This is a genomic window from Agromyces sp. SYSU T00194, from assembly GCF_040496035.1.
Lineage (GTDB): Bacteria > Actinomycetota > Actinomycetes > Actinomycetales > Microbacteriaceae > Agromyces > Agromyces chitinivorans.
The window spans coordinates 284,127-397,772 of sequence record NZ_JBEPJZ010000002.1; the positions used below are offsets into that span (position 1 = coordinate 284,127).

Genomic DNA, 113,646 nt, shown 5'->3' on the forward strand with positions numbered 1-113,646 from the left:
CATCCGCCACCAGTCGTCGGGCGATCTCGTTGCGCCCAAGCGCCCGGAGGCCGGGCCCTACTCGGCCGGACCCCCCACCGCGGAGCCGCGCGCCGACTGAGGGTCGAGCCCACCGGGGTTCGACAGCCGCCACCAGGTGCCCGGGTCCTCGAGGCTGCCGTCGAGCGCGAGCGGCACCTCGACGACCTCGTCGCCCGCGCGCACGGTGAGGCTGCCCGCGTCCGCGCCGTCGGTCGCGAGCGCGAGCGGGCGGGCGTCGACCTCGATCGTGATGGGCGTGTCGCTCCAGACGAGCACGGATGCCTCGCCGTCGGCCCGCGCGACCGCCCGATCGCCCCACGCCGTGGCGTAGGCGGCGAACTCGTCGCCGGCGTCGATCACGTCGACCTCGTGGAACCCGGCCGCCGTGGTGTCGAGCAGCCCGGCGATCTCGGCGTTCAGCTCGGGGTGGGTCTCGGCGCCGAGTGCGACGCCGACGAGCGTCACCGTGCGCGAGCCGATCTCGTAGTCGCCGGAGAACAGCAGGCACGCCCCGGCCTCGTCGGTCGTGCCGGTCTTGATGCCGTCGACGCCGTGGGTGCCGAGCAGCCGGTTGGTGTTCTCCACGACGCCGATCGCCGGGAGGTCGGCCGACTCCTGGGCGACGATCGATGCCAGGGCCGGATGCCGTAGGGCGAGTCGCCCGAGTTCGACCAGGTCGGCGGGCGTGCTCCGGCTGTCGGGTGAGAGCCCGCTGGTGTCGACCACGACCGTGTCGTCGAGCCCGTGGGCATCGAGCCAGGCGCGCGCGGCGGAGAGGTAGGCCTCCTCCGACCCGTACGCCCAGATGGCGAGGGACTTCGCGTAGTTGTTGGCCGAGGGCAGCATCATCGCCTCGAGGCTCTGCCGCTCGGTCAGGGTCGACCCGGCGACCACGGGGGCGGTCGAGCCGTTCTCCGCGATGGACTGCCAGTAGATCTGCACGTCCGCCGCCGTGTACGCGATGCCGGGCCCCTGCTCATCGGCGCCGAGCGGCTTCGCATCGAGCACGACGAGCGCGGTCACGACCTTGGTGATGCTCGCGATCGGCACCGGCTCGGTCTCGCCCGACGTCGCCAGGAGCCCGTCGTCGTCGAGCACGCCGATGGCGTACGCCCCCACGTCGGGGGTGTCGAGCTCGGCGGCGGGCGCCGCCTCGAACGGCGGCGACTCGACCACCGCGGCGACCTCCGGCACCTCCGCGTTCAGCGCGTTCGCGGTGTAGAGTCCGCCGGCCGTGACGGCCGCGAGGAACAGCGCGAGCCCGCCGAACACGACGATCCGGCGACGGCGGTAGACACGGCGCGAGGCCCGCGGGGATGGCGGCACCCGCGTCATCCTAGTCGGCGGCCAGTGCGTACAACGCGACCGCACCTGCGGCGGCGACGTTGAGCGAGTCGACCCCGTGCGCCATCGGGATGGTGACGACGCGGTCGGCCGCACGCAGCGCGCGACGGCTGAGGCCGTCGCCCTCGGCGCCGAGCAGGATCGCGACCCGCTCCGGCCGGTGGCGCGCGTAGTCGCGCAGCCCCACCGCGTCGTCGGCCAGCGCCAGCGCGGCCAGCTCGAACCCGCCCGCGTGGAACACCTCGCGCGCGGTGTCCCACTCCCCGATCCGGGTCCACGGCACCTGGAAGACCGTTCCCATGCTGACCCGCACGCTCCGCCGGTACAGCGGGTCCGCGCAGCGCGGCGTGACGAGCACCGCATCCGCCCCGAGCCCGGCGACGCTGCGGAACACGGCGCCGACGTTGGTGTGGTCGACGATGTCCTCGAGCACGACGACGGTGCGGGCATCCGCCAGCAGTTCCGCGGGGTCGGCGAGCGCGGGACGGTGCATCGCCGCGAGGGCGCCGCGGTGCACGCGGTACCCGGTGACCTGCTCGACGAGGGCGGATCCGGCCACGAGCACGTCGACGTCCAGCGGCGCGAGCGTCTCCTCGAGGTCGGGCAGCCACTTGCGCTCGAGCAGCACCGAGCGCGGGCGGTGGCCGGCACGGATCGCCCGCCGGATCACCTTCGCCGACTCGGCGACGTACAGCCCCTCGGCGGGCTCGCGCACGGACCGCAGCGCCACGTCGGTGAGGTCGGTGTAATCGGCGAGCAGCGGATGCCCCGTGTCGGTCAACTCCTGAACGCGCATGCCGTCCTCCCGTCGCGTGTGCCACCAGCCTGCCAGCGTCGGGAAACATTCCCGAAAACTGGGCCTGTCTAGACTGCGAGCATGGGGAGCGAGCGAGCATGAACGCCTCGATCGAGGCGCAGGGCGTACGCGACGCGGGCCTGGACGAGGCCCTCGCGCTCCTGACCGGTGCCCGCATCGGCGTGCTGACCGGCGCGGGCGTGAGCACCGACTCCGGCATTCCCGACTACCGCGGCGAGGGCGCGCCGGTGCGCAACCCGATGACCTTCAGCGCGTTCCAGTCGTCGGAGCGCGCCCGCAAGCGCTACTGGGCCGGCAGCCACCTCGGTTGGCGGAGCTTCGGCACCGCGACGCCGAATGCCGGCCACGGTGCCCTGGTCGACCTGGAGCTCGCCGGCCACGTGACCGGCGTCATCACGCAGAACGTCGACGGCCTGCACCATCGGGCGGGCAGCCGTCACGTGGTCGACCTGCACGGCAGCATGGACCGCGTGGTCTGCCTCGAGTGCGGGCAGCAGTACTCGCGCTTCGCGATCGCCGATCGGCTCGACGCGCTGAACCCGGCGTTCGCACGCCCGGGCGCGGTGCGCCTCGCACCCGACGGCGACGTCGAGGTCGACGACGTCGATGCGATCGTCGTGCCCGGGTGCGAGGTCTGCGGCGGCGTGCTGAAGCCCGACGTGGTGTTCTTCGGCGAGTTCGTGCCGACCGACGTGTTCCAGGCGGCGGCCTCGATCGTGCGCAGTTCCGACGTGCTCCTCGTCGCCGGCTCGTCGCTCGTGGTGAACTCCGGCATGCGCCTGCTCGAGCAGGCGCGGCGCGCCCGCATGCCGATCGTGGTCGTCAACCGCGGCATCACGAAGGGCGACAGCCGCGCCACCGTGAAGCTCGACGCCGGCACGACGGAGACGCTGCTCGCGTTCGCCCGTCACCTGATCGGCGACTGAGCGGATCCCCCGCGGCGCGTCAGCGCCCCGCGACCCGCCGGCCCGACGGCCGGCCGCCGGCGGAGCGCACGCGGGGGGCGCGACCGAGGCCCGGCAGGGTGAGCGCGCCCGTCGTCGGCACCGAGCGGGTGCGACGCCGGCGCCCCTCCCCCACGACCTCCCGCATCAGCGCGAGCAGCCGCTCGGCCGACCGCGCCCAGCTGTACGCATCGGCGCGTGCGACGGACGCCGCGGAGCGGCGCTCCCACTCCTCGGGGTCGTCGAGCGCGCGCACCTGGGCGGCGAGACCGTCGGGATCGTCGGCGCGGAAGTAGCGGGCCGCGTCGCCGCCGATCTCGCGGAAGATCGGGATGTCGCTGACCACGACCGGCGTGCCCACGCGCATCGCCTCGACGAGCGGGATGCCGAACCCCTCGGCCGAGGAGGCGTGCACGAGCGCGGTCGCTCCCGCCAGGAGCTCGCCGTACGCCGCGTCGGACACGCCGTCGTGGAAGACCAGGTGCGCCTGGGGCGCGAGTGCGGTGAGCCGCCGCCGCTCGGCGTCCCCGATGCGGCTGAGCAGGTGCAGCTCGTGGTGCGGCAGCCGTGCTGCGGCCCGCACCAGCGTGTCGACGCCCTTGTACGGCATGAACGAGCCCATGTAGAGCAGCCGGCCGCGGGTCGGCGCACGCCGCGGCAGTGCGACGTCCACGAGCGCGTCCGCGGCGTTGGGCACCACGGCCACCGGGCGCTCGGTGAGCGCATGCTCGGCGATGAGGGAGGCGGTCGTCTGCGACACGGTGACGACGGCGTCGGCGCGGTTCAGGAGCATCCGCTGCGGCCACCAGGCCAGGTGGTAGAGGCGCCAGAGCACCCGCACGAACGCCGGCAGGTCGCGCGGCGGGGTCGGGTGCTCGTAGTAGATCAGGTCGTGCAGCGTGAGCAGCAGCCGGTACCGGCGGCCCCACGAGCCCATCGTCTGCATGGGCGAGAAGACGATGTCGGGCTGCATCCGGTTGACCGTCCTCGCCACCAGCGGCTCGAGCACGCTCGTCGGAGAGCCGACGACCACCCACGGCAGGTCGGGCAGCAGTTCGAGCTGGCGCCGGTCGCTGATGAGCATGGTGACCGGATGCAGCTTCGCGAGCTCGGCCACGATGCCCGCGGTGAACCGGCTGATGCCGTCGTGACGGCCGATCCGGGTGTACCGGCAGTCGACGACGACCCTCACGCGGCACCGCCGCGGGCGGCGCGTGCGTCGAGCCCGGCGAGGAACGCCCGGATGAACCCGGCCGCCGCACCGGGCGTCTCGTAGTGGATCAGGTGCCCGACGCCGTCGATCACCCGCAGGCGGGCGTCGGGCAGCCGCTCGGCGAGCCGGTGCTGCGCCTCTACCGGCGTGATGTCGTCGCGGTCGGCGGCGACCAGCAGCACCGGGAGCGTGAGGCCGTCGACGTAGTCGGACACGTCGCTGCCGACGCTCGCGCGGAACGCCTCCAGGAGCATGTCGCGGTCGTGGAACACCGAGAAGTAGCGATCGTGCTGCCCGTGGATGAAGCGTCGCAGCCGACGGTCGCGCGTCTTGGCCATGCTCACGCTCATCACGCGCACGATCGCACGGTTGCGCAGCAGGGCGAAGCCGAGGCGCTGCGGCAGCGCGGCGGCGATGCGGTAGTAGGCGATCGCGCCCTTGGTGAGCACCGCCCGCGGGCCCTCGAGCGCGGGGGCGGAGATCGGGTTCACGAGCACGACGGCGGATGCCTCGAGCCCGCCCGACACCGCGGCGGCGACCACGATCGACCCGAACGAGTGGCCGAGCACCACCGGCGGCTCGTCGAGGCCGGCGTGGGCGACGAATGCGCGCAGCCACTCGGCGTAGCCCGCGATGTCGTGCGTGCCGGGCAGCGTGCCGGAGGCGCCGAAGCCGGGCAGGTCGGGCGAGAGCACGCGCACGCGGTCGAGCTGCGCCACGAGCGGCTCGAGGCCGTGGTGGTCGCCGCGGAAGCCGTGCACGAGCACGATGGTTCGCGGGGCGTCGGGGTCGCCGTAGTCCCACCAGCGCGTCACGGCGCCGCCGATCGTCGCGGAGCGGCGCCGGACCGGGATGCGCCGGAGCCCGGCGGCGTACGGCGAGTCGTCGGTCATCGCCCCCCAGTGTATTCGGGCGCGGAGGGCCCGGCGCGTCGCCCGCCACTCCGCTGTGGGTACCGCGGGATGTGGGTGCCCGCTCGTAGGGTGACGAACGTGGACACCCTGCGACGCACCTGGACCGATCGGCTGGCCGTGTTCGACCTCGAGACGACGGGCGTCGATCCGGAGACCTGCCGCATCGTCACCGCGCACCTCGGCGTGCTCGACGGCGACGGACACGTGGTGGGGGCGCACGACTGGCTGCTCGACCCGGGCGTTGACATCCCCGAGGAGGCCTCCGCGATCCACGGCGTGACGACGGCGCGCGCCCGCGCCGAGGGCATGCGCGCCCACGAGGGCGTCGCGCAGCTCATCGACGCGATCGCGCACCTGCTCGCGCAGGGCGTGCCGCTCGTGGCGTACAACGCCGCCTACGACCTGACCGTGCTCGACCGCGAGGCGAAGCGCTACGCCGTGCCGCCGCTGCACGCTCCGTCACCCGTCATCGACCCGTACGTCATCGACAAGGCGCTCGACCGGTACCGACGCGGCAAGCGCACGCTCTCGGTCACCGCCGCGCACTACGGCGTCGACCTGGACGCCGCCCACGAGGCCTGCGCCGACGCGGTCGCCGCCGGGCGGGTGGCGCTCGCCCTCGCAGACGCCTTCCCCGAGCTGCACGCCCTCGACGTCGACGAGCTGCACGCCCGGCAGGTCGGCTGGGCCCGCGACCAGGCCGCCGGCTACCAGGCCTGGCGCCGGGCGAACGGCAGCCCCGACTTCACGACCTCGGGCGCCTGGCCGAGCCGCTGAGCGCCGCCGCGCCATCGCGGTGCGCTCGGGGCCGGCCGTGCCCGCAGCCGGGCATGCCGAAGGGCCGGGCGGCCTTGACCGCCCGGCCCTTCGCGGCGTGACTACTTGCCGAAGTTCTTGAAGCGCTGGTTGAACTTCTCGACGCGGCCGGCCGAGTCGAGGATGCGCTGCTTGCCCGTGTAGAACGGGTGCGAGGCCGAGGAGATCTCGACGTCGATGACCGGGTAGGTGCTGCCGTCCTCCCACTCGATCGTCTTGTCGCTCGAGACGGTCGAACGGGTGAGGAACGTCGCACCCGACGAGAGGTCGCGGAAGACCACCGGAGCGTAGTCGGGGTGGATGTCAGTCTTCATCAGTGTTCCTTGCTGGTGGTGTGCGTGGATCTGCCGCCGGAACCGGCGGAGAAGCATGTGGGCCCTACGGGCCAGCTATCGATCTTAGCAGATCGCAGCCGGCACCGACGTCATTCGGCGCGTGCCCAGAAGCGGCCGTCGCGCTCCTCGAGCGCGATGCCCATGCCGAAGGTGCTCGAGAGGTGCTCGCCCGTGAGGGTCTCGCCGAGCGGGCCGGCCTGCACGACCTTGCCGTCGGCCAGCAGCAGGGCGTGGGTGAACCCGTTCGGGATCTCCTCGACGTGGTGGGTGACCATGACGATCGCCGGGGCGTTCGGCGAGCTCGCGTAGCCGCCCAGGAGCTCGACGAGCTCCTCGCGGGCGCCGAGGTCGAGGCTCGCGGCCGGCTCGTCGAGGAGGAGCAGTTCGGGGTCGGTCATGACGGCGCGCGCGATCTGCACGCGCTTCTGCTCGCCGTCGCTCAGGCTGCCGAAGCGGCGGTCGGCCAGGGCATCGAGCTTCCACTCGGCCAGCACGCGCTGCGCGCGCCGGGTGTCGATGTCCTCGTACTGCTCGTTCCAGCGGCCGGTGACCGAGTAGGCGGCGGTCAGCACGACGTCGAGCACGGTCTCGTTCTTCGGCACCTTGCGGGCCATCGCCGTCGAGGCGAAGCCGATCATCGGGCGGAGCTCGAACACGTCGACCTTGCCGAGGGTCTCCTGGAGGATCTCGGCGGTGCCCGACGACGGGTGCATCGCGGCGGCCGCGATCTGCAGCAGCGTGGTCTTCCCGGCTCCGTTCGGGCCGAGCACGACCCAGCGCTGGTCCGACTCCACCGTCCAGTCCACGTCGTCGAGGATGGTGTTGCCGTCGCGGACAACCGAGACGTCGGAGAGCTGCAGCACGGTGGTCGACATGCTCCAAGCCTATCCGGCGCCGACGGGTGGTCCGTGCCTGTCCACGACGCCCCGCGCGTCAGGCCGAGTGGCCGAGCACGTCCCGGTAGATCTCGCGCGTGCGCTCCGCGATCGCCGTCCAGTCGAAGTGCCGTTCGGCCCGCTCCCGGCCCGCACGCCCGAACTCGGCCGCACGTGCGGGGTCGTCGACCACCTCGGTGAGTGTCGCCGCGAGGTCGGCGACGAAGCGGTCGGGGTCGACCGGCGTGCCCGTGCCGTCGTCGACCTGCTCGATGGGGACGAGTCGGCCCGTCACGCCGTCGTCGACGACCTCGGGGATGCCGCCGGTCGCGGTGCCGACGACGGCGATGCCGCAGGCCATCGCCTCCAGGTTCACGATGCCGAGCGGCTCGTACACCGACGGGCAGACGAACGTGGTGCCCGCGCTCAGCACGGCCGCGAGCTCGGGCTGCGGCAGCAGGCGCTCGATCCAGACGACGCCCTCGCGCTCGGCGCGCAGCTCCTCGACGAGGCCCGTCACCTCGGCCATGATCTCGGGCGTGTCCGGCGCCCCGGCGCAGAGCACGAGCTGCACGTCGGCGGGCAGCGCGCGCGCGGCGCGCAGCAGGTACGGCAGGCCCTTCTGGCGGGTGATGCGGCCGACGAACACGACCGAGCGCCGGTCGGGGTCGATGCCCAGCGCGCGCACCGTGTCGGCGTCGTCCACCGGCGTCCAGCGCTGGAGGTCGATGCCGTTGTAGACGACCCGCACGTCGGCGGGGTCGAGCGACGGGTAGCTGCGCAGGATGTCGCGGCGCATCCCCTCGCTCACGGCGATCACCGCGTCGGCGGCCTCGAAGGCGGTGCGCTCGGCCCAGCTGGACACGCGGTACCCGCCGCCGAGCTGCTCCGCCTTCCACGGCCGGAGCGGCTCGAGGCTGTGCGCCGTGACGACGTGCGGCACGCCGTGCAGCAGTTTCGCGAGGTGGCCCGCGGAGTTGGCGTACCACGTGTGCGAGTGCACCACGTCGGCGCCCGCGGCGTCCTGGGCCATGGCGAGGTCGACGCCCAGCGTGCTGATCGCGGGGTTCGCGCCCTCCAGCCCGCCCGGCACCGCGTAGGCGTAGGTGTCGGGCTCGTCGCGGGGCGCGCCGAAGCAGCGCACGGTCACGTCGATGTCGCGCCGCAGGGCTCGGACGAGCTCGGCGACGTGCACGCCGGCGCCTCCGTAGACCTCCGGCGGATACTCACGGGTCATCAGGTCCACGCGCATGCGGCAACGCTAGCGCAGACACGGGGAGAAACCTCCCGTCAACCCGCTGCGGATCCGGCCGCGACGTGACTACGCTGGGGCCATGACGCCTCGGAAGATCTTCGGAATCGTCCTCGCGGGCGGCGAGGGGAAGCGGCTGATGCCGCTCACCGAGGACCGGGCCAAGCCGGCAGTGCCGTTCGGGGGCCAGTACCGGCTCATCGACTTCGCGCTGTCGAACCTGATCAACTCCGGCCTCACCCAGATCGTCGTCCTCACCCAGTACAAGTCGCACAGCCTCGACCGGCACGTGTCGCAGACGTGGCGGCTCAGCGGCCTGCTGAACTCATACGTCGCGTCCGTGCCCGCGCAGCAGCGGCTCGGCAAGCGATGGTTCTCGGGGTCCGCCGACGCGATCCTGCAGAGCCTCAACCTGATCCACGACGAGAACCCCGACATCATCGTGGTGGTCGGCGCCGACCACGTGTACCGCATGGACTTCGCCCAGATGATCGAGGCGCACGTCGAGTCGGGCCTCGACGCCACCGTTGCGGCCATCCGACAGCCCATCTCGCTCGCGGACCAGTTCGGCGTCATCGAGGTCGACGACGACAACCCCGCCCGCATCCAGCGGTTCCTCGAGAAGCCGAAGGACCCGGTCGGGCTCCCGGACGCCCCGCACGAGGTGCTCGCCTCGATGGGCAACTACGTGTTCAACGCCGACGCGCTGATCGACGCGGTGCTGCGCGACGGCGAGCTCACCGACTCGAACCACGACATGGGCGGCGACATCGTGCCCGCGTTCGTCTCGCAGGGCCGGGCCGGCGTCTACGACCTCCGGCGCAACTCCGTGCCGGGCTCGACCGATCGCGACCGGTACTACTGGCGCGACGTCGGCACCATCGACTCGTTCTTCGAGGCGCACCAGGACCTCATCTCGGTGCTGCCCGTCTTCAACCTGTACAACCGCGAATGGCCGATCTTCAGCCAGCAGCGCAACTCCCCGCCCGCCAAGTTCACCCGCGACGCCCGCGGCACCCTCGGCACCATGATCGACTCGATCGTCTCGCTCGGCTCGGTCATCTCGGGGGCCCACGTCGAGCGCAGCGTGCTCGGCCCGTGGGCGACGGTGGGCTCCGGGGCGCACGTGGCCGACTCGATCGTGTTCGACCGGGCGAGCATCGAGGCGGGGGCCACCGTGCGCCGCGCCATCCTCGACAAGGACGTCGTCGTGGAGGCGGGAGCGCAGGTCGGGGTCGATCCCGAGCTCGACCGCTCGCGCGGGTTCATCGTCACCCCGAGCGGCATCACGGTCGTGGGCAAGGGCTCACGGGTCCGGCGGGCGAACTGACGTGACCGGTGCTCCCCCGCGGCGTTCCGGCGCCGCGTTCCTCGTCGTGCTCGACGCGGACTCGACACTGCTCGAGGACGAGGCGATCGAACTGATCGCGGATGCCGCGGGCAGTCGCGCGCACGTCGCCCTGGTGACCGAGCGCGCCATGCGCGGCGAGCTCGACTTCTCGGAGAGCCTGCGCGAGCGCGTCGCGACCCTCGCCGGCCTGCCCGCCGCGGCGCTCGACGGCGTCCGCGCACAGGTGCGCGTGACGCCCGGGGCGCGCGAGCTGGTCGACGCCGTGCACGCCGCCGGCGGACGCGTCGGCGTGGTCTCCGGCGGCTTCCACGAGCTGCTCGACCCGATCGCCGACGACCTCGGCCTCGACTTCTGCCGGGCGAACCGCCTGGAGGTGGCGGACGGGGCGCTGACCGGCCGGGTCACGGGAGCGATCGTCGACGCGCACGCGAAGGCGGAGGCGCTGCGCGAGTGGGCGGCCGCCAGCGGGCTCGCGACCGACCGTACGATCGCGGTCGGCGACGGCGCGAACGACCTCGAGATGATGCGCGCGGCGGCACTCGGCGTCGCGTTCGACGCCAAGCCGGTCGTGCGCCGACGCGCCGACGTCGCGATCGACGTGCGCGACCTGTCGACGGTGCTCGCCCTCGCGGGCCTGCGCGGCTGAGGCCCGGATGCCGGGGCGTGCGCCCCGGAGCATCCGCTCGCCCCACCCGTCGGACGGGCGCGGCCTCGGGTCAGTGCCCCATGCCGAGGCCGCCGTCGACGGGGATGACCGCACCCGAGACGTAGGCGGCGTCGTCGCTCGCGACCCAGGAGACCACGCGGGCCACCTCGTCGGGCGTCGCGAAGCGGCCGGCGGGGATGTTCGCCTTGTACTGCGCCTGCTGCTCCTCGGGGAGCGCGGCCGTCATGTCGGTCTCGATGAAGCCGGGCGCGACGACGTTCGCGGTGATGCCGCGGCCGCCGAGCTCGCGCGTGACCGAGCGCGCGAAGCCCACCAGGGCGGCCTTCGACGACGCGTAGTTCACCTGGCCGGCCGAGCCGTACAGGCCGACCACGCTCGAGATGAGCACGATACGGCCGTAGCGGCCCTTGAGCATGCCCTTCGAGGCGCGCTTGACGACGCGGAAGGTGCCCGTGAGGTTCGTGTCGAGCACGCTCGTGAAGTCGTCCTCGCTCATGCGCATGAGCAGCATGTCGCGGGTGACGCCGGCGTTCGCGACGAGCACCTCGACCGGGCCGAGCTGCTGCTCGACCTCGGTGAAGGCGGCATCGACGGATGCCTGGTCGGTCACGTCCGCGCGCACGGTGAGCGTGCCCTCGGGGCCCTCGCCCGAACGGGCGGTCACGGCGACGCGGTGCCCCAGCTCGACGAAGCGCTGGGCGATGGCGTAGCCGATGCCCCGGTTGCCTCCGGTCACGAGCACGGTGCGGCTGTCGGTCATGGTTCTCCGTTCGTCGGGTGCGGGCCGCGTCTCAGCATAGGGCGTCACGCATGCGGCTCGACGGACGTACCCTTGAGGGGAGGGCCTGCCGCCCCGCACATCATGATGAAGCATCCGCAATCGGTCACCTCGCTCCCCCAGTCGCCGGACGACGAGCGGCGATCGCGCATGCGCAAGTACACGATCGCGATGTCGATCCGCGTGCTGTGCGTGCTGGGCATGATCTGGGCCCAGGGCTGGTGGCTGGTCGTCTGCGCCGCGGGCGCCATCTTCCTGCCGTACGTCGCGGTCGTGCTCGCCAACGTCGCGACCGCACGACCCGGCGCCGTCGAGCGGCCCGGCGCGATCGTGCGGCCGCCCGACCGGGAGCAGACGACCGACCGGCACCCGGAGGACGCCTCGTGATCGGCATCGGCGAGACCCCGCACGCCCGCACCTGCTCGCGGGCCGGATGCCGGGAGCCGGCCACCCACCGCATCGACTGGCGCAACCCGCGCATCCACGACGCCGATCGCCGCAAGACGTGGCTCGCCTGCGACGCGCACGTCGGCTACCTGCAGGAGTTCCTGGCGGCGCGCGACTTCCCGCTCGACGTCGCCCGGCTCGACGACGACGCGACGGCGGAGGCCCGGTGAGCGACTGGCGGTTCCTGCTCAGCAGGCGCTGGGCGGGCTACCTCGCCCTGACGATCGTGTTCGCGATCGTCTGCGTCGCGCTCGGCACCTGGCAGCTGAACCGGCGCGCGGAGGCCCTGACGGAGGTCGCGCGCATCGACGCGAACTACGACGCCGATCCGGTGCCGATCGCCGAGGCGCTGCCCGACCCGGCCGCATTCGACGACGACCTGAAGTGGCTGCCGGTCGCCGTGAGTGGCGAGTGGATGCCCGAGGAGCAGGTGCTCGTGCGCAACCGGCCGTACTCGGGCGCCTCCGGCTACGAGGTCATCACCCCGTTCCGGCTCGACGACGGCCGCGTGTTCATGATCGACCGCGGTTGGATCCAGGCGCCGGTGGACGGCACCGCGGTCGACGTGCCCGGCGTGCCCGCCGGACGGGTCGAGGTCGCGGCGCGCCTCAAGGCCGGCGAGGACGTCATCGCCGGGCGCAGCTCGAGCGGCGACCTGCTCGCGACCATCGACCTCGACGAGCTCGCGACCCGCGTCGACGCGCCGTCGTACACCGGCGCCTACGGGCTGCTCGTGCAGTCGGCCGCCGAGGCCGACGAGCCGCCGCTGCCCGCGATGCGCCCCGAACGCGACGAGGGACCGCACCTGTCGTACGCGTTCCAGTGGTTCGTCTTCGCGCTGATGGCGTTCGTCGGGCTCGGATGGGCCGCTCGCCAGGAGCGGCGGTCGCGGGCCGAGGAGGACGGCGAGGCCCCCGTCGCCCCGCCGAAGCCGCGCCGGCGCGCGCCGAGCGACGCGGACGTCGAGGACGGGATCCTCGACGTCCGCCGCTGAGGCGCACCGCGCGGGCGGGCGCGGCCCGGAGGCATCCGCTCTCCCGCCGACCACCGAGCAGGTGCCCGGCGATGCCGCTCACGCGAGCTCGATGAGCTCCTGGTACTCGGCGCTCCAGTGGTCCTCGACGCCGTCGGGCATGACGAGCACGCGCTCGGGGTTCAGTGCCTCGACCGCACCCGGGTCGTGGCTCACGAGCACGACCGCGCCCTCGTAGTGCGCGAGCGCGTCGAGGATCTCGGCGCGGCTGGCCGGGTCGAGGTTGTTCGTCGGCTCGTCGAGGAGCAGCACGTTCGCACCGGAGACCACGATCATCGCGAGCGCCAGGCGCGTCTTCTCACCGCCCGAGAGCACGCCGGCCGGCTTGTGCACGTCGTCGCCCGTGAACAGGAACGAGCCGAGCACCTTGCGCGCCTCGGTCTCGGTGAGGTTCGGCGACGACGACACCATGTTCTGCAGCACCGTGCGCGCGACGTCGATCGTCTCGTGCTCCTGCGCATAGTAGCCGATGCGCAGCCCGTGGCCGGGCTCGATGCCGCCCGTGTCGGGGCGGTCGACGCCGCCGAGGATGCGCAGGAGCGTGGTCTTGCCGGCGCCGTTCAGGCCGATCACGACGACCTTCGAGCCGCGGTCGATCGCGAGGTCGACGGCGGTGAAGATCTCGAGTGACCCGTAGCTCTTCGAGAGGTCGCTCGCGGCGAGCGGCGTGCGGCCGCAGGCGGCGGGCGTGGGGAACCGCAGCTTCGCCACGCGGTCGACCTGGCGCACCTCCTCGAGGCCCGACAGCAGCTTCTCGGCACGTGCGACCATCTGGTGCGCGGCGGCGGCCTTCGTCGCCTTGGCGCCGAACTTCGCGGCCTGCTGGCGGAGGGCGTCGGCCTTCTTCTCGGCGTTCACCCGCTCCTTCTTGCGCCGCTCCTCGTCGGCCGCGCGCTGGCGCAGGTAGTGCTTCCAGCCCATGTTGTAGATGTCGATGACCGAGCGGTTGGCGTCGAGGTAGAAGACGCGGTTGACCGTCTCCCCCACGAGCTCGACGTCGTGGCTGATCACGATGACCCCGCCGCGGTACGACTTCAGGAACTCGCGCAGCCACACCACCGAGTCGGCGTCGAGATGGTTCGTCGGCTCGTCGAGGATCATGGTGGACGCGTCGGAGAAGAGGATGCGGGCCAGCTCGATGCGTCGCCGCTGGCCGCCCGACAGCGTCTTCAGCGGCTGGTCGAGGATGCGGTCGGGCAGGTTCAGGTTCGAGGCGATCGACGCGGCCTCGGACTCGGCGCCGTACCCGCCGAGCGCGGTGAAGCGGTCGGTGAGGTTGCCGTAGCGGCGCATGGCCTTCTCGGCGACGGCCGGGTCGTCGCTGCCCATCGCCTCCGAGGCGCGGTGCAGGTCGAGCACGAGCGTGCCCAGGCCGCGCGCGTCGAGGATGCGGGTGCGCGCGAGCTGCTCGGGGTCGCCCGAGCGCGGGTCCTGCGGCAGGTAGCCGATCTCGCCCGAGCGGTCGACCCGCCCGCCGGTGGGCAGGGTCTCCCCCGCCAGCACCTTCGTGAGGGTCGTCTTGCCGGCGCCGTTGCGACCGACGAGGCCGATCTTGTCTCCGTCGGCGACCCGGAAGTCGACGTGCTCCATGAGCACGCGCGCACCCACGCGGATCTCGAGGTCGTGGACGGCGAGCACGGTGGAACCCTTCGTGGAGGTGGTGGGAGGACGATCAGCGGCGACGGCGCAGCGACCCAGTCTACGGGGTCGCGCGGGTCGCGCTCCCCGCTGTCGGCGGGGCAGGCGATGATCGGGGCATGGCAGGCCCCCGATCCGAGCGTGCGCTCGCCGCCGCGCGCATGCGTGCGCACGGGCTCGTCGAGCCGCTCGAGACCCCCGGCGCGGTCGTCGAACGACTGCTGTGCGTCCAGGCGCAGGACCTCCCGGCCGCGAAGTGGGCGATCGCGGCGCGCACCGCTGCCGCGCGCGTGCCCGACGTCGACCGAGCGATCGACCGCGGCGAGATCGTGCGCACCTGGCCCATGCGCGGCACGCTGCACCTGTTGCCCGCCGGCGACGTGCGGTGGATGCTCGGGCTCACCGCCGAGCGCATGCGACGGGCATCCGCTCGCCGTCGGGAGCAGCTCGGCCTGACCGATCGAGACGTGGTGCGCGCCGCCGACGCGAGCGTCGGCGCCCTGTCGGGCGGGCGTGCGCTGGACCGAGCGCGACTGTTCGCCTCGTGGAACGCCGCCGGCGTCGACACCGCCGGCCAGCGCGGGTACCACCTGCTCTCGCTGCTCGCGATCGACGGACTCGTCTGCCACGGGCCCGTCGAGGGGCGGAACCAGCGGTTCGTGCTGCTCGAGGAGTGGGCGCCCCGGCAGCGGGAGCTCGCCGGCGACGAGGCGCTCGCCGAGCTGGCCGTGCGCTACCTGCGCGGGCACGGCCCGGCGACCGAGCGCGACCTCGCCTGGTGGGCGGGCCTGCCGCTCGGTGCGGTGCGACGCGGGGTCGCGGCGGCCGGCACGGCGCTCGTGCGCGACGGGCAGGACCGCCTCTCCGGCGCCGACGCGCCCGCGCCGGCGGCGGGCGGCGAGCTGCCCACCGTCGCCCTGCCCGGGTTCGACGAGTACTTCCTCGGCTACGCCGACCGCACGCCGCTCGCGCCGCCCGACGCGATCGCGCGCATCGTGCCCGGCGGCAACGGCGTGTTCCGCCCGATCGTGGTGGCGTCGGGCCGCGTCGCCGGCACCTGGTCCAGCACCCGCACGGGCATGCGCGCGATCGTCGACGTCGATCCGTTCCGTGACCTCACCGCACGCGAGCGACGCCGGCTCGCGGCATCCGTGCGCCGCTGGGGATGCGCCACCGGTGCCGACGCCGAGCTCGCCGAACCCGCCTCAGCCGACGTCGAGCGCGAGTGACCGCCGGAGCGTCAGCACGCGCGCGACGCTCTCGTCGATCGATGCCTCGTCGATGCGGCCCGACTCGACGGCCGCCGCGATGCCGTCGATGAGCGCGTCGACGTCGATGCCCACCGTCGACGGATCGCCGGGCAGCACGTAGAGCAGCATGTCCTGGCCGGCGGCGAGGGCGCGGATCGCGTTCTCGACGGGGTCGGCGAACTCGGCGACGCCCGAGCGCTGCAGCATGAGCATGTCGTCGGTGATCGCGACGCCCTCGAATCCCAGGTCGGCGCGCAGCACGTCCATCCACGCGGACGACACGGTGGCGGGCTCCGCGTCCACCGCGGTGAACCGGAGGTGCCCCGACATGACGAGCTCGGCCCCCGCCTCGATGCCGGCGGCGAACGGCACGGCCGCTCCGGCCTCCCAGTCGGCGAGCGACAGGTCGGTCTGCGGGATGGAGGTGTGCGAGTCGCCCGGCGCGGCCCCGTGCCCGGGGAAGTGCTTGAGCGTGCTGTACACGACGCCCTGCTCGGCACCCACTGCTGCGGCCACGCGATCGGCCGCAGCCGTCGGATCGGTGCCGAGCACGCGGGGGTGGATGAACGAACCGGGATCGGCGGTCACGTCGGCGACGATCCCGAAGTTCACGTTCGCCCCCGCGTCGGCGAGCAGCCCGGCCCGCGTCGTGAACGCGTCGGTCGTGGCCTCTACGGGCTGCGACTTCAGCACGTCGGCGCCCGCTGCCGCATCCCACGTCAGCCTGCTGACGATGCCGCCCTCCTGGTCGATCGCGACCAGCGGCGGCAGGTCGTCGTCGACGACGAGGCCGTCCGTCAGGGCACGCAGCGCCGCCGGGTCGGCCGGCACGTTGTCGCCCATGAGGATGACGCCGCCCAACCCGTACCGCTCGATGTCGGCGCGGATGGGCGCCGGATCGACGCCGGGCCGATGCAGCATCAACAGCGCCCCGACCTTCTCCTCGAGGTCCATGTCGGCCATCGCGGCGGTGACCGAGACGGCCACGGGATCGAACGGCTCCGGCGTGGCGGTCGTGCTCGGCACGGGTCGCGGCTCGGCCGCCTCGGTCGGCGTCGGCTCGGGCAGGGACTGCGCAGCGGCGCATCCGCCCAGCGCCCCCAGCACGGCGACCGCGAGGATCGCCGGAGCGACGTACCGCAGCGGACTCATGAGCGCCGAGTCTAGCCGCCGAATCCGGGCACGGGCCGGGTCACTCCGGCGTGCGCGACGCTACGCTGAGACCAGCACGGAGTCGGAGGGGGCGATGACGCAGCAGGCGAACGGCGCAGAACGCACGCCCATCGATGCAATCGACCGGCGCATCGTCGCGGAGTTGAGCCGGGACGGCCGCCTGTCGGTGCGCACCCTCGCGGAACGCGTGCACATCTCTCGCACCTCCGCCCACAACCGGGTGCAGTCGCTCGTGCGGCGCGGCGTCATCACCGGGTTCGGCGCGCAGGTCGACCGCAAGGCGATCGGACTCAACGTGACCGCCCTCGTCGTCGTGCGCATCCAGGACGCGCCGTGGGAGCGCATCGCGGAACAGCTCGCGCAGCTGCCGTTCGTCGAGAAGGTGCAGGCCGTCTCGGGTGACATCGACATCATGCTCACCGTGAGCGCGCCCGACCACGAGCAGCTCAGCCAGGCGATCCTGCGCGACATCCACGACATGCCCGGGGTCGTGTCGACCCGGTCGCACCTCGTGCTCTACGAGATCGACGGCAGGCCACCCGCGCAGTCGCTCGACATCTGGCAGTAGCGGAGCGGACGCCGCGGGCGTGTGGATCCTCCCCCGTACCGCGTCGGCCGGCCGCAGCCGAACTCCCGCCTAGAAGAACTCGTCCGGTGTGCCGGCCGCGCGCTCGACGTCCTTCGTGTCGGCGCCCGCGCTGCGCAGCTTCGCCACCGCGACCCGCAGCCCCGACTCCATCTGCGCCGACCAGGCGTCGGACTCGCGCGCGGACGCCTCGGCGGCGCGCGCGCGTTCCTCGGACACGGCGGCGGCCTCGCGTGCGGCGTCGACCTGCTGCATCGAGAGCGACACCGCGTAGTAGGCGGCGACCATGGTCGCGATCGGCACGGAGATCACCGCGAGGGCGCTGATCGCCTCGCCGCTCACGTTGAAGGCGATGAGCAGCGCGAAGGCGAGGAAGAGCGCCACGACACCGGCCAGGACGATGACCATGAACCGCAGGTTCGTGGGCCACTCGGGCACGCCGCGCTTCTTCGGTCCCGCCTCGGGCCGGTCGTCCTGATCGATCGCGAACGCGTCCGCGTCGTCCTCCCGCACCTCGGGCTCGGGCGCCTCGCGCCCGGCGATGGTCGGACGGGAAAACTCTGCTGACATGTCTGACTCCCCTCGTGCGTCACGGCAGACGTACCCGACAAGTTTGGTTCTCCCCCGTCCGGGGGTCAAGGCGACGCGCACGAATGGCGCGGACGCGTGCCGTGATCGGCATGTGTCGTCGAACGCGGCGGTCCGATGCACGAGGCTGGTCGCCGCCCCGGTCGCGGCCACGACGTGCGGCTCGGTTCCGGAGATGGCGAAACCCCCGGGATTCCTTGAATTCCCGGGGGTTCTCGGTGGATCTGAGGGGACTCGAACCCCTGACCCCCTGCATGCCATGCAGGTGCGCTACCAGCTGCGCCACAGACCCGTTCGCCTCCATCGGAGGCAACTCGACAAGCTTACAACATCTTCCCGAGTGCGGAGAAATCGACGAACGCTCAGGCGCCGTGCGGCAGCAGCGATGCGACATCGATGACCGGGCAGTCGCGCCAGAGCCGCTCGAGTCCGTAGTACATCCGCTCCTCCTCGTGGAAGACGTGCACCACGAGGTCGCCGAAGTCGAGCAGCACCCAGCGCCCCTCCGCTCGGCCCTCGCGACGGATCGCGTGGACGCCGTGCTCGCGCAGTGCGTCCTCGACGCCGTCGGCGATCGCCACGACGTTGCGCTCGGAACGGCCCGAGACCAGGAGGAAGACGTCGGCGAGCGGCAGCGGCTCCGACACGTCGAGGGCGACGAGGTCGACGCCGCCCTTCGCGTCGGCGGCGGCCGCGGCGATGCCCAGCTGGTGCCGGGCGTCGTCGGAAGCGGTCATCGTGCGGGTTCCCCCTCGATCAGAACAGGTTCAGGACGTAGCCGGCGACGAGCGTGCCCACGACGCCGAGCGCGAGCACGCCGGCGGTCACCGCGAGGACGAGGGGCACGTTGATGCCCTCCTTCTTCGGCGGCGTGATGACCCCGCGCTGCGAGGTCTGCGTGCTCACGGCACGCGCGGCGGAGATGGGGGCGACACCGCCGCCGGTGTCCTCCATCTGGTCGAACAGGCTGTCCAGGTCGGGCGAGTCGATGTGGCTCGGGTGGGCGCCGGTCGATCCGTAGCTGCGCGGCAGGTCGATCGAACCCGTGACCATGACCTCGCCGGTCGCCGGGTGCATCATCGCACCGGGGTTCGGGAGGCTGGGCAGGATGAGCGCGCTCGTCGTCGTGGCGCCGCCGCTGCCGGAGCCGCCACGGGCGAGGAGCTGGTCGAACGGCGTCGGGGCGTCGGGCTCGTCCTCCGACGCCATCTGCAGGCTCCAGTGCCCCGTCGGCGTCGACGGGGTGGGCGCGGGCGTGTCGGTCGCCACCGGCTCGAACGTCGGTGCGGGTGCCGCGTCGGCGGCGTGGTGCGAGGTCATCGCGACCGGAGCGGCGGAGCGTTCCGGTGCCGGCGCGGGCCGGGCGGGCGGGGCCGGCGGCAGGTTCGGGGCGTCGAGCTCGTCCTGTGCGCTCGCCCCCTGGCTCTCCAGCAGCGCGCGCAACTCGCGGCGGGTCAGGGTGCGCTCGGGAGCGGATGCCTCGGGAGCCGGTGCGGGCAGCGGCGTGGACGCCGGCGCGGCACGGCGCACCGGGGGCGACGGCGGCAGTGGAGCCGACTGCTGCGGCGGGTACGCGGGTGACGGCGCTTGGCGGACGGGCGCGGCGGGCGGCGCCGACGGAGCCGGCGGCGGGGCGACGGGCGCAGCCGCGGGCGGCGCGGCGAACTGCGGCGCGGACGGCTCGGGCTGCGCAGCATCCGGGGTCGCCTGAGCGCCCTGCTGTGCCAGCAGGCGCTCGCGCTCACGGGCTTCGCGGCGCGTCAGTGGCGGATCCTGCCACGACGTCATTCGAGACTCCGATACAGACGGTGCTTGGAGATGTACTGGACGACCCCGTCGGGCACCAAGTACCACACCGGATCTCCCCGGCGCACCCTGTTCCGGCAGTCGGTGGACGAGATCGCAAGTGCCGGAACCTCCAGCAAGCTTACGTCGGCCTCGGGCAAACCCGAAACGGAGAGCACATGTCCCGGACGACTCACAGCTACGAAGTGCGCCTGCTCCCAGAGGGCCCCGACATCCTTCCAGGACAGGATCTGTGCCACCGCGTCGGCGCCCGTGATGAAGAACAGCTCCGCGTCTGGCCGCTGGCGACGGATGTCGCTGAGCGTGTCGGTCGTGTACGTCGGACCCGCGCGGTCGATGTCGACGCGGCTCACCGTGAAGCGGGGGTTCGACGCGGTGGCGATCACGGTCATCAGGTAGCGGTGCTCGGCCTCCGTGACCGCGTCCTTGTGGGACGGCCGCCCGGTCGGGACGAAGACGACCTCGTCGAGCCCGTACGAGTGCGCCACCTCGCTGGCCGCGACCAGATGGCCGTGGTGCACGGGATCGAACGTCCCGCCCATCACGCCGATGCGCGGGCGTCGCGCCTGGTCGGCCACGGTGGCGTCGATGCTAGTGGTGGTGGCCCGGTTCCTCGCCCGCGGCCACGCGAGCCGCGAAGGCGTCGGACTTCTCGCGGTGGCGGTTCGCCACGTCGCGGTACGACCACGTGACGAAGCCCAGCGCGATGAAGATCACCATGGCGATCACGCCGTAGATGATCGGGTCCATCGGGAGTTCGCGGGCGAATTCCGTCTCGGCGAGCACCGTGGTCATGACCTGCATGGCGTGTTCCTCCATCTCGCGCGTCGGGTCGCGCGCCCGTCCAGTCTAGCGATGCCGTCGGGTGTCAGCCGCGCACCTGCCCGTCACCGCGTACGAGCCACTTGCTGCTCGTGAGTTCGGGCAGGCCCATGGGGCCGCGCGCGTGCAGCTTCTGGGTCGAGATGCCCACCTCGGCGCCGAACCCGAACTCGCCGCCGTCGGTGAAGCGCGTCGACGTGTTGACCATCACCGCGGCCGCGTCGACCTCGGCGAGGAAGCGCTCCGCCGCGGAGAGGTCGTCGGTCACGATGGCCTCGGTGTGGCGCGTCGAGTAGCGGTCGATGTGCGCGAGCGCCTCGTCGAGGTCGTCCACGACGCGCATCGAGAGCTCGAGCGACATGTGCTCGGTCGCGTAGTCCTCCTCGCCCGCGGGCTGCACCTCGGGGCGCACCGCGCGCACGGCGTCGTCGCCGCGCACGAGCACGCCTGCGCCGATCAGGCGGTCGAGCACCGCCGGGAGCAGTCGGTCGGCCGCGGCCCGGTGCACGAGCACGGTCTCGAGCGCGTTGCAGACGCTCGGGCGCTGCACCTTGGCGTTGTGCACCAGCTCGACCGCGCGCTCGAGCGGCGCGCTCTCGTCGAGGAACATGTGCACGACCCCCGCCCCGGTCTCGATCACGGGCACGGTGGACTCGCCGACCACCGTCTCGATGAGGCCGGCGCTCCCGCGCGGGATGAGCACGTCGATGCGCCCGCGCGCGTGCATCATGGCCCGTGCGCCCTCGCGCCCGAAGTCGTCGACCGTCTGCACGGCGCCCTCCGGAAGCCCCGCCGTGGCGAGGCCCTCGCGCAGCACGCCGACGAGGACGTGGTTCGTGCGCTCGGCGGCCGAACCGCCGCGCAGCACCACGGCGTTGCCGCTCTTGATCGCGAGTGCGGCGATGTCGACCGTGACGTTCGGGCGCGCCTCGTAGATCGCCCCGACCACCCCGAGCGGCACGCGCACCTGCTCGATGCGGATGCCGTTGGGCAGGCGCCGGCCGCGGATGGACTCGCCGACCGGGTCCTCGAGGCGCACGACGTCGCGCACGGCATCTGCGAGCGCGGTGACCCGCTGCGGCGTGAGCGTGAGCCGGTCGAGCAGCCCGTCGCCGAGGCCGTCGGCGCGGCCCGCCGCGATGTCCTGCTCGTTGGCCGCGAGGATCGCCGGCTCATGGGCCAGCAGCGCGGCGGCGATCGCCTCGAGCGCGGCATCCTTCACGGCCGTCGGCCGGGTGCCGAGCACTCGCGAGGCGTGGCGCGCCTCGTCGAACCGGGCGGCGAGGACGGGGTCGATGGCGACGGTGGACTGCATGCAGCCAGCCTATGCGAGCCGCGAACCCTCCGGGGCGGGACCGGGAGCGAACCAGGTGCCGACCGACGCGGTCGAGAGCGCCTCGCCGACGAGCGCCGTCGCGGTGATGAGCACGGCGGTGCCCGCCTCCGCGGCGATGCGCGCGGCACTGACCTTCGTCTCCGCTCCCCCGGTGCCGACACCCGACCGGCCGGCGTTGCCGATCTCCACGCCCGCGAGCGGGTCGCCGAACGGCACCTCGTCGATGCGACGCGCGCCGGGCAGGTGCGGCGGAGCCGTGTACAGCGCGTCCACGTCGGAGAGGAGCACGAGCAGGTCGGCGCCGACGAGTTCGGCCACGAGCGCAGCGAGGCGATCGTTGTCGCCGAACCGGATCTCGTGCGTGGCCACGGTGTCGTTCTCGTTGACGATCGGGAGGATGCGCAGCCCCAGGAGGCGCTCCATGGCGCGCTGGGCATTGCTGCGCGGCGTGGGGTGCTCGAGGTCGCCGGCCGTGAGCAGGACCTGGCCCGCGACGATGCCGTAGCGATCGAGCGCGTCCTGGTATCGGAACACCAGGAGGTTCTGGCCGACCGACGCCGCGGCCTGCTGCGTGGCGAGGTCGGTGGGGCGCTCGTCGAGACGCAGGTACGGCATGCCGGTGGCGATGGCGCCGGACGACACGAGGACCACCTCGACGCCGCGTGCGTGAGCCGCCGCCAGCGCGTCCACGAGCGGGCCGATCTGCCCGGCCTGGTCGCCGCTGATGGACGACGAGCCGACCTTGACGACGATGCGGCGCGCCACCTCGATCTCGGTGCGCACGAGCGGGGTCATTCGGTGTCGTCCTCGTCCCAGATGCCGGACTCGCGCTCGCGCTCCAGCTCGGCGCGGGCCTCGGCCTTGGCATCCATGCGGTCGTGGTAGTCGCTGCGGCGCTCGGCACGCGTCGCGCGCCGGTTGTCGTCGAGGCGCGTGTCGGCGCCGCGCGGCGCCACCATCACCTCGGCGGCCGACGTCAGCGTGGGCTCCCAGTCGAAGACGACGCCCGCACCGGCACCGATCACGACGGTCGAGCCGGCGACCGCGCCGGCGCGGACGAGCTCGTCCTCGACGCCCAGTCGCGCGAGGCGATCGGCGAGGTAGCCCACGGCCTCGTCGTTGGCGAAGTCGGTCTGGGCGACCCATCGCTCGGGCTTCGCCCCGAGCACGCGGTACAGCGTGCCGTAGGTGCCGCCCTCGGGCTTCACGGTGAACTCGACCCGGTCGACCGCCCTCGGTCGCAGCACGATGCGCTCCGGCTCGGGTTCGGCGGCGGCCGCCTCGCGGGCGGCGGCGACGAGCTCGGCCAGGGCGTAGCCCAGCACCCGCAGCCCCTCGTGGCTCACCGTCGAGATCTCGAACACCCGGAACCCGCGGGCCTCGAGCTCGGGGCGCACGAACTCGGCGAGCTCCTTCGCCTCGGGCACGTCGACCTTGTTCAGCGCGACGAGCTGGGGGCGCTCGAGCAGGGGCGTCTGGCCCTCCGGCACGGGGTACGCGCCGAGCTCGCCGAGGATCACGTCGAGGTCGCTGACGGGGTCGCGTCCGGGCTCGAGCGTGGCGCAGTCGAGCACGTGCAGCAGCGCCGAGCAGCGCTCGACGTGGCGGAGGAACTCGAGCCCCAGGCCGCGCCCCTCGCTGGCACCCTCGATGAGACCGGGGACGTCGGCGACGGTGAAGCGCGTCTCGCCCGCCTGCACGACGCCGAGGTTCGGATGCAGCGTGGTGAACGGGTAGTCGGCGATCTTCGGCCGCGCCGCCGACATCGCGGCGATGAGGCTCGACTTGCCCGCGGACGGGTACCCGACGAACGCCACGTCGGCGATCGTCTTGAGTTCGAGGACGACATCGCCCTCGAAACCGGGGGTGCCGAGCAGCGCGAAGCCCGGGGCCTTGCGCTTGACCGACGCCAGCGCGGCGTTGCCGAGGCCGCCGAGGCCGCCGGAGGCCGCGACGAAGCGCATGCCCGGGGCATCCAGGTCGGCCAGCTCGCCGCCGTGCTCGTCCTTCACGACCGTGCCGACCGGCACCGGCAGCTCGAGCGGCTCGCCGGTGGCGCCGGAGCGGTTGTCACCCATGCCGGGCGAGCCGTTCTCGGAGGAGCGGTGCGGACGGTGGTGGTACCCCAGCAGCGTCGTCACCTGCGGATCGGCGACGAGCACGATGTCGCCGCCGTTGCCGCCGTTGCCGCCGTCGGGGCCGGCGAGCGGCTTGAACTTCTCGCGGCGCACCGAGACGCAGCCGTTGCCGCCGTGACCGGCGCGCAGGTGCAGCGTCACCTCGTCGACGAAGCTCACCATGGGCTGCTCCTCCCCCGTCTGGAAATGCGTGAGGGCGAGCCGAAGCCCGCCCTCACGATGATCTGTCCGACTACTCGGCGGCCGCCACGACGTTGACGACCTTGCGGCCGCCCTTCGTGCCGAACTCCACCGCGCCCGCCTGGAGGGCGAACAGCGTGTCGTCCCCGCCGCGGCCGACGCCGGCGCCGGGGTGGAAGTGCGTGCCGCGCTGGCGGACGAGGATCTCGCCCGCGCCGACGACCTCGCCACCGAACCGCTTCACGCCGAGGCGCTGCGCGTTCGAGTCACGACCGTTGCGAGTCGAACTCGCACCCTTCTTGTGTGCCATCGCTGTCTCCTCTGGCTCTACTTGATGCCGGTGACCTTGACGCGCGTGAGCTCCTGACGGTGGCCCTGGCGCTTCTTGTACCCGGTCTTGTTCTTGAACTTCTGGATGACGATCTTCGGGCCACGGAGGTCGCCGAGGACCTCGGCCGTGACCTTCACCTTCGCGAGCTTCTCGGCGTCGGAGGTGATCGTCTTGCCGTCGACCAGGAGGACGGCGGGCAGCTCGACGTTGCCGTTCTCGTCTGCCGTCACGCGGTCCATCGTCACGATGGTGCCGACCTCGACCTTCTCCTGCCGGCCGCCGGCGCGCACTACTGCGTAAACCACTACTCGTACCAATCTCCAGGGAGCCTCATCGGCTCCATCGTGTTGTTGAGGATGTCACTGCGCGGACGACCCCAGCGGGAAGGAGGGCCATTGCTGCCAGAAAACCATGGGCGGGCCCGGGATAAGCCGAGACGCACCAACAGACGATTCTACGGGACCGGAGGGCGCCGGTCAAACGGCGGCCGTCGGCGCGTCGCCGTAGACTCGACGCCATGGCCGTGCTGATCGATCGCCCGATGTGGCCGGCGCACGGCACCGTGTGGTCCCACCTCGTCAGCGACCGCTCGCTCGATGAACTCCACCGCTTCGCCCGCGCCGCCGGGATCCCCGAGCGGGCGTTCGACCGCGACCACTACGACGTGCCCGCCGAGCGCTACGACCAGCTCGTCGACGCGGGCGCGGAACCCGTGTCGAATCGCGAGCTGGTCGTGCGCCTGCGCGCGAGCGGGCTCCGGATCACCGCCCGCGAGCGGCGCTCCGGCGCCTGAGCGCGCCGCTCACTCGGACGGTGCGTCCCGCCGGGTCACGATGGGCTGCGCGGCGTTGCCCTGGAGCGCGGCCGTGGTCACGCGCCGCGACTTCGAGCGGCCCTCGCCGGGCTGCTTCGGCGCGGGCAGCGCATCGAGCACCGAGCCGAGCAGGTGCTCCGCGTCGGCGTCGGGGAGACGGCGCTTCCGGCGCGACCCGCCCTCGACGGGGATGTCGAGGATCTGGACCGACTCGGACGGCTGGGGCTCGGCCGACACGGGCTCGGCGACAGTGGCGGCGGCGACCTGCTCGGCCGCGGCCGCGGCCTCCTCCTGCCGCTCGTGCGCCAGGGTCGACGCCGCGATCTGCGCGAGTGCGTGCTTCGCGTCCTCGGTGATGCCGTGCGTGCCGGCGTGGCCGTTCGACTTCTGCTCGGACCTGGCGCCCTGCGGCGGCTGCCCGCCGCCGTTGCCGCCATTGCCACCGGCGTTGCCCCCGCCGCCGCGTCCGCGACGACGCTCGGGCTGCTGCGACGAGCGGTGCTTCGCGATCGGCTCGTGGTGCACGATGATGCCGCGGCCGGCGCACACCTCGCACGGCTCGCTGAACGACTCGAGGAGCCCGAGGCCGAGCTTCTTGCGGGTCATCTGCACGAGGCCGAGCGAGGTGACCTCGGCGACCTGGTGCTTCGTGCGATCACGCGACAGGCACTCGACGAGGCGCCGCAGCACCAGGTCTCGATTGGACTCCAGCACCATGTCGATGAAGTCGACCACGATGATGCCGCCGATGTCGCGCAGCCGCAGCTGGCGCACGATCTCCTCGGCCGCCTCGAGGTTGTTCTTCGTGACGGTCTCCTCGAGGTTGCCGCCCGAGCCGACGAACTTGCCCGTGTTGACGTCGATGACCGTCATCGCCTCGGTGCGGTCGACGATGAGCGAACCGCCCGAGGGCAGCCAGACCTTGCGGTCGAGCGCCTTCTCGATCTGCTCGGTGATGCGGTACTCGTCGAACGCGTCGCGCTCGCCCTCGTACTTCTCCACGCGCTCGAGCAGGTCGGGTGCGACCTGGCGGAGGTAGCGCTCGATGGTCTCGCGCGCGTCCTCGCCCGAGATGATCATCTTCTGGAAGTCCTCGTTGAAGACGTCGCGGACGATCTTGATCAGCAGGTCGGGCTCGGAGTGCAGCAGCGCGGGCGCCTGCACCTTCTCGAGCTGCGAGCTGATGTCGGCCCACTGCGCGGTGAGGCGATTGACGTCGCGGGTGAGCTGCTCCTCCGTGGCACCCTCGGCGGCGGTGCGCACGATGACGCCGACGTTCTCGGGCAGCACCTCCTTGAGGATCTTCTTCAGGCGTGCGCGCTCGGTGTCGGGCAGCTTGCGGCTGATGCCGTTCATCGAGCCGTTCGGCACGTAGACGAGGTAGCGACCGGGCAGCGAGACCTGGCTGGTCAGGCGCGCACCCTTGTGGCCCACCGGGTCCTTGGTCACCTGCACGAGCACACGGTCGCCCGGCTTGAGGGCGAGCTCGATGCGGCGCGGCTGGTTCTTCTCGCCGTTCTCGGCGGCGGCGTCCCAGTCGACCTCGCCGGAGTAGAGCACCGCGTTGCGGCCGCGACCGATGTCGACGAACGCCGCCTCCATGCTCGGGAGCACGTTCTGCACGCGACCGAGGTAGACGTTGCCGATCAGCGACGCGTCCTGGTTGCGCGCGACGTAGTGCTCCACGAGCACGCCGTCCTCGAGCACGCCGATCTGGATGCGACCCGCCTTCGCGCGCACGACCATCGAACGGTCGACGGCCTCGCGACGGGCGAGGAACTCGGCCTCGGTGACCACGGCACGGCGGCGGCCGGCGTCGCGGCCGTCGCGGCGACGCTGCTTCTTCGCCTCGAGGCGGGTCGAGCCCTTGACCTTCTGCGGCTCGGTGATCTGCTCCGGCTCGCGCGGCTTGCGCACCTTGACGACGGTGTTCTCCGGGTCGTCCGATCCGGGGCCGCGGTCCTCGCCGCTGCGGCGACGGGCACGTCGGCGCTTGGACGAGCCGCCGCTGCGCTGCTCGTCCTCGTCCTGCTCGTCGACGCGGCGGCCCGGGCGCGCCGGGAGCGGCGTCACGTCGGGGGCGTGGAAGATGAGCGACGTCGTGGTGAGCGCCTCGGGGATCGGGCTCGGCGCAGGCGCCGGCTCGGGTTCGGGCTCGGCGGATTCGGCCGCGGCCTCGCCTCCCGTCTCCGGCGGCTCTTCGGGAGCGTCGCCGTGCTCGCCCGCCTCCGGGACGAGCTGCGACGTGCCGTCGACCGGCTCCGCCACGCGGGCGTCGGCCCCGGCGTCCTCGACGGGTCGCTCCTGCGGCTCGTTGGGTTCGTTCGTCTGGTCGTTCGTACCTTCCACCATCGCTGGTGCACTCCTATGCCGGACGGGTGACCGCGTCACCCCTCCGGTACTCTCTCGAGCGGCGACCCCTCATGGGTCGTCGCGAATCCTTCGCTTCGCAGCCGACTCGCGTCGTCACTGCCACATCTCGCGGTCGTCCTGACCGCACATCCGGATGCCCCGCATCCGCAAGCCCTCGTTGGCGCCGGCCGGACGCGGTCCGGACAGCTGCGTCGATTATCGCACGGACGCGCGCGGTGCGCGCCGATCCCCGCGTGACATAATCGGCCGGTGACCGTGAGCGAAGCCCCCAGCCGTCCGGAAACCGACGCCCCGGCGCGTCCCGTCGCGCTCGCCGTGTTCCTCGTGATCGCCGGCGTCACGGGGCTCATCGCCGCGTTCGAGCTGATGATCGAGAAGATCGCGGTGCTCGAGGACCCGTCGCACTCGGTGTCGTGCGACTTCAGCGTCCTGGTGGGCTGCTCGACGAACCTCGCCTCCGAGCAGGGCGCGGTGCTCGGCTTCCCGAACCCGATCATCGGGCTCGTCTGCTGGCCCGTCGTGATCACCATCGGCATGGCCCTGCTCTCGGGGGCCCGGTTCGGCCGCTGGTTCTGGATCGGCTTCAACGTCGGCGTGACCGCGGCGCTCGGCTTCGTGTGCTGGCTGATCTTCCAGTCCATCTACGTGCTCGACGTGCTCTGCCCGTGGTGCATGCTCACCTGGGCGGTCACGATCCCCACGTTCTGGGCCGTGACGCTCCGGAACGTCCGCGAGGGCGTGTTCGGGGGCGGCACGCGCGTCCGGCGCGTCGGCGAGGTGCTCTCGGGCTGGATCCCGCTGATCACGGTCGTCTGCTACCTCATCGTCGTGCTGCAGGCGCAGCTGCGCATGGACGCGATTCCGCGCATCTGGTTCGACCTCATCGGCTGATCAGCGGTCCTCGCCGAGTACGGGCGAGCGGATGCCACTGGCCGCCGTCGGTCCCCCGTGCCATGGTGTGCGCATGGGCACGCTCGTCTACGCCACCATCGCCTCCCTCGACGGCTACGTGAACGATGCGCAGGGCGCGTTCGACTGGGCCGAGCCCCCGGAGGACCTCGTCGGCAGCATCAACGACGTCCTCGACGACGTCGGCACGTACCTCTACGGCAGACGCATGTACGACGTCATGCACGTCTGGGAGACCGACCCCGACTTCGCCGGGCCGGGACTGCCGGCCGAGACGGCCCGGTTCTCCGCGGGCTGGCGGGAGGCCGACAAGGTCGTGTTCTCGTCGACCCTCACCGAGGCGCTGACCACCCGCACCCGCATCGAGCCGGCGTACGACGCCGACCTCGTGCGGTCGATCGTGGCAGACGCTTCGGGCGGCGTCACGATCGAGGGCCCCACGCTCGCGGCGCACGCGCTGCGCGACGGGCTCGTCGACGAGGTGCACCGGTACGTGGCGCCCGCGATCGTCGGCGGCGGGACGCCGGTCTTCGTGCCGGGCCTCCGGCTCGACCTCGAGCTCGTCGAGGAGCGCCGCTTCGCTCGCGGGTTCGCGCTGCTGCGCTACGCCGTGCGCTGACCCGGCCGCGGTGCGGGCGCCGCCCGCACGACACCACGCGCACGACGTGGGGCGCCGGACCCGCGCGCTGCGGATCCGACGCCCCTGGTCGGTGCGATGCTCCTAGCCGAACCAGAGCGCGAGCTCGCGCTCGGCCGACTCGGTCGAGTCGGAGCCGTGCACCAGGTTCTGCTGCACGGGCAGCCCCCAGTCGCGGGCGAGGTCGCCGCGGATCGTGCCGGGCGCGGCCGTGGTCGGGTCGGTCGTGCCGGCCAGCGAGCGGAAGCCCTCGATGACCCGGTTGCCGGCGACCCGGATGGCGACGATCGGGCCCGACTCCATGAACTCGACGAGCGGCTCGTAGAACGGCTTGCCCTCGTGCTCGGCGTAGTGCGCCGCGAGCAGCCCGCGGTCGGCCTGGAGCAGGCGGATGTCGACCAGCGAGTAGCCCTTGGCCTCGATGCGGCGCAGGATCTCCCCGGTCAGGTTGCGGGCGACGCCGTCGGGCTTGACGAGGACGAGGGTCTCTTCGATCGGGGTGGTCATGCGGATTCCTTCCGTGTGCGGTCGATACGTGCCCCGGCGACCATGGCGTACCACCACATGCCGCCGAACAGGGCGCCCACGAAGAACATCGCGGGGGTGAGGAAGCCCGTCGCGAGGAGGATCCCCTGGAGGACCCACCCGGCGACGTATGCGCCCTCGAAGCGCAGGAGCGCCATGATCGCCAGCAGCGCCACGAGCAGCACGCCGCCGCCCACGAGCGCCCACCAGCGCGGGATGCCGTCGTCGCCGAACGGCGCCGGCGACAGCCCGAAGACCGTCAGCGACGCGAGCAGCACGATGAACAGCTCGAAGCCGAGCACGATGCTCGCGAGGCTCCGGCGCACCGAGCCGGCCGGTCGCGCCACGGGTGCCTGCTCCCCGGCGGTCACGGCTTCCACTCCCGGTCGTCGGCGAAGGCCATGGCCTCGGCGACCAGGGTGATCGAGCCGGTCACGACGACGGCGCGCCGCGGCGCCTCGGAGGCCCAGTCGTGCGCGGCCTCGAACGCATCCTCGGCCCGGTCGTACGATGCGACGCGCTTCTGGCCGACGACCGATGCCGCCAGCTGCGCGAGCGCCTCGGCGGGGATCGCGCGGTCGGACTCCGATGCGGTCACGAGCATGACGTCGGCGATCGCATCGAGCTCGTGCAGGATGCCCGCGGCATCCTTGTCGCCCAGCACGCCGACGACCACGGCGATCTCGTCGAAGTCGAACACCTGGCGCACGGCCTCGACGAGCGCGTGGGCGCCGTGCGGATTGTGCGCGGCATCCACGAGCACCGTCGGCTCGACGCCGACGAGCTGCATGCGCCCGGGGGACGTCGTCGTCGCGAAGGCCTCCTCGACGACCTCGCGCGACAGCGCGTGCTCGCCGGACCCGAGGAACGACTCGACCGCGGCGACCGCGACGGCGGCGTTCTGCGCCTGGTGCGCCCCGAGCAGCGGCAGGAAGACCTCGGCGTACTCCCCCGCGATGCCGCGGATCGACAGCAGCTGCCCGCCGACGGCGACGGTGGCGGCCGTCGTCTCGAACCCGTCGCCCTCGAACGTCAGCGTCGACTCGCTCAGCCGGCTCGCGGTGGCCAGCACGTCCGCCGCCTCCGGCGACTGGCGAGCCGAGACGACGGATGCCGCGGGCTTGATGATGCCCGACTTGGTGCGCGCGATCTGCGTGACCGTGGAGCCGAGGCGCGAGGTGTGGTCGAGGTCGATCGGCGTGAACACCGCGACCTGGCCATCGGCGACGTTGGTCGAGTCCCACTCGCCGCCCATGCCCACCTCGATGACGGCGACGTCGACGGGCGCGTCGGCGAACGCCGCGAACGCGAGCCCCGAGAGCGCCTCGAAGTAGGTCAGCGGCACGTCGCCCGCCTCGGCGAGCTCGGCGTCGACCATCTCGACGTACGGGGTGATGTCGTCCCAGTTGCGGGCGACCGCCTCGTCGGTGATCGGCTCGCCGTCGATGAGGATGCGCTCGGTGAACCGCTCGATGTGCGGGCTCGTCAGCAGGCCCGTGCGCAGCCCGTGGGCGCGCAGCAGGCCCTCGATGAGCCGGCTGGTGCTGGTCTTGCCGTTCGTGCCGGTCACGTGGATCACCGGGTAGGCGCGCTGCGGGTCGCCGAGGAGGTCCATCAGCCGGCGCGACGGGCCGAGGCGCGGCTGCGGCGCCTGCTCGCCGATCCGCGCGAGGAGCGCGGCGAACACCTCGTCGGCGGCGTCGCGGAAGTCGTCGTCGGTCATGCCCGGGTCACCTCCACGGCGAGCGTCGCGCCCCCGGCCAGCCGGACCGCATCGTCGCCTGCGCCGTCGGCGGTCACCTCGAGGTCGACCGCGAGCGTCTCCTCGGCGATGAGCGCCCGGTGCGCCTCGAGCGCGGGTGCGGACGCGTCGTCGGCGCGCAGCCGCAGGCGGATGCGGTCGCTGACCTCGAGCCCCGCCGCCTTGCGCGCGTCCTGCACGGCGCGCACGGCGTCGCGCGCGAGTCCCTCGGCCTCGAGCTCGGGCGTGGTCGCGGTCTCGAGCAGCACGAACCCCTCGCCGGGCAGCAGGCCGATCGCCCGCGACTCGGCGTCGGCGTCGCCCGAGACGAGCGCGAGCTCGTACTCGCCCTCGACCAGCTCGATGCCGCCCGCGACGACCGTGCCGTCCTGCTCGGCCCAATCACCCTCGCGCGCGGCACGGATCACCGCCTGCACCTGCTTGCCCAGTCGCGGCCCGGCCGCACGCGCGTTCACCGACAGGCGACGCGAGATGCCGTACGCCTCCGCGCTGCCCTCGTCGAGCGCGACGAACCCGACGGACTTGACGTTCAGCTCGTCGCGCAGGATCGCCGCGTACGGCTCCAGCCCCGCGGCATCCGGAGCCACGACCGTGAGCGACGCGAGCGGCAGACGCACCCGTCGGCCCGCCTGCTTGCGCAGCGCGAGCGCGGTCGAGCTGATCTGGCGCACGGCGTCCATCGTCGTGACCAGCTCGGGGTCGGCCGGGAACTCGTCGGCGGCCGGCCAGTCGGCGAGGTGCACGCTGCGCCCACCGGTGAGCCCGCGCCACACGGTCTCGCCGACGAGCGGCACGAGCGGCGCCGCGAGCCGGCAGAGCGCCTCGAGCACGGTCCAGAGCGTGTCGAACGCCTCACGGCCGCTGCCGTCTTCGCCGACGCCGTCCCAGAACCGGTCGCGCGAGCGCCGCACGTACCAGTTGGTGAGCACGTCGGCGAAGTCGCGCAGCTTGGCCGCGGCCATGGTCGCGTCGAAGCGCTCCAGGTCGTCGGTCACGCCCGCCACGAGGTCGTGCAGCTTCGCGAGCAGGTAGCGGTCGAGCACGTCCTCCGAGGAGGTGGAGCGGCGGGCCTCGTAGCCGGTCGCGTTGGCGTAGAGCGAGAAGAAGTACCAGGTGCTCCAGAGCGGCAGCATGAACTGGCGCACGCCCTCGCGGATGCCCTCCTCGGTGACGATGAGGTTGCCGCCGCGCAGCACCGGGCTCGCCATGAGGAACCAGCGCATCGCGTCGGATCCGTCGCGGTCGAAGACCTCGTTCACGTCGGGGTAGTTCCGCAGCGACTTCGACATCTTCTGCCCGTCGCTGCCGAGCACGATGCCGTGGCTGATCACGTTGCGGTACGCCGCGCGGTCGAACAGCGCGGTCGACAGCACGTGCATGACGTAGAACCAGCCGCGGGTCTGCCCGATGTACTCGACGATGAAGTCGGCGGGGTGGTGCGTGTCGAACCACTCGCGGTTCTCGAACGGGTAGTGCACCTGCGCGAACGGCATCGAGCCCGAGTCGAACCAGACGTCGAACACGTCGGGGATGCGGCGCATGGTCGAGCGGCCCGTGGGGTCGTCGGGGTTCGGACGGGTGAGCTCGTCGATGTACGGCCGGTGCAGGTCGGGCTCGCCGTCGGCGTTCACCGGCAGCGCGCCGAAGTCGCGCTCCAGCTCTGCGAGCGAGCCGTAGACGTCGATGCGCGGGTAGGCCGGGTCGTCGCTCTTCCACACGGGGATGGGCGAGCCCCAGTACCGGTTGCGGCTGATCGACCAGTCGCGCGAGCCCTGGAGCCACTTGCCGAACTGGCCGTCCTTGACGTTCTCGGGCACCCACTCGATGCCCTGGTTCAGGTCGACCATGCGGTCGCGGAACTCCGGCACCCGCACGAACCAGCTCGACACCGCGCGATAGATGAGCGGGTTGCGGCACCGCCAGCAGTGCGGGTACGAGTGCTCGTAGCTCGCCTGGCGGAGCAGGCGCCCCTCGGCCCTCAGCAGCTGCGTGAGCGGCTTGTTCGCATCGGACCACAGCTGGCCCGCGACATCCGTCACCGCCGGCAGGAACCGGCCGCCCTCGTCGAGCGAGATGACGACGGGGATACCCGCCGCCTCGCAGACCTGCTGGTCGTCCTCGCCGTAGGCGGGCGCCTGGTGGACGATGCCGGTGCCGTCGCTGGTCGTCACGTAGTCGGCGACGAGGATGCGCCAGGCGCGCTCGAGGCCGTACGTCTCGACGTCGGCGTAGTAGTCGAAGAGGCGGTCGTAGGTGACGTCCTCGAGGTCGGCGCCGCGCACGGTGCGCGAGATCGCCGCCACCGCGTCGTCGGCCGACTCGTAGCCGAGGTCCTTGGCGTAGTTGCCCACGAGGTCGCGGGCGAGCAGGTACTCGCCGCCGAGCACCTCGGTGTCGCTCTCCCCCGCACGCTCGCGCAGCACGGTCGCGTCGGGCGTGCCCGCGGGGCCGGCCGCGACGACCGCGTACTCGATCTCGGGGCCGACGGCCAGCGCGAGGTTCGTCGGCAGCGTCCAGGGCGTGGTCGTCCAGGCGAGCGCCCGCACCGCGGTCAGCCCGAGCGTCTCCGCCTTCGCGCCCGTGAGCGGGAAGGTCACCGTGACGGTCTGGTCCTGGCGCATCTTGTAGACGTCGTCGTCCATGCGCAGCTCGTGGTTCGACAGCGGCGTCTCGTCGCGCCAGCAGTACGGCAGCACGCGGTAGCCCTCGTAGGCGAGGCCCTTCTCGTGCAGCTGCTGGAAGGCCCAGAGCACCGACTCCATGAAGGTCACGTCGAGGGTCTTGTAGTCGTTCTCGAAGTCCACCCAGCGCGCCTGGCGCGTGACGTACTCCTGCCACTCGCGGGTGTACCGCAGCACCGACTCCTTGGCGGCGGCGTTGAACGCCGCGATGCCCATCTCCTCGATCTGGCTCTTGTCGGTGATGCCGAGCTGCCGTTCGGCCTCGAGCTCGGCGGGCAGGCCGTGGGTGTCCCAGCCGAAGCGGCGGTGCACCTGCTTGCCGCGCATGGTCTGGAACCGCGGGAACACGTCCTTGGCGTAGCCGGTGAGGAGGTGCCCGTAGTGCGGCAGGCCGTTGGCGAACGGGGGGCCGTCGTAGAAGACCCACTCCTCGGCGCCCTCCCGCTGGTCGATCGACGCCTGGAAGGTGTCGTCGGCCTGCCAGGACGCGAGCACCTGCTGCTCGAGTTCCGGGAAGTTCGGGGAGGCTGCGACCTCGCCGCGGTCGTTCGGGGTGCGGGGATACAACGGGTCTCCTGCGGTGACGTGATGTCGTCTACGAGGACGTCGGACGCCCGTCGGACGCCGTCGCGGTACCACCTCGATTGCCCCGGTGACCCGGAACCACTCGTTCATTGGCTGTGACGGGCCAGCCCCGTCCGGTTCTAGTGGCGAGCGGATGCTGCGCACCCACCCGCGTTCTTCCGGAGACTCCCCGGTGATGGCCGGATCGACGTCGTTGCGCTCCAGTGTACCGGCCGGGGCGGTCCCGCACACGCGGCCCGGGCGGGCCGCGCCTGTGCACAAGCCACGCGCCGGGCCGGGGCGTCGCCTACCCTCGTCTGCGACGAGCGGCTGACACGGAATCGACACGGAGGACGCCATGAGCGACGACGGCACGAGCACCCCGAACGACGGCGCCACGGGCGGAGACGAGCCCACGACGCCGATCGATCACGCCGAGACCGTGCCGATGACGCCGGTGCCGGCCGAGGCCGCGGCCGGCGAGTCGCCCGAGACCGGAGGGCGCCGCACGGCACTCGTGCTCGTCTCGATCGCGGCGGGCCTGCTGCTGGTCGCGGTCATCGTGCTGGTGGTGGTGCTGCTCACCGGCGGATCCGACGAGGCGGAGCCGACCGCGACGGCGACGACCGACCCCACGCCGACGGCGACCGAGTCGGAGGAGCCCGAGCCGACCGAGTCCGAGGAGCCCGACGACGACGGCGACGGCGGTTCGACCGACGGCGGCGGTTCGACCGACGGCGGCGGTTCGACCGACGGCGGCGGTTCGACCGACGGCGGCGGCGACACCACGCCCGCGCCCGTGTTCACCACCGTCGCCATCAGCAGCGAGGTCGCCGACTGCGACGGCGTCTCGCAGGTGCCGCTGGCGTTCCAGTGGGTGTCGGAGGGCGCCGAGCAGGCGTGGTTCGGCGTCGGCACGACCGACGCGAAGGCCATGCCCTTCGACGAGGTGTACCCGAGCGAGGAGATCTACGACGCCGTGAGCTTCCAGTGCTCCAACGAGAGCGAGATCTACACGGTCACGCTCGAGGGCCCGGGCGGCATCACGAGCCACACCTGGGAGGTCGTCCGCGGCTGAGCCCGTCACGGGCTCCGCGGCCCGCGTAGGATGCCGGGCGTGACGAACGCACCGACCGCGCCCGCATCCGCTTCCGACCGCCCCTCGCGACCCATGCGGAGGATCGCGACGGCGTCCTTCGTGGGCACCGCGCTCGAGTCGTACGACTTCTACGTCTACGCGTACTTCGCCGCGTTCTTCGTGGGCCCCCTGTTCTTCGAGCCGCTCGGCACGTTCGGCGCGACCCTGACGGCGTTCCTGTCGATCGCGATCGCCTTCGTCGTGCGCCCGATCGGCGCGATCGTGTTCGGGCACCTGGGCGACCGCATCGGTCGCCGGCGCACGCTCATCGTCACCATCACCCTCATGGGCATCGCCACCGGGGCCATCGGCCTCCTGCCGGACTACGCGACCGCCGGATGGCTCGGCGCGATCGGCATCATCGTGCTGCGCGTCCTGCAGGGCCTCTCGCTCGGCGGCGAGTGGGGCGGCGCCGTGCTGCTCGCCACCGAGCACGCCGACCCGCGGCGGCGGCCCTTCTTCGCGGCGATCCCGCAGCTCGGCTCGCCCGTGGGCTCCATCCTCAGCGCCACGGTGTTCATCGTCATGACGACCGTGCTCTCGACCGAGCAGATGGTCGCCTTGGGGCTGGCGCATCCCGTTCCTGACGGCGATCCCGCTGCTGCTCGTGTCGCTGTACCTGCGCTGGTCGATCGACGAGACGCCCGTGTTCCGCGAGCTCGTCGCCGAGCACCGGCGCGACCGGGTGCCGTTCGTTGCGATGTTCGCCCGGCAGCCCGTCGCGATCGTCGTCGCGGTCGGCGCCGCGCTGCTCGGCATCGGCTCCTACTCGCTGATGAACACGTACACCGTGAACTACGGCGTGACCGTGCTCGACTTCAGCTTCCAGGACCTGTTGGTCGCCACGACGATCGGCGGACTGCTCCAGCTCGTCACCATCCCGACCTTCGGCTGGCTCGCGACGCGCATCGGCTCGGCGCGCGTCGTCGCCTGGGGCGCGCTCGGCACGCTGCTCGTCGCCTTCCCGATGTACTGGCTGCTCCAGTTCGCCACGTTCCCGATCCTCGTCGGCACGATGATCATCGGCGGCATCCTGCCGACCATGGCCTGGGCGAGCCTCGGCGGGTTGATGGGCGACCTCTTCGACGACCACTTCCGCTACTCGGCCCTGTCGTTCGCCTATGCGATCGCCGCGGTGATCTCCGGCTTCGTGCCGGCGCTCACGCTCACCCTGGGCGAGTCGACGCAGTTCGCGTGGTGGCACCCCGGCGTGGTCCTCGCGATCATGTCGGCGATCACGCTGGGCTCCGCGCTCGCCGCCGGTGCCATCGCCGCGCGTCGCCGCGAGCCGGTCGCCGCCTGAGGCGGTCCGGAGCCGCTCCTCGCCGCCCCGCGGCATCCGCTCGCCCGTTTCACCGCAGGCGGCCAGCCTCGTCCGGCTAGAATGCAGTGAATCGCACACTCAGGCACCCCACTTTGACTCGGTGCCGCACATATCGAACCGGAGTTCCCACATGACCGCGTCGCGCATTCCCGACAAGCCCGCCCTCGAAGGACTCGAGCAGAGCTGGGGCACCGTCTGGGAGGAACAGGGCACCTACCGGTTCGATCGCGAGGGCGCGACGAAGGAGAACATCTACTCCATCGACACCCCGCCGCCGACCGCCTCCGGGTCGCTGCACATCGGGCACGTGTTCTCGTACACGCACACCGACGTGGTCGCCCGCTTCCAGCGCATGCGCGGCCGCACCGTGTTCTACCCGATGGGCTGGGACGACAACGGCCTGCCGACCGAGCGCCGGGTGCAGAACTACTACGGCGTGCGCTGCGACCCGTCGCTGCCGTACGAGGCAGGCTTCGCCCCGCCGCACGAGGGCACCGAGGGCAAGACCATCAAGCCCGCCGACCAGGTGCCCATCTCGCGCCGCAACTTCATCGAGCTCTGCGAGCGGCTGACCGCCGAGGACGAGCAGCACTTCGAGGACCTCTGGCGCACGCTCGGCCTCTCGGTCGACTGGACCCAGACCTACCGCACCATCGCCGACGAGGCGATCATGACCTCGCAGCGCGCGTTCGTGCGCAACGTGGCCCGCGGCGAGGCCTACCAGGCGCTGGCGCCCACCATGTGGGACGTGACCTTCCGCAGCGCCGTGGCGCAGGCCGAGCTCGAGGACCGCGAGCAGCCCGGCCACTACCACCGGGTGACGTTCCACCGTCCCGACGGCGGCACGATCGAGATCGAGACCAGCCGTCCCGAGCTGATCGCCGCGTGCGTGGCGCTCGTGGCGCACCCCGACGACGAGCGCTACCAGCCCCTGTTCGGGCAGACCGTGACCACCCCGGTCTTCGGCGTGGAGGTGCCCGTGGTGGCCCACCACCTCGCCCAGAAGGACAAGGGCACCGGCATCGCCATGATCTGCACGTTCGGCGACGTGACCGACGTGACCTGGTGGCGTGAGCTGAACCTGCCGAACCGCGCGATCATCGGCTTCGACGGCCGCATCGTGGCGGATGCCCCGGAGGCGATCGACTCCGAGGCCGGACTGGCCGCGTTCGCCGAGCTCGCCGGCAAGACCGTGTTCAGCGCGAAGAAGTCCATGGTCGACCTGCTGCGCGCCTCGGGCGACCTGCTCGGCGAGCCGAAGGCGATCACGCACCCCGTGAAGTTCTACGAGAAGGGCGACCGCCCCCTCGAGATCGTGTCGACGCGCCAGTGGTACATCGCCAACGGCGCGCGCGACGCCGGGCTCCGCGAGCGCCTCATCGAGCACGGCCGCGACATCGACTGGCACCCCGACTTCATGCGCGTGCGCTACGAGAACTGGGTGGGCGGCCTCTCGGGCGACTGGCTCATCTCGCGCCAGCGCTTCTTCGGCGTGCCGATCCCGGTCTGGTACCCGCTCGACGCCGACGGCGAGCCCGTGTTCGACGAGCCGATCGTGGCGACCGAGGACCTGCTGCCGGTCGACCCGTCGTCGCAGCCGGCGCCCGGCTTCGCGGAGTCGCAGCGCGGCCAGGCGAACGGCTTCATCGGCGAGCTCGACATCATGGACACCTGGGCCACCTCGTCGCTCACCCCGCAGCTCGCGGGCGGCTGGGAGCGCGACCCCGAGCTGTTCGACCTCGTGTTCCCGTACGACCTGCGCCCGCAGGGTCAGGACATCATCCGCACCTGGCTGTTCTCCTCGACGCTGCGCGCCGAGCTCGAGCACGGCAGGGCTCCGTGGACGAACGCGGCGATCTCGGGCTTCATCGTCGACCCCGACCGCAAGAAGATGTCGAAGTCGAAGGGCAACGTGGTCACGCCCGCGGGCCTGCTCCAGCAGCACGGCTCCGACGCGGTGCGCTACTGGGCGTCGTCGTCGCGCCTCGGCACCGACGCGGCGTTCGACCCGCAGAACCCGACCCAGGTGAAGATCGGCCGACGCCTCGCGATCAAGGTGCTGAACGCGTCGAAGTTCATCCTCGGGTTCGAGGGCACGGCGGATGCCCCCGTGACCGAGCCGCTCGACCGGAGCATGCTCGCGACCCTCGAGACCGTGGTCGCGCAGGCGACCGCCGCGCTCGAGGCGTACGACCACGCGCGGGCGCTCGAGCTCACCGAGACGTTCTTCTGGACGTTCTGCGACGACTACCTGGAGCTCGTGAAGGAGCGCGCCTACGGCGAGGCCGGTCCGGCGCAGGCGTCGGCCGTGGCCGCGCTGCACCGCGCGCTGGCGACGCTGCTGCGCCTGTTCGCCCCGGTGATCCCGTTCGCGACCGAGGAAGCGTGGTCGTGGTCGCACGAGGGCTCGGTGCACCAGGCCGCGTGGCCGACGGTCGGCGAGCTCGCGCTCGACGAGGCAGGCGACCCCGAGCTGCTGCGCCTCGCGAGCGCCGCGCTCACGGGCATCCGCCGTGCCAAGACCGACGCGAAGGCCTCGCAGCGCACGCCGGTCGCGACCGCCCGCATCGGGGGCCCCGCGGCCGAGATCGCGCTGCTCGCGCAGGCCGGCGGCGACCTGCGTGCGGTCGGCCGCATCGAGACCCTCGACTTCGACGAGGCCGACGAGCTCGGCGTCAGCGAGGTCGTGCTCGCCCCCGTGGAGGCGTGATGCAGCTCGGCACGCGCTGGCCCGCCGGAGCCGCCGCACCCGCGTCGGTGCCGGACGCGATGCGCGCCGCCATCGCGGACGCCGAGGCCGGCACCGCCTCCCTCGAGGGGCAGTACTGGACCCTCACTTGGCTCGAGGGCCTCGCGATCGCGACCCTCGACGACGGCACCAGGGTGCGGCAGCGTCCCGGCGCCCTCGCGCCGATCGTCGAACCCGCCGAGCCGGAGGCCGACGCCGACGACAACTGGTGAGGCGGTGCGGCTGAGCGGTGGACGATTCGACCGGCCGGCCTCAGCGCATGCCCACGCCCACGCGAAGGCGGAACTCGGCGAGCTCGCCCTCCGCATGAGACGTCGCGGCGGGCGCGACGCGTGCCGAGCGACGGGCGCGGCGACGGCTCGCCCAGCTGGTGAGCCAGATGCCGAGGGACGTGGCGATGCGCTCGACGCGGTCGGCCGGGAGGCGGCGACCGGCGGGGAACGGAAGTGCGCTGGCGGTCATTGCGGGAGTTCCTCTCAATCGACGAGCGGGAAGGCGTTGAGCTGGATGGTCACGGGTCGGGAGCCGGGACGCTCGTCGCCGCGGTAGCGCGCGACGACCTGCTCGATGGCGGCGAGCACCTCGCTCGACGCCTCCTCGAGCTGCTCAGGGGTGAGCCGGAGGTGCGCGCTCGACATGACGCTCGCCTCGAGCCAGTGCTCCGGCAGTTCGCGCATGCCCCGCTCCATGAACTCGCCCAGCAGGCGCTCGCGTTCGTGGTGCACGTGGTCGACGAACACCTGTGCCGCGGCCCGGGATGCCGGATCCGCCGCGTGCTCGGGCGGGGGCACGGAGAGCCCTCCGGGCGTGCGCTCCCACCAGCGCTCGCGCGCCGTGCCGCGACCCTCGACCTCGCGCACCAAGTCGTGTCGGGCGAGCTGGCGGAGGTGATAGCTCATCGCCCCGCTCGACTCCCCCAGCCGTTCGGCGAGCATGCTCGAGGTCGCAGCACCGTACAGCGACAGCGCGTCGAAGATCGCGATGCGCAGCGGGTGGCCCAGCGCCTTCAGCGTGCCGAAGTCGGCGACGCGTGGCTGCGGGGCCCCGGGGTCTCCCGGGTGCGGCTCGGTGGTGTCCATACGGACATGCTACGAGTGCAAAGACTTCTTTGCAAGCAGTTCTTTGCAGCGATTTCTTTGCATCTGCGCCCGGCGCCGACGACGACCGGATCAGGCGTGCGCCACGACCTCCCCGTGCGGCATCAGGAACCACCCGTCGTCGTGCGCCGCCCACTCGCGCCAGCCCGCGGCGATCTCCTTCAGGTCCGACCAGTCGGCGTGGCCCGACTCGATCGCGTGCGCGGCGAACTGCGACTCCACGGCGCGCTCGGCCCACGACCCGCCCCACCACTCGCGCTCCGCAGGGCTCGAGAACAGCCAGATCGACGCGCTCACGTCGACGCGGGAGAAGCCCGCACGGCCCGCCCAGTGCTTCAAGGTGCGGCCCGCGAGCGGATCACCGCCGTTCCACACGTGCACGCGGCGGTAGATGTCGAGCCACCTGTCGAGCGCCGGGATGAGCGGGTACCAGATGACCCCGCCGTAGTCGACGTCGCGCACGCCCGCCACGCCGCCCGGCTTCAGGACGCGGCGGAACTCCCGGAGGGCGTCGACCGGACGACCCAGGTGCTGCAGCACCTGGTGCGCGTGCACCACGTCGTACGATCCGTCCTCCGCGTCGAGGCGATAGGCGTCGTCGACCGCGAACTCGACGTTGTGCACCCCGGCGTCCGCGGCGAGGCCGGACGCCTGCGCCACGATCTGGGCCGACGCGTCCACGCCGCGCACGATTCCCGGATCCACGCGGCGTGCGATGTCGACCGTGATCGTGCCGGGTCCGCTGCCGACGTCGAGCACCCGCGCGCCGGCCCGCAGGTGCGGGATGAGGTACTCCGCGGAGTTCGCCACCGTGCGCCAGGCGTGCGTGCGCACGACGCTCGCGTGGTGCCCGTGCGTGTACTCGTCCCGGGGTGCGACCTCCGACCGGTCGATGTCCGCTGCCATGACACGAGCCTAGGCGCGTCGACGTCCGCCTGACGCGCCTAGGCTGGACGGATGGCCCAGACCGTCAATCCGCTGCTCACGCCGAGCACGCTCCCGTACCAGTTGCCGCCGTTCGCCGAGATCCGGGAGGAGCACTACCGCCCCGCACTCGAGCAGGGCATGGCCGAGCAGCTCACCGAGGTGCGGGCTATCACCGAGCAGGCGGACCCGCCCACGTTCGCGAACACGATGCTGCCGCTCGAGCTGAGCGGCCAGACCCTGCGACGCGTGCTCGAGGTGTTCTCGAACCAGAGCTCGGCCGACTCGACGCCGGCCACCGATGCGCTCGAGGAGGAGTTCGCACCGATCCTCGCGGCGCACGAGGACGCCATCCGCCTCGACCCCGCGCTGTACCGCCGCATCGACGCGCTGCACGCGCAGCGGGACGCCCTCGACCTCGACGCCGAGTCGCGGTACCTGCTGGAGCGGACCCACCGCGAGTTCACGCTCGCGGGCGCGGGCCTCGACGCCGCCGACACCGAGCGCCTGAAGGAGCTCAACCAGCGGCTCTCCACGCTCGCCACCCGCTTCGAGAAGCGCCTCCACGCCGACACGAACGACCTCGCGGTGCACACGGAGGACCCGGACGACCTCGCGGGACTCAGCGACGGCGAGCGGTCCGCAGCGGCGGCAGCGGCGGCCGAGCGCGGACTGGGGGGCTACCTGATCACGCTCGTGCTGCCGACGGGCCAGCCGTGGCTCGCATCGCTCACGAGCGCCTCGATGCGCGACCGGGTGATGGCGGCGTCGCGGGCGCGCGGCGCCCGGGGCAACGCGCACGACACCCGGGACGTGCTGCTCGAGACGGTGCGCCTGCGCGCCGAACGCGCGAGGCTCCTCGGCTTCGCCGACCACGCCTCGTACATCACCGCCGACCAGACCGCCGGCACTCCGGACGCCGTCGCGGACATGCTCGGCGCGATGGCGCCCGCCGCGGCGCGCAACGCCCGCGCGGAGGCGGAGCGCCTGGCCGAGGCCGCCGCCGAGACCCCCGGCGTGCGCCCGCTCGAGGCATCCGACTGGGCCTACTACGCCGAGCAGGTGCGTGCGCGCGACTACGCGGTCGACACCGCGGCGATGCGCCCCTACTTCGAGGCCGAGCGCGTGCTGCACGACGGCGTGTTCTTCGCCGCCGCGCAGCTCTACGGCGTCACCTTCACCGAGCGCGAGGACCTCGTCGCCTACCACCCGGACGCCCGGGTCTTCGAGGTGCACGAGTCCGACGGCTCCCCCGTCGGCCTGTACGTGTACGACCTCTACACCCGCGACTCCAAGCGCGGCGGCGCGTGGATGAACGCGATCGTGACGCAGTCGACGCTGCTCGGCACGCTGCCGGTGGTGGTCAACAACCTCAACGTGCCCAAGCCCGCCGCGGGGGCGCCGACGCTGCTCACCTACGACGAGACCCGCACGCTCTTCCACGAGTTCGGGCACGCGCTGCACGGCCTGTTCGGCCAGACCGCGTACCCGAAGCTGTCGGGCACGAGCGTGTACCGCGACTTCGTCGAGTTCCCGAGCCAGGTCAACGAGATGTGGATGCTGTGGCCGGAGGTGCTCGCCAACTACGCCGTCCACCACGTGACCGGTGAGCGGATGCCGCAGGAGCTCGTCGACCGCCTGCTGGCCGCCGAGCAGTGGGGCGAGGGCCACGCCACCGCCGAGTACCTCGCCGCGGCGCTGCTCGACCAGGCCTGGCACCGCATCACCGCGGACGACGAGGTCGACGACGTCGCCGCGTTCGAGGCGCGCGCGCTGGCGGAGGCCGGCCTCGACGACGCGCTGGTGCCGCCGCGGTACGCGAGCACCTACTTCGCGCACACCTTCTCGGGCGGCTACAGCGCCGGGTACTACTCGTACATCTGGAGCGAGGTGCTCGACGCCGACACGGTCGAGTGGTTCCGCGAGCACGGCGGCCTCACCCGCGAGAACGGCGAGCGGTTCCGTCGCCGGCTCCTCGGCGTCGGCGGCGCGGGCGACCCGCTCGAGGCGTACCGCGACTTCCGCGGCCGCGACGCGGAACTCGCGCCGCTGCTGCGTCGCCGCGGGCTCGACCGCGACGCGTGAGACGCCAACGCGCCGCCGCCCCGAGGGGGCGGCGGCGCGTTGCTGCGTCGTGCGGGCGCAGGGCCCGTCGCGCGACGTGCGTCAGATGGCGAAGCCCAGGGCGCGCATCTGGTCGCGCCCGTCGTCGGTGATCCGCTCCGGACCCCACGGCGGCATCCACACCCAGTTGATGCGGAACGCCTCGACGACCCCGTCGAGCGCCTGCGCGGTCTGCTCCTCGAGCACGTCCGTCAGCGGGCATCCGGCGCTCGTGAGCGTCATGTGGATGATCAGCGCGTCGTGCTCGTCGTCCCAGCCGAGGTCGTAGATCAGGCCGAGGTCGACGACGTTCACCCCGAGCTCGGGGTCCATCACGTCCTTCAGGGCCTCTTCGACCTGATCGAACTTCTCCGGTGCCAGCGTCGAAACCATGGCCTCAGCTTACGGCCGCGCCGTCGAGATAGCGATCGTAGCCCTCGTCCTCGAGACGGTCGGCCAGCTCGGGGCCGCCCTCCTCGGCCACGCGTCCGGCGACGAACACGTGCACGAAGTCCGGCTTGATGTAGCGCAGGATGCGCGTGTAGTGCGTGATCAGCAGCACGCCGAGGCCCGTCTCCGCCTTGGCGCGGTTGACGCCCTCGGAGACGATCTTCAGCGCGTCGACGTCGAGACCGGAGTCGGTCTCGTCGAGCACGGCGAACTCGGGCTTCAGCAGTTCGAGCTGGAGGATCTCGTTGCGCTTCTTCTCGCCGCCCGAGAACCCCTCGTTGACGTTGCGCTCGGCGAAGGCCGGGTCCATGCGCAGGTTCGCCATCGACTCGCGGACGTCCTTCACCCAGCCGCGCACCGCGGGGGCCTGGCCGTCGATCGCGGTCTTCGCGGTGCGGAGGAAGTTGGTGACGGTCACACCGGGGATCTCCACCGGGTACTGCATGGCGAGGAACAGGCCCGCGCGGGCGCGCTCGTCGACGCTCATCTCGAGCACGTCCTCACCGTCGAGGGTGATGGAGCCGGAGACGACCGTGTACTTGGGGTGGCCGGCGATCGTGTAGGCCAGGGTCGACTTGCCCGATCCGTTCGGGCCCATGATCGCGTGGATCTCGCCCTTGCGGATGGTCAGGTCGACGCCGCGCAGGATCTCGCGGGTGCCCTGATCGGTCTCGACGTTGACGTGGAGGTCCTTGATCTCGAGGACAGACATGTTGTTGCGTTCACTTCCCGGCGCGCGCGGCGCCGTGGTCGGGGATTCAGACGTTGAGGGTGACGGCCGGGTCGATGAAGACGCCGCCGTCGACGAGCTCCACCCGGTAGACGGGGACGGGCTCGTAGGCGGGGAGGGTGAGGGGCTTGCCGGTCTTCAGGGAGAACTTCGACCCGTGCGCCCAGCACTCGAGCGTGTCGTCCTCCACGAAGCCCTCGGCGAGCGAGATGTCGCCGTGGGTGCAGGTGTCGCCGATGGCGTGCACCGCTCCCGCGGCGTCCTTCACGACGGCGATCGGCGTGCCCTCGACGACGAAGCGCTGGGCCTGGTCGGCCTCGAGCGCATCGACGTCGCAGACGCGGACGGCGGTCACGACGGCAGCACCCCGCCGGCGAGCTCGGCCTCGATCGCGGCGGCGAGGTGCTCCTCGAGCTCCGGCACGCGGATCTTCTGCACGATCTCGGCGAGGAACCCGATGACGACCAGGCGCCGGGCCTCGTCCTCCCGGATGCCGCGCGCCTGGAGGTAGAAGAGCTGCTCGTCGTCGAAGCGGCCGGTCGCGCTCGCGTGGCCGGCGCCCTGGATGTCGCCGGTCTCGATCTCGAGGTTCGGGATCGAGTCGGCGCGCGCGCCGGGCGTGAGCACGAGGTTGCGGTTCGCCTCGTAGGAGTCGGTGCCGACCGCGTCGCGACCGATCAGCACGTCGCCGATCCAGACGCTGCGGGCGGTCTCGCCCTGGAGCGCGCCCTTGTAGAGCACGTCGCCGCGCGTGTGCGGCCCCTTGTGGTGCAGGAAGACCTGGCTCTCGAAGTGCTGGCCGGCGTCGGAGAAGCTCAGGCCGTACAGCTCAGCCTCCGAGCCCTCGCCCGCGAGCTCGACGCTCGGGTTGAGGCGAACGACACCGCCGCCGAAGGAGACGACGACGTGGCGCAGGTACGCGTCGCGCTCCACGCGCGCCTGGTGGGCGGCGGCGTGGATCGCGTCGTCGGCCCACTCCTGGACGCTCACGACGGTGAGGTTCGCGCCCTCGCGGACGAGCACCTCCACGTTCTGGGCGAACGTCGTGCTGCCGGAGTGGCGAAGCACGATGGTGCCGCGCGAGTTGGGCTTCGCCTCGAGCACGACGTGCCCGTTGGCGCGACGCTCGGCGCCGTTGCCCGTGAGGCTGATCACGACCGGCGCGTCGAGCTCGACGTCCTGGGGCACCACCACGTGCAGCGCCTCGTCGGTGTGCGTCCACGCGAGCGCGCTCGGCAGGTCCTCCGGCGTGAACGCCTCGCCGCGGGGCGCCTGGCCGACGGCCAGGGTGCCCACCGTCACGGCGTCGGCGCCGGAGAGCTGCCACGCCACGGCCGGGTCGCCCGGGCGGTCGTCGGTCGCGACGTCGGCGAGGACGCCGGCGATGCGGGCGACCGGCGTGTGCTTCCAGTCGACCTCGGTGCCGGCGGGCATGCCGAAGTCTGCGGGGTCGTACGAGCGCGTGCGCTCGGTTCGGGTCTGGACCGGTACGAATGCACCGGCTCCGTCGCTGTGCGCCCTGCTACCGGGGGCGACGGGCGGCGTCTGGATTGCGGACGTCATTCAGCCGACGGATCCTTCCATGCTCATCTCGATCAGTTTGTTCAGTTCCATGGCGTACTCCATCGGGAGCTCGCGGGCGATCGGCTCGATGAAGCCGCGCACGATCATGGCCATCGCCTCGTCCTCCGGCATGCCGCGCGACATGAGGTAGAACAGCTGCTCCTCGCTCACGCGCGAGACGGTCGCCTCGTGGCCGAGGTGCACGTCGTCGACGCGGATGTCGATCGCGGGGTACGTGTCCGACCGCGAGATCGTGTCGACCAGCAGCGCGTCGCAGCGCACCGTGTTCGCCGAGTGGTGGGCGTTCGCGTCGACGCGCACCTCGCCGCGGTACCCGGCTCGGCCGCCGCCGCGCGCGATCGACTTCGAGACGATCGACGACTGCGTGTGCGGCGCCATGTGGATCATCTTCGCGCCGGCGTCCTGGTGCTGGCCGGGGCCGGCGAACGCGACCGACAGGGTCTCCCCCTTGGCGTGCTCGCCCATCAGGAAGATCGACGGGTACTTCATCGTGACCTTCGAGCCGATGTTGCCGTCGATCCACTCCATGGTGGCGCCCTCGGCCGCGGTCGCCCGCTTGGTCACGAGGTTGTAGACGTTGTTCGACCAGTTCTGGATGGTCGTGTACCGCACGCGGGCGTTCTTCTTCACGATGATCTCGACGACCGCCGAGTGCAGCGAGTCGCTCTTGTAGATCGGCGCCGTGCAGCCCTCGATGTAGTGCACGTACGAGCCCTCGTCGGCGATGATCAGGGTGCGCTCGAACTGGCCCATGTTCTCGGTGTTGATGCGGAAGTACGCCTGGAGCGGGATCTCCACGTGCACGCCCGGCGGCACGTAGACGAACGACCCGCCCGACCACACCGCGGTGTTCAGCGCGGCGAACTTGTTGTCACCCGCCGGGATCACCGTGCCGAAGTACTCCTCGAAGAACTCCGGGTGCTCGCGGAGCGCCGTGTCGGTGTCCATGAAGATGACACCCTGCGCCTCGAGCTGCTCGTTGATCTGGTGGTAGACGACCTCGGACTCGTACTGCGCGGCGACGCCCGCGACGAGGCGCTTGCGCTCCGCCTCGGGGATGCCGAGCTTCTCGTACGTGTTCTTGATGTCCTCGGGCAGGTCCTCCCAGGTCTGGGCCTGCTTCTCCGTGGACCGCACGAAGTACTTGATGTTGTCGAAGTCGATCTCCGACAGGTCGGCGCCCCAACTGGGCATGGGCTTGCGGTCGAACAGCTGGAGCGCGCGGAGGCGGCGCTTCAGCATCCACTCCGGCTCGTTCTTCAGGTTCGAGATGTCGGCCACGACCTCGGGCGAGAGCCCGCGTCGTGCCGATGCTCCGGCCACGTCGGAGTCGGCCCAGCCGAACTCGTACTGGCCGAGACCCTCGAGCTCCGGACGGTCGATGAGGACGTCGGTCATTGCTCTCCTCTTCTCCACCCGGACGACCGGCTATCAGTCCGGCTCAGTCCCATCCCCGCGTTCGAGGCGCAGCGCGGATCGGGAGTGATGTGCGGGTGGCTGCAGTGCGTACCTAAGATGGAGGTCGAGCATCGGCCGCATTCCTGCGTCCTGCGCGCCTGCGCATGCTCGCCAACCACACAAGTCTATAGGGTCGCGGACCCTCCGGGGCAGGACTCCCAGCGCCGTCCCAGACCGTCGCGCCCGGATCGAGTACCGTGAACCGCTTCGTCGCCTGGCTCCCCGACCACGTCGACCGCCGCATCCGCGTCTTCGGATGGCTGTCGCTCGCGTCACAGATCGTCATCGTCGGCACCGGCGGGCTCGTGCGCCTGACCGGGTCGGGCCTCGGATGCCCCACCTGGCCGCGCTGCACCGACGAGTCGTTCGTGGCCACGCCCGAGATGGGCGTGCACGGCGTCATCGAGTTCGGCAACCGGCTGCTCACGTTCGTGCTCATCGCGATCGCGCTCATCACCTTCGTGCTGCTCTGGCGCCTGCGCCGGCAGCGGCGCGACCTGTTCTGGATCGCGTTCGCGCTGGGCGCCGGCATCCCGCTGCAGGGCGTGGTGGGCGGCATCACGGTGCTCACGCAGCTGAACCCGTACGTCGTGGGCCTGCACTTCGTGGTCTCCGCAGGGCTCGTCGCGCTCGCGACCGTCCTGGTGCACCGCATGCACCTCGTGCCCGGGCCGCGCACGCGCGTCGTGCCAGGCTGGTACGCCGGGCTCGCCCACGCGACGAGCGCCGTGCTGCTCGTCACGCTGCTCGCCGGCATCGTGACCACGGGCTCGGGTCCGCACGCCGGCGACGGCGGGGCCGCCCGCACGGGCCTCGACCCCGAGTTCGTGCAGCACGTGCACGCCTGGCCCGCCTATGTGCTGCTCGCGCTCACGCTCGTGCTGCTCATCGCCGGGTTCGCACGCGGCCTCGCGCCGTGGCGCTGGGCGCTCGCGCTGCTCGCGGTCGAGGCCGTGCAGATCACCGTCGGGCTCATCCAGGCGAACACGGGCCTGCCACCCTTCCTCGTCGGCGCGCACATGGTGCTCGCGTGCCTCGCCGTCGCGACGATGACCGCGTTCGTGCTGCACCTGAAGGCGCCCGCGGCGGTCGCCGCTGAGGCCTCGGCCCCGGCGGACGCCGTCACCCGCTGACACCCGCTGACACCCGCCCGTCGTCGGGTACCGGCATGATCGGGCCATGGAGATCGCTGCACTCACGGACGAGGTCGAGGCGGAGGTGGCGCGCAAGTGGCTGGTCTGGAAGCCCGGGCGGGCCGACGGCCACGGAACGCCCGGCTCCGGCACGGATGCCGAACCCGCGTCGGCCGACGCCTAGAAGGGCAGCAGCGGGTCGATGCCGACCGCGAGGAACAGCAGCGACAGGTACGCGATCGACGAGTGGAACACGCGCATGCCCGAGACCTGCTCGTGGCGGATCGCGAGGCCGTAGAGCCGGTGGCACTCGGCGACGAACCAGCCGCCGGTGACCAGCGCGACGGCGGTGTAGAGCACTCCCATGCCCGCGACGGGGATGAGCAGCAGCGAGCAGGCGAGCGTCGCCCATGCGTAGAGGATGACCTGGAGGCCCACCTGGGCGCGCCCGCGCACGACCGCGAGCATGGGCACGCCGGCCGCCGCGTAGTCGTCGCGGTACTTCATCGACAGCGGCCAGTAGTGCGGCGGCGTCCAGAGGAAGATGATCGAGAACAGGATGAACGGCGCCCAGCTCAGCTCGCCGGTCACGGCCGCCCATCCGATGAGCACGGGCATGCACCCGGCGACGCCGCCCCACACGATGTTCTGCGACGTGCGTCGCTTCAGGATGAGGCTGTAGAAGACGACGTAGAGCAGGATCGCGGCGAGCGAGAGCGCCGCCGCGAGCCAGTTCGTGAACACGCCGAGCCAGACGATGGATGCCGCGCCCAGCGCGTAGGCGAACACGAGCGCCTCGCGGTCGCTCAGCTCTCCGGTGACGAGGGGCCGATTGCGCGTGCGGCGCATCACCCGGTCGATGTCGCGGTCGATGTAGCAGTTGAAGGCGCCGGCCGACCCCGCACTCATCGCGCCGCCGATCAGCGTCGCGACCAGCAGCCAGAGGTCGGGCAGCCCGCCCTGCGCGAGGATCATGGTCGGCGCGGTGACCACGAGCAGCAACTCGATGACCCGGGGCTTCGTGAGGGCAAGGTAGGCAACGGCCTTGCGACGGAACCCGATGGTGGTGCCGGGCTCACGGGTGCGTACGGCTTGGTCCATCGTTCCTTCTCGTTGCGCGCACGGGCTCGGCTGCGCGGTCGTCCCGGTCAAGTCTAGGCGATGACTGCGGGGCGGATGCGCCGCCGCCGCCCCGTCGCAGACGGTTCGCCCGACGCCTCACAGGCGACCGGTTACGCCGTGAGCGTCACGCAATCTCGGTGGAACACGCCGCTCGCTATGCTGAGGGTGCCTGCCTCGACGCGGCAACCACCCCCATCCGTTCCGACGGATCGCGTGCTGCCCGTCGACGTGGCACTTCACGAGGGGTGCAGGCGGAGTGCCCCGGCCTCAAGCCAATGATCGAAGGGATCAGTACAAGGTGGCAGCACTGCAATGGGAGCCGATCGACGACAAGGCCGTGGACACTGCTCGTGTCCTCGCGGCGGATGCGGTGGAGAAGGTCGGCAACGGCCACCCCGGTACCGCGATGAGCCTGGCGCCGGCGGCGTACCTGCTCTTCCAGAAGGTCATGCGCCGTGACCCGTCCGACCAGGACTGGCTCGGCCGGGACCGGTTCATCCTCTCCGCCGGTCACAGCTCGCTGACCCAGTACGTCCAGCTCTACCTCGGCGGGTACGGGCTCGAGCTGGAGGACCTCGAGTCGCTCCGCACCTGGGGGTCCAAGACGCCCGGGCACCCGGAGTACGGCCACACCGACGGGGTCGAGATCACGACCGGTCCGCTCGGGCAGGGCCTGGCGTCGGCCGTGGGGTTCGCGTACGCGGCCCGGTTCGAGCGCGGCCTGTTCGACCCGGACGCGCCGGCCGGCGAGTCGCCGTTCGACCACCACGTCTACGTGATCGCCTCAGACGGCGACCTCGAGGAGGGCGTGACCAGCGAGGCGTCCTCCCTGGCCGGGCACCAGCAGCTGGGCAACCTGGTCGTGATCTACGACTCGAACCAGATCTCGATCGAGGACGACACCGACATCGCGTTCACCGAGGACGTCGCCGCACGCTACGCCGCGTACGGCTGGCACGTGCAGACCGTCGACTGGAAGCAGACCGGGGAGTACGTCGAGGACGTGCACCAGCTGCACGCCGCGATCGAGGCCGCGAAGGCCGAGACCGGCAAGCCCTCGATCATCGTGCTGAAGACGATCATCGGCTGGCCGGCGCCGAAGAAGCAGAACACCGGCAAGATCCACGGCTCCGCACTCGGCGCCGAGGAACTCGCCGCGACCAAGGAGGTGCTCGGCTTCGACCCCGAGCAGCACTTCGCCGTCGCCCCCGAGGTCATCGCGCACACCCGCCTGGCCGTGGACCGCGGCGCCGTCCTGCGCGCCGAGTGGGAACTCGCGTTCCAGGCCTGGGCGACCGCGAACCCCGACCGCAAGGCGCTCCTGGACCGCGTCCGCGCCGGCGACCTGCCCGACGACATCGAAGGCGCCCTGCCCGTGTTCGAAGCCGGCACGGACGTCTCCACGCGTGCCGCGTCCGGGAAGGTCATCAACGCCCTCGCCGCACAGCTGCCCGAACTGTGGGGCGGATCAGCCGACCTCGCCGAATCGAACCTCACCACCATCAACGGCGCCGCCTCGTTCATCCCGACCGAGCACTCCACCCACGAGTTCGCCGGCAACCCGTACGGGCGGGTGCTGCACTTCGGCATCCGCGAGCACGCCATGGCCGCGATCGTCAACGGCATCGTGCTGCACGGACCCACCCGCGCGTTCGGCGGCACGTTCCTCATCTTCAGCGACTACATGCGCCCCTCGGTGCGCCTGGCCGCACTGATGGACATCCCCTCGATCTACGTCTGGACCCACGACTCCGTCGCGCTCGGCGAAGACGGCCCCACCCACCAGCCGATCGAGCAGCTCGCGTCACTGCGCGCCATCCCGAACATGACCGTCGTGCGCCCCGGCGACGCCAACGAGACCGCGCACGCGTGGCTCGAGATGCTCAAGCGCCGCGGCGGCCCCGCCGGCATCGCCCTGACCCGCCAGAACATCCCCGTGTTCGCACGCGGCGACGGCGAAGCCACCGGCGACACCCTCGCCTCCGCCGCAGGCGTCGCCAAGGGCGCGTACATCATCGCCGAGGCCCCGAACGGCACCCCCGACGTGATCCTCATCGCCACCGGCTCCGAGCTCCAGCTCGCCATCGCGGCGCGGCAGACGCTCGCCGCCGAGGGCGTCCAGGCCCGCGTCGTCTCGGCGCCGAGCCTCGAGTGGTTCGAGGAGCAGGACGCCGACTACCGCGAGCACGTGCTGCCCGCGGCGGTCACCGCCCGCGTCTCCGTCGAGGCGGGCCTCGCGCTCACCTGGGGCCGCTACGTCGGCGACCACGGCCGCAGCGTCTCGATCGAGCACTTCGGCGCCTCCGCCGACTACCAGACCCTCTTCCGCGAGTTCGGCATCACCGCCGAGGCCGTGGTCGCCGCCGCGAAGGACACGCTCGCGTCCTGACGCGGGCAGAAGGAGAGAACCACCATGGCAACCAGCCCCACCGCAGCACTCTCGGCTGCCGGCGTCAGCATCTGGCTCGACGACCTGTCGCGCGAGCGGATCGCCTCGGGCGGCCTCGCCGCCATCATCGCCGACCGCGACGTCGTCGGCGTGACCACGAACCCGACCATCTTCGCCGGCGCGCTCGCCAAGGGCGAGGCGTACGCGGCACAGGTCGCCTCGCTCGCGGCCGACGGCGCCGACGTCGACCGCGCGGTGTTCGAGATCACCACGGACGACGTACGCGACGCCGCCGACGTGTTCCGTCCGGTCTACGACCGCACGCAGGGCTTCGACGGCCGCGTGTCGATCGAGGTCGCCCCGGGCCTCGCACACGACACGGACGGCACCATCGCCGAGGCGAAGCGCCTCTGGGCGAAGGTCGACCGGCCGAACACCATGATCAAGATCCCCGGCACGCAGGAGGGGCTCGCCGCGATCACCGAGGCGATCGGCTCGGGCATCAGCGTGAACGTCACGCTGATCTTCTCGCTGCAGCGGTACCGCGAGGTCATCGACGCGTACCTCGCCGGGCTCGAGCAGGCGCAGGCCGCAGGGTTCGACCTCTCGACCATCCACTCGGTCGCGTCGTTCTTCGTCTCCCGCGTGGACACCGAGATCGACAAGCGACTCGGCGCGATCGGCACCGACGAGGCCACGGCGCTCCGCTCGCAGGCGGGGGTCGCGAACGCGCGCCTCGCCTACCAGGTGTTCGAGCAGGCGTTCGCGACCGACCGGGCGACGGCCCTCGTCGCCGCGGGCGCGAACCCGCAGCGGCCGCTGTGGGCGTCGACCGGGGTCAAGGACCCGAACCTGCCCGACACGCTCTACGTGACCGAGCTCGTCGCCCCCGGCGTCGTCAACACGATGCCCGAGAAGACGCTCGAGGCCACGTTCGACCACGGCGTCGTCACCGGCGACACCGTGACCGGCGCCTACGCCGAGGCCCAGGGCGTGCTCGACGCGCTCGCGGCCGTCGGCGTCGACTACGACGACGTCACCGCGACGCTCGAGTCGGAGGGCGTGGAGAAGTTCATCGTCTCGTGGAACGAACTCCTCGAGACCGTCTCGACCGCACTGGAGGAGTCGCGATGACCGTCCGCATCTCCGTCGGCGGCGCCGCAGCGGACGCCGTCCGCGCCGCCGTCCCGACCCTCGTCGCCGACGGGGTCGCCTCGAAGATCGCCGCGCACGACGCGACGCTCTGGGGCGAGGCCGCGATCGACGAGGCGAGCAAGCGCCTCGGCTGGACGCACGCCGTCGAGGTCTCCCGCCCGCTCGTGCCCGAGATCCTCGCCCTGCGCGACGAGCTCCGCGCCGCGGGCGTCACGCACATCGTCCTCGGCGGCATGGGCGGCTCGTCGCTCGCACCGGAGGTCATCACCCGCACCGCGGGCGTCGACCTCACCGTGCTCGACTCGACCGACCCGGGCCAGGTGCGCGCTGCGCTCGCCGACCGCCTCGAGTCATCCGCCATCGTCGTGTCGTCGAAGTCGGGCTCGACCGTCGAGACCGACTCGCAGCGCCGGGTCTACGAGCACGCGTTCCGCGAGGCGGGCATCGACCCGACCGGCCGCATCGTGATCGTCACCGACCCGGGCTCGCCGCTCGACGCGTCGGCGCGCGAGGCCGGCTACCGCGTGTTCAACGCGGACCCGACCGTCGGCGGCCGCTACTCGGCGCTCACCGCGTTCGGCCTGGTGCCCTCGGGCCTCGCGGGCGTCGACATCGCGGGCCTGCTCGACGAGGCCGAGGCCGTCGAGGCGGCGCTCGGCATCGACTCGGCCGACAACCCGGGCCTGGTGCTCGGCGCCGCGATCTCCGCCACGTCGCCGCTGCGCGACAAGCTCGGGATCATCGCCGACGGCACCCACATCGTCGGTTTCGCCGACTGGGCCGAGCAGCTCATCGCCGAGTCCACGGGCAAGGAGGGCACCGGCATCCTGCCCGTCGTGCTCGACACGGCCTCGCCCGAGGCGACCGCAGGCCTGCCCGACGTGCAGCTGGTGCGCCTGGTGGCGGATGCGGGTACCGAACCGTTCCACGACGGCGACGAGATCCTGGTCTCCGGTTCGCTCGGCGCGCAGCTGGTGACCTGGGAGGTCGCCACCGCGGTCGCCGGCCGCCTGCTCGGCATCAACCCGTTCGACCAGCCCGACGTCGAGTCGGCGAAGATCGCCGCCCGCGGCCTGCTGGACGCCCGCCCCGAGCCGGCGCCCGCGGCGTTCGTCTCGGAGGGCATCGAGGTGCGCGGCACGCCCGACGTGATCGGCGCGGCCAGCGACCTCGGGTCGGCCATCGAGGTGCTGCTCGAGGAGGTGCCCGCCGACGGGTACATCTCGGTGCAGGCCTACGTCGATCGCCTCGCGCTCCCGCAGCTCGCCGAGCTCCGCGACCTGCTCGCGGCCCGGGCCGGACGTCCCGTGACGTTCGGATGGGGCCCCCGCTTCCTGCACTCGACCGGCCAGTTCCACAAGGGCGGCCCCGCCGTCGGCGTGTTCCTGCAGGTCACGGCGGAGGCGCCCGAGGACCTCTCGATCCCGGACCGGCCGTTCACGTTCGGCGAGCTCATCGCCGCGCAGGCCTCCGGCGACGCGAGCGTGCTCGCCGACCACGGGCGTCCCGTGCTCACGCTGACCCTCACCGGCGACGCGCGGCCCGAGACGCTGCTCGACGCCGCACGCTGACCGGAGGACTCGGATGGAACCGGCTCCCATCACCAAGGGGCACAACCCGCTCCGCTCGCCGAAGGACTACCGCCTCAACCGCATCGCCGGTCCCAGCGGCCTGATCATCTTCGGCGTGACGGGCGACCTGTCGCGCAAGAAGCTCATGCCGGCGGTCTACGACCTCGCGAACCGGGGGCTCCTGCCGCCCGGCTTCGCGCTGGTCGGGTTCGCCCGCCGCGACTGGGAGGACCAGGACTTCGGCCAGGTCGTGCACGACGCCGTCAAGCAGTACGCGCGCACCGAGTTCCGGGAGGAGGTCTGGCAGCAGCTGTCGCAGGGCATCCGCTTCGTGCCGGGCACCTTCCAGGACGACAGCGCGTTCGACCGCCTGCGGGAGACCGTCGAGGCGCTCGACCGCGAGCGCGGCACCATGGGCAACCACGCGTTCTACCTGTCGATCCCGCCGAAGTCGTTCCCGATCGTCACCGAGCAGCTCCGCCGGTCGGGACTGACCAAGCAGGAGAACGGGCAGTGGCGACGCGTCGTCATCGAGAAGCCCTTCGGGCACGACCTCGAGTCGGCGCGCGAACTCAACGACGTCGTCGCATCCGTGTTCCCGCCCGACTCGGTGTTCCGCATCGACCACTACCTCGGCAAGGAGACGGTCCAGAACATCCTCGCGCTGCGCTTCGCGAACCAGCTCTACGAGCCGATCTGGAACGCCAACCACGTCGACCACGTGCAGATCACGATGGCCGAGGACATCGGCGTCGGCGGTCGTGCCGGCTACTACGACGGCATCGGCGCGGCACGCGACGTCATCCAGAACCACCTCCTCCAGCTGCTCGCGCTCACCGCGATGGAGGAGCCGGTCACGTTCGACGCGGCCGACCTCCGCACCGAGAAGGAGAAGATCCTCTCCGCGGTGCGGCTGCCGGCCGACCTGGCCACCGGCACGGCCCGAGGCCAGTACGCGGGCGGCTGGCAGGGCGGCGAGCAGGTGCCCGGCTTCCTCGACGAGGACGGGATGAACCCCGAGTCGACGACCGAGACCTACGCGGCCATGAAGCTCGAGATCGGCACCCGCCGCTGGGCGGGCGTGCCGTTCTACCTGCGCGCGGGCAAGCGCCTCGGTCGCCGCGTGACGGAGATCGCCGTGGTCTTCAAGCGGGCCCCGCAGCAGCTCTTCGAGGACAGCCAGACCGCCCAGCTCGGCCAGAACGCGCTCGTGATCCGGGTGCAGCCCGACGAGGGCGTGACGATCCGGTTCGGGTCGAAGGTGCCGGGTGCTGGCATGCAGGTGCGCGACGTCACGATGGACTTCGGCTACGGCCACGCCTTCACGGAGGCGAGTCCCGAGGCGTACGAGCGACTCATCCTCGACGTGCTCCTCGGCGACCCGCCGCTGTTCCCCCGTCAGGAGGAGGTCGAGCTGTCCTGGAAGATCCTCGACCCGATCGAGCGGTTCTGGGCCACGCAGGGGCAGCCGGAGCAGTACCGCCCCGGCTCCTGGGGTCCCGACTCCGCCGATGAACTCCTCGCCCGCGACGGCCGAACCTGGAGGCGCCCATGATCGTCGACCTGCCCGACACCACGACCGCGAAGGTCTCCAAGGCGCTCGTGAAGATCCGCGAGGAGGGCGGCGCCGTCGCCCTCGGCCGCGTGCTGACGCTCATCATCGCGACCGAGGCCGGCGCCGAGGAGGACGCGATCGAGGCGGCCAACGACGCCTCGCGCGAGCACCCCATGCGCGTCATCGTCATCTCGGTCGACCCCGACGAGCCCGAGGCGCGGCTCGACGCTGAGATCCGCGTGGGCGGCGACGCCGGCGCGAGCGAGGTCATCGTGCTGCACGCGAAGGGCGGCACCGCGTCCGACCCGCAGGGGCTCGTGATGGGCCTGCTCCTGCCGGACGCCCCGGTCGCCGTGTGGTGGCCCGGCATCGCCCCGGAGATCCCCGGGCGCTCACCGCTCGGGCGCATCGCGCACCGTCGCATCACGGATGCCTCTGCGCAGGCGGACCCGCAGGCCGCCGTGCGCGCGCTGGCCGACCGCTACACCCCCGGCGACACCGACTTCGCCTGGACCCGGCTCACCCTGTGGCGGGCCCAGCTCGCCGCCGTGCTCGACCAGCCGCCGTACGCGCCCGTCACGCGCGTCGAGATCATCGGCGCGGTCGACTCGCCGTCGACGACGCTGCTCGCCGCGTGGCTCGGGCTCCAGCTCGGCGCCGAGGTCGGGCTGGAACTGACGCCGGTCGACCAGGGCTCGCACGGCATCCGCGGCGTGATCCTGCACCGGTCGACGGGGCCCATCGAGCTCATCCGCGACGTGCCCTCGGTGGCGAAGCTCCGCCAGCCCGGACAGCCCGAGCACGACGTGGCGCTCCCCCGCCGCAACCTGCGCGACTGCCTCGCCGACGAGCTCCGCCGGCTCGACGCCGACGAGCTGTACGGTGACGTCATCGTCCACGGCATCCCCCTCTGCCATCCGGAAGGAACCGCTGCATGACCAACGACCGTCGCGTCCTCGTGCACTCGGGCAAGCCGGCACTCGCGAGCGCCGTCGCCGCCCGGTTCATCACCAAGGTGCTCGACCTGCTCGACGAGAAGCCGGAGCTCCACATCGCGCTGACCGGCGGGTCGATGGGCATCGCGGTCCTCGACGCGATCCGTCACTCCCCCGCTTCCGACACCATCGCGTGGGACCGGCTGCACTTCTGGTGGGGCGACGAGCGATGGGTGCCGGGCGGTGACGCGGAGCGCAACGACGCCCAGGCCTGGGACGCCCTGCTCGACCACGTGCCCGTGGACGAGGCGAAGGTCCACGCCTTCCCGGCCACCGACTCCGGGCTGGACCTCGACGCCGCGGCCGACGCGTACGCGGCGACGCTGCGCGAGTTCGCGCCCGAGGGAGCCGAGCACCCGGTCTTCGACATCACGTTCCTCGGGGTCGGCCCCGACGGTCACGTCGCCTCGCTGTTCCCCCACCGCTCGGGGATCGGCGTGACCGACCGCACGGTGATCCCCGTGCGCCAGTCGCCGAAGCCGCCGCCCGAGCGGCTGAGCCTCACCCGTCCCGTGCTGAACGCGTCCGACCGCGTCTGGATGGTGCTCGCGGGCGGCGACAAGGCGTCCGCGCTCGGCCTCGCCCTCGCCGGCGCGAGCCGCGACGAGGTGCCCGTCGCCGGGATCAAGGGACGACGCCGCACCGTCTTCTTCGTCGACGGCGAGGCCGCCGCCGAGGTGCCGCCGGAGCTCATCGCACCCGACTACTGACCTGCGCCTCAGGCAGGCACGCGAACGGCCCGACCGGATGATCCGGTCGGGCCGTCGTCGTCAGTGGGTGCGGGCGCTCGTCAGGAGTTCGAGGCCTGACCGCGACGCGCGCGCAGCTGCTGCAGCGCGTCGTCGAGGAGCTGCTCCGCCTCGTCCTCCGAGCGCCGCTCCTTCACGTACGCGAGGTGCGTCTTGTACGGCTCGGTCTTCTGCTCGCTCGGCGGGTTGTCCTTGTCGCGACCCGCGGGCAGACCCGTGGACGGGCTGTCGATGACCTCGGGGATCTCCTCGTCGGGCAGGGTCGCCGAGAAGTACCGGACGGTCTCGTTGCCGAGGGCGTCCCAGTAGCTCACGGCCACGCGCTCGGCGTGGTACCCGTGGTCCTGCTCGCCCATGGGGCCCGCGCCGACGCGCGAGCCGCGGATTGCGCTGTTTCCAGATACCACGGTGCCTCCGTCAGATGCCGGTGTCGAACTTGGTGATGAGTCCCAGGACCACGATGCACGAGACCCAGACGAGCCCCAGCACCACGGTGATGCGGTTCAGGTTGCGCTCGGCGACGCCGGACGCCCCGAGGCTCGACGTCATGCCGCCGCCGAACATGTCGGACAGGCCGCCGCCGCGACCCTTGTGCAGCAGGATGAGCAGCGTCAGCAGGAGGCTGGTCAGGCCCAGGAGGACCTGCAGCACGACCTGGAGAATATCCACGAAGAACCCTTTCCGAGGCGCGGCGGTGCCGCGCAGACATCAGTCGATCATAGCAAGACGCCGGCGCGACATCCCGCCGACGCGGTCAGACGCCGACGTGCTTCTGGAAGCGGGCGATGCTCGAGAACTCGTCGATGTCGAGGCTCGCACCGCCGACCAGCGCGCCGTCCACGTTCGGCTCGCGCATGAAGCCCGCGATGTTCGCGGCCTTCACCGAGCCGCCGTAGAGGATGCGCGTGCGCGCCGCGACGTCGTCGCCGAGCACCTCGGCCAGCGTGCCGCGGAGCGCCGCGGCGACCTGCTCGGCCTGCTCGGGCGTCGCCGCCTGGCCGGAGCCGATCGCCCAGACCGGCTCGTACGCGACCACGATGTCCGCCGCCGCGGCGACGCCCGCGAGGGCCGCCTTCAGCTGCGCGACCGGCACCGCGCTCGGCCCGTGCTGCTCGAGGTCCTCCGCGGTCTCGCCGACGCAGATGATGGGCACCAGGTCGTGCCGCAGCGCGGCCTGCACCTTGGCGGCGACGACCTCGTCGGTCTCCGCGTGCAGCGTGCGCCGCTCGGAGTGGCCGATGATCACGTAGCCGCAGTCGAGCTGCTTGAGGAACCCGCCGGGGATCTCGCCCGTGTAGGCGCCCGAGTCGTGCGCCGACAGGTCCTGCCCGCCGTAGGCGAGCGGCAGCTTGTCGGCCGCCACCAGCGTCTGCACGCTGCGCAGGTCGGTGTACGGCGGGAAGACCGCCACCTCCACCGCCGCGAAGTCGTGCTTCGCGTCGCCCAGGCTCCACGCGAGCTTCTGCACGAACGCGATCGCCTGCAGGTGATCGAGGTTCATCTTCCAGTTGCCCGCGATCAGCGGGATGCGGCTCACTGCCATCCGAGGACCTCCAGTCCGGGGAGCTTCTTGCCCTCGAGGAACTCGAGGCTCGCGCCCCCGCCCGTCGAGATGTGTCCGAATGCGTCGTCGTCGAAGCCGAGCGCGCGCACCGCGGCGGCCGAGTCGCCGCCGCCGACGACGCTCAGGCCCTCGACCTCGGTCAGCGCCTGGGCGATCGCACGAGTGCCCGCGGCGAACGGTGCCAGCTCGAACACGCCCATCGGGCCGTTCCAGAAGACCGTCTTCGACGAGCGGATGCGGTCGGCGAACGCCGCCGCCGTGTCCGGCCCGATGTCCAGGCCGAGGCCCGACGCGCCGAACGGCGTGTCCTCGATCGCGTCGGCGGCGCGCACGACGTGATCGGCATCCGCGCTGAACGACGCGGCGACGACCACGTCGGTCGGCAGCACGATCTCGACCCCGCGACGCTCGGCGTCGGCGAGGTAGCCCTGCACGGTCCCGATCTGGTCGGCCTCGAGCAGGCTCGAGCCGACCGCGTGGCCCTGGGCCGCGAGGAACGTGAAGAGCATGCCGCCGCCGATGAGCAGGCTGTCGACGCGCGGCAGCAGGTGCTCGATGACGCCCAGCTTGTCGGACACCTTCGACCCGCCGAGCACGACCGCGTACGGCCGCTCGGGCGACTCGGTCAGCCGATCGAGCACGTCGAGTTCGGCCGCGATGAGCAGGCCGGCCGCGCTCGGACGGGCCTGCACCAGCTCGTACACGCTCGCCTGCTTGCGGTGCACGACGCCGAAGCCGTCGGAGACGACCGCGTCGGCGAAGTCCGCGAGCTTCGCGGCGAACCCCGCGCGCTCGTCGGCGTCCTTGCTGGTCTCCTCCGCGTTGAAGCGGAGGTTCTCCAGCACGAGCACCTCGCCGTCGCCGAGCGCCTCGACGGCGGCCGTGGCGGACTCGCCGACCGTGTCGATCGCGAAGGCGACCGGACGGCCGAGGAGCTCGCCGAGGCGCGTCGCCGCGGGGGCGAGCGAGTACTTCGGGTCGGGTGCGCCGCCGGGGCGGCCGAGGTGCGAGATCACGATCACCCGGGCGCCCTGCTCGAGCAGCGCGGTGATGGTCGGCACCGAGGCGCGCACGCGCCCGTCGTCGGTGATCCTGCCGTCCGCGAGCGGGACGTTCAGGTCGCACCGGACGACGACGCGCTTGCCGCCGAGCGGACCGAGGGAATCGATGGTGCGCAGCGTCATGCGTCGCTCGTTACAGGCGCTCGGCGACGTACTCGGTGAGGTCGACGAGTCGGTTCGAGTAGCCCCACTCGTTGTCGTACCAGCTCGAGAGCTTGACCTGGTTGCCGATGACGCGCAGCAGCCCCGCGTCGAAGATCGACGAGTGCGGGTCGGTCACGATGTCGCTCGAGACGATCTCGTCCTCGGTGTACTTCAGGATGCCCTTGAGCGGGCCCTCGGCGGCGGCCTTGTAGGCGGCCTTCACCTCGTCGACGGTCACCGGGCGCGAGGCGGTCACCGTGAGGTCCGTGATCGAGCCCGTCGGCACGGGGACGCGCAGCGCGAAACCGTCGAGCTTGCCGACGAGCTCGGGGAGCACGAGGCCGATGGCCTTGGCCGCGCCGGTGGACGTCGGAACGATGTTCACGGCGGCGGCACGGGCACGGCGGAGGTCCTTGTGGGGGCCGTCCTGCAGGTTCTGGTCGGCCGTGTAGGCGTGGACCGTCGTCATGAGGCCGTGCTCGATGCCGAAGGCGTCGTTGAACACCTTGGCCAGCGGGGCGAGGCAGTTCGTGGTGCACGAGGCGTTCGAGATGATGTGGTGCGACGCCGGGTCGTACGAGTCCTCGTTCACTCCGAGCACGAAGGTCGCGTCCTCGCCGGTCGCCGGCGCGGAGATCAGCACCTTCTTGGCGCCCGCGTCGATGTGCTTCTTCGCGTCGGCCGCCTTGGTGAAGAAGCCGGTCGACTCGATGACGATGTCGACGCCGAGGTCGCCCCAGGGCAGGTTCGCGGGGTCGCGCTCCGAGAACACCTTGATCGCGTTGCCGTCGACCACGAGGTTCTCGTCGTCGAACTCGACGGTCGCGTCGAGGCGGCCCGTGATCGAGTCGTACTTCAGCAGGTGGGCGAGGGTCTTGTTGTCGGTGAGGTCGTTCACGGCGACGATCTCGAGGTCCGCGCCCTGTGCGAGGGCTGCGCGGAAGTAGTTGCGGCCGATCCGGCCGAAGCCGTTGATCCCGATCTTGACGGTCACGAAAGATTCTCCTGTTGCTTCTGGCCTGTGCGGCGCGGGGTGGTGTGGAGTTCGCGGAACGGCGGGGTCCCCGGGACGCAGGCCCGGGGACCCGGCATCCGCTATGACAGTAGCAGCAGGCCCGAGGTCTTCTCACGGGCCGTCGTGAAGCGCTGCTGGACGTTCGCCCAGTCGACGATGTCCCAGAACGCCTTCACGTAGTCGGCGCGGACGTTCCTGTAGTCCAGGTAGTACGCGTGCTCCCAGACGTCGAGCATGAGCAGCGGCACGATGCCCGCCGGGAGGTTCGCCTGCTGGTCGAAGAACTGCAGCACGACGATGCGCTCGCCGATCGAGTCCCAGGCCAGCACCGCCCATCCGGAGCCCTGCACGCCCATCGCGGTGGCCGCGAAGTGCGCCTGGAACGCGTCGAACGAGCCGAAGTGGTCGTCGATCGCCGCGGCGAGCTCGCCGGTCGGCTTGTCGCCGCCGTCGGGCGACATGTTCGTCCAGAAGATCGAGTGGTTCACGTGACCGCCGAGGTTGAACGCGAGGTCCTTCTCGAGCTTGTTCACGTTGGCGAGGTTGCCGGTGCCGCGCGCCTCGGCGAGCTGCGCGAGGGCCGTGTTCGCGCCCGTCACGTACGCCTGGTGGTGCTTCGAGTGGTGCAGCTCCATGATGGTGCCGCTGATACTCGGCGCGAGCGCCGAGTAGTCGTAGGCGAGGTCGGGCAGTGTGTAGTCAGCCATTGCTTCTCCTTGTCAGATGCCGGCGCGCCGTCCGCGCGCCCGGCTTCGAGCGACCCTTCCGAGTCTATTCAGGTTCGCGCCCCCGCCGAGGACGCACGGCGTCATCTCAGACGTCATCGAGGTCGGGCGGGAGGCTCGCCTCGGTGTCGGGCACGCCGAGGTCGGCCGCCTTCTTGTCGGCCATGGCGAGCAGTCGACGGATGCGGCCGGCGACGGCGTCCTTCGTCATGGGCGGGTCGGCGTGGTGCCCCAGCTCGTCGAGGCTCGCATCGCGGTGCGCGAGGCGCAGCCGACCGGCGTAGCCGAGGTGCTCGGGCACGTCGTCGCCGAGCAGCTCGAGCGCCCGCTCCACGCGCGCGCACGCGGCGACCGCGGCCTGCGCCGACCGGCGCAGGTTCGCGTCGTCGAAGTTCACCAGGCGGTTGGCCGTGGCGCGCACCTCCCGACGCTGTCGCAGTTCCTCCCAGTTGCGCACGGTGCCGGCGGCGCCCATCTCGGTGAGCATCGCGCCGATCGCCTCGCCGTCGCGGATCACGACGCGGTGCACGCCGCGCACCTCCCGCGCCTTGGCCGGAATCGACAGCCGGCCCGCGGCACCCACCAGGGCCATCGCGGACTCGTTGCCGGGGCAGGTGATCTCGAGCGCGGCCGAGCGGCCCGGGTCGGTCAGGCTCCCCCGCGCGAGGAACGCCCCGCGCCAGACGCCGGCGACCTCCTCGCGCGAACCCGTGGTCAGGCGGTTCGGCAGTCCGCGCACGGGCCGGCGGCGCGCGTCGAGCAGGCCGGTCTGCCGGGCGAGCGTCTCGCCGCCGTCGAGGACGCGTACCAGGAACTGGTCACCGCGCCGGGCGGCGCCCGACGACGTCACCGACACGTCGGCGCGCACGCCGTAGAGCTCGGCGAGGTCGCGCGCCACCCGCCGCGCGATCGCGACCGAGTCGACCTCGGCCTCCACGGCGATCCGGTTCGAGATGACGTGGAGCCCTCCCGCGAATCGCAGCAGCGAGGCGAGCTCCGCAGCGCGCACGCTGGTCCGGCTCACCTCGAACCGGGCCAGTTCGTCCTTGACGTCGGCTGTCAGCGCCAATCGTGTGTCCATCCTGTCGATCGCCTCGCTTCGGGCGTGTGGTTCCTATTCGCGGCCGAGGTCGCGGTGCCTGATGCTCACCGCGAGCCCGGGCACGGCCCGCAGTCGCGTCGCCAGCGCCTCCGCCATCGCCACCGAGCGGTGCTTGCCGCCGGTGCATCCGATCGCCACGGTCGCATGCCGCTTGTTCTCGCGCTGGTACCCGTCGAACACGGTGCCGAGGACACGAGCGTACCCGTCCAGGAACTCGCCGGCACCCTCCTGCTCCAGCACGTAGCGTGCGACGGCGTCGTCCACGCCCGTCTGGGCGCGCAGAGCCGGGTTCCAGAACGGGTTCGGCAGGAACCGGGCGTCGGCGACGAGGTCGGCGTCGGGTGGCAGCCCGTACTTGAAGCCGAAGCTCAGGATCGTCACGCTGAGCTCGGCCGCGTCGGCAGCCGCGAACGAGTCGCGGATCGTCGAGGCGAGCTGGTGCACGTTGAGCTCGCTCGTGTCGATGATCACGTCGCTCGAGGCCTTCAGCTCCGCGACGCGCGCCCGCTCGGCGGTGATGCCGTCGAGGATCGTGCCGCCGCCCTGCAGCGGGTGGGGCCGGCGCACCGACTCGAACCGGCGCACGAGCGCCGCATCGGTCGCGTCGAGGAAGATCACGCGCAGGTTCAGGCCCGTGCGCAGGGCCTGCACGATGTCCTGCAGCTCGGAGAAGAAGTCGCCGCCGCGGATGTCGACGACCGCGGCGATGCGCGGCAGGGTGGCGCCGGCGCGCTCCACGAGCTCGACCAGCGGGCGCAGCATCTGGGGCGGCAGGTTGTCGACGACGTACCAGCCCAGGTCCTCGAGCGAGTTCGCGACGGTCGATCGGCCCGCCCCGGACATGCCGGTGACGATGAGCATCTCCTGGCTCACCCGATCATCGCTCATGCGGTCCCGGGCCCCCTCTCGTCCGCCCCGACCCCAGCCTACCGACCGCGAGCGGGCTCGGGGGACGGCTCCGGATGCAGGTGGCGGTGCACCGCCTCCGCCGTCGCGGGGCCGACGCCGCGCACCTCGGCGATCTCCGCAGCGCTCGCCGAGCGCAGGCGGGTGACCGAGCCGAAGTGGCGCAGCAGTTCCTTCACCCGCGCCGGGCCGAGCCCGGGCACCTCCGCGAGCACCGACCCGATGTCGCGCTTCCGGCGCTGCCGCTGGTGCGTGATCGCGAACCGGTGCGCCTCGTCGCGGATGCGCTGGAACATGAACAGCGCCTCGCTGTTGCGCGGCAGCACGACCGGGAATGCCGACTCGGGCGTCCAGATCTCCTCGAGCCGCTTCGCGATGCCGGCGAGACGGATGCCGCCCACGCCGCTGTCCGCGAGGGCACGCGCCGCGGCCGCCACCTGCGGCTCGCCCCCGTCGACGATCAGCAGGTTCGGCCGGTAGGCGAACTTCCTGCGTCGACCGGTCTCGGCGGCGTCCTCCCCGTCGGGCGACGCGTCGGTCGTCGCATCCGACCCCACCGCGTCGTCGTCGCGCAGGTACGCGAGCCGCCGGCTCAGCACCTGGTACAGCGCCTCCGTGTCGTCCGCGTACTCGGGAACGGTGAACCGGCGGTACTCGTCCTTGCGCGGCAGACCGTCCTCGAACACCACCATCGACGCGACGATGTTCGTGCCCGACAGGTGCGACACGTCGAAGCACTCCATGCGCAGCGGGGCATCCGGCATGTCGAGCGCCTCCTGGATGTCCTCGAGCGCCTGCGACCGGGCCGTGAAGTCGGCGCTGCGCCGGGTCTTGTAGAGCATCAGCGCGTGGGCCGCGTTCTGCCGGGCGGTCTCGAGGAGCGCCGCCTTGTCGCCGCGGCGCGCGACCTTGAGGCGCACCCGACGGCCCGCGATCGCCTCGAGCCACGACTGCAGCGCCTCGGCGTCGTCGGGCAGCTCCGGCACGACCACCTCGGCGGGCGGGGACTCGTCGTCGCCGTAGACGTTCTGCACGACGGAGTCGACGAGGTCGCCGAGGCCGACGTCGAGCTCCTTGTCGACCGTCCACGCGCGCACCGCGCGGATGCGCCCCTTGCGGACCCGGAAGAGCTGCACGGCGGCAGCGAGCTCGTCGTGCTCGATCCCGAACAGGTCGATGTCGACCGAGTCGCGCAGCACGACCGCCGTCTTCTCGAAGAACGAGCGTGCCGCCTGCAGCTGGTCGCGACGACGGGCGGCGCGCTCGTAGTCCTGGGCGACGGACGCCTCCCGCATCTGGCGCTCGAGGTCGTCGATGATGCGCGAGTCCTGGTTCTGCATGAACGCCACGAACCGGTCGACGCTCCGCCGGTGCTCCTCGATGCCGACGACGCCCGAGCACGGGCCGAAGCAGCGCCCGATCTGGCCGAGGAAGCACGGCTTGCCGCTGTCCATCGCACGCTTGTAGTCGGAGTCCTTGCAGGCGCGCATCGGGAAGATCGTGCGCAGCAGGTCGAGCGTCTCCTGCGCCGCCCACACCTTCGGGTACGGCCCGAAGTACTTCGCGCCCGGGATGTTCGCCCGGCGCGTGACGATCGCACGGGGCGCCTCGTCGGCGAGCGTCACCGCGATGTACGGGTACGACTTGTCGTCCCGGTACTTGACGTTGAACGGCGGGTCGAACTCCTTGATCCAGGTGTACTCGAGCTGCAGCGCGTCGACGTCGCCGCCGACCACCGTCCACTCGACGGAGGCCGCCGTGAGCACCATCCGCCGGGTGCGCTCGTGCAGGCTCCGCAGCGGCACGAAGTAGTTCGACAGCCGCGCGCGGAGGTTCTTCGCCTTGCCGACGTACAGCACCCGCCCGGTCTCGTCTCGGAAGCGGTAGACGCCCGGCTGCGTCGGGATCTCCCCCGCCTTCGGCCGGTACGGAACGGTGTCGCGCATCCTGCTCAGCTTGCCGCCTCGACGCGCGCCTCGGGCGCCTCCTCCAGGATCTCGCGCAGGAACCGTCCGGTGTGGCTGTCCTCGACCGCGGCGACGTCCTCGGGCGTGCCGGTCGCGACGATCGTGCCGCCGCCGGAGCCGCCCTCGGGGCCGAGGTCGACGACCCAGTCGGCCGACTTGATCACGTCGAGGTTGTGCTCGATCACGATGACCGTGTTGCCCTTGTCGACGAGCTTGCCGAGCACCTTGAGGAGCTTCTGCACGTCCTCGAAGTGCAGGCCGGTGGTCGGCTCGTCGAGCACGTACACGGTGCGCCCGTTGGAGCGGCGCTGGAGCTCCGTGGCGAGCTTCACGCGCTGCGCCTCGCCCCCCGAGAGGGTCGTGGCGCTCTGGCCGAGCTGCACGTAGCCGAGGCCGACGTCGACGAGCGTCTTCAGGTACCGGTGGATCGCGGAGATCGGCTCGAAGAACTCGGCCGCCTCGCTGATCGGCATCTCGAGCACCTCGGCGATGTGCTTGCCCTTGTAGTGCACCTGCAGGGTCTCGCGGTTGTACCGCGCTCCCCCGCAGACCTCGCACGCGACGTACACGTCGGGCAGGAAGTTCATCTCGATCTTGATGGTGCCGTCGCCCGAGCACGCCTCGCAGCGGCCGCCCTTGACGTTGAAGCTGAAGCGGCCCGGCAGGTAGCCGCGGGCCTTCGCCTCGGTGGTCTCGGCGAAGAGCGTGCGGATGCGGTCGAACACGCCCGTGTAGGTCGCCGGGTTCGACCGCGGCGTGCGCCCGATGGGCGCCTGGTCGACGTGCACGACCTTGTCGAGGTTGTCGAGCCCCTCGACCCGGAGGTGCCTGCCCGGCACCTTCCGCGCCCCGTTCAGCCGGTTCGCGAGCACCCGGTAGAGGATGTCGTTCACGAGCGAGGACTTGCCGGAGCCGCTCACGCCCGTCACCGCGGTGAAGACGCCGAGCGGGAACGTCACGTCGACGCCCCGCAGGTTGTTGGCGGATGCCCCGCGCACCGTGATCTCGCGGTCGTGGTCGATCGGCCGGCGCACCGCGGGCACCGCGATGCTGCGGCGCCCCGCGAGGTAGTCGCCCGTCACGGAGCGGCGGTTCTCGACCAGTTCGCGGTAGCTGCCCGAATGGACCACCTGCCCGCCGCCGACGCCCGCGCCGGGCCCGATGTCGACGATCCAGTCGGCGGTGCGGATGGTGTCCTCGTCGTGCTCGACGACGATCAGCGTGTTGCCGAGGTCGCGGAGGGCGACGAGCGTCTCGATCAGCCGGCGGTTGTCGCGCTGGTGGAGGCCGATGCTGGGCTCGTCGAGCACGTACAGCACGCCGGTGAGCCCGGAGCCGATCTGCGTCGCGAGCCTGATGCGCTGCGCCTCGCCGCCCGACAGCGTGCCGGCGGCGCGCGCGAGGTCGAGGTAGCTGAGCCCCACCCTGATGAGGAAGTCGAGCCGCAGCTTGATCTCGCGCAGCACCTGGGCGGCGATCGCCTGCTCGCGCTCGGTGAGCTCGAGCCGGTCCATGAACTCGCGTGCATCACTGAGGCTCAGCAGCCCCACGTCGGCGATCGAGTGGTCGTGGATCAGCACCGAGAGCACCTCGGGCTTCAGGCGCTTGCCGTCGCAGACGGGGCACGGCACCTCGCGGAGGTACTCCGCCCAGCGGGCCCGCTGCACGTCGCTCTCGGCCTGGAGGTACTGCCGCTCGATGTAGGGGACCACGCCCTCGAAGCCCGACGTGTACGACAGCTCGCGCCCGTAGCGGTTGCGCCAGCGCACCTTCACCTCGAAGTTGTCGCCGTGCAGCACGGCGTCGCGCACCTCGTCGTTCAGCTCGTTCCACGGGGTGTCGAGCGAGAAGTCGAGGTCGCGGGCGAGGCCGTCGAGGAGCTTCTCGTAGTAGTTGTAGAGGCTCTTGCCCTGGCTCGTCCACGGCAGGATGACGCCGCCGGCGATGCTCAGCTCGGGGTCGCCGAGCAGCAGCTGGTCGTCGACCGACATGCGGGTGCCGAGGCCGGTGCACTCGGGACAGGCCCCGAACGGGGCGTTGAACGAGAACGTGCGCGGCTCGATCTCGGTGAGCTGGATCGGATGCTGGTTCGGGCAGGACAGCTTCTCGGAGAACGTCTGCCACGCCGCGTCGCCCTCGCGGTCGACGAAGTTGATGCGCACCAGCCCGTCGGTGAGGCGCAGCGCCGTCTCGAGCGAGTCGGTCAGGCGCCCCAGGATCTCGGGACCGGCGACGAGGCGGTCGACCACCACCGAGATGTCGTGCTTGACCTGCTTCTTCAGCTTCGGCGGGTCGGTGAGCTGGACCATCTCGCCGTCGACGAGGGCGCGCGAGTAGCCCTGCGCGGCGAGCTCGGCGAACAGGTCGACGAACTCGCCCTTCTTCTGGCTCACGACCGGGCTCAGCACCTGGTAGCGCGTGCGCTCCTCGAGTTCCATCAGCTGGTCGGCGATCTGCTGCACGGTCTGCCGCTGGATCCGCTCGCCGCACACCGGGCAGTGCGGTACGCCGATGCGGGCCCAGAGCAGGCGCATGTAGTCGTAGATCTCGGTGATCGTGCCGACCGTCGAGCGCGGGTTGCGGTTGGTCGACTTCTGGTCGATCGAGACCGCGGGGCTGAGGCCCTCGATGAAGTCGACGTCGGGACGGTCGACCTGGCCCAGGAACTGGCGCGCGTACGCCGAGAGCGACTCGACGTAGCGGCGCTGGCCCTCGGCGAAGATCGTGTCGAACGCGAGGGAGGACTTGCCGGAGCCGGAGAGCCCGGTGAACACCACCAGCGAGTCGCGCGGAAGCTCGACGTCGACGTTCTGGAGGTTGTGCACGCGGGCGCCGCGCACGCTCAGGCGCGCACGGGTATCGAGATGGGAGACAGCCACCACTCGAGTCTAGGCACGCCCACCGACACCGAAGTCCGCGGGGCGGACGCCCTCGGCGAACGCCGCCGCGCGCCGTGCCCGCCGCACACGTGATCGGGCGGTTCGCGGTTCCCGTCCGCTCCGTGGCATCCGCTCAGCCCAGGTGGCCCGCCTTCTCCATCTGGCGCAGCTCGCGCTTCAACTCCGACACCTCGTCGCGCAGGCGCGCGGCCAGCTCGAACTTCAGCTCGGCCGCCGCCTCGAGCATCTGGCCGTTCAGGTCTGCGATGAGCGACTCGAGGTCGTTCGCGCCCGCGGCGGCGATGCCCTCGCGCTTGAGGTTCGGCACCGGCGACTTCTTGGCGCTCTCGCGACCCGCGAGCAGGGCAGCGGTGTCGGCCTCCTCGCGCGCGAGCACCGCGGTGATGTCGGCGATGCGCTTGCGCAGCGGCTGCGGGTCGACGCCGTTCGCGCGGTTGTACTCGACCTGCTTCTCCCGACGCCGATTCGTCTCGTCGATCGCCGTGCGCATCGAGTCGGTGAGCACGTCGGCGTACATGTGCACCTGCCCGGACACGTTGCGCGCCGCACGCCCGATCGTCTGGATGAGCGAGGTCGACGAACGCAGGAACCCCTCCTTGTCGGCGTCGAGGATCGACACCAGCGACACCTCGGGCAGGTCGAGGCCCTCGCGCAGCAGGTTGATGCCCACCAGCACGTCGTAGACGCCGGCCCGCAGCTCGGTGAGCAACTCCACGCGACGCAGCGTGTCGACGTCGGAGTGGAGGTACCGCACCCGCACGCCGGCCTCGGTGAGGAAGTCGGTGAGGTCCTCCGCCATACGCTTGGTGAGCGTCGTGACCAGCACGCGCTCGTCGCGCTCGGCGCGGGCGCGGATCTCCTCGAGCAGGTCGTCGATCTGCCCCTTGCTGGGCTTGACGACGATCTCGGGGTCGATGAGCCCGGTCGGGCGGATGATCTGCTCGACCACGCCGTCGGCCACGCCGAGCTCGTACCGGCCGGGGGTCGCCGAGAGGTAGACCGTCTGGCCCACGCGCTCGGAGAACTCGTCCCAGGTGAGCGGCCGGTTGTCGAGTGCGCTCGGCAGGCGGAACCCGTGCTCGACGAGCGTGCGCTTGCGCGACGAGTCGCCCTCGTACATCGCGCCGATCTGCGGCACCGTCACGTGCGACTCGTCGATGACGACGAGAAGATCATCGGGGAAGTAGTCGAGCAGGCAGTGCGGCGGCTCCCCCGCCTCGCGTCCGTCGATGTGCCGCGAGTAGTTCTCGATGCCCGAGCAGAACCCGATCTGCTCCATCATCTCGAGGTCGAAGGTCGTGCGCATGCGCAGGCGCTGCGCCTCGAGCAGCTTGCCCTGGCGCTCGAGCTCGGCGAGGCGCTCCTCGAGCTCGGTGCGGATCGTGCCGACCGCGCGGTCCATCACCTCGGTGCTCGCGACGTAGTGCGAGCCCGGGAAGACCGGCACCGCGTCGAGCTGCGCCACGACCTCGCCGGTGAGCGGATGCAGGTGGTACAGCGCCTCGATCTCGTCGCCGAACATCTCGATGCGGATCGCGAGCTCCTCGTACACCGGGATGATCTCGATCGTGTCGCCGCGCACGCGGAACGTGCCGCGCGAGAACTCGATGTCGTTGCGCTGGTACTGCATCGAGACGAACTTGCGGATGAGCCAGTCGCGGTCGAGTCGCTGGCCCACCTGCAGCGGCATCATGGCCGCGAGGTACTCCTCGGGCGTGCCGAGCCCGTAGATGCAGGAGACCGTCGAGACCACCACGACGTCGCGCCGGCTGAGGAGCGAGTTCGTCGTCGAGTGCCGGAGGCGCTCCACCTCCGCGTTGATCGACGAGTCCTTCTCGATGAACGTGTCCGTCTGCGGCACGTACGCCTCGGGCTGGTAGTAGTCGTAGTACGAGACGAAGTACTCGACCGCGTTGTTCGGCAGCAGCTCGCGGAACTCGTTCGCGAGCTGGGCGGCGAGGGTCTTGTTGTGCGCCAGCACGAGCGTGGGGCGCTGCACCGCCTCGATCAGCCAGGCGGTCGTCGCCGACTTGCCCGTGCCGGTGGCGCCGAGGAGCACCACGTCGGCCTCCCCCGCATTCACCCGGCCCGCGAGTTCGGCGATCGCTGCCGGCTGGTCGCCGCTGGGCGAGTATTCGCTGACCACCTCGAACGGGCGCACGGAACGGGTCGACTGCATGCGTCCAAGTCTAGGTTCGCCCTCGGACACCGGGCCCGGGCGACGGCTATCCGGCCGCGCGGAGCTCCCGGATGCGCGTCCACAGTGCGTCGACCTGGCTCATCGTGTGGGCGAGGCTGCCGCCCGTGTCGATCACGACGTCCGCCACCTCGCGCCGCTCGGCGTCGGTCGCCTGCGCGTCCACGCGCGCCTGCGCGTGGCCGCGTTCCAGTCCGCGCTCGTCGACCAGCCGGTCGACGCGCGTGCGCGCGGGCGCCTCGGTCACGACGACGAGGTCGAACCGGTCTGCGGCCGACGCCTCGACGAGCAGGGGCACGTCGTAGACGACGACCGCGTCGGGGTCCACCCGCTCGGCCTCCGCCAGGTGCTCGGCGAAGAGCTCGCGCACGCGCGGGTGCACGATGGCGTTGAGACGCGTGCGGGCCGCCTCGTCCGAGAACACGAGCTCGCCCAGGCGCACCCGGTCGAGCGTGCCGTCGGCGCGGAGCAGCCCGGCGCCGAACGCGTCGGCGATCTCCGCGAGCGCGCTGCTGCCCGGCTCGACCGCCTCGCGCGCGAGCGCATCGGCGTCGATGTGGACGGCGCCGTGCTGCACGAGGCGTCGTGCGACCGTGGACTTCCCCGAGGCGATGCCGCCCGTCAGACCGATAAGGAACACGCCTCCAGCCTATCGACCCGCGATCGCGGGGACGGCCGGACACGGCGACGGCCGGGCACCCACGCGGGGTGCCCGGCCGTCGATCGGTCCGATGCGGACTAGGAGTTGCTCGAGAGCTTCTCGCGCAGCGCCGCGAGCGACGCGTCGTCGGCGAGCGTGCCGGCGCCGGCCGCCTCGCTCGTGAACGAGCTGCCACCGAAGTCGGCCTCGGCGGCGTCCTTCGCGTTGGCGGCCGCGACCTGCTTCTTGTGCGCCTCCCAGCGAGCCTGGGCGGCAGCATACTCCTGCTCCCACTTCTCGCGCTGGGCGTCGAAGCCCTCGCGCCACTCGTTGGTCTCCGGGTCGAAGCCCTCGGGGTACTTGTAGTTGCCCTGCTCGTCGTACTCGGTGAGCATGCCGTAGAGCGCCGGGTCGAACTCGGTGCCCTCGGGGTCGACGCCCTCGTTGGCCTGCTTCAGCGACAGCGAGATGCGGCGACGCTCGAGGTCGATGTCGATGACCTTGACGAACACCTCCTCGCCGACCGAGACGACCTGCTCCGCCAGCTCGACGTGCTTGCTGGACAGCTCCGAGATGTGCACGAGGCCCTCGATGCCGTCCGCGACGCGCACGAACGCGCCGAACGGGACGAGCTTGGTGACCTTGCCCGGTGCGACCTGGCCGATGGCGTGGGTGCGGGCGAAGACCTGCCACGGGTCCTCCTGCGTCGCCTTGAGCGACAGGGAGACGCGCTCGCGGTCGAGCTCGACGGAGAGCACCTCGACGGTGACCTCCTGGCCGACCTCGACGACCTCGCTGGCGTGCTCGATGTGCTTCCACGACAGCTCGGAGACGTGCACGAGGCCGTCCACGCCGCCGAGGTCGACGAACGCGCCGAAGTTGACGATCGAGGAGATGACGCCCTTGCGGACCTGGCCCGGGTGGAGGTTCGCGAGGAACGTCGACCGGGTCTCCGACTGGGTCTGCTCGAGCAGCGCGCGGCGCGAGAGCACCACGTTGTTGCGGTTCTTGTCGAGCTCCAGGATCTTCGCCTCGAGCTCCTGGCCGAGGTACGGCGTGAGGTCGCGCACGCGGCGCAGCTCGATGAGCGAGGCGGGGAGGAAGCCGCGGAGGCCGATGTCGACGATCAGGCCGCCCTTGACGACCTCGATGACCGTGCCGGTCACGACGCCGTCGGACTCCTTGATCTTCTCGACGTCGCCCCAGGCGCGCTCGTACTGGGCGCGCTTCTTCGACAGGATGAGGCGGCCTTCCTTGTCCTCCTTCTGGAGGACGAGGGCCTCGACGGTGTCGCCGACGCCGACGACCTCGCTGGGGTCGACATCGTGCTTGATGGAGAGTTCGCGGGAGGGGATCACACCCTCGGTCTTGTAGCCGACGTCGAGGAGGACCTCGTCGCGGTCGATCTTCACGACCTGGCCCTCGATGAGGTCGCCGTCGTTGAAGAACTTGAGCGTCTTCTCGACCGCGGCAAGGAAGTCTTCAGCAGAACCGATGTCGTTGATTGCGACCTGCTTGGTTGCCTTGGTCGTTGCGGTTGTCATGTAGTGGTTGCTCCGTAGTGGACAGGGTCGGGCCCCTCGCGCGTTGCTTGCATGTTGTTGTTCCGCGAAGGGCGTGCGGACAGGACGTCACAAACGTGACATTCCATCCTAGCGGCGTCGGAGCAGGTCGGTCAAACGCCGAGCACGGCGGTCCGCAGCGTGTCCAGGCCGACGCCGCCGAGGGCGAGGGCCTTCCCGTGGAACTCCTTGATCGAGAACGCGTCTCCCTCGCGGCGGGCGACCTCGTCGCGCAGGCCCTCCCAGATGCGCTGGCCGACCTTGTACGAGGGTGCCTGCCCCGGCCAGCCGAGGTAGCGGTTCACCTCGAAGCGCACGAAGCCCTCGTTCATGTTCACGTTCCGCGACATGAACTCGAACGCGTACTCCGCCGACCAGGGACCCGACCCGTCGGGCAGCGTCTTCTCCAGGTGCACGCCGATGTCGAGCACCACGCGGGCCGCCCGCATCCGCTGCCCGTCGAGCATGCCGAGCCGATCGGCCGGGTCGTCGAGGTAGCCGAGCTCCTGCATCAGCCGCTCGGCGTAGAGCGCCCAGCCCTCCGCGTGGCCCGACGTGCCGGCGAGCTGGCGGCGCCAGGTGTTCAGCGTGGCGCGGTTCACGACGGCCTGGCCGATCTGCAGGTGGTGGCCGGGGACGCCCTCGTGGTAGACGGTCGTGAGCTCGCGCCAGGTGTCGAACTCCGTGACGCCCTCGGGCACCGACCACCACATGCGACCGGGCCGCGAGAAGTCGTCGGTCGGTCCCGTGTAGTAGATGCCGCCCTCCTGGGTGGGCGCGATCATGCACTCGAGGGCGCGGATCTCCTCGGGGATGTCGAAGTGGGTCGCACCGAGTTCCTCGACCGCGCGGTCGCTGGTCTCCTGCATCCAGCGCTGCAGGGCGTCGGTGCCGTGCAGCTTGCGGCTCGGGTCGTTGTCGAGGAACGAGATCGCCTCGATGACGGATGCCCCGCGCTTGATCTCGTTCGCGATCGACTGCTGCTCCGCGACCATGCGCGCCAGCTCGTCGAGTCCCCACTCGTAGGTCTCGTCGAGGTCGATCGTCGCACCGAGGAACTCGCGCGACTTCAGCTCGTAGAGCTCGCGGCCCACGGCGTCCTTCTCGGCGGCCGCCCCGTCGAGCTCGGACTCGAGGAACTCGGCGAGCTCCTGGTAGGCGACGGCGGATGCCACGGCGCCCTGCTCGAGCTCGGCCCGGAGCGCATCGGGCAGCTCGCCCTCGGCGACGCCCGCCGACGCGACGAACTCCCCGAAGAAGCCCTCGGGGCGTGCGTTCTTGCGCGCCTGCGCGGCGACCTCGCGCACCTGCCGACGCGCCGGGGTGACGCCGCGCCCGATGCCCTCGCGCAGCGTCGCGACGTAGCCCTCCATCGCGGCCGGCAGCGCGGCGAGCCGACGCGAGACCGCCTCCCAGCCCTCGACCGAGTCGGTGGACATGAGGTCGAACACGTCGCGGAGCTCCTGCGCGGGGCTCGCGATCACGTTCAGGTCGCGCAGGTGCAGGCCCGCGTCGTAGCTCTCGATCGCGAGCTCGAGCTGGCTGCGCAGGTCGGTGCGGGTGATCATGTCGACGTCGTCGACCTCGGCGGCCGCCTCGAGGCGCGCGAGGGTGTCGCGCGCGGTCTGCACGAGCTGCTCGTCGCCCGCCGGCGAGTAGTCGCCGTAGCCGCCGTCGGCCGTCTCGCGGCCGATGTACGTGCCGAGCACGGGACGCAGCTCGACCAGGGCGTCGACCCAGTCCTCCGCGACGCGGTCGATCTCGGTGGGGGTGCGTGCGGGCTCCGAAGTCATGGGAGCGAGCCTATCCGCTGCGCGGGACCGGCCCGCGCACCCCGCGGAGCGGTCTGTGCACAGAGCGTCCGACCCGAACGTTCCTCGGGATCAGTGGGCCGCGGCATCCCAGTTCGGGCCGTGCCCGAGCTGCACGTCGAGCGGCACCCGCAGGTCCGCCGCCGTCGACATGCGACGCTGCACGATCTCCTCGAGCCGCTCGCCCTCGCCCGCCGCGACCTCGAAGATCAGCTCGTCGTGCACCTGCATGAGCATGCGCGAGGCGAGCCCCGCCTCGGCGACGTCGCGCTCGATGCCGAGCATGGCGATCTTCATGATGTCGGCGGCCGAGCCCTGGATCGGCGCGTTGAGCGCCGCGCGCTCCGCGTTCTCGCGCAGCACCCGGTTCGGGCTCGACAGGTCGGGGAACGGCCGGCGCCGGCCGAAGATGGTCTCGGTGAAGCCGTCGACCTTCGCCTGCGCGACGACGTCGCGCAGGTAGTCGCGCACCGCGCCGAAGCGCGCGAAGTAGTCGACCATGAGCTGCTTGGCCTCCGACTGCTCGATGCGCAGCTGCTTCGACAGGCCGAACGCGCTGAGCCCGTAGGCCAGCCCGTACGACATGGCCTTCACCTTGGTGCGCATGAGCGGCGTCACCTCCGCGGGTTCGACGCCGAAGATGCGGGCGCCGACGAACCGGTGCAGGTCCTCGCCGGCGTGGAACGCCTCGATCAGGCCCGGGTCGCCCGAGAGGTGCGCCATGATGCGCATCTCGATCTGCGAGTAGTCGGCCGTGAGCAGCGTCTCGAACTCCGCGCCGTGGCGGAACGCCTCGCGGATGCGCCGGCCCTCCCCCGTGCGCACCGGGATGTTCTGCAGGTTCGGGTCGGTCGACGCGATGCGGCCCGTGCTCGTGCCGATCTGCACGTAGGTCGTGTGGATGCGGCCGTCCGCGCCGATCGACTTGTCGAGCGACTCGACGATCTGGCGGAGCTTCGTGGCGTCGCGGTGCTCGAGCAGCAGGCCGAGGAAGGGGTGCGGGCTCTTCTCCTGGAGGTCGGCAAGCGCACCGGCATCCGTCGAATAGCCCGTCTTCGTCGCGCGCGTCTTCGGCATGCCGAGCTGGTCGAAGAGCACCTCCTGGAGCTGCTTCGGCGAACCGAGGTTGACCTCGCGACCGATCTCGGCGAACGCCCGGGCGGCGATGTCGGCCGCGCGGTCGCCGAGCTGGGTGGACAGCGCCGAGAGCTCGTCGTGGTCGACCGTGACGCCGCGCAGCTCCATGTCGGCGAGCACGCCGAGGATCGGCATCTCGATGTCGGTCAGGACCGGCAGGGTCGGCGCGGGCAGCTCGGCGAGCACCACGGGCGCCGCGCGCAGCGTGTACCACGCCAGCTCGGCCGGCCCCGCAGACCGCGACTCGTCGGGCACGAGCTGCGACGGGTCGGGCGTCGGCAGCGTCTCGCCGAGGTAGCGGAAGACGACGTCGGCGAGGCCCTTCTCCTGGGCGAGCGGGTTCACCAGCCAGGTGGCGACGAGCGTGTCGATCGCGAGCCCGCCGAAGCCGAGACCCGACCGACGCATCGCCTTCACCTGCGGCTTGGCGTCGGTCATGAGCTTCGGCGCGTCGCTCGCGAGCCACTCCTCGAACGGCAGGTAGTCGGCGCGGCCCGGCTGCCAGGCCAGGAAGACGGACTCCGCGGCACCGGAGACCCCGGCGCCGATGACCTTGCCGTCGAGCATCTCGATCGTGAGCCCCAACCCGTCGGGGTGGGCGGCGACCTGGCGGTCGAGCCAGCCGCGCAGTTCCTCGTCGAGCAGCGTCTGCGGAACGGGCGCGGTGGGGGCGGCGGATGCCGCGGGGTCGGACATGCCGCTCGCGGCATCCGTCGACTGCTCCTCGCCCGCGAGCTTCATGACGCGCTCCAGGAGGGTGCGGAACTCGAGCCGGGCGAACAGCGCGGTGACGGCGTCGGTGTCGATCGGGCGGGCGGCGAGGTCGTCGACCGCGACGTCCAGCTGCAGGTCGTCGACCAGGCGGTTCAGGCGGCGGTTGCGCACCGCGTTGTCCATCTCGGCGCGCAGGTTGTTGCCGGCGACGCCCGTGATCTCGTCGGCGTGCTCGAGCACGCCGTCGAGCGAGCCGAACTGCTTCAGCCACTTCACCGCGGTCTTCTCGCCGACCTTCGTGATGCCCGGGAGGTTGTCGCTCGTCTCCCCCACCAGCGCGGCGATCTCGGGGTACTGCGCGGGCGGCAGCCCGTAGCGCTCCTCCACCGCTGCCGGGTCGTAGCGCTTCAGCTGCGACACGCCCTGGCTCGACGGGTAGAGCAGGGTCACCTCGTCGTTCACGAGCTGGATGGTGTCGCGGTCGCCCGAGACGAGCAGCACCTCGTACCCGTCGCGACGGCCCTGCGCGGCGAGGGTGGCGAGGATGTCGTCGGCCTCGTAGTCCTCCTTGACGAGCGTGGTCACGCCCATGGCCGCGAGCGCCTCCTGGAGCAGCGGGACCTGGCCGACGAACTCGTGCGGGGTCTCGGCGCGGTTGCCCTTGTACTCCTCGTACTCGCGGGTGCGGAACGAGTGCCGGGAGATGTCGAACGCCACCGCCAGGTGGGTCGGCTTCTCGTTCTTCAGCAGGAGCAGCAGCATCGACAGGAAGCCGTGGATGGCGTTCGTGTGCTGCCCGTCGCGGGTGCGGAAGCTGTCGACCGGCAGCGCGAAGAACGCCCGGAATGCGAGGGAATGGCCATCGATGACCATGAGGGTAGGCTTTGCTGGATCCGGCACCCCCCAAGCCTATAAGCGGCCGACGACACGGCCTTCACGACCGATCGGGAGCAGCATGACCCAGGAGCAGGCCGTCGATGCGCTGGACTACATCCGGCGCCGCGGCATCGGCACGCTGGCGGAGCGGATGGGCATCGACTTCGTCGAGTTCACGGTCGATCGCGCGGTCGCGACCATGCCCGTGGAGGGGAACACCCAGCCGGCGATGCTGCTGCACGGCGGCGCCTACGTCGTGCTCGGCGAGAGCCTCGGCTCGATGTCGGCGAACCTGTGGGCGGGGCCCGACCGGCTGGCCGTCGGCGTCGACATCAACGCGACGCACACGCGCTCCGCGACCTCCGGACGGGTCACGGGTGTCTGCACGCCGATCCACCTCGGTCGCACGATGACCGTGCACGAGATCGTGGTGACCGACGAACAGGGACGGCGCTGCTCGACCGTGCGGATCACGAACTTCATCAAGGACCGCCCGGCCGGCTGAGCGTGCGCCGCCCGCCGGTGCGGTCGTGCCGGGGCGTCGGACGGACGCCCCGGGGACCTCAGTTCTTCTTCGGGGCGAGCTGCTCGATGATCGCCTGCGCGACGTCCTTCATGGTGAGGCGGCGGTCCATCGACGCCTTCTGGATCCAGCGGAACGCCTCGGGCTCCGACAGCCCCATCTTCTCGTTCAGCAGGCCCTTCGCCCGGTCGACGAGCTTCCGGGTCTCGAAGCGCTCGACGAGGTCGCCGACCTCGGCTTCGAGGGTGAGGATCTGGGCGTGCCGGGCCAGCGCGATCTCGATGGCCGGCAGCAGGTCGTTGGGCGTGAACGGCTTGACGACGTACGCCAGCGCGCCGGCCTCGGTGGCCCGCTCGACGAGCTCCTTCTGGCTGAACGCCGTGAGCAGGACGACGGGCGCGATGTGCCCCTCGCTGAGGCGCTTCGCCGCCTCGATGCCGTCGAGCTGGGGCATGCGCACGTCCATGACGACCAGGTCGGGACGCAGCTCGGTGGCGAGCGCGACGGCGGTCTCGCCGTCACCGGCCTCGCCGACCACCTCGAACCCGTTGTCGCGGAGCGTCTCCACCACGTCGAGCCTGATGAGCGATTCGTCCTCGGCGACCACGACGCGACGCGGCGCGGCCTGGGTGTTCTCGGTGTCTGTCACGCCTGAAAGCCTACGGTATTCTGATCGCGGTCTCGTGCGCCGGTGTGGCGGAATGGCAGACGCGGAGCACTCAAAATGCTTTGCCCGAGAGGGCGTGTGGGTTCGACCCCCACCACCGGCACGACCGAAACGGCGAACGGCCGGCCCCTCCCGGGAGCCGGCCGTTCGCCGTCGCGGAGCCCTTTACAGGACCTCGCCCACGTTGTGCACGCGGATGTCGTTGGTGGTGCCGGGGATGCCGGGAGGGGACCCGGAGATGATGACGACCTTCTCGCCCTCGACGGCCAGGCCCTCGCGGCTCAGCACCTCGTCGACCTGGGCGACCATCTGGTCGGTGTGCGTCACGCGCGACACCACGAACGACTGGACGCCCCAGTAGAGCGCCATGCGGCGACGGATCGCCGGATCGGGCGTGAACGCCAGGATCGGGATGTCGCTGCGGATGCGGGACATGCGGCGCACCGACTCACCGGACTCGGTGAAGACGCAGAGGAACTTCGCCGCGACGAAGTTCGCCACGTCGACCGCGGCGAGGGTGATGGCGCCCGACTGCGTGCGCGGCTTGGTGCCGAGCGGCGGCACGCGGTCCAGTCCGTGCTGTTCGGTCGAGGCGACGATGCGGGCCATCGTCTCGAGCGTGACCGTCGGGTACTCGCCGACGCTCGTCTCGCCCGAGAGCATGACTGCGTCGGCGCCGTCGAGCACGGCGTTCGCGACGTCGGAGGTCTCCGCACGCGTCGGCACGGGGCTGTGGATCATCGACTCGAGCATCTGGGTGGCGACGATGACGGGCTTCGCCATGCGTCGCGCCGACTCGATCGCCCGCTTCTGGACGATCGGCACGGCCTCCAGCGGGAGCTCCACGCCGAGGTCGCCGCGGGCGACCATGAGGGCGTCGAACGCATCGATGATCTCGTCGAGCGCCTCGACCGCCTGGGGCTTCTCGATCTTCGCGACGACCGGCACGCGACGGCCGACCTCGTCCATGATCTCGCGCACGCGCGACACGTCCGCGGCATTGCGCACGAACGAGAGCGCGATCAGGTCGGCGCCGAGCTCGAGGCCCCAGCGCAGGTCGGCCTCGTCCTTCTCCGAGAGCGCCGGCACGTTGACCGCGACGCCCGGGAGGTTGATGCCCTTGTTGTCGGAGACCGGGCCGGCGACGACGACCTCGGTGCGGACGCGGGTGCCGTCGGTGTCGAGCACCTTCACGCGCACCTTGCCGTCGTCGATGAGCAGGAAGTCCCCCGGCGCGACGTCGTGCGGCAGCCCCTTGAAGGTCGTCGAGCAGATCTGCTCGTCGCCGAGGATGTCCTCGGTCGTGATGGTGAACACGTCGCCCTGCGCGAGCTCGTGCGGTCCGTTCGCGAACTTCCCGAGGCGGATCTTCGGACCCTGCAGGTCGACGAGCACCGCGACGGCGCGGCCGGAGTCGTTCGCCGCCTTCCGGATGTTCTGGTAGACCCCCTCGTGCACGTCGTACGACCCGTGGCTCAGGTTCATGCGGGCGACGTCGAGGCCGGCGTCGATGAGCGCGCGGATCCCTTCGTAGCTCGCAGTCGCGGGTCCGAGCGTGGCGACGATCTTCGCGCGTCTCATGTGTTGTGCTCCGTGTTCCTCGCGCCGGGGCGCGGTGATCGTGGTGGTGATGATGGGTGGGCGGTCAGACGGCGAGGGCCTGGGCGGAGGCCGGGATCGGGCTCGGCAGGTGCGTCTCCCCTTCAAGGTAGCGGTCCACCGACGCGGCCGCAGCCCGGCCCTCGGCGATGGCCCACACGATGAGGGACTGCCCGCGCCCGGCGTCGCCGGCGGCGAACACGCCGGGGATGCTGGTGGCGTAGGCGTCGTCGCGCTGCACGTTGCCGCGCTGGGTGAACTCGGCGCCGAGCTGGCTCGACAGCTCCTGCGACTCGGGCCCGGTGAACCCGAGGGCGAGCAGCACGAGGTCGGCGGGGATCTCCCGCTCGGTGCCCGCCTTGGGCACGCGGCGGCCGTCGAGGTACTCGGTCTCCGCGACGCGGATCGCACGGACCTCCCCGACGTCGTTCGAGACGAACTCCACCGTGGACGCGAGGTACTGGCGCGTGCCGCCCTCCTCGTGCGCGGTCTGCACCTCGAAGAGGTTCGGGTGCATCGGCCACGGCTGGCTGTCGGGACGCGCGATGCCGGGCTTCTTGCCGATCGCGAGGTTCGTCACCGAGAGCGCGCCCTGGCGGTGCGCGGTGCCGATGCAGTCGGCGCCGGTGTCGCCGCCGCCCAGGACCACCACGTGCTTGCCCTCGGCCGTGATCTGCTCCGGCACGGTGTCGCCCGCGACCGCGTGGTTCGACTGCACGAGGTACTCCATGGCGAAGTGCACGCCGGGGAGGTCGCGCCCGGGGATCGGCAGGTCGCGCGGCACCATGGCGCCCGTGGCGATGACGATCGCGTCGTACCGCTCGCGGAGCGCGCTCCACGAGATGTCGGTGCCGATGTCCACGCCCGCGCGGAACCGCGTACCCTCGGCCGTCATCTGGGCGATGCGCTGGTCGAGGTGGCGCTTCTCCATCTTGAAGTCGGGGATGCCGTAGCGCAGCAGGCCGCCGATGCGGTCGTCGCGCTCGTACACGGCGACCGTGTGTCCCGCGCGCGTGAGCTGCTGTGCGGCGGCGAGTCCGGCGGGGCCGGAGCCCACGACGGCGACGGTCTTGCCCGTGAGCCGCCCCGGCGGGTGCGGCTGCACCCAGCCGTTCGAGAACGCCTGGTCGATGATCGAGACCTCGACCTGCTTGATCGTGACGGCGGGCTGGTTGATGCCGAGCACGCACGACGACTCGCACGGCGCGGGGCAGAGGCGACCGGTGAACTCCGGGAAGTTGTTGGTCGCGTGCAGGCGCTCGATGGCGGCTCGGCCCTCGCCGCGCCACATCAGGTCGTTCCACTCGGGGATGAGGTTGCCGAGCGGGCAGCCCTGATGGCAGAACGGGATGCCGCAGTCCATGCATCGGCCCGCCTGGCGGCGCAGCTGCGCGGGATCGCCCTGCTCGTAGACCTCCTTGAAGTCCATGATGCGCACGGGAACCGGGCGCCGCTTCGGCAGCTCGCGCTCGGTGGTCTTGAGGAAGCCCTTCGGGTCAGCCACCGGTCACCTCCAGGATCCGGCCCCACACGACGTCGCCGTCGGGGTCCAGCCCCTCGTCGACCGCGCTCTGGCGTGTCTCGAGGACGGCCGCGTAGTCGCGTGGGAGAACCTTCACGAATCGCTCCATGGTGTCGGATGCCTCGAGCAGTCGGGCCGCGAGGGCGGACCCGGTGTGCTCCTGGTGCTGGCGGAGGAGATCGCGCACGATCTCCCGGTCGGCGCTGCCGAGCTCGTGCAGCTGCAGCTCGCCGGACGCGAGCGCATCGCGGTTGATGCGCTCCTTGGGCAGGTCGAACACGTACGCCGTGCCGCCCGACATGCCCGCGCCGAGGTTGCGGCCGGTCGGGCCGAGGATGAGCGCGAGGCCGCCGGTCATGTACTCGAGCGCGTGGTCGCCCACGCCCTCGACGACCGCCGTCGCGCCCGAGTTGCGCACGAGGAAGCGCTCGCCGACGATGCCGCTGATGAACATGCTGCCCTGGGTCGAGCCGTAGCCGATCACGTTGCCGGCGATGACGTTGCGCTCGGCCGCGAACGTGCTCGCGCGGTCGGGCCGCACGATGATCTCGCCGCCGGACAGCCCCTTGCCCACGTAGTCGTTCGAGTCGCCCTCGAGGCGCAGCGTGATGCCGGCGGGCAGGAACGCGCCGAACGACTGCCCGGCCGAACCCGTCAGCGTCACGTCGATCGACCCGGCCGGGAGCCCGTTCACGCCGTGGCGCACGGTCACCTCGTGTCCGAGCATGGTGCCGACGGCCCGTTCGGTGTTGCGGATCGGCAGCGCGATCTCGACGCGACCGCCGTGCTCCAGCACGTCGGCGCTCGCCTCGATCAGCTGGTTGTCGAAGTGCTCGTCGAGCTCGTGGTCCTGCGGGCGCCCGTTGCGACGCGGCTCGGCGTCGGAGAAGTCCGGGCCCACGAGCACCGGCGACAGGTCGAGCCCGCTCGCCTTCCAGTGCGCCACGGCACGGTCGACGTCGAGCATCTCGCGGCGCCCGATCGCCTCGTCGAGGCTGCGGAAGCCGAGCTCGGCGAGGTACTCGCGCACCTCCTGGGCGATGAACTCGAAGAAGTTGACGACGAACTCGGGCTTGCCGCTGAAGCGCTTGCGCAACTCGGGATTCTGCGTGGCGACGCCGACCGGGCAGGTGTCGAGGTGGCAGACGCGCATGAGCACGCAGCCCTCGACGACGAGCGGGGCCGTGGCGAAGCCGAACTCCTCGGCGCCGAGCAGGGCGCCGATGATCACGTCGCGGCCGGTCTTCATCTGGCCGTCGACCTGCACCACCACGCGGTCGCGCATGCCGTTGAGCATGAGCGTCTGCTGGGTCTCGGCGAGGCCGAGCTCCCAGGGCGTGCCCGCGTGCTTCAGCGAGTTCATCGGGCTCGCACCGGTGCCGCCGTCGTGCCCGGAGACGAGGATGACGTCGGCGAGGGCCTTCGCCGTGCCCGCCGCGACGGCGCCGATGCCCGACTGGCTCACGAGCTTCACGTGCACCCTGGCGCCCGGGTTCGCGCGCTTCAGGTCGAAGATGAGCTGCTTGAGGTCTTCGATGGAGTAGATGTCGTGGTGCGGCGGCGGCGAGATCAGCCCGACGCCCGCGGTCGCGTGACGCGTGCGGGCGACCCAGGGGTACACCTTCGTGGGCGGCAACTGCCCGCCCTCGCCGGGCTTGGCGCCCTGCGCGAGCTTGATCTGGATGTCGTCGGCGTGCGTGAGGTACATGCTCGTCACGCCGAAGCGGCCGGACGCGACCTGCTTGATCGCGCTGCGACGCTCGGGGTCGAGCAGCCGGTCGAGGTCCTCGCCCCCCTCGCCCGTGTTCGAGCGCGCGCCGATGCGGTTCATCGCGATCGCGAGGGTCTCGTGCGCCTCCTTGGAGATGGAGCCGTAGCTCATCGCACCGGTCGAGAACCGCTTCACGATCGACGAGACCGGCTCGACCTCGTCGATCGGCACCGGCGGGCGTGCACCGCTGCGCAGCGAGAACATGCCGCGGAGCGTCATGAGGTTGGAGGCCTGGCCGTCGACCATCGAGGTGTACTCGCGGAAGACGTCGTAGCGCCCGCTGCGCGTGGCGTGCTGCAGGCGGAACACCGTCTCGGGGTTGAAGAGGTGCGGTGCGCCGTCGCGGCGCCACTGGTACTCGCCGCCGGTCGCGAGCCGCTCGTGCACGGTGACCGCGACGTCGTCGGGGTACGCGCCCTTGTAGCGGCGGGCGTTCTCCGTGGCGATGACCTCGAGGCCCACGCCGCCGAGCTTCGACGTCGTGCCGGTGAAGAACTCGTCGACGAACTCCTGGCTGAGGCCGACGGCCTCGAACGCCTGGGCGCCCGCATACGACGACATCGTGGAGATGCCCATCTTCGACATGATCTTCAGCACGCCCTTGCCGAGCGCCTTGATCACGTTCTTCACGGCCTGCTCGGGGGTCACGCCGGTGATGACGCCGGAGCGCACGAGCTCCTCGCACGTCTCCATGGCGAGGTACGGGTTCACGGCCGACGCGCCGTAGCCGACGAGCAGCGCGACGTGGTGCACCTCGCGCACGTCGCCGGTCTCGACGACGATGCCCACGCGCATGCGGGTCTCGGAGCGGATGAGGTGGTGGTGCACGGCCGCGAGCATGAGCAGCGACGGGATCGGCGCGAGCTCCGACGTGGTGTCGCGGTCGCTCAGCACGAGGAACTTCGCCCCCGCCGCGATGGCGCGGTCCGCCTCGTCGCACAGTGCGTTCAGGCGCGAGCGCAGTCCCTCGGTGCCCTCCTCGACCCGGTACAGGCCGCGCAGCGTGGTGGTCGTGGCGCTGTCGGGGCGCGGGTCGATGTGCTGGATCTTCGCCAGCTCGTCGTTGTCGATCACGGGGAACGACAGCGCCACCTGGTGCGCGTGGTCGGGACCCGAGGTCAGCAGGTTGTGCTCCGGACCGAGGGTCGTGCCGAGCGAGGTGACGACCTCCTCGCGGATCGAGTCGAGCGGCGGGTTCGTCACCTGCGCGAACTGCTGGGTGAAGTAGTCGAAGAGCAGGCGGGGGCGCTCGCTGAGCACCGCGATGGGGGTGTCGGACCCCATCGCGCCGAGGGGCTCGGCGCCGGTGCGCGCCATCGGCGTGAGCAGCACGCGCACCTCCTCCTCGGTGTAGCCGAAGGTGCGCTGGCGGCGACGCACGGATGCCGGCGGGTGCACGATGTGCTCGCGCTCGGGCAGGTCGCCGAGGCGGATGCGGCCGGAGTCGAGCCACTCCCCCCACGGCTCGGACGCCGCGAGGTCGGACTTGATCTCGTCGTCCTCGATGAGGCGCCCGGCGACCGTGTCGACGAGGAACATGCGCCCGGGCTGCAGGCGGCCCTTGCGCACCACCTTCGACGGGTCGATGTCGAGCACGCCGATCTCGCTCGCGAGCACGACGAGGCCGTCGTCGGTGACGACGTAGCGCCCGGGGCGGAGGCCGTTGCGGTCGAGCGTGGCGCCCACGAGCGAGCCATCGGTGAAGACGATCGCTGCCGGGCCGTCCCACGGCTCCATGAGCATCGAGTGGTACTCGTAGAACGCGCGACGGGCGGGGTCGATCTCGGTCGCGTTCTCCCACGCCTCCGGGACCATCATCATGATCGCATGCGGCAGGCTGCGGCCGGAGAGGCTCAGCAGCTCGACGACCTCGTCGAAGGACGCGGAGTCGCTCGAGCCCGGCGTGACGATCGGCATGACCGGGCCGAGGTCGCCCAGCAGCTCGGACTCGAGCTGCGACTGGCGCGCGCGCATCCAGTTGCGGTTGCCCTGCACCGTGTTGATCTCGCCGTTGTGCGCGATCATGCGGAACGGCTGTGCGAGCGGCCACGACGGGAACGTGTTCGTCGAGTAGCGCGAGTGCACGAGCGCCAGCTTCGAGGCGAACCGCTCGTCCGACAGGTCGGGGTAGAAGGGCTCGAGCTGGAGGGTCGTGACCATGCCCTTGTAGACCAGCGTGCGGCACGACAGCGAAGCGAAGTAGAGCTCGATCTCCCGCTCGGCGCGCTTGCGCAGGCGGAACGTGAGCCGGTCGAGCGCGATGTCGGACAGGGGCGCGCCGGCCTCGGTCTCGTCGGTGCTGCGCACGTACACCTGCTGCACGTCGGGCATCGCGGCGCGTGCAAGCGTGCCCAGTTCGTCGGGGCGCACCGGCACCTCGCGCCAGCCGATGATCTCGAGGCGCTCCTCCGCGGCGATCTCGCGGAAGCGGCGCTTGACCGCGCTGCGCTGGGTCGGGTCGGTGGGCAGGAACGCGTTGCCGACGGCGTAGCGGCCGGGCGCGGGCAGCTCGAACGGGACGACCTCGCGGAGGAAGGCGTCGGGCACCTGCGTGATGATGCCCGCTCCGTCGCCGGTGCCGGCGTCGGAGCCCACCGCGCCCCGGTGCTCGAGGTTGCGCAGCGCGTCGAGCGCCGCCTGGATGATGTCGTGTCCGGCGGTGCCGCGGAGCGTCGCGACCATCGCGAGGCCGCAGGCGTCCTTCTCGTGTGCGGGGTCGTACATCCCCTGGGCCGGGGGGACCGCCCCGAAGCGGGAGTGGGTCGGAGTCATCGCCACAGTGACCGTCCTCGTGAAATCAGTGAACCAGCGCGGGACGCCTTCGGCCCATCGGAAGAAATGTGATGTGCTCCCCCACGGTACGGGGACGCATCGGGGCTCGGGCCGGATCGCCCGGACTAGGAGGTCGTCTCGCGTGTGCTTGTGGCTGCGGCCGCCTCCGTGTCGCCCTCGTCCTCGGCATCGTCGCCGATCGTGTCTCGGTCGGACTCGGTGTCGTCCGAGTCTACCCCGTCGTCCGGACGCCACTCGCGGCCGGGCACGTAGGGGCTCGCCTCCATGCCCGTGTGCCGGCGGGACTGCACGATGAGGATGATCACGCCGATCGCGATCGCCGCGAGCGACGCCCAGACGTTCGAGCGGATGCCCAGGAAGACCTCGCTCGGGTCGACGCGGATCGACTCCAGGAAGGTACGGCCGATGCCGTACCAGATGAGGTACACGGCGAACGCCTTGCCCCAGCGCAGGCGGAACTTGCGCTCCAGCCAGAGCAGCACGGCGACGCCGAGGAGGTTCCAGACGATCTCGTACAGGAACGTGGGGTGGAACAGCGTTCCGGGCTCGAGGCCCGCGGGGAACGCGGGGTTCGTCGACTCGATCTCGAGGCCCCACGGCAGGTCGGTGGGAAGGCCGAACAGCTCGTGGTTGAACCAGTTGCCGAGGCGGCCGGCGGCCTGCGCGACGAGCATGCCCGGCGCGAGTGCGTCGGCGAACGACCAGAAGCGGATGCCCGTGAGCCGGCAGCCGATCCAGACGCCCAGCGCACCGCCGATGAGCGAGCCGTAGATGGCGTTGCCGCCCTCCCAGATCGCGAACACCTTCCAGAGGTCGGCACCCTCGTAGAAGTAGTCCCCCGGGTGGGTGAAGACGTGGTAGAAGCGCGCGAACACGATGCCGAGCGGCACGGCCCACAGCGCGATGTCGAGCACGATGCCCGGCTCGGCGCCGCGCGTGGTGAGCCGCCGCGAGGTGATCCAGACCGCGAGCACGATGCCCACGAGGATGCATAGCGCGTACGCGTGGATCGTCAGCGACACGCCCCACGGCAGCGGGATGTCGAAGGAGCTCCACTCCGGGCTGGGGATGCTGAGCGGTGCGATCACGTTCGTTCGGTGCCTTTCGTCCTGACTGCGGGTTCGGGCCCGCATGCGGCCTCGGCCAGCGTACTATCCCGCCGGACGCGTGCCGCGCGCGAGTTCCGCGGCCAGCGCGCCGACCCCGTCCACACCCCCGTCGGCGAGTGCCTTCACGAGCGCGGAGCCGACGATCGCGCCGTCGGCGTAGGAGACGACCTCGCGCACCTGCTCGGCGGTCGAGATGCCGACGCCGACGCAGCTCCGGGGGCTTCCGGCCGCACGCAGCCGCTCGACGAGCGTGCGGGCGGCGCGGTCGACGTCGGCCCGGGCGCCGGTGATGCCCATGGTCGAGACCGCGTAAACGAAACCACGGCTGGCCTCCACGGTGCGGGCGAGGCGCGCGTCGGAGGAACTGGGTGCGGCCAGGAACACGCGGTCGAGGCCGGTGCGGTCGGATGCCGCGAGCCAGGCGTCCGCCTCGTCGGGGATGAGGTCGGGCGTGATCAGGCCCGCGCCGCCCGCGGCGGCGAGGTCGTCGGCGAACCGGTCGACGCCGTACTGCACCACGGGGTTCCAGTAGGTCATCATCAGGATCGGCGCGTCGACCTGCTCCCGGATCGCGCGTACGGCCTCGAAGCCGTGCGCGAGCCGGAACCCGCCGGCGAGGGCGGCCTGCGTGGCGCCCTGGATGACCGGGCCGTCCATCACGGGGTCGGAGTACGGGATGCCGAGCTCGAGCGCGTCGACGCCGTTCTCCACCAGCGCGACGGCCGCGTCGACGCTCGCACCGAGCGACGGGAAGCCGACCGGCAGGTAGCCCACGAGCGCGCCGGACCCGGCCGCCACGCGTGCGTCGATGACCTCGCCCACGCCGCTCATGCGCCCTCCTCGCCGTCGATGAGCTCGAACCACTTCGCAGCGGTCTCCATGTCCTTGTCGCCGCGGCCCGAGAGGTTCACCAGGATGCTCGCGTCGGGCCCGAGCTCCCGCCCCAGCTCGAGCGCACCCGCGAGCGCGTGCGCGGACTCGATGGCGGGGATGATGCCCTCGGTGCGGGACAGCAGCCGGAGCGCGTCCATGGCCGCGGCATCCGTGGACGCCCGGTACTCCGCGCGCCCGATGTCGGAGAGCCAGGAGTGCTCGGGACCGACGCCCGGGTAGTCGAGCCCGGCGGAGATCGAGTGCGACTCGATCGTCTGGCCGTCCTCGTCCTGCAGCAGGAAGCTGCGCGCGCCGTGCAGCACGCCCGGACGACCCTTCCCGATGGTCGCGGCGTGGCGCTCGGTGTCGACGCCCTCGCCGCCCGCCTCGAAGCCGTAGAGCGCGACGTCCGGGTCGTCGAGGAACGCGTGGAAGATGCCGATCGCGTTCGAGCCGCCGCCGACGCACGCGGCGACCGCGGTGGGCAGCGCACCCGTGCGCTCGAGCATCTGGGCCCGCGCCTCCTCGCCGATGATCTTCTGGAGGTCCCGCACCATCGCCGGGAACGGGTGCGGACCCGCGACCGTGCCGAAGATGTAGTTGGTGTGCCCGACGTTGGTCACCCAGTCGCGCATGGCCTCGTTGATCGCATCCTTGAGCGTGCGCGAGCCGTGCGTGACCGGGATCACCTCGGCGCCGAGCAGCCGCATGCGCGCCACGTTCAGCGCCTGGCGCTCGGTGTCGACCTCGCCCATGTAGATGACGCAGTCGAGCCCGAACAGCGCCGCCGCCGTCGCGGTCGCGACGCCGTGCTGGCCCGCCCCGGTCTCGGCGATGACGCGGGTCTTGCCGACCCGCTTCGTGAGGAGCGCCTGGCCGAGCACGTTGTTGATCTTGTGCGAGCCCGTGTGGTTGAGGTCCTCCCGCTTCAGGAAGACGCGGGCGCCGCCGGCGTGCTCCGCGAAGCGGCGCACCTCGGTGAGCGGCGACGGCCGGCCGACGTAGTCGCGCAGCAGGCTGTCGAGCTCGTCGTGGAACGCGGGGTCGAGCTTGGCGAGCTGCCAGGCCTCGTCGAGCTCGTCGAGCGCGGCGATGAGCGACTCGGGCACGAACCGCCCGCCGAACTCGCCGAAGTACGGACCGGACTCGGTGCGCAGGGACATCTACTCCCCCAGGAATCTCGCGAGCGTCTCGCGGGGGTCGCTCGTGACGAGCGCCTCCCCCACGAGGACCACGTCGGCCCCGGCCGCGCGGTAGGCCGCGACGTCGGCGGCCGTCGACACGGCCGACTCGGCGACGCGCACGGCGCCCTCCGGGAAGTCCGGCGCGAGCCGGCCGAAGAGGTCGCGGTCGAGCTCGAAGGTGGACAGGTTTCGGGCGTTGACGCCGATCAGGCGCGCACCGATGTCGGCGGCGCGACGCAGTTCGTCGGCGTCGTGGGTCTCGACGAGCGCGGTCATGCCGAGCTCGCCGATGAGCGCGTGCAGCTCGACGAGGTCGCGCTGCTCCAGCGCCGCGACGATGAGCAGCACCAGGTCGGCACCGGCGGCACGCGCCTCGAGCACCTGGTACGGCGTGGCGATGAAGTCCTTGCGGAGCACGGGCAGCGACACGGCGGCGCGCACGGCCTCGAGGTCGGCCAGGGAGCCGAGGAAGCGACGGCCCTCGGTCAGCACGCTGATGGCGCTCGCACCGCCGGCCTCGTACTCGCGTGCGAGCGCTGCCGGATCGGGGATGTCGGCCAGCGGGCCGCGCGACGGGCTCGCGCGCTTCACCTCGGCGATGATCCTGACGCGGTCCGCCGGCGCGAGGGCCGCGAGGGCGTCCAGTGCGGGCGCGCGCTCGGCCGCAGCGCGCTCGACGTCCGCGAGGGGCGTCTCGGCACGACGGGCCTCGGCGTCCGCGACCGCGTTCGCCGTGAGCTCGGACAGCACGTCGGTCAGTGCTCCGCTGCGGTCACGCGCGCGCCGCCCACGCCGTAGCCGGCCTTCGCGAGCGCCCAGCCGGCGACCGCGCCGAGCACGAGCAGCACCGCGGATGCCCACACCAGCCACTCGACGGCGAAGAAGAACGCGACGGTGCCGATCGCGAACGCGACGAGCATGATCACCACGGCAATCCAGGCTGCGGGCGAGTGTCCGTGGCCCGGGTCGCTGACGTCAGTGCTCATGATGCTCCTTCTGGTGTGGGGACGGTGGAAGTCTATCGGGCCGACCGCGTCAGTCCCGACCCGGCTCGGTCGGATCCTCGCCGCGCGACAGCTCGTCCCATTCGTCGACGGCGCCCGCGGCGGAGCCGTCGGCGCGTTCGAGGCGCACGGCCCGGTAGCGGCGCGACGAATCGGGCCAGCGCGAGGAGGTCGCGAGCACCGCGACGCCTGCGGCGGCGAGCAGCACGCCCGAGGCGACGGCGACCCACGGCCAGGCGCTCCAGGCGACGGATGCCACGAGCCCGGCCGCCGACGACCCGGCGATGCCCGTGGCAGCGGTGACGACGGGGGCGGCCGCGGCGGCGGGGTCGCCCATGGCGAGCGCGGCCGACAGCACGACGCATGCGCCGAGCACGACGGCGAGCAGCCCGAGCACGAGGCGCGCGACACGACCCGCGATGGCCAGCGCCGCGCCGAGCGCGAGTCCGGCGAGTGCGAGCGCGGCCAGCGCGGCATCCGCCACCTGACCCGGCACCGCGTGCGCGTCGCCCGCGTCGAGCGTGACCGTGAACCAGTCCTGCGTCCAGGCGAGCAGGCCGAGCCCGGCCGCACCGATCACGGCGACGACGATGACGAGCTTGCGTCGACGTGCCGTCACGTCAGCCCAGGGTCCGCATCGCGTTGGCGACGGCGACCGCCCGCAGCGGCGCGGCGGCCTTGTTCTGCGACTCCTGGAACTCCGACTCGGGGTTCGAGTCGGCGACCAGCCCGCCGCCGGCCTGCACGCGCGCGACGCCGCCGCGGATGGTCGCAGTGCGGATCGCGATCGCGAGGTCGGCGTCGCCGCCGAACCCGAAGTAGCCCACGACGCCGCCGTAGACGCCGCGCTGCACGGGCTCGAGCTCGTCGATGATCTCGAGCGCGCGCGGCTTCGGCGCACCCGAGAGGGTGCCGGCCGGGAACGTCGCCCGGAACACGTCGATCGCGTCGGCGGTGGGCAGCAGGTCGCCCTCGACCGACGAGACGAGGTGCATGATGTGGCTGAACCGCTCGACGCGCATGAACTCGGTCACCTCGACCGAGCCCGCGGCGCACACCTTCGCGAGGTCGTTGCGCGCGAGGTCGACGAGCATGAGGTGCTCGGCGCGCTCCTTCGGGTCGCCCGAGAGCTCGGCCTCGAGGTCGGCGTCCTCCTCCGGCGTCGCCCCACGCGGCTTGGACCCGGCGATCGGATGCGTGTAGACGCGCCCGTCCTGCACCTTGACCAGCGCCTCGGGCGACGAGCCGACGATCCAGTACGGCTCGCCGTCGGGATCCTCGAGGCTCAGCAGGTACATGTACGGGCTCGGGTTCAGGCTCCGCAGCACGCGGTAGACGTCGATCGGCGCCGCGGTGCACTCCTGCTCGAACCGCTGCGAGATGACGACCTGGAAGATGTCGCCCTCGCGGATGTACTCCTTGCTCGTCACCACCGCGTCGAGGAAGTCCTGCCGGCGCGTGCGGGAGGTCGGCGCGGCGGGCGTCGCGAGGTCCACCACGGCGAGGTGCGCCTCGGAGGGCCGCGCCATCGCCGCCTGCATGCGGTCGAGTCGCGCCTGCGCGTCGGCCCACAGCGCGTCGGCGTCGTCGACGCCGTCGTTCAGGGCGCTGACGATGAGCTGCACCGTGCCCCGGCGGTGGTCGAGCACGACGAGCTCCGAGACGAAGCTCAGCGCCTGGCCGACGACCGCGCCCTCGGCGGGCGGGCGGTTCGGCAGCCGCTCGATCTGGCGGATGGCCTCCCAGCCGATGAAGCCGACGAGGCCGCCGGTGAGCGGCGGCATGCCGGGCACCGGCTCGGTCTGCCAGCGCGCGTAGAGCGCCGACACCGCCGCGAGCGGTCCCTCCGGGGCATCCGCCCCCAGCGCCCGCTCGGCGTCGAGGCCGTAGTCGAGCCACTCGGCGACGTCGCCGCGCTGGGTGAGCACGCCGTAGGACGCGGAGCCGACGAACGAGTACCGGGACCAGATGCCGCCCTGCTCCGCGGACTCGAGCAGGAAGGTGCCCGGGCGGCCGTCGGCGAGCTTGCGGTAGATGCCGACCGGGGTCTCCCCGTCGGCGAACAGCTCGCGGGTGACGGGCACCACGCGGCGACCGGGCAGCAGCGCGTCGAAGTCGGCGCGACCGGTCGTGCCGGTCTGCTCGGCGGTGGTCGGCATCGTGCTCCTCGTGGCGCGGGTCAGTCGGTGGATTCGGGCTCGGGTGCGCTGCCTGCGACGACCTCGAGCGGGTCGCCGTCGAAGCAGGTGCGCGTTCCGGTGTGGCAGGCCACGCCGACCTGGTCGACGCGCAGCAACAGCGTATCGCCGTCGCAGTCGAGGGCGGCCGTCCGCACGTACTGCGCGTGCCCGGAGGTGTCGCCCTTCCGCCAGTACTCCTGCCGCGACCTGGACCAGAACGTCACGCGCCCCTCGGTGAGGGTGCGCCGCATGGCCTCGCGGTCCATCCAGCCGAGCATGAGCACCTCGCCGGTGTCCCACTGCTGGATGACGGCGGGCAGCAGCCCGTCGCCGTTGAACGCCGCCCGGTCCATCGGGGACGCACCCGGGGCCCAGGGCTCGTCGTCGCGCTCGAGTTCCTCGTCGTCCGCGTAGGTCATCGTCGTACCGTCCGTCCGTCTGCGGCGAGGGCGTCCTTGACCTCGCCGATCGTGAGCTCGCGATTGTGGAAGACGGATGCCGCGAGCACGGCGTCCGCCCCCGCGCCGATCGCCGGCGCGAAGTGGTCGACCGCGCCGGCGCCGCCCGAGGCGATCACCGGCACCGACGACAGCTCGTGCATGAGCGCGATCAGCTCGAGGTCGAAGCCCTGCTTCGTGCCGTCCGCGTCGATGGAGTTGACCAGCAGCTCCCCCACGCCGAGCTCGATCGCCTGCCGCGCCCAGGCGAGCGCGTCGAGGGTCGTCTCGGTGCGGCCGCCGTGGGTCGTGACGACGAACCCCGACTCGGTGGCATCCGACCGCTTCACGTCGAGCGAGAGCACCAGCACCTGCGAGCCGAACCGGTCGGCGATCTCGCCGATCAGCGCCGGGCGGGCGATGGCCGCGCTGTTCACGCCCACCTTGTCGGCGCCGTGGCCCTGCAGGCGCGCGACGTCGTCGACCGAGCGGATGCCGCCGCCGACCGTGAGCGGGATGAACACCTGCTCCGCGGTGGCCTGCACGACCTCGTACGTGGTCGACCGGTCGTCGACCGTCGCCGTGACGTCGAGGAAGCAGAGCTCGTCGGCGCCCTGCTCCCCGTAGCGCCGGGCGAGCTCGACCGGGTCGCCGGCGTCGCGCAGGTCGCGGAAGTTCACGCCCTTGACCACGCGGCCGGCGGCCACGTCGAGGCATGGGATCACGCGGACCGCGACGGACATCAGAGCCTCGCCGCGTGGATGGCGCTGACCAGGATGGCGCGCGCGCCCAGTTCGTACAGGGCGTCCATGACGTGGTTCGTGTCGGTGCGCTTGATCATGACCCGCACGGCCGCCCACTCGCGGTCGTGCAGCGGCGAGACCGTCGGCGACTCGAACCCGGGTGCGATCGCCGTGGCCGCGTCGAGCAGGCTCATCGGCACGTCGTAGTCGAGCATGACGTACTCGCGCGCGACGATCACGCCGTTGAGGCGCCGCATCAGGGTGGTGGTGCCGGGCGCCTGGCTGCCCGAGCCGATCAGCACGGCCGTCGACTCGAGGATGACCGGGCCGAAGATCTCCAGACCGGCCTTGCGCAGCGTGCCGCCCGTGGAGACCACGTCGGCGACCGCGTCGGCGACGCCGAGGCGCACGGCCGACTCGACCGCGCCGTCGAGGCGCACGAGGTCGGCGGTCACGCCGTGGCGCTCCAGGAAGGCCCCGACGAGGCCCGGGTAGCTCGTCGCCACCCGCACGCCCGCCAGGTCGGCGAGCTCGGCGAAGCGGCCGGGCGTACCGGCGAAGCGGAAGGTGGAGCCGCCGAACCCGAGCTCGGCGATCTCCGAGGCATCCGACCCCGAGTCGAGCAGCAGGTCGCGGCCGGTGATGCCGACGTCGAGCGCGCCCGAGCCGACGTAGGTGGCGATGTCGCGCGGGCGGAGGTAGAAGAACTCGACGTCGTTGCGCGGGTCGGCGACGACGAGCTCGCGCGAGTCCCGGCGACCGGTGTACCCGGCCTCGAAGAGCATCTGGGCGGCGGTCTCGGACAGCGAGCCCTTGTTGGGCACTGCAATTCTCAGCATGGAACGAACTTTCGTGTGTGGACGATCAGGTGTGCGGGAGCGATCGCTCACAGATGTCGGTACACGTCCGCCGGCTCGAGCCCGCGCGCCAGCATCAGCACCTGGAGGTGGTAGAGCAGCTGCGAGATCTCCTCGGCCGTCTCGTCGTCGCTCTGGTACTCCGCGGCCATCCAGACCTCGGCCGCCTCCTCGACGACCTTCTTGCCGATCTGGTGCACGCCGGCGTCGAGCGCGGCGACCGTGCCCGAACCCTCGGGTCGGGTGCGGGCCTTCTCGCTCAGCTCGGCGAACAGGGCATCGAACGTCTTCACGTCCTACAGGCTACCGGTGCGCGTGGGTGTGCTTCGCCGCGAGGCTGCGGAGCTCGGCGATGCGGTCGGTCGGGTCGCCGCCGAACACGGCCGAGCCCGCGACGAACGTGTCGGCCCCGGACTCGGCGGCGATGCCGATCGTGTCGGCCGCGATGCCCCCGTCGACCTGCAGCCAGACATCGAGTCCGGCCGCCGCGACGGCGTCCGCCACCCGACGGAGCTTCGGCATGGTCTGCGGCATGAACGACTGGCCGCCGAAGCCGGGCTCGACGGTCATGACGAGCACCTGGTCGAACTCGTGCAGCACCTCGAGCACGTCGTCGGGCTCGGTGCCGGGCTTCAGCGCGATGCCCGCACGGGCGCCGATGGCGCGGAGGCGCCGGGCGAGCGCCACCGGGTCGGCAGCCGCCTCGGCGTGGAAGGTCACCGACGCCGCGCCGGCCTCGGCGTAGCCCGGTGCCCAGCGGTCGGGGTCGTCGATCATGAGGTGCACGTCGAGCGGGATCGGCGTCACCTGCGCCAGGCGCTCCACCATCGGCAGGCCGAACGTGAGGTTCGGCACGAAGTGGTTGTCCATGATGTCGACGTGCACGAGGTCCGCCGTCGCGATGCGCCCGAGCTCACGCTCGAGGTTGGCGAAGTCGGCCGCGAGGATGCTCGGGTTGATCCGCGTGGTCATGCCTGCGAGCCTACCGACGCCTCGGGGTCGCGCTTGGCCAGCAGCGCGATGAACATCGCGTCGCAGCCGTGGCGGTGCGGCCAGAGCTGGGCCTCCCCCGCCTCGCCCGCGAGGTCGAGCGGATGCTGCGCGACCTCGTCGAGCACGGCGTGCACGTCGGCGCGCTCGAGGTCGTCGTGCCGGCGCAGCGCCTGCTGCACGATCGTGCGCGTCTCGGCCAGGTGCGGCGAACAGGTGACGTACGCGAGCACGCCGCCCGGCGCGAGCGCCGCGACCGCCGAGTCGACCAGCTCGGCCTGCAGCGCGGTGAGCTCGCCCACGTCGTCGGGGGTCTTCCGCCAGCGGGCCTCAGGGCGGCGTCGCAGCGCGCCGAGTCCCGTGCAGGGCGCATCGAGGAGGATGCGGTCGAACGCGCCGGCGCGATCGTCGCCGAGCTCACGACCGTCGCGCTCGTGCACCCGCACCCCGTCGTCGACGCCCGCGAGCGCCCGACGCACGAGCTCGGCGCGAGCGGGCACGACCTCGTTCGCCTCGAGCACGGCGCCGCCGGCGCGGGCCTCCGCCGCGAGCACCGCGGTCTTGCCGCCGGGGCCCGCGCACAGGTCGAGCCAGCGCTCCCCCGCGCGCACCGGGCGGGCACGCGCCAGCGCGAGTGCGGCGAGCTGCGAGCCCTCGTCCTGCACCCGCACGCGGCCGTCGTGGCCGGCGAGGGCGGCGGCCGGGTCGCCGCCGCCCGCCGTGAAGCCGATCGGCGAGAAGCGGTCGGGTTCGCCGAGATCGGCCGGCCCGACGGCATCCACCCCGCCCAGCACCGCGTAGTTCACCGCGGGCGGCAGGTTGTCGGCGGCGAGCAGGTCGTCGAGTTCGCCCGCGCGGCCCTCGCGGTCGAGCGCGCGGCGCAGCGCCCGCACGACCCACGCGGGGTGGGACGTGAGCGCGGCACGCGCGTCGTCCTCATCGAACGCGTGCTCGCGGACGCGCTCCCGCCACGCATCCGCCGACACGCGCGAGACGCCGCGGAGCACGCCGTTCACGAACCCGCTCGCGGCGGGCGCGCCCATGATGCGCACGAGGTCGACGGACTCGTGCAGCGCGGCGTGCGTCGGCACGCGCGTCGCCAGCAACTGGTGCACGCCGAGCCGGAGCACGTCGAGCACCACCGGGTCGATCTCGGCGACCGGGCGGCCCGCGGCGATGGCGATCACGCGGTCGTAGTACCCCGACATGCGGAGGGTGCCGTAGGTGAGCTCGGTGGCGAGCCCCGCGTCGGCCTCGCCGAGTGCGGCGCGCGCGATGCGGGTGGGCAGCAGGAGGTTCGCGTACGCGTCGGACTCGCGGACCGCGCGGAGCACCTCGGCCGCGACGAGGCGCGCGGGCGAGACGCGAGGCGGCCGGGCGCCGCCGCGCCGCCCCCCGCCGCGGCGCCCGCGTGCCGGGCCACGACCCTCGCCGCTCATCGCGCCACGACCTCGGCGCCCGCGCGGCCGCGTACCCAGTCCGCCGCGGCCATCGCCTTCCCGCCCGCCGGCTGCACGCGCACGAGCCGCAGCGGGCCGGTGCCGGTGCCGACGAGCGCCCGCCTGCCGACCAGGGCGATCCGGCCCGGGGGCAGCGGCTCGGCGTCGCCGGCATCGGCCGCGAGCTCGAGCACCTTCAGGCGCGCGCCGTCGACCTCGGTGTGCGCGCCCGGCTCGGGCGTGACGCCGCGGTACCGGTCGAGGACGCGCACGGCGGGCTCCGACCAGTCGAGGCGCCCGTCGGCGAGCCCGAGCTTCGGCGCGAAGGTCGGCTCGCCCGCCTGCGGGCGGGCGACGGCGGTGCCCGCGGCGATCGCGTCGGCGGCCTCGACGACGAGTCCGGCCTGCTCGGTCGCGAGCCGGTCGAGCAGGGCCCCCGCGGTCTCCTCGTCGCCGATCGCGGTGCGCCGCTCGACGAGCACGTCGCCGGCGTCGAGTGCGGGCACCAGGCGGAACACCGAGGCGCCCGTCTCGCGGTCTCCGGCCATCAGCGCGCGCTGCACCGGCGCGGCGCCGCGCCAGGCCGGCAGGAGCGAGAAGTGCAGGTTCACCCAGCCGTGCCGCGGCGCCGACAGCAGGGGTTCGCGCACCAGCCCGCCGTACGCGACGATCACGCCGAGCTCGGCGTCCATCGCGGTGATGCGGGCGGTCGCGTCGTCGTCGAGGCGGTTCGCCTTGACCACGGGGATGCCGAGTCGTTCCGCGGCCGCGGCGACTGGAGACGGCGTCAGCACGCGCCTGCGCCCCAGCGGTGCGTCCTCGCGCGTGACCACGCCGACGACGTCGTGGCCGGACGCGGCGAGTGCCTCGAGCGCGGGGACGGCGACGGCCGGCGTGCCGGCGTACACGATGCGCATCTACCCGAATGCCTCCAGATCGTCGAACCTCACCCTGAGTGTAGGCGGGCGCCGCACCGGCTGGCCCTGCACCGGGCGCCGCCGCTCGGTGGCGACGCGGATCATCGACGCCCGCAGCGACGCGGCCACCGCCGGCGCGACGCCGTAGTCCATCCGCACGATCACCCGCTCGAGCCCGTCGTCGACCGGCACCGGGCCGAGCACGTCGACCCCGCGTCCGATGGCCCGCACCTCGGCGATCGGCCGCTCGAGCACCGGCCCGCGCGCGGTCACGGTCGCGACCCGCACCGCGGGCGGGAAGCGCAGCTCGCGGCGGGCCGCGAGCTCCTCCTCCGCCCAGCGTGCGAGCGTCCAGGTCGCGAACGCCGTGGCGATGCGCCCGCGCACGCCGACCAGGTGCACCGGGGCGTCGTCGGCCGCGAGCGCCGCGGCGTCGGCCCACCACCGCACGCAGTCCTCGGCGACGCGGAGCGCCTCGCGCAGGAGCATCCGCTCGCCGTCGAGCAGCAGCACGGCACGGTAGCCGCCGGATGCCACGGGCTCGGCGCCGCGCGTGGCGATGACGAGGGCCGGCTCGGGGCCGACCGTCGTCAGCGGCCGCTCACCGTCGGAGACGATCACGCGCGTGCCCGGGAAGGCACGCCCCAGCTCCTCCGCCGTGCGCTCGGTGCCGACGGTGACCATGCGGAGGCGCTCGCCCTCGCACTCGGGGCACCGGAACGCACTCGCGCGCGTGCCGCAGACCCGGCAGGCGGGGGCCGAGCGCGGCCCCCGCTGCTCGAGCGCGCCACCGCACGCGGCGCAGGAGGCGGGCGTGCCGCACCGTGCGCACGCCAGGGCGGCCGCGTAGCCGGGCCGGGCCACCTGGAGCAGCACCGGCCCGTGCGCGGACGCCTCGCGCGCCGCGCGCCACGCAGCGGACGGGATGCGCGCCGTGCCGGGATCGGAGCCCGCCTCGTCGACCACGATGCGCGGCCGCGCGAGGCGCTCGGGCTCGATCGGCGCGCACCAGCCGACATCGACGAGACGCTGCACCTCGGTGCTGCGGGCGTGGGCGGCGAAGACCAGCGCCGCGCCCGACTGCTCCTGGCGCACCAGGGCCGCATCGCGGGCGTGCACGCCGGGGCTCAGGGGCTCGGCGTGCAGGGGGTCGCCGTCGTCCCAGAGTGCGATGAGCCCCAGCCGGGCGGCGGGCGCGTAGACCGCGGAGCGGTTGCCGATGATCACGCGCGGGGAGCCGTCGAGGCAGTCGAGGAACCCGCGGTAGCGCGCGCCGCCCGTCTGGCCCGCGTCGACGCGGGTGACGTGCTCGGCGCCGACCGCGTCGTGCAGCGCCGCCTCGAGCTGCTCGAGGTCGCGGTAGTCGGGCACCGCGACGATCGTGGTCTCGCCGCGCGCGAGCACGGCGGCGGCGGCGGACGCGAGCGTCATGGCCCAGCGCCCCACCGTGGCGCCGTCGCCGAGGCGTGCCACGCCCGGCAGCGCCTGGAGCGCGACGCGGGCGCGGGCGGCGACGGCACGGTCGAGCGCGTCGACGCCCTCGGCGTGGGCCTCCGACCCGTCGACGTCCTCGTCGCCCGCCGGGGCGGACGCCGGACCCGGCGCCGACGGAACCGGCTCGCCCGCGGTCGGCGCGCCGCCCGAGGCATCCGCCCCCTGCGCCTGCACCCACGCCTTCTCGACGCGCACGTACCGCGAGGGGATCGCCAGCCGCAGCACGTCGCTCGCCGACCCCGCCGCACGATCGGCCACGCGGCGCGCGAGCGCCCACACCTCGGGCGCGAGCACCGGCACCAGCGTGGTCACCTCGTCGAGTTCGCTGAGCCGCCCGTCGAACGCGCTCTCGTCCGCGAGTTCCACGATCCAGCCGTGGGCCAGGCGTCCGCCGCTGCGCAGCGGCACGCGCACCCGCACGCCCGGTACCGCCGACCGCGCGAGCGCGTCGGGGACGGCGTAGTCGAAGAGCTGGTCGAGCTGCGGCAGCGGGGAGTCGATCGCCACCCGGGCGACGCGCCCGCCGGGCATCAGAGGCCGGCGGCGCTGCGCAGGTCGTCGACGCGGTCGGTGCGCTCCCAGGTGAACTCGGGGAGCTCGCGCCCGAAGTGCCCGTAGGTCGACGTCTTGGCGTAGATCGGCCGCAGCAGGTCGAGGTCGCGGATGATGGCTGCCGGTCGCAGGTCGAACACCTCGCGGATCGCGCCGATGATGCGTTCGTCGGGCACGCGGCCGGTGCCGAACGTCTCGACGTACATGCCCACCGGCGAGGCCTTGCCGATGGCGTACGCCACCTGGACCTCGAGCCGGTCGGCCAGGCCCGCGGCGACCGCGTTCTTCGCGACCCAGCGCATGGCGTAGGCGGCCGAGCGGTCCACCTTCGACGGGTCCTTGCCGCTGAACGCGCCGCCGCCGTGCCGGCTCGCGCCGCCGTAGGTGTCGATGATGATCTTGCGGCCCGTGAGGCCGGCGTCGCCCTGCGGGCCGCCGATCTCGAAGCGGCCGGTGGGGTTGATGAGCACCTGCACGTCGCTCGCGTCGAGGCCGGTGCGCTCGACGACCGGGCGGATGACCGTCTCCTCGACCTCGGCCCGGAGCGTGGCGGTGTCGACCCGCGGCGAGTGCTGCGTCGAGAGCACCACGGTGTCGATGGTGCGGGCCACGCTGCCCTCGTAGCCGACGGTGACCTGGGTCTTGCCGTCGGGTCGCAGGTAGTCGAGCTCGCCGCTGCGTCGCACCTCGGCGAGCCGCTCGGCGAGGCGGTGCGCGGTCCAGATGGGGATCGGCATGAGCTCGGGCGTCTCGTTCACCGCGTAGCCGAACATGATGCCCTGGTCGCCCGCGCCCTGGCGGTCGAGCTCGTCGATGCTCGAGCCCTCGCGCGACTCGAACGCCTGGTCGACGCCGACCGCGATGTCGGGCGACTGCCCGCCGATCGAGATCGACACGCCGCAGGAGCGGCCGTCGAACCACACGTCGGACGAGTCGTAGCCGATCGAGGTGATGCGCTCGCGCACGATCGCGGGGATCTCCACGTACCCGGTCGTGCGCACCTCGCCCGCGACGTGCACGAGGCCGGTCGTCACGAGCGTCTCCACGGCGACCCGGCTGTGCGGGTCGACGGTGAGCAGTGCGTCGAGGATGCTGTCGGAGACCTGGTCGCAGATCTTGTCCGGATGCCCCTCGGTGACCGACTCGGAGGTGAACAGGCGCAGTTCGCTCATGCGGTTGGTTCGATGTCCCTTCGTAACGGCGCGTCGGTCGCGAAGCGTGCGATGCCCGACGTCTCAGACAACCACGTCGAGGATGCCGTGCGCCACCGACAGCTTGTCCCCGTGAACCCGTGTGACGACCTCGCCGTCGGCGCCCACGACCATGACCGCGTTGTCCGCGGTGCCGAACCCCTCGGTCCAACCGACCCGGTTCACGACCAGCAGGTCGCAGCCCTTCGCGGCGCGCTTGGCGCGTGCGAGCTCCAGGAGCCGGGCGTCGTCGCGCTCCGTCTCGGCGGCGAAGCCCACCAGCAGGGTGCCCTCGTGGGGCGCGTGGCCGAGCTCGGCGAGGATGTCGGGGTTGCGCACGAGCTCGAGGGTCAGCCCATCGCCCGAGTCGTCCTTCTTGAGCTTGTGCTCGCTGACCGCGGCGGGACGGTAGTCGGCGACGGCGGCGGCCATGACCACGACGTCCGCATCGACGGCCGCCGCGCGCACGGCCGTGCGCAGCTCCTCGGCCGTGGACACGTCGCGCACGTCGCATCCCTCGGGCCGTGCGACCTCGAGGTTCGCGGCGATGAGCGTGACCTCGGCGCCGCGGGCGCGCGCCGCGTCGGCGATCGCGACGCCCTGCCGGCCGCTCGAGCGGTTGCCGAGGAAGCGCACGGGGTCGAGCGGCTCGCGGGTGCCGCCCGCCGTGACCACGATGCGCCTGCCGGCGAGGTCGCCGGTCGGTGCGGCCACGCGCGCGAGGGCGGCTGCGACGATGTCGGCGGGCTCCTCCATGCGGCCGGGCCCGCTGTCGGCGCCCGTGAGCTGGCCCACGGCCGGCCCGACGACGGTCACGCCGCGCGCACGCAGCGTCGCGATGTTCGCCTGCGTCGCCGGGTTGCGCCACATCTCGGTGTGCATCGCGGGCGCGATGACCAGCGGCGCCTCCGACGCGAGCACGGTGTTGCCGAGGAGGTCGTCGGCGATCCCCGCCGCGAGCCGCGCGATGGTGTTCGCGGTCGCGGGGGCGATCACGATGAGGTCGGCCGCCTGGCCGATGGCGACGTGCCGCACCTCGGCGACGCCCTCGTAGAGCTCGTCGTGCACCGGGTTGCGGCTGATCGCCTCGAGGGTCGGTCGACCCACGAAGCGCAGCGCGGACTCGGTCGGCACGACGTGCACGTCGTGCCCCGCGAGCACCAGCTCGCGCACGACGCCGACGGCCTTGTACGCGGCGATGCCGCCCGTGATGCCGACGACGACGTTCAACGGCGCCACCTGACGCGGCCCGGCTACTCGCCGGCCGGGGTGATCTTGAGCTTGTCCTCGTTGATCTCGTGCAGCGCCACCGACAGCGGCTTGTCGTCGATGGTCGAGTCGACGAGCGGGCCGACGTTGTCGAACAGGCTGCCCTCGTGGAGGTCGGCGTAGTAGTCGTTGATCTGGCGCGCGCGCTTCGAGGCGAAGATGACGAGTGCGTACTTCGACTCGACCTTCGACAGCAGGTCGTCGATGGGCGGGTCGATGATGCCGGTCAGCTTGTCAGCCATGGCGTGCTCCTTCTGGGTGCGTGGGTCGCGCGGACGGTCTGCGCGGAAGTTCGTGAATGCGGGCAGGCTCACGCCCGCCGGGCCCGGGGCCGCATCAAGTCTACGACGTTCTGCGCGGCCTCGGCGACGTCGTGGTTCACGACGGTGTGGTCGAACTCGTCGACGGCTGCGAGCTCGACCCGTGCCGTCTCGAGCCGGCGCTGCTGCTCGGCGGGCGATTCGGTGCCCCGGCCGACCAGCCGGCGCACGAGTTCGTCCCAGGTGGGCGGCAGCAGGAAGATGAGCGTCGCCTCCGGCATGGCCTTCCGCACCGAGCGCGCGCCCTGGATGTCGATCTCGAGCAGCACGCGGTTGCCCTCGGCGATCGCGCGCTCGACCGGCGCCTTCGGGGTGCCGTAGCGGTGGGTGTTGTGCACGACCGCCCACTCGAGCAGCTCGTCGGCGGCGACCAGCCGGTCGAACTCGGCGTCGTCGACGAAGTAGTAGCTCTCCCCCTCGACCTCGCCCGGGCGAGGGGCGCGCGTGGTCGCGGAGACCGACAGCATGACCTCCGGGTGGTGCCGGCGGATGTACGACGCGACCGTGCCCTTGCCGACCGCGGTCGGTCCGGCCAGCACCACGAGGCGGTAGCCGATGCCGCCGTGCGCGGCGATCCACTCGGCGAGGAAGGCCCGCAGCGCGAGCCGCTGGCGGCGGCCGAGCCCGCCCAGCCGCTTCGCGTCGGCGATGCCGAGGTCGCGCATGATGCGCGCGCGCTTCGTCTCGCCGATCGCGGGGACCGACGTGAGGAACTCCGTCGTCCGCAGCGTCGCCTCGGGGGTCGACGGGTCCTCGAACGCGACCCGGAGCACGTCGAGCGGGCTGCGGCTGCCGTCGGACACCGACGCCTTCACTGCCGCGCGGGCGCGACGGGCGGCGACCGCCGCGCGCGACGCCGCGACGCGGTCGACCTCGGGCGGTGCGGGCGGGCCGCTGCGCACGGGCTCAGCCACGGGCCACCGCCGTGGCCTCGGCGCGGCGCGCGATGGCGTCGCGGATGCCGTCGGGGCCGGCGGACAGGATCGACCGCGACTCGTTGGCGATCACTCCCGCCGCGAGCGCGCCGAACGTGTCACCGAGGTCGGACAGCGCGGCGCCCTGGGCGCCGAAGCCGGGCGCCAGGATGGGGGTGCGGGGCGTCCCGGTGTCGTCCGGGTCGATGCCCGCCGCGCGCAGGTCGACGGTCGCCCCGATCACGACGCCGGTCGAGCCGAACGGCTGCTGGGCGGCCTCCGGCTCCTCGGCGTTCCAGGCCGCGACGCCCGAGCAGATCGCCGCCGCGACGGTCGATCCCTCGCGACTGCCCTGCTGGAGCACCGAGCGCTGGATCGCCGCCGCCTCCGGGTTGGAGGTCGCGGCGAGCACGAACAGGCCCTTCTCGTGCTGCTGGGCCAACCGGTGGGTCGGGGCGAGGTTGCCGAGCCCCTGGTACGGGTTGACGGTCAGTGCGTCCGCCTCGAGCGGCGAGCCGGGCTCGAGCCAGGCCCGCGCGTACGCGTCCATGGTCGTGTCGATGTCGCCGCGCTTCGCGTCGGCGATCACGAGGATGCCCGCGCCGCGCGCCTCGGCCAGCACGCGCTCGAGCCCGGCGATGCCCGCCGAGCCGAAGCGCTCGAAGAACGCCACCTGCGGCTTGCAGATGCCGACCCGTCCCGCCATCGCGTCGACGACGCGCAGGCCGAACTCGCGCACGCCCGCGCCCGAGGCCGGCAGACCCCACGCGTCGAGCAGGCCCGCGTGCGGGTCGATGCCCACGCACAGCCGCCCGAACCGGTCGAACGACTCGCCGAGTCGCGCCCCGAAGGATGCCACGTCAGACCGCCTTCCGCTGCAGCTCGTAGTCCTGCAGGCTCGTCACGTCGAACCCGCCGCGCACCGCGTCCACCGACGCGACCGCGGCCGACAGCTCGGCGATGGTGGTGAACAGCGGGATGTCCGCGGCGACCGCGGCCGCGCGGATCTCGTACCCGTCGGCCCGCGAGGAGCGCCCGCTCGGCGTGTTGATCACGACGTCGACCATGCCCTGGTGGATGAGCTCGACCACCGAGGTCGGCGCGTCGTCGGTCTTCTCGTTGAACTTCAGGACGACGCCCGCCTCGATGCCGTTGCGACGCAGGATCTCGGCGGTGCCCTCGGTGGCGACGATCGAGTAGCCGAGTTCGCGCATGCGCAGCACGGGCAGGATCACGGCGCGCTTGTCGCGGTCGGAGACCGAGACGAACACCGTGCCCTGCAGCGGCATGCCGCCGTACGCGGCCAGCTGGCTCTTCGCGAACGCCCGCGGGAAGTCGCGGTCGATGCCCATGACCTCGCCCGTGGAGCGCATCTCCGGCCCGAGCACCGAGTCGACGATGTCGCCCTCGCGAGTGCGGAACCGGTGGAACGGCAGCACGGCCTCCTTGACCGCGACCGGCGCGTCGAGCGGCACCGTGGAGCCGTCGCCGGCCGGCAGCAGTCCCTCGTCGATGAGCTCGGCGACGGTGGCGCCGACCATGACCCGGGAGGCGGCCTTCGCCAGCGGGATGCCGAGCGCCTTGGAGACGAACGGCACCGTGCGGCTCGCGCGCGGGTTCGCCTCGAGCACGTAGAGCACGCCCGCGCCGATCGCGAACTGCACGTTCAACAGGCCGCGCACGCCGACGCCCCGCGCGATCGCGAGGGTGGCCTCGCGCACGCGGTCGACCTGCGCCTTGCCGAGCGTGACCGGCGGGAGGGTGCAGCTCGAGTCGCCGGAGTGGATGCCGGCCTCCTCGATGTGCTCCATGATGCCGCCGACGTACAGCTGCTCGCCGTCGTAGAGCGCATCGACGTCGATCTCGATCGCGTCGTCGAGGAAGCGGTCGACGAGCAGCGGATGCGACGGGCCGACGATGCCCTGGTCGGCGATGCGCGCGAAGTAGTCGACCAGCGACGGGGTGTCGTAGACGATCTCCATGCCGCGGCCGCCGAGCACGAAGCTCGGCCGCACGAGCACGGGGTAGCCGATGCCCTCGGCGACCGTGATCGCCGCGTCGAGCTCGGTGGCCGTGCCGTTGCGGGGGGCCAGGAGCCCGGCGTCGTCGAGGATGCGCGAGAACTGGCCGCGCTCCTCGGCGAGGTCGATCGCCGAGGGGCTCGTGCCGAGGATCGGCACGCCCGCGGCCTCGAGGCCGGCGGCCAGGCCCAGCGCGGTCTGCCCGCCGAGCTGCACGACCACGCCCACGAGCTCGCCCGACTGCGACTCCGCGTGGATGACCTCGAGCACGTCCTCGAGCGTGAGCGGCTCGAAGTAGAGCCGGTCGCTCGTGTCGTAGTCGGTCGAGACCGTCTCGGGGTTGCAGTTGATCATGATCGTCTCGAACCCGGCGTCGGAGAGGGCGAACGACGCGTGCACGCACGAGTAGTCGAACTCGACGCCCTGGCCGATGCGGTTCGGACCCGAGCCGAGGATGACGACCTTGCGGCGGTCGCTCGGCGACACCTCGGTCTCGAGGTCGTAGCTCGAGTAGTGGTACGGCGTGAGCGCCGGGAACTCGCCGGCGCAGGTGTCGACGGTCTTGAACACCGGGCGGATGCCGAGGCCGTGACGTGCCGCACGGGCATCCGCCTCGGTCATGCCGCGCAGCTCGGCGACCTGGGCGTCGGAGAACCCGTGGTCCTTCGCGAGCCGGATCGTGCCCTCGTCGAGGGCGTCGGCGGATGCCACGGCGTCGGCGACCTCGTTGATCAGCACGATCTGGTCGAGGAACCAGGGGTCGATCTTCGTGGCCTCGAAGGCCTGCTCGATCGTCGCGCCCTTGCGCAGCGCCTGCTGCACCAGCACGATGCGGCCGTCGGTCGGCACCGTGGACGCCTCGAGCAGCTCGTCGACCGGACGCGGCTCGTCGCCCCAGTGGAAGCTGGAGCCCCGCTTCTCGAGCGAGCGCAGCGCCTTCTGGAGGGCGGAGGCGTAGTTGCGGCCGATCGCCATGGCCTCGCCGACCGACTTCATGGTGGTCGTGAGGGTCGGGTCGGCGGCCGGGAACTTCTCGAACGCGAACCGCGGCACCTTCACCACGATGTAGTCGAGCGTCGGCTCGAAGCTCGCCGGCGTGACCTTGGTGATGTCGTTCGGGATCTCGTCGAGGCGGTAGCCGATGGCGAGCTTCGCGGCGATCTTGGCGATCGGGAAGCCCGTGGCCTTCGATGCGAGCGCCGACGAGCGCGAGACGCGCGGGTTCATCTCGATGACGATCACGCGACCGTTCGACGGATCGATGGCGAACTGGATGTTGCAGCCGCCGGTGTCGACGCCCACGGCGCGGATGATGTCGATGCCGATGTCGCGCAGCCGCTGGTACTCGCGGTCGGTGAGCGTGAGCGCGGGCGCCACCGTGATCGAGTCGCCGGTGTGCACGCCGACCGGGTCGACGTTCTCGATCGAGCAGACGACGACCGTGTTGTCGGCCGTGTCGCGCATGAGCTCGAGCTCGTACTCCTTCCAGCCGAGGATCGACTCCTCGAGGAGCACCTCGGTGGTGGGCGAGTCGTGCAGGCCCGCGCCGGCGATGCGGCGGAGGTCGGTCTCGTCGTAGGCGAAGCCCGAGCCGAGGCCGCCCATCGTGAACGACGGGCGCACGACGAGCGGGTAGCCGAGGTCGTCGGCGGCGGCGAGCACCTCGTCCATGGTGTGGGCGATGTGCGAGCGCGCGACGTCGGCGCCGCACTCGACCACGAGCTCCTTGAAGAGCTGGCGGTCCTCGCCCTTGCGGATGGCGTCGACCTTCGCGCCGATGAGCTCCACGCCGTGCTTGGCGAGGATGCCGGCCTCCTCGAGGGCGATGGCCGCGTTCAGCGCGGTCTGCCCGCCGAGGGTGGGGAGCACCGCGTCGGGCCGCTCCTTGATGATGATCGACTCGAGGATCTCGGGGTTGATCGGCTCGACGTAGGTCGCGTCCGCGAAGCCCGGGTCGGTCATGATCGTCGCCGGGTTGGGGTTGACCAGGATGACCCGCACGCCCTCGGCGCGGAGCACGCGGCACGCCTGGGTGCCGGAGTAGTCGAACTCGGCCGCCTGGCCGATGACGATCGGGCCGGACCCGATGACGAGGACCGAATTGATGTCGTCGCGCTTGGGCATCAGTTGCCGTTCTCCTTGCTCGCGATGACCATGTCGCGGAACCGGTCGAAGAGGTAGTTCGCGTCGTGCGGGCCGGCCGCCGACTCGGGGTGGTACTGCACGGAGAACGCGGGGATGTCGAGGCAGTTGAGGCCCTCGACCACGTCGTCGTTGAGGTCGATGTGGCTGACCTCGACGCGGCCGAAGCCCTCGCCGGACTCCGTGACGCCCTCGCGGGGCGCGTCGACCGCGAACCCGTGGTTGTGCGCGGTGATCTCGACCCGGCCGGTGGCGCGGTCGAGCACGGGCTGGTTGATGCCGCGGTGGCCGAACGGCAGCTTGTAGGTGCCGAAGCCGAGCGCGCGGCCGAGCAGCTGGTTGCCGAAGCAGATGCCGAAGTACGGCAGGCCGGTGCGCAGCGCTGCGCGCAGCAGCTCGACGTGGTGGTCGGATGCCCCGGGGTCGCCCGGCCCGTTCGAGAAGAACAGCGCGTCGGGCGCCAGCGCGAGCAGCTCCTCGACCGTGACGGTCTGCGGCAGCACGTGCACGTCGAATCCGCGCTCGGCGAGGTAGCGGAGGGTCGAGGTCTTGACGCCCAGGTCGAGCACGGCGACCGAGCCGACCCGTTCGCCCTCGTGGTCGAGCCGGTAGCCCTCGGTCGTGGACACCTCGCCGGAGAGGTTCCGGCCCGTCATCTCCTGGCCGCCGCGCACGAGCGCGAGCTGCTCCGCCTCGGGCAGCGACGCGTCGTCGCCCGAGAAGATGCCCGCGCGCATCGCGCCGTCGGCGCGGATGTGGCGCGTGACCGCGCGCGTGTCGATGCCGCTGATGCCGACGACGCCGCCGGCGACGAGGTCGTCGTCGAGGCTGCGCTGCGCGCGGAAGTTCGACACCACGCGGGAGGGGTCGCGCACGACGTACCCGGCGACCCAGATACGCGAGGACTCCATGTCCTCGTCGTTGGTGCCCGTGTTGCCGATGTGCGGCGCGGTCATGAGCACGATCTGGCCCGCGTACGACGGGTCGGTCAGGGTCTCCTGGTAGCCGGTCATGCCGGTGGCGAACACCGCCTCGCCGAGCGTGCGGCCGGTCGCGCCGTAGGCGCGTCCGGCGTATCGGGTGCCGTCCTCGAGGACGAGGACCGCGGGTCCTGCGTCCGTCCCGGGGATCGCCATGTCAGGCCTCGCTTCCGTTGTCGCCGCCTGGGGCCGTCCCGGCCCCGGCGAGTGTGGTGAGGGCGTCCACGATGCGGGTGGCGTCGCCGACCCGCTGGGCCCTGAGGTAGGTGTCGACGACGAGGTCGTCGGATGCGTCGGCGTCCCCGGCGGTGCGTGCACGCCAGGAAAGCGCGATGAGCCCCTCCGGCTCCACGCCGCGGTCGATCGCCCAGCTCGCGGTCGTGACCTCGACGAGGGCGTCCGCCGGCACGTACACCGGCTGCTCGCCGCGCAGGTCGAGCACGAGCCCGTCGGCGCGGACGTCGATGCGGCCCGCGGCGCGGAACCCGAGTCCGCGCGGGGCGAGGCGCTCCACGGGCCGCCGGTGCGGCGTGGTCGCCACGTGCATCACGGGCGCCTCGAGCACGGGCGCGCCGGGCTCCGCGGGCTGCGGGTGGTCGACGATGCCGGCGTCGCGCCCGCGCCGGGCGCGCCAGGAGCGGATCATGAGCGTCGCGAACAGCGCGACGAGCGCTGCGGCGACGAGGCCGCCGACCAGGTACTCATCCACGGGCGCCTCCCGCGACCTCGTCGGCCGGGCGCACCTGGCCGTCGAGCACGGTCGCGACGCCGCGGTGGAACGTGGCGAGCACGCGACCGGGCAGCGAGCGGCCGAGATAAGGCGAGTTGCGGCTGCGTCCGGCGAGCGAGCCCACGCCGAACTCGGCGCGCGCATCGGGGTCGTAGAGCGTCAGTTCGGCCGGCGCCCCCGCCTCGAGCGCGTGCCCGTGGCCGGCGAGGCTGCCGATGCGCGCCGGCGCCGCCGACATCACGCGCGCGACGTCCGCCCAGGCGAACCGGCCGGTCTCGACCATGGCCTCGTGCACGACCGACAGGGCGGACTCGAGCCCGACCATGCCGTTCGCGGCGGCATCCCACTCGCACTCCTTCGACTCGACGGGGTGCGGAGCGTGGTCGGTCGCGACGATGTCGATGGTGCCGTCGGCCAGCGCGTCGCGCAGCGCCTCGACGTCGTCGGCCGTGCGCAGCGGCGGGTTCACCTTGTACCGCGCGTCGTAGCTGGCGACGAGGTCGTCGGTGAGGAGCAGGTGGTGCGGGGTCACCTCGGCGGTGATGCGGATGCCGCGGGCCTTCGCCCAGCGGACGACCTCGACCGAGCCCGCGGTCGACAGGTGGCACACGTGCAGCCGGCTGCCGACGTGCTCGGCGAGCAGCGCGTCGCGCGCGATGATCGCCTCCTCGGCGACCGCCGGCCAGCCGCGCAGGCCGAGCTCGCCCGAGAGGGCGCCCTCGTTCATCTGCGCGCCCTCGGTGAGGCGCGGCTCCTGCGCGTGCTGGGCGATCACGCCGTCGAAGGCCTTGACGTACTCGAGCGCGCGGCGCATGAGGAGCGGGTCGGCGACGCACAGCCCGTCGTCGGAGAACACGCGCACCTTCGCCCGCGAGGCGGCCATCGCGCCCAGCTCGGCGAGCCGCTCCCCCGCGAGGCCCACGGTGACGGCACCGATCGGCTGCACGGTGACGTAGCCGGCGTCCTCTCCGAGCCGGAGCTCCTGCTCCACGACGCCCGCGGTGTCGGCCACGGGCGACGTGTTCGCCATCGGGAACACCGCCGTGTAGCCGCCGGCCGCGGCCGCGCGGCTGCCGGTCAGCACCGTCTCGCTCTGCTCGAACCCGGGCTCGCGCAGGTGCGTGTGCAGGTCGACGAGGCCGGGCAGGGCCAGCAGGCCGTCGGCGTCGATCACGGTCGCGCCCGCGGCATCCGTCACCGAGCCCAGCTCGGCGATCCGTCCGTCCGCGAGCAGGAGGTCGCCCCGCGTGCCGTCGACCAGGGTCGCGCCGCGGATGAGCGTGCGGCTCACGCCGCCTCCTCCCGCTCACCGGACAGCAGCAGGTACAGGGCAGCCATTCTCACCGAAACTCCGTTCGCAACCTGTTCGAGCACCGTGGACTGGGCCGAGTCGGCGGCCGACGCCGCGATCTCGAAACCCCGGTTCATCGGCCCCGGATGCATGACCATCGTAGTCCGCGGCAGTCGCGCGAACCTGGCGTCGTCGAGCCCCCACGTGCGGGAGTACTCCCGGCTGTTGGGGAAGAACGCGGCGTGCATGCGCTCGGCCTGCACGCGCAGCATCATCACCGCGTCGGGGCCCGCGTCGATCGCCGCATCGAGGTCGTAGCCGACCTGTGCGGGCCACGCCGAGACATCGACCGGCAGCAGCGTCGGCGGGGCGACGAGCGTCACCTCGGCGCCGAGCGCGTCGAGCAGCCACACGTTCGAGCGGGCGACGCGCGAGTGCAGCACGTCGCCGACGATCACCACGCGCGCGCCGTCGAGCCCGCGACCGCGCGAGGCGCCGCCGTGCAGGCGCCGGCGCATCGTGAACGCGTCGAGCAGCGCCTGGGTCGGATGCTCGTGGGTGCCATCGCCCGCGTTCACGACGCCCGCGTCGATCCAGCCGCTCGTCGCGAGCACCTGCGGGGCACCGGATGCCTGGTGGCGCACGACCACCGCATCGGCACCGATCGC

General features: G+C 72.1%; 105 protein-coding genes, 2 tRNA genes and 1 pseudogene (2 of these 108 running past the window's edge). 29 read left to right on the forward strand and 79 right to left on the reverse strand.

Features of this window, described 5'->3' with window-relative positions:
* A protein-coding gene (locus ABZK10_RS14110; protein WP_353809935.1) for an SGNH/GDSL hydrolase family protein crosses the window boundary here: on the forward strand, positions 1 to 100 show its 3' end. Its footprint begins 710 nt before the window's first position; the window shows 100 of its 810 coding nt (coding positions 711-810); its start codon lies beyond the left edge, outside the window; the stop codon is at positions 98 to 100.
* Here ABZK10_RS14110 and ABZK10_RS14115 read toward each other — a convergent pair.
* Together ABZK10_RS14115 and ABZK10_RS14120 are read right to left on the reverse strand one after the other, a co-directional pair.
* A complete protein-coding gene (locus ABZK10_RS14115) occupies positions 58 to 1,347 on the reverse strand; it encodes a D-alanyl-D-alanine carboxypeptidase family protein (protein ID WP_353809936.1) in 1,290 nt (429 codons plus the stop codon). The genes ABZK10_RS14110 and ABZK10_RS14115 overlap by 43 nt on opposite strands.
* A gap of 10 nt (positions 1,348 to 1,357) precedes the next feature.
* Positions 1,358 to 2,161, reverse strand: coding sequence for a TrmH family RNA methyltransferase (locus ABZK10_RS14120; protein ID WP_353809937.1), 804 nt, complete (start codon positions 2,159 to 2,161; stop codon positions 1,358 to 1,360).
* A 98-nt stretch (positions 2,162 to 2,259) separates the two neighbouring features.
* Between ABZK10_RS14120 and ABZK10_RS14125 the strand changes: the two genes are divergently transcribed.
* Entirely contained in the window at positions 2,260 to 3,108 is an 849-nt protein-coding gene (locus ABZK10_RS14125; protein ID WP_353809938.1) for a Sir2 family NAD-dependent protein deacetylase, read from the forward strand.
* A gap of 19 nt (positions 3,109 to 3,127) precedes the next feature.
* On the opposite strand, the gene ABZK10_RS14130 is transcribed toward ABZK10_RS14125, so the two are convergent.
* Both ABZK10_RS14130 and ABZK10_RS14135 read right to left on the reverse strand, forming a co-directional pair.
* Complete coding sequence (locus ABZK10_RS14130) at positions 3,128 to 4,318, reverse strand: glycosyltransferase family 4 protein (protein WP_353809939.1); 1,191 nt, start codon at positions 4,316 to 4,318, stop codon at positions 3,128 to 3,130.
* The gene (locus ABZK10_RS14135) at positions 4,315 to 5,232 is read right to left on the reverse strand and encodes an alpha/beta fold hydrolase (RefSeq protein ID WP_353809940.1); all 918 of its coding nucleotides are present in this window, start codon (positions 5,230 to 5,232) and stop codon (positions 4,315 to 4,317) included. Before ABZK10_RS14135 ends, ABZK10_RS14130 begins: the two co-directional genes overlap by 4 nt.
* 99 nt (positions 5,233 to 5,331) lie before the next feature.
* On the opposite strand from ABZK10_RS14135, the gene ABZK10_RS14140 reads away from it, so the two are divergent.
* Positions 5,332 to 6,030, forward strand: a complete 699-nt coding sequence (locus ABZK10_RS14140) for a 3'-5' exonuclease (RefSeq protein ID WP_353809941.1) — start codon at positions 5,332 to 5,334, stop codon at positions 6,028 to 6,030.
* Positions 6,031 to 6,131: 101 nt separating this feature from the next.
* Here ABZK10_RS14140 and ABZK10_RS14145 read toward each other — a convergent pair whose 3' ends face one another.
* From ABZK10_RS14145 to glgA, 3 genes are all read right to left on the reverse strand, one after another.
* Positions 6,132 to 6,383 (reverse strand): type B 50S ribosomal protein L31, encoded by a 252-nt coding sequence (locus ABZK10_RS14145; RefSeq protein WP_353809942.1) that lies wholly within the window; start codon positions 6,381 to 6,383, stop codon positions 6,132 to 6,134.
* A gap of 110 nt (positions 6,384 to 6,493) precedes the next feature.
* Positions 6,494 to 7,279, reverse strand: a complete 786-nt coding sequence (locus ABZK10_RS14150; protein WP_353809943.1) for an ABC transporter ATP-binding protein — start codon at positions 7,277 to 7,279, stop codon at positions 6,494 to 6,496.
* Positions 7,280 to 7,337: 58 nt separating this feature from the next.
* Positions 7,338 to 8,531: a glycogen synthase gene (glgA, locus tag ABZK10_RS14155; protein WP_353809944.1), complete on the reverse strand. Its 1,194-nt coding sequence runs from the start codon at positions 8,529 to 8,531 to the stop codon at positions 7,338 to 7,340.
* 82 nt (positions 8,532 to 8,613) lie between these two features.
* Between glgA and glgC the strand changes: the two genes are divergently transcribed.
* Both glgC and serB read left to right on the forward strand, forming a co-directional pair.
* On the forward strand, positions 8,614 to 9,861 hold the full coding sequence (gene glgC, locus ABZK10_RS14160) for a glucose-1-phosphate adenylyltransferase (RefSeq protein ID WP_353809945.1): 1,248 nt from the start codon (positions 8,614 to 8,616) through the stop codon (positions 9,859 to 9,861).
* 1 nt (position 9,862) lies between these two features.
* On the forward strand, positions 9,863 to 10,528 hold the full coding sequence (gene serB / locus ABZK10_RS14165; RefSeq protein WP_353809946.1) for a phosphoserine phosphatase SerB: 666 nt from the start codon (positions 9,863 to 9,865) through the stop codon (positions 10,526 to 10,528).
* A gap of 70 nt (positions 10,529 to 10,598) precedes the next feature.
* Here serB and ABZK10_RS14170 read toward each other — a convergent pair whose 3' ends face one another.
* Entirely contained in the window at positions 10,599 to 11,309 is a 711-nt protein-coding gene (locus tag ABZK10_RS14170; protein WP_353809947.1) for a beta-ketoacyl-ACP reductase, read from the reverse strand.
* Positions 11,310 to 11,477: 168 nt separating this feature from the next.
* On the opposite strand from ABZK10_RS14170, the gene ABZK10_RS14175 reads away from it, so the two are divergent.
* Genes ABZK10_RS14175 through ABZK10_RS14185 form a run of 3 tightly spaced genes read left to right on the forward strand, consistent with a single transcriptional unit; the run spans position 11,478 to position 12,768 of the window.
* On the forward strand, positions 11,478 to 11,714 hold the full coding sequence (locus ABZK10_RS14175) for a DUF3099 domain-containing protein (protein WP_436408536.1): 237 nt from the start codon (positions 11,478 to 11,480) through the stop codon (positions 11,712 to 11,714).
* Positions 11,711 to 11,944 carry a hypothetical protein gene (locus tag ABZK10_RS14180; protein ID WP_353809949.1) on the forward strand — a complete coding sequence of 78 codons (234 nt, stop codon included), beginning with the start codon at positions 11,711 to 11,713 and terminating at the stop codon, positions 11,942 to 11,944. The genes ABZK10_RS14175 and ABZK10_RS14180 overlap by 4 nt, the downstream gene beginning before the upstream one ends.
* Positions 11,941 to 12,768 carry an SURF1 family cytochrome oxidase biogenesis protein gene (locus ABZK10_RS14185; protein WP_353809950.1) on the forward strand — a complete coding sequence of 276 codons (828 nt, stop codon included), beginning with the start codon at positions 11,941 to 11,943 and terminating at the stop codon, positions 12,766 to 12,768. Before ABZK10_RS14180 ends, ABZK10_RS14185 begins: the two co-directional genes overlap by 4 nt.
* A gap of 78 nt (positions 12,769 to 12,846) precedes the next feature.
* On the opposite strand, the gene abc-f is transcribed toward ABZK10_RS14185, so the two are convergent.
* Entirely contained in the window at positions 12,847 to 14,445 is a 1,599-nt protein-coding gene (gene abc-f, locus ABZK10_RS14190) for a ribosomal protection-like ABC-F family protein (protein WP_353809952.1), read from the reverse strand.
* A 119-nt stretch (positions 14,446 to 14,564) separates the two neighbouring features.
* Between abc-f and ABZK10_RS14195 the strand changes: the two genes are divergently transcribed.
* On the forward strand, positions 14,565 to 15,674 hold the full coding sequence (locus tag ABZK10_RS14195; protein ID WP_353809953.1) for a winged helix DNA-binding domain-containing protein: 1,110 nt from the start codon (positions 14,565 to 14,567) through the stop codon (positions 15,672 to 15,674).
* On the opposite strand, the gene ABZK10_RS14200 is transcribed toward ABZK10_RS14195, so the two are convergent.
* A complete protein-coding gene (locus tag ABZK10_RS14200) occupies positions 15,651 to 16,847 on the reverse strand; it encodes a glycoside hydrolase family 3 N-terminal domain-containing protein (protein ID WP_353809954.1) in 1,197 nt (398 codons plus the stop codon). The two genes, ABZK10_RS14195 and ABZK10_RS14200, sit on opposite strands and share 24 nt — an antisense overlap.
* Before the next feature lie 94 nt (positions 16,848 to 16,941).
* Here ABZK10_RS14200 and ABZK10_RS14205 point away from each other — a divergent pair, with 94 nt between their 5' ends.
* Positions 16,942 to 17,436, forward strand: coding sequence for an Lrp/AsnC family transcriptional regulator (locus ABZK10_RS14205; protein ID WP_353809955.1), 495 nt, complete (start codon positions 16,942 to 16,944; stop codon positions 17,434 to 17,436).
* 69 nt (positions 17,437 to 17,505) lie between these two features.
* Here ABZK10_RS14205 and ABZK10_RS14210 read toward each other — a convergent pair whose 3' ends face one another.
* The 11 genes from ABZK10_RS14210 to rplU form a co-directional block, all read right to left on the reverse strand.
* Positions 17,506 to 18,024, reverse strand: coding sequence for a hypothetical protein (locus ABZK10_RS14210; RefSeq protein WP_353809956.1), 519 nt, complete (start codon positions 18,022 to 18,024; stop codon positions 17,506 to 17,508).
* Between the two features lie 237 nt (positions 18,025 to 18,261).
* Positions 18,262 to 18,334 (reverse strand) — tRNA-Ala (locus ABZK10_RS14215).
* A gap of 70 nt (positions 18,335 to 18,404) precedes the next feature.
* On the reverse strand, positions 18,405 to 18,779 hold the full coding sequence (gene rsfS / locus ABZK10_RS14220; RefSeq protein WP_353809957.1) for a ribosome silencing factor: 375 nt from the start codon (positions 18,777 to 18,779) through the stop codon (positions 18,405 to 18,407).
* A 19-nt stretch (positions 18,780 to 18,798) separates the two neighbouring features.
* Positions 18,799 to 19,830: a hypothetical protein gene (locus tag ABZK10_RS14225; RefSeq protein ID WP_353809958.1), complete on the reverse strand. Its 1,032-nt coding sequence runs from the start codon at positions 19,828 to 19,830 to the stop codon at positions 18,799 to 18,801.
* Positions 19,827 to 20,426, reverse strand: a complete 600-nt coding sequence (gene nadD, locus ABZK10_RS14230) for a nicotinate-nucleotide adenylyltransferase (RefSeq protein WP_353809959.1) — start codon at positions 20,424 to 20,426, stop codon at positions 19,827 to 19,829. The genes ABZK10_RS14225 and nadD overlap by 4 nt, the downstream gene beginning before the upstream one ends.
* A 13-nt stretch (positions 20,427 to 20,439) precedes the next feature.
* Complete coding sequence (locus ABZK10_RS14235; RefSeq protein ID WP_353809960.1) at positions 20,440 to 20,652, reverse strand: hypothetical protein; 213 nt, start codon at positions 20,650 to 20,652, stop codon at positions 20,440 to 20,442.
* A 64-nt stretch (positions 20,653 to 20,716) separates the two neighbouring features.
* On the reverse strand, positions 20,717 to 21,985 hold the full coding sequence (locus ABZK10_RS14240) for a glutamate-5-semialdehyde dehydrogenase (protein ID WP_353809961.1): 1,269 nt from the start codon (positions 21,983 to 21,985) through the stop codon (positions 20,717 to 20,719).
* 9 nt (positions 21,986 to 21,994) lie between these two features.
* A complete protein-coding gene (proB, locus tag ABZK10_RS14245) occupies positions 21,995 to 22,801 on the reverse strand; it encodes a glutamate 5-kinase (RefSeq protein ID WP_353809962.1) in 807 nt (268 codons plus the stop codon).
* Positions 22,798 to 24,306 (reverse strand): GTPase ObgE, encoded by a 1,509-nt coding sequence (obgE, locus tag ABZK10_RS14250; RefSeq protein ID WP_353809963.1) that lies wholly within the window; start codon positions 24,304 to 24,306, stop codon positions 22,798 to 22,800. Before obgE ends, proB begins: the two co-directional genes overlap by 4 nt.
* A gap of 70 nt (positions 24,307 to 24,376) precedes the next feature.
* Positions 24,377 to 24,634, reverse strand: a complete 258-nt coding sequence (gene rpmA / locus ABZK10_RS14255; RefSeq protein WP_353809964.1) for a 50S ribosomal protein L27 — start codon at positions 24,632 to 24,634, stop codon at positions 24,377 to 24,379.
* Positions 24,635 to 24,651: 17 nt separating this feature from the next.
* Positions 24,652 to 24,960 carry a 50S ribosomal protein L21 gene (gene rplU / locus ABZK10_RS14260; RefSeq protein WP_281886618.1) on the reverse strand — a complete coding sequence of 103 codons (309 nt, stop codon included), beginning with the start codon at positions 24,958 to 24,960 and terminating at the stop codon, positions 24,652 to 24,654.
* Positions 24,961 to 25,172: 212 nt separating this feature from the next.
* On the opposite strand from rplU, the gene ABZK10_RS14265 reads away from it, so the two are divergent.
* The gene (locus ABZK10_RS14265; protein ID WP_353809965.1) at positions 25,173 to 25,448 is read left to right on the forward strand and encodes a DUF4031 domain-containing protein; all 276 of its coding nucleotides are present in this window, start codon (positions 25,173 to 25,175) and stop codon (positions 25,446 to 25,448) included.
* A 9-nt stretch (positions 25,449 to 25,457) separates the two neighbouring features.
* On the opposite strand, the gene ABZK10_RS14270 is transcribed toward ABZK10_RS14265, so the two are convergent.
* Entirely contained in the window at positions 25,458 to 27,821 is a 2,364-nt protein-coding gene (locus tag ABZK10_RS14270; RefSeq protein WP_353809966.1) for an Rne/Rng family ribonuclease, read from the reverse strand.
* A gap of 270 nt (positions 27,822 to 28,091) precedes the next feature.
* On the opposite strand from ABZK10_RS14270, the gene ABZK10_RS14275 reads away from it, so the two are divergent.
* Both ABZK10_RS14275 and ABZK10_RS14280 read left to right on the forward strand, forming a co-directional pair.
* The gene (locus ABZK10_RS14275) at positions 28,092 to 28,733 is read left to right on the forward strand and encodes a vitamin K epoxide reductase family protein (protein ID WP_353809967.1); all 642 of its coding nucleotides are present in this window, start codon (positions 28,092 to 28,094) and stop codon (positions 28,731 to 28,733) included.
* 73 nt (positions 28,734 to 28,806) lie between these two features.
* Positions 28,807 to 29,370, forward strand: a complete 564-nt coding sequence (locus ABZK10_RS14280) for a dihydrofolate reductase family protein (protein WP_353809968.1) — start codon at positions 28,807 to 28,809, stop codon at positions 29,368 to 29,370.
* A gap of 102 nt (positions 29,371 to 29,472) precedes the next feature.
* On the opposite strand, the gene ndk is transcribed toward ABZK10_RS14280, so the two are convergent.
* Genes ndk through ileS form a run of 4 tightly spaced genes read right to left on the reverse strand, consistent with a single transcriptional unit; the run spans position 29,473 to position 35,031 of the window.
* On the reverse strand, positions 29,473 to 29,895 hold the full coding sequence (gene ndk, locus ABZK10_RS14285) for a nucleoside-diphosphate kinase (RefSeq protein ID WP_353809969.1): 423 nt from the start codon (positions 29,893 to 29,895) through the stop codon (positions 29,473 to 29,475).
* On the reverse strand, positions 29,892 to 30,260 hold the full coding sequence (locus tag ABZK10_RS14290; RefSeq protein WP_353809970.1) for a DUF4233 domain-containing protein: 369 nt from the start codon (positions 30,258 to 30,260) through the stop codon (positions 29,892 to 29,894). Before ABZK10_RS14290 ends, ndk begins: the two co-directional genes overlap by 4 nt.
* A gap of 20 nt (positions 30,261 to 30,280) precedes the next feature.
* Positions 30,281 to 31,636 (reverse strand): bifunctional folylpolyglutamate synthase/dihydrofolate synthase, encoded by a 1,356-nt coding sequence (locus ABZK10_RS14295; RefSeq protein ID WP_353809971.1) that lies wholly within the window; start codon positions 31,634 to 31,636, stop codon positions 30,281 to 30,283.
* The gene (gene ileS / locus ABZK10_RS14300) at positions 31,633 to 35,031 is read right to left on the reverse strand and encodes an isoleucine--tRNA ligase (protein ID WP_436408537.1); all 3,399 of its coding nucleotides are present in this window, start codon (positions 35,029 to 35,031) and stop codon (positions 31,633 to 31,635) included. Before ileS ends, ABZK10_RS14295 begins: the two co-directional genes overlap by 4 nt.
* 247 nt (positions 35,032 to 35,278) lie before the next feature.
* Between ileS and ABZK10_RS14305 the strand changes: the two genes are divergently transcribed.
* From ABZK10_RS14305 to ABZK10_RS14325, 5 genes and pseudogenes are all read left to right on the forward strand, one after another.
* Positions 35,279 to 35,998, forward strand: a complete 720-nt coding sequence (locus tag ABZK10_RS14305) for a hypothetical protein (RefSeq protein ID WP_353809973.1) — start codon at positions 35,279 to 35,281, stop codon at positions 35,996 to 35,998.
* Positions 35,999 to 36,091: 93 nt separating this feature from the next.
* Positions 36,092 to 36,541, forward strand: a pseudogene (locus tag ABZK10_RS14310) (MFS transporter); the annotation flags it as partial.
* 124 nt (positions 36,542 to 36,665) lie between these two features.
* On the forward strand, positions 36,666 to 37,361 hold the full coding sequence (locus ABZK10_RS14315; RefSeq protein ID WP_353809974.1) for an MFS transporter: 696 nt from the start codon (positions 36,666 to 36,668) through the stop codon (positions 37,359 to 37,361).
* 151 nt (positions 37,362 to 37,512) lie between these two features.
* Entirely contained in the window at positions 37,513 to 40,092 is a 2,580-nt protein-coding gene (gene valS / locus ABZK10_RS14320) for a valine--tRNA ligase (protein WP_353809975.1), read from the forward strand.
* Positions 40,092 to 40,343 (forward strand): hypothetical protein, encoded by a 252-nt coding sequence (locus tag ABZK10_RS14325; RefSeq protein WP_353809976.1) that lies wholly within the window; start codon positions 40,092 to 40,094, stop codon positions 40,341 to 40,343. Before valS ends, ABZK10_RS14325 begins: the two co-directional genes overlap by 1 nt.
* A gap of 40 nt (positions 40,344 to 40,383) precedes the next feature.
* Here ABZK10_RS14325 and ABZK10_RS14330 read toward each other — a convergent pair whose 3' ends face one another.
* The 3 genes from ABZK10_RS14330 to ABZK10_RS14340 all read right to left on the reverse strand — a co-directional run bounded on the left by ABZK10_RS14330 (position 40,384) and on the right by ABZK10_RS14340 (position 42,134).
* Positions 40,384 to 40,593 carry a hypothetical protein gene (locus ABZK10_RS14330; RefSeq protein ID WP_353809977.1) on the reverse strand — a complete coding sequence of 70 codons (210 nt, stop codon included), beginning with the start codon at positions 40,591 to 40,593 and terminating at the stop codon, positions 40,384 to 40,386.
* Positions 40,594 to 40,607: 14 nt separating this feature from the next.
* Positions 40,608 to 41,210, reverse strand: coding sequence for a winged helix-turn-helix domain-containing protein (locus tag ABZK10_RS14335; RefSeq protein WP_353809978.1), 603 nt, complete (start codon positions 41,208 to 41,210; stop codon positions 40,608 to 40,610).
* 90 nt (positions 41,211 to 41,300) lie between these two features.
* A complete protein-coding gene (locus ABZK10_RS14340; RefSeq protein ID WP_353809979.1) occupies positions 41,301 to 42,134 on the reverse strand; it encodes a methyltransferase domain-containing protein in 834 nt (277 codons plus the stop codon).
* A 51-nt stretch (positions 42,135 to 42,185) separates the two neighbouring features.
* Here ABZK10_RS14340 and ABZK10_RS14345 point away from each other — a divergent pair, with 51 nt between their 5' ends.
* A complete protein-coding gene (locus ABZK10_RS14345; protein ID WP_353809980.1) occupies positions 42,186 to 44,237 on the forward strand; it encodes a M3 family metallopeptidase in 2,052 nt (683 codons plus the stop codon).
* 81 nt (positions 44,238 to 44,318) lie between these two features.
* Here ABZK10_RS14345 and ABZK10_RS14350 read toward each other — a convergent pair whose 3' ends face one another.
* From ABZK10_RS14350 to sufB, 5 genes are read right to left on the reverse strand one after another with little or no spacing between them, the layout of a single operon-like run.
* On the reverse strand, positions 44,319 to 44,648 hold the full coding sequence (locus tag ABZK10_RS14350) for a metal-sulfur cluster assembly factor (protein ID WP_353809981.1): 330 nt from the start codon (positions 44,646 to 44,648) through the stop codon (positions 44,319 to 44,321).
* A gap of 4 nt (positions 44,649 to 44,652) precedes the next feature.
* The gene (gene sufC, locus ABZK10_RS14355; protein WP_353809982.1) at positions 44,653 to 45,417 is read right to left on the reverse strand and encodes a Fe-S cluster assembly ATPase SufC; all 765 of its coding nucleotides are present in this window, start codon (positions 45,415 to 45,417) and stop codon (positions 44,653 to 44,655) included.
* 46 nt (positions 45,418 to 45,463) lie between these two features.
* Positions 45,464 to 45,790, reverse strand: coding sequence for a non-heme iron oxygenase ferredoxin subunit (locus tag ABZK10_RS14360; protein WP_353809983.1), 327 nt, complete (start codon positions 45,788 to 45,790; stop codon positions 45,464 to 45,466).
* Complete coding sequence (gene sufD, locus ABZK10_RS14365) at positions 45,787 to 46,998, reverse strand: Fe-S cluster assembly protein SufD (RefSeq protein ID WP_353809984.1); 1,212 nt, start codon at positions 46,996 to 46,998, stop codon at positions 45,787 to 45,789. Before sufD ends, ABZK10_RS14360 begins: the two co-directional genes overlap by 4 nt.
* Complete coding sequence (gene sufB / locus ABZK10_RS14370) at positions 46,999 to 48,417, reverse strand: Fe-S cluster assembly protein SufB (protein WP_353809985.1); 1,419 nt, start codon at positions 48,415 to 48,417, stop codon at positions 46,999 to 47,001. It abuts the gene before it with no gap.
* 257 nt (positions 48,418 to 48,674) lie between these two features.
* Here sufB and ABZK10_RS14375 point away from each other — a divergent pair, with 257 nt between their 5' ends.
* Both ABZK10_RS14375 and ABZK10_RS14380 read left to right on the forward strand, forming a co-directional pair.
* Entirely contained in the window at positions 48,675 to 49,610 is a 936-nt protein-coding gene (locus ABZK10_RS14375; RefSeq protein WP_353809986.1) for a COX15/CtaA family protein, read from the forward strand.
* A gap of 46 nt (positions 49,611 to 49,656) precedes the next feature.
* Positions 49,657 to 49,794, forward strand: a complete 138-nt coding sequence (locus tag ABZK10_RS14380) for a hypothetical protein (RefSeq protein WP_353809987.1) — start codon at positions 49,657 to 49,659, stop codon at positions 49,792 to 49,794.
* Here the strand turns inward: ABZK10_RS14380 and ABZK10_RS14385 are convergent.
* The gene (locus ABZK10_RS14385; protein WP_353809988.1) at positions 49,791 to 50,711 is read right to left on the reverse strand and encodes a heme o synthase; all 921 of its coding nucleotides are present in this window, start codon (positions 50,709 to 50,711) and stop codon (positions 49,791 to 49,793) included. The two genes, ABZK10_RS14380 and ABZK10_RS14385, sit on opposite strands and share 4 nt — an antisense overlap.
* A gap of 319 nt (positions 50,712 to 51,030) precedes the next feature.
* Between ABZK10_RS14385 and tkt the strand changes: the two genes are divergently transcribed.
* From tkt to pgl, 6 genes are read left to right on the forward strand one after another with little or no spacing between them, the layout of a single operon-like run.
* On the forward strand, positions 51,031 to 53,121 hold the full coding sequence (gene tkt, locus ABZK10_RS14390; RefSeq protein ID WP_353809989.1) for a transketolase: 2,091 nt from the start codon (positions 51,031 to 51,033) through the stop codon (positions 53,119 to 53,121).
* A 24-nt stretch (positions 53,122 to 53,145) separates the two neighbouring features.
* Positions 53,146 to 54,255: a transaldolase gene (gene tal, locus ABZK10_RS14395; protein ID WP_353809990.1), complete on the forward strand. Its 1,110-nt coding sequence runs from the start codon at positions 53,146 to 53,148 to the stop codon at positions 54,253 to 54,255.
* Positions 54,252 to 55,847: a glucose-6-phosphate isomerase gene (locus tag ABZK10_RS14400; RefSeq protein ID WP_353809991.1), complete on the forward strand. Its 1,596-nt coding sequence runs from the start codon at positions 54,252 to 54,254 to the stop codon at positions 55,845 to 55,847. Before tal ends, ABZK10_RS14400 begins: the two co-directional genes overlap by 4 nt.
* A gap of 13 nt (positions 55,848 to 55,860) precedes the next feature.
* Positions 55,861 to 57,402, forward strand: a complete 1,542-nt coding sequence (zwf, locus tag ABZK10_RS14405) for a glucose-6-phosphate dehydrogenase (protein WP_353809992.1) — start codon at positions 55,861 to 55,863, stop codon at positions 57,400 to 57,402.
* Positions 57,399 to 58,340 (forward strand): glucose-6-phosphate dehydrogenase assembly protein OpcA, encoded by a 942-nt coding sequence (locus ABZK10_RS14410; RefSeq protein WP_353809993.1) that lies wholly within the window; start codon positions 57,399 to 57,401, stop codon positions 58,338 to 58,340. Before zwf ends, ABZK10_RS14410 begins: the two co-directional genes overlap by 4 nt.
* Positions 58,337 to 59,107 carry a 6-phosphogluconolactonase gene (pgl, locus tag ABZK10_RS14415; protein WP_353809994.1) on the forward strand — a complete coding sequence of 257 codons (771 nt, stop codon included), beginning with the start codon at positions 58,337 to 58,339 and terminating at the stop codon, positions 59,105 to 59,107. The genes ABZK10_RS14410 and pgl overlap by 4 nt, the downstream gene beginning before the upstream one ends.
* 80 nt (positions 59,108 to 59,187) lie before the next feature.
* Here the strand turns inward: pgl and ABZK10_RS14420 are convergent, their stop codons facing one another.
* From ABZK10_RS14420 to polA, 15 genes are all read right to left on the reverse strand, one after another.
* Positions 59,188 to 59,553 carry an RNA polymerase-binding protein RbpA gene (locus ABZK10_RS14420; protein WP_353809995.1) on the reverse strand — a complete coding sequence of 122 codons (366 nt, stop codon included), beginning with the start codon at positions 59,551 to 59,553 and terminating at the stop codon, positions 59,188 to 59,190.
* Positions 59,554 to 59,563: 10 nt separating this feature from the next.
* Positions 59,564 to 59,815: a preprotein translocase subunit SecG gene (gene secG, locus ABZK10_RS14425; protein ID WP_281886560.1), complete on the reverse strand. Its 252-nt coding sequence runs from the start codon at positions 59,813 to 59,815 to the stop codon at positions 59,564 to 59,566.
* Positions 59,816 to 59,900: 85 nt separating this feature from the next.
* On the reverse strand, positions 59,901 to 60,689 hold the full coding sequence (gene tpiA / locus ABZK10_RS14430) for a triose-phosphate isomerase (protein WP_353809996.1): 789 nt from the start codon (positions 60,687 to 60,689) through the stop codon (positions 59,901 to 59,903).
* The gene (locus ABZK10_RS14435) at positions 60,680 to 61,894 is read right to left on the reverse strand and encodes a phosphoglycerate kinase (protein ID WP_353809997.1); all 1,215 of its coding nucleotides are present in this window, start codon (positions 61,892 to 61,894) and stop codon (positions 60,680 to 60,682) included. Before ABZK10_RS14435 ends, tpiA begins: the two co-directional genes overlap by 10 nt.
* 10 nt (positions 61,895 to 61,904) lie before the next feature.
* Positions 61,905 to 62,909 (reverse strand): type I glyceraldehyde-3-phosphate dehydrogenase, encoded by a 1,005-nt coding sequence (gap, locus tag ABZK10_RS14440; RefSeq protein WP_353809998.1) that lies wholly within the window; start codon positions 62,907 to 62,909, stop codon positions 61,905 to 61,907.
* Between the two features lie 101 nt (positions 62,910 to 63,010).
* The gene (locus ABZK10_RS14445; RefSeq protein WP_353809999.1) at positions 63,011 to 63,637 is read right to left on the reverse strand and encodes a superoxide dismutase; all 627 of its coding nucleotides are present in this window, start codon (positions 63,635 to 63,637) and stop codon (positions 63,011 to 63,013) included.
* A 106-nt stretch (positions 63,638 to 63,743) separates the two neighbouring features.
* A complete protein-coding gene (whiA, locus tag ABZK10_RS14450) occupies positions 63,744 to 64,724 on the reverse strand; it encodes a DNA-binding protein WhiA (protein WP_353810549.1) in 981 nt (326 codons plus the stop codon).
* A 45-nt stretch (positions 64,725 to 64,769) separates the two neighbouring features.
* A complete protein-coding gene (gene rapZ, locus ABZK10_RS14455) occupies positions 64,770 to 65,645 on the reverse strand; it encodes an RNase adapter RapZ (protein ID WP_353810000.1) in 876 nt (291 codons plus the stop codon).
* Positions 65,646 to 65,683: 38 nt separating this feature from the next.
* Positions 65,684 to 67,609, reverse strand: a complete 1,926-nt coding sequence (gene uvrC, locus ABZK10_RS14460) for an excinuclease ABC subunit UvrC (protein WP_353810001.1) — start codon at positions 67,607 to 67,609, stop codon at positions 65,684 to 65,686.
* Positions 67,610 to 67,614: 5 nt separating this feature from the next.
* Positions 67,615 to 70,509, reverse strand: coding sequence for an excinuclease ABC subunit UvrA (gene uvrA, locus ABZK10_RS14465; protein ID WP_353810002.1), 2,895 nt, complete (start codon positions 70,507 to 70,509; stop codon positions 67,615 to 67,617).
* Positions 70,510 to 70,642: 133 nt separating this feature from the next.
* A complete protein-coding gene (gene uvrB, locus ABZK10_RS14470) occupies positions 70,643 to 72,709 on the reverse strand; it encodes an excinuclease ABC subunit UvrB (RefSeq protein ID WP_353810003.1) in 2,067 nt (688 codons plus the stop codon).
* A 46-nt stretch (positions 72,710 to 72,755) separates the two neighbouring features.
* The gene (gene coaE, locus ABZK10_RS14475) at positions 72,756 to 73,367 is read right to left on the reverse strand and encodes a dephospho-CoA kinase (protein ID WP_353810004.1); all 612 of its coding nucleotides are present in this window, start codon (positions 73,365 to 73,367) and stop codon (positions 72,756 to 72,758) included.
* 98 nt (positions 73,368 to 73,465) lie between these two features.
* Positions 73,466 to 74,911: a 30S ribosomal protein S1 gene (gene rpsA, locus ABZK10_RS14480; protein ID WP_353810005.1), complete on the reverse strand. Its 1,446-nt coding sequence runs from the start codon at positions 74,909 to 74,911 to the stop codon at positions 73,466 to 73,468.
* Between the two features lie 131 nt (positions 74,912 to 75,042).
* Positions 75,043 to 76,722 (reverse strand): DUF885 domain-containing protein, encoded by a 1,680-nt coding sequence (locus ABZK10_RS14485; protein ID WP_353810006.1) that lies wholly within the window; start codon positions 76,720 to 76,722, stop codon positions 75,043 to 75,045.
* 90 nt (positions 76,723 to 76,812) lie between these two features.
* Positions 76,813 to 79,491, reverse strand: coding sequence for a DNA polymerase I (polA, locus tag ABZK10_RS14490; protein ID WP_353810007.1), 2,679 nt, complete (start codon positions 79,489 to 79,491; stop codon positions 76,813 to 76,815).
* Positions 79,492 to 79,546: 55 nt separating this feature from the next.
* On the opposite strand from polA, the gene ABZK10_RS14495 reads away from it, so the two are divergent.
* The gene (locus ABZK10_RS14495) at positions 79,547 to 79,972 is read left to right on the forward strand and encodes a hotdog fold thioesterase (RefSeq protein WP_353810008.1); all 426 of its coding nucleotides are present in this window, start codon (positions 79,547 to 79,549) and stop codon (positions 79,970 to 79,972) included.
* A gap of 58 nt (positions 79,973 to 80,030) precedes the next feature.
* Here ABZK10_RS14495 and ABZK10_RS14500 read toward each other — a convergent pair whose 3' ends face one another.
* The gene (locus tag ABZK10_RS14500) at positions 80,031 to 80,639 is read right to left on the reverse strand and encodes an ANTAR domain-containing response regulator (RefSeq protein WP_353810009.1); all 609 of its coding nucleotides are present in this window, start codon (positions 80,637 to 80,639) and stop codon (positions 80,031 to 80,033) included.
* A 38-nt stretch (positions 80,640 to 80,677) separates the two neighbouring features.
* On the opposite strand from ABZK10_RS14500, the gene ABZK10_RS14505 reads away from it, so the two are divergent.
* Positions 80,678 to 80,760, forward strand: a tRNA-Leu gene (locus ABZK10_RS14505).
* Between the two features lie 62 nt (positions 80,761 to 80,822).
* On the opposite strand, the gene pyk is transcribed toward ABZK10_RS14505, so the two are convergent.
* The 28 genes from pyk to ABZK10_RS14645 form a co-directional block, all read right to left on the reverse strand.
* Positions 80,823 to 82,238: a pyruvate kinase gene (gene pyk / locus ABZK10_RS14510; RefSeq protein ID WP_353810010.1), complete on the reverse strand. Its 1,416-nt coding sequence runs from the start codon at positions 82,236 to 82,238 to the stop codon at positions 80,823 to 80,825.
* Positions 82,239 to 82,302: 64 nt separating this feature from the next.
* The gene (locus tag ABZK10_RS14515) at positions 82,303 to 83,760 is read right to left on the reverse strand and encodes a glutamate synthase subunit beta (RefSeq protein ID WP_353810011.1); all 1,458 of its coding nucleotides are present in this window, start codon (positions 83,758 to 83,760) and stop codon (positions 82,303 to 82,305) included.
* A complete protein-coding gene (gene gltB / locus ABZK10_RS14520; RefSeq protein WP_353810012.1) occupies positions 83,753 to 88,321 on the reverse strand; it encodes a glutamate synthase large subunit in 4,569 nt (1,522 codons plus the stop codon). Before gltB ends, ABZK10_RS14515 begins: the two co-directional genes overlap by 8 nt.
* A 125-nt stretch (positions 88,322 to 88,446) precedes the next feature.
* A complete protein-coding gene (lgt, locus tag ABZK10_RS14525) occupies positions 88,447 to 89,475 on the reverse strand; it encodes a prolipoprotein diacylglyceryl transferase (protein WP_353810013.1) in 1,029 nt (342 codons plus the stop codon).
* Between the two features lie 18 nt (positions 89,476 to 89,493).
* A complete protein-coding gene (trpA, locus tag ABZK10_RS14530; protein WP_353810014.1) occupies positions 89,494 to 90,282 on the reverse strand; it encodes a tryptophan synthase subunit alpha in 789 nt (262 codons plus the stop codon).
* Positions 90,279 to 91,487 carry a tryptophan synthase subunit beta gene (gene trpB, locus ABZK10_RS14535; protein ID WP_353810015.1) on the reverse strand — a complete coding sequence of 403 codons (1,209 nt, stop codon included), beginning with the start codon at positions 91,485 to 91,487 and terminating at the stop codon, positions 90,279 to 90,281. The genes trpA and trpB overlap by 4 nt, the downstream gene beginning before the upstream one ends.
* Positions 91,488 to 92,258 (reverse strand): indole-3-glycerol phosphate synthase TrpC, encoded by a 771-nt coding sequence (gene trpC / locus ABZK10_RS14540; protein ID WP_353810016.1) that lies wholly within the window; start codon positions 92,256 to 92,258, stop codon positions 91,488 to 91,490.
* 5 nt (positions 92,259 to 92,263) lie between these two features.
* The gene (locus ABZK10_RS14545; RefSeq protein ID WP_353810017.1) at positions 92,264 to 92,494 is read right to left on the reverse strand and encodes a DUF6704 family protein; all 231 of its coding nucleotides are present in this window, start codon (positions 92,492 to 92,494) and stop codon (positions 92,264 to 92,266) included.
* Positions 92,495 to 92,543: 49 nt separating this feature from the next.
* Complete coding sequence (locus ABZK10_RS14550; protein WP_353810018.1) at positions 92,544 to 93,131, reverse strand: Trp biosynthesis-associated membrane protein; 588 nt, start codon at positions 93,129 to 93,131, stop codon at positions 92,544 to 92,546.
* A gap of 1 nt (position 93,132) precedes the next feature.
* Complete coding sequence (locus ABZK10_RS14555) at positions 93,133 to 94,671, reverse strand: anthranilate synthase component I (protein WP_353810019.1); 1,539 nt, start codon at positions 94,669 to 94,671, stop codon at positions 93,133 to 93,135.
* Between the two features lie 20 nt (positions 94,672 to 94,691).
* Positions 94,692 to 95,045: a phosphoribosyl-AMP cyclohydrolase gene (gene hisI, locus ABZK10_RS14560; protein ID WP_353810550.1), complete on the reverse strand. Its 354-nt coding sequence runs from the start codon at positions 95,043 to 95,045 to the stop codon at positions 94,692 to 94,694.
* 62 nt (positions 95,046 to 95,107) lie between these two features.
* Positions 95,108 to 95,872: an imidazole glycerol phosphate synthase subunit HisF gene (hisF, locus tag ABZK10_RS14565; RefSeq protein ID WP_353810020.1), complete on the reverse strand. Its 765-nt coding sequence runs from the start codon at positions 95,870 to 95,872 to the stop codon at positions 95,108 to 95,110.
* Entirely contained in the window at positions 95,872 to 96,711 is an 840-nt protein-coding gene (hisG, locus tag ABZK10_RS14570; protein ID WP_353810021.1) for an ATP phosphoribosyltransferase, read from the reverse strand. Before hisG ends, hisF begins: the two co-directional genes overlap by 1 nt.
* A 47-nt stretch (positions 96,712 to 96,758) precedes the next feature.
* Positions 96,759 to 97,022, reverse strand: a complete 264-nt coding sequence (locus tag ABZK10_RS14575; protein ID WP_286309514.1) for a phosphoribosyl-ATP diphosphatase — start codon at positions 97,020 to 97,022, stop codon at positions 96,759 to 96,761.
* A 10-nt stretch (positions 97,023 to 97,032) separates the two neighbouring features.
* Entirely contained in the window at positions 97,033 to 97,701 is a 669-nt protein-coding gene (gene rpe, locus ABZK10_RS14580; protein ID WP_353810022.1) for a ribulose-phosphate 3-epimerase, read from the reverse strand.
* Positions 97,698 to 99,158, reverse strand: coding sequence for an RsmB/NOP family class I SAM-dependent RNA methyltransferase (locus ABZK10_RS14585; protein ID WP_353810023.1), 1,461 nt, complete (start codon positions 99,156 to 99,158; stop codon positions 97,698 to 97,700). The genes rpe and ABZK10_RS14585 overlap by 4 nt, the downstream gene beginning before the upstream one ends.
* Positions 99,155 to 100,075 (reverse strand): methionyl-tRNA formyltransferase, encoded by a 921-nt coding sequence (gene fmt / locus ABZK10_RS14590; protein WP_353810024.1) that lies wholly within the window; start codon positions 100,073 to 100,075, stop codon positions 99,155 to 99,157. The genes ABZK10_RS14585 and fmt overlap by 4 nt, the downstream gene beginning before the upstream one ends.
* On the reverse strand, positions 100,076 to 102,076 hold the full coding sequence (locus tag ABZK10_RS14595; RefSeq protein WP_353810025.1) for a primosomal protein N' family DNA-binding protein: 2,001 nt from the start codon (positions 102,074 to 102,076) through the stop codon (positions 100,076 to 100,078).
* A 23-nt stretch (positions 102,077 to 102,099) separates the two neighbouring features.
* Positions 102,100 to 103,293, reverse strand: coding sequence for a methionine adenosyltransferase (gene metK, locus ABZK10_RS14600; RefSeq protein WP_353810026.1), 1,194 nt, complete (start codon positions 103,291 to 103,293; stop codon positions 102,100 to 102,102).
* A 63-nt stretch (positions 103,294 to 103,356) separates the two neighbouring features.
* The gene (gene coaBC, locus ABZK10_RS14605; RefSeq protein WP_353810027.1) at positions 103,357 to 104,541 is read right to left on the reverse strand and encodes a bifunctional phosphopantothenoylcysteine decarboxylase/phosphopantothenate--cysteine ligase CoaBC; all 1,185 of its coding nucleotides are present in this window, start codon (positions 104,539 to 104,541) and stop codon (positions 103,357 to 103,359) included.
* Between the two features lie 23 nt (positions 104,542 to 104,564).
* On the reverse strand, positions 104,565 to 104,822 hold the full coding sequence (gene rpoZ, locus ABZK10_RS14610) for a DNA-directed RNA polymerase subunit omega (protein ID WP_281886498.1): 258 nt from the start codon (positions 104,820 to 104,822) through the stop codon (positions 104,565 to 104,567).
* Positions 104,823 to 104,890: 68 nt separating this feature from the next.
* On the reverse strand, positions 104,891 to 105,814 hold the full coding sequence (gene gmk / locus ABZK10_RS14615; RefSeq protein WP_353810028.1) for a guanylate kinase: 924 nt from the start codon (positions 105,812 to 105,814) through the stop codon (positions 104,891 to 104,893).
* Positions 105,807 to 106,673, reverse strand: a complete 867-nt coding sequence (gene pyrF, locus ABZK10_RS14620; protein ID WP_353810029.1) for an orotidine-5'-phosphate decarboxylase — start codon at positions 106,671 to 106,673, stop codon at positions 105,807 to 105,809. Before pyrF ends, gmk begins: the two co-directional genes overlap by 8 nt.
* Before the next feature lies 1 nt (position 106,674).
* A complete protein-coding gene (carB, locus tag ABZK10_RS14625; protein ID WP_353810030.1) occupies positions 106,675 to 109,959 on the reverse strand; it encodes a carbamoyl-phosphate synthase large subunit in 3,285 nt (1,094 codons plus the stop codon).
* Complete coding sequence (gene carA / locus ABZK10_RS14630; protein ID WP_353810031.1) at positions 109,959 to 111,113, reverse strand: glutamine-hydrolyzing carbamoyl-phosphate synthase small subunit; 1,155 nt, start codon at positions 111,111 to 111,113, stop codon at positions 109,959 to 109,961. Before carA ends, carB begins: the two co-directional genes overlap by 1 nt.
* Position 111,114: 1 nt before the next feature.
* Positions 111,115 to 111,666, reverse strand: coding sequence for a PH-like domain-containing protein (locus ABZK10_RS14635; protein WP_353810032.1), 552 nt, complete (start codon positions 111,664 to 111,666; stop codon positions 111,115 to 111,117).
* Positions 111,659 to 112,978, reverse strand: coding sequence for a dihydroorotase (locus ABZK10_RS14640; RefSeq protein WP_353810033.1), 1,320 nt, complete (start codon positions 112,976 to 112,978; stop codon positions 111,659 to 111,661). The genes ABZK10_RS14635 and ABZK10_RS14640 overlap by 8 nt, the downstream gene beginning before the upstream one ends.
* A protein-coding gene (locus ABZK10_RS14645; protein WP_353810034.1) for an aspartate carbamoyltransferase catalytic subunit crosses the window boundary here: on the reverse strand, positions 112,975 to 113,646 show its 3' portion. The gene runs 282 nt beyond the window's last position; 672 of the gene's 954 nt are visible here — the last part of the coding sequence; the start codon falls outside the window, past its right edge; its stop codon occupies positions 112,975 to 112,977. The genes ABZK10_RS14640 and ABZK10_RS14645 overlap by 4 nt, the downstream gene beginning before the upstream one ends.

Coding starts and splice junctions, on each gene's coding strand:
- ABZK10_RS14120 (WP_353809937.1), bottom strand. CDS start 2,161: ATGCGCGTTCAGGAGTTGACCGACACGGGGCATCCGCTGCTCGCCGAT.
- ABZK10_RS14125 (WP_353809938.1), top strand. CDS start 2,260: ATGAACGCCTCGATCGAGGCGCAGGGCGTACGCGACGCGGGCCTGGAC.
- ABZK10_RS14135 (WP_353809940.1), bottom strand. CDS start 5,232: ATGACCGACGACTCGCCGTACGCCGCCGGGCTCCGGCGCATCCCGGTC.
- ABZK10_RS14145 (WP_353809942.1), bottom strand. CDS start 6,383: ATGAAGACTGACATCCACCCCGACTACGCTCCGGTGGTCTTCCGCGAC.
- ABZK10_RS14150 (WP_353809943.1), bottom strand. CDS start 7,279: ATGTCGACCACCGTGCTGCAGCTCTCCGACGTCTCGGTTGTCCGCGAC.
- glgA (WP_353809944.1), bottom strand. CDS start 8,531: ATGCGCGTGGACCTGATGACCCGTGAGTATCCGCCGGAGGTCTACGGA.
- glgC (WP_353809945.1), top strand. CDS start 8,614: ATGACGCCTCGGAAGATCTTCGGAATCGTCCTCGCGGGCGGCGAGGGG.
- ABZK10_RS14170 (WP_353809947.1), bottom strand. CDS start 11,309: ATGACCGACAGCCGCACCGTGCTCGTGACCGGAGGCAACCGGGGCATC.
- ABZK10_RS14175 (WP_436408536.1), top strand. CDS start 11,478: ATGCGCAAGTACACGATCGCGATGTCGATCCGCGTGCTGTGCGTGCTG.
- ABZK10_RS14195 (WP_353809953.1), top strand. CDS start 14,565: ATGGCAGGCCCCCGATCCGAGCGTGCGCTCGCCGCCGCGCGCATGCGT.
- ABZK10_RS14200 (WP_353809954.1), bottom strand. CDS start 16,847: ATGAGTCCGCTGCGGTACGTCGCTCCGGCGATCCTCGCGGTCGCCGTG.
- ABZK10_RS14205 (WP_353809955.1), top strand. CDS start 16,942: ATGACGCAGCAGGCGAACGGCGCAGAACGCACGCCCATCGATGCAATC.
- ABZK10_RS14210 (WP_353809956.1), bottom strand. CDS start 18,024: ATGTCAGCAGAGTTTTCCCGTCCGACCATCGCCGGGCGCGAGGCGCCC.
- rsfS (WP_353809957.1), bottom strand. CDS start 18,779: ATGACCGCTTCCGACGACGCCCGGCACCAGCTGGGCATCGCCGCGGCC.
- ABZK10_RS14225 (WP_353809958.1), bottom strand. CDS start 19,830: ATGACGTCGTGGCAGGATCCGCCACTGACGCGCCGCGAAGCCCGTGAG.
- ABZK10_RS14235 (WP_353809960.1), bottom strand. CDS start 20,652: ATGCAGGTCATGACCACGGTGCTCGCCGAGACGGAATTCGCCCGCGAA.
- ABZK10_RS14240 (WP_353809961.1), bottom strand. CDS start 21,985: ATGCAGTCCACCGTCGCCATCGACCCCGTCCTCGCCGCCCGGTTCGAC.
- proB (WP_353809962.1), bottom strand. CDS start 22,801: ATGACCCCGCTCGTGCGCACCGAGATCGAGGTGGCGCGCCGCATCGTC.
- obgE (WP_353809963.1), bottom strand. CDS start 24,306: ATGGTGAGCTTCGTCGACGAGGTGACGCTGCACCTGCGCGCCGGTCAC.
- rpmA (WP_353809964.1), bottom strand. CDS start 24,634: ATGGCACACAAGAAGGGTGCGAGTTCGACTCGCAACGGTCGTGACTCG.
- ABZK10_RS14265 (WP_353809965.1), top strand. CDS start 25,173: ATGGCCGTGCTGATCGATCGCCCGATGTGGCCGGCGCACGGCACCGTG.
- ABZK10_RS14270 (WP_353809966.1), bottom strand. CDS start 27,821: ATGGTGGAAGGTACGAACGACCAGACGAACGAACCCAACGAGCCGCAG.
- ABZK10_RS14280 (WP_353809968.1), top strand. CDS start 28,807: ATGGGCACGCTCGTCTACGCCACCATCGCCTCCCTCGACGGCTACGTG.
- ndk (WP_353809969.1), bottom strand. CDS start 29,895: ATGACCACCCCGATCGAAGAGACCCTCGTCCTCGTCAAGCCCGACGGC.
- ABZK10_RS14295 (WP_353809971.1), bottom strand. CDS start 31,636: ATGACCGACGACGACTTCCGCGACGCCGCCGACGAGGTGTTCGCCGCG.
- ileS (WP_436408537.1), bottom strand. CDS start 35,031: ATGAACGAGTGGTTCCGGGTCACCGGGGCAATCGAGGTGGTACCGCGA.
- ABZK10_RS14305 (WP_353809973.1), top strand. CDS start 35,279: ATGAGCGACGACGGCACGAGCACCCCGAACGACGGCGCCACGGGCGGA.
- valS (WP_353809975.1), top strand. CDS start 37,513: ATGACCGCGTCGCGCATTCCCGACAAGCCCGCCCTCGAAGGACTCGAG.
- ABZK10_RS14325 (WP_353809976.1), top strand. CDS start 40,092: ATGCAGCTCGGCACGCGCTGGCCCGCCGGAGCCGCCGCACCCGCGTCG.
- ABZK10_RS14330 (WP_353809977.1), bottom strand. CDS start 40,593: ATGACCGCCAGCGCACTTCCGTTCCCCGCCGGTCGCCGCCTCCCGGCC.
- ABZK10_RS14335 (WP_353809978.1), bottom strand. CDS start 41,210: ATGGACACCACCGAGCCGCACCCGGGAGACCCCGGGGCCCCGCAGCCA.
- ABZK10_RS14340 (WP_353809979.1), bottom strand. CDS start 42,134: ATGGCAGCGGACATCGACCGGTCGGAGGTCGCACCCCGGGACGAGTAC.
- ABZK10_RS14345 (WP_353809980.1), top strand. CDS start 42,186: ATGGCCCAGACCGTCAATCCGCTGCTCACGCCGAGCACGCTCCCGTAC.
- ABZK10_RS14350 (WP_353809981.1), bottom strand. CDS start 44,648: ATGGTTTCGACGCTGGCACCGGAGAAGTTCGATCAGGTCGAAGAGGCC.
- sufC (WP_353809982.1), bottom strand. CDS start 45,417: ATGTCTGTCCTCGAGATCAAGGACCTCCACGTCAACGTCGAGACCGAT.
- sufD (WP_353809984.1), bottom strand. CDS start 46,998: ATGACGTCCGCAATCCAGACGCCGCCCGTCGCCCCCGGTAGCAGGGCG.
- sufB (WP_353809985.1), bottom strand. CDS start 48,417: ATGACCGACGTCCTCATCGACCGTCCGGAGCTCGAGGGTCTCGGCCAG.
- ABZK10_RS14380 (WP_353809987.1), top strand. CDS start 49,657: ATGGAGATCGCTGCACTCACGGACGAGGTCGAGGCGGAGGTGGCGCGC.
- ABZK10_RS14385 (WP_353809988.1), bottom strand. CDS start 50,711: ATGGACCAAGCCGTACGCACCCGTGAGCCCGGCACCACCATCGGGTTC.
- tal (WP_353809990.1), top strand. CDS start 53,146: ATGGCAACCAGCCCCACCGCAGCACTCTCGGCTGCCGGCGTCAGCATC.
- ABZK10_RS14400 (WP_353809991.1), top strand. CDS start 54,252: ATGACCGTCCGCATCTCCGTCGGCGGCGCCGCAGCGGACGCCGTCCGC.
- zwf (WP_353809992.1), top strand. CDS start 55,861: ATGGAACCGGCTCCCATCACCAAGGGGCACAACCCGCTCCGCTCGCCG.
- ABZK10_RS14410 (WP_353809993.1), top strand. CDS start 57,399: ATGATCGTCGACCTGCCCGACACCACGACCGCGAAGGTCTCCAAGGCG.
- pgl (WP_353809994.1), top strand. CDS start 58,337: ATGACCAACGACCGTCGCGTCCTCGTGCACTCGGGCAAGCCGGCACTC.
- tpiA (WP_353809996.1), bottom strand. CDS start 60,689: ATGGCAGTGAGCCGCATCCCGCTGATCGCGGGCAACTGGAAGATGAAC.
- ABZK10_RS14435 (WP_353809997.1), bottom strand. CDS start 61,894: ATGACGCTGCGCACCATCGATTCCCTCGGTCCGCTCGGCGGCAAGCGC.
- ABZK10_RS14445 (WP_353809999.1), bottom strand. CDS start 63,637: ATGGCTGACTACACACTGCCCGACCTCGCCTACGACTACTCGGCGCTC.
- rapZ (WP_353810000.1), bottom strand. CDS start 65,645: ATGAGCGATGATCGGGTGAGCCAGGAGATGCTCATCGTCACCGGCATG.
- uvrC (WP_353810001.1), bottom strand. CDS start 67,609: ATGCGCGACACCGTTCCGTACCGGCCGAAGGCGGGGGAGATCCCGACG.
- uvrB (WP_353810003.1), bottom strand. CDS start 72,709: ATGCAGTCGACCCGTTCCGTGCGCCCGTTCGAGGTGGTCAGCGAATAC.
- rpsA (WP_353810005.1), bottom strand. CDS start 74,911: ATGACAACCGCAACGACCAAGGCAACCAAGCAGGTCGCAATCAACGAC.
- ABZK10_RS14485 (WP_353810006.1), bottom strand. CDS start 76,722: ATGACTTCGGAGCCCGCACGCACCCCCACCGAGATCGACCGCGTCGCG.
- ABZK10_RS14495 (WP_353810008.1), top strand. CDS start 79,547: ATGACCCAGGAGCAGGCCGTCGATGCGCTGGACTACATCCGGCGCCGC.
- pyk (WP_353810010.1), bottom strand. CDS start 82,238: ATGAGACGCGCGAAGATCGTCGCCACGCTCGGACCCGCGACTGCGAGC.
- gltB (WP_353810012.1), bottom strand. CDS start 88,321: ATGACTCCGACCCACTCCCGCTTCGGGGCGGTCCCCCCGGCCCAGGGG.
- lgt (WP_353810013.1), bottom strand. CDS start 89,475: ATGCGGGCCCGAACCCGCAGTCAGGACGAAAGGCACCGAACGAACGTG.
- trpA (WP_353810014.1), bottom strand. CDS start 90,282: ATGAGCGGCGTGGGCGAGGTCATCGACGCACGCGTGGCGGCCGGGTCC.
- trpB (WP_353810015.1), bottom strand. CDS start 91,487: ATGTCCCTGCGCACCGAGTCCGGTCCGTACTTCGGCGAGTTCGGCGGG.
- ABZK10_RS14545 (WP_353810017.1), bottom strand. CDS start 92,494: ATGAGCACTGACGTCAGCGACCCGGGCCACGGACACTCGCCCGCAGCC.
- ABZK10_RS14555 (WP_353810019.1), bottom strand. CDS start 94,671: ATGCCGACCACCGCCGAGCAGACCGGCACGACCGGTCGCGCCGACTTC.
- hisI (WP_353810550.1), bottom strand. CDS start 95,045: ATGGACCGGGCGGCGTTCAACGGCGACGGGCTGCTGCCCGCCGTCATC.
- hisF (WP_353810020.1), bottom strand. CDS start 95,872: ATGTCCGTCGCGGTCCGCGTGATCCCATGCCTCGACGTGGCCGCCGGC.
- hisG (WP_353810021.1), bottom strand. CDS start 96,711: ATGCTGAGAATTGCAGTGCCCAACAAGGGCTCGCTGTCCGAGACCGCC.
- rpe (WP_353810022.1), bottom strand. CDS start 97,701: ATGACCACGCGGATCAACCCGAGCATCCTCGCGGCCGACTTCGCCAAC.
- ABZK10_RS14585 (WP_353810023.1), bottom strand. CDS start 99,158: ATGAGCGGCGAGGGTCGTGGCCCGGCACGCGGGCGCCGCGGCGGGGGG.
- fmt (WP_353810024.1), bottom strand. CDS start 100,075: ATGCGCATCGTGTACGCCGGCACGCCGGCCGTCGCCGTCCCCGCGCTC.
- metK (WP_353810026.1), bottom strand. CDS start 103,293: ATGAGCGAACTGCGCCTGTTCACCTCCGAGTCGGTCACCGAGGGGCAT.
- rpoZ (WP_281886498.1), bottom strand. CDS start 104,822: ATGGCTGACAAGCTGACCGGCATCATCGACCCGCCCATCGACGACCTG.
- carB (WP_353810030.1), bottom strand. CDS start 109,959: ATGCCCAAGCGCGACGACATCAATTCGGTCCTCGTCATCGGGTCCGGC.
- carA (WP_353810031.1), bottom strand. CDS start 111,113: ATGGCGATCCCCGGGACGGACGCAGGACCCGCGGTCCTCGTCCTCGAG.